110 protein-coding genes and 3 tRNA genes (2 of these 113 cut by a window edge) are annotated in these 115,343 nt (G+C 36.7%); 61 read left to right on the top strand and 52 right to left on the bottom strand.

Features of this window, described 5'->3' with window-relative positions:
• The 8 genes from QOL71_RS04010 to QOL71_RS03975 form a co-directional block, all read left to right on the top strand.
• On the top strand, positions 1-444 hold the 3' portion of the coding sequence (locus QOL71_RS04010) for a patatin-like phospholipase family protein (RefSeq protein ID WP_283415684.1). 594 nt of this gene lie to the left of the window's left edge; the window shows 444 of its 1,038 coding nt (coding positions 595-1,038); its start codon lies off the left edge, out of view; its stop codon occupies positions 442-444.
• Between the two features lie 147 nt (positions 445-591).
• Positions 592-753, top strand: coding sequence for a hypothetical protein (locus QOL71_RS04005; protein ID WP_283415683.1), 162 nt, complete (start codon positions 592-594; stop codon positions 751-753).
• Between the two features lie 19 nt (positions 754-772).
• Entirely contained in the window at positions 773-1,297 is a 525-nt protein-coding gene (locus QOL71_RS04000; protein ID WP_283415682.1) for a hypothetical protein, read from the top strand.
• A 4-nt stretch (positions 1,298-1,301) separates the two neighbouring features.
• Positions 1,302-2,903: an autotransporter outer membrane beta-barrel domain-containing protein gene (locus tag QOL71_RS03995; RefSeq protein ID WP_283415681.1), complete on the top strand. Its 1,602-nt coding sequence runs from the start codon at positions 1,302-1,304 to the stop codon at positions 2,901-2,903.
• A gap of 10 nt (positions 2,904-2,913) precedes the next feature.
• Positions 2,914-3,123 (top strand): hypothetical protein, encoded by a 210-nt coding sequence (locus QOL71_RS03990; protein WP_283415680.1) that lies wholly within the window; start codon positions 2,914-2,916, stop codon positions 3,121-3,123.
• A 117-nt stretch (positions 3,124-3,240) separates the two neighbouring features.
• On the top strand, positions 3,241-6,978 hold the full coding sequence (locus QOL71_RS03985; protein WP_283415679.1) for a hypothetical protein: 3,738 nt from the start codon (positions 3,241-3,243) through the stop codon (positions 6,976-6,978).
• Positions 6,979-7,037: 59 nt separating this feature from the next.
• Positions 7,038-8,387, top strand: a complete 1,350-nt coding sequence (locus QOL71_RS03980; RefSeq protein WP_283415678.1) for a hypothetical protein — start codon at positions 7,038-7,040, stop codon at positions 8,385-8,387.
• Between the two features lie 2 nt (positions 8,388-8,389).
• Positions 8,390-8,884, top strand: coding sequence for a hypothetical protein (locus tag QOL71_RS03975; protein WP_283415677.1), 495 nt, complete (start codon positions 8,390-8,392; stop codon positions 8,882-8,884).
• Between the two features lie 240 nt (positions 8,885-9,124).
• Here the strand turns inward: QOL71_RS03975 and QOL71_RS03970 are convergent, their stop codons facing one another.
• Positions 9,125-10,018, bottom strand: a complete 894-nt coding sequence (locus QOL71_RS03970) for a hypothetical protein (RefSeq protein ID WP_283415676.1) — start codon at positions 10,016-10,018, stop codon at positions 9,125-9,127.
• Positions 10,019-10,564: 546 nt separating this feature from the next.
• On the opposite strand from QOL71_RS03970, the gene QOL71_RS03965 reads away from it, so the two are divergent.
• The 3 genes from QOL71_RS03965 (at position 10,565) to QOL71_RS03955 (ending at position 13,531) form a co-directional block, all read left to right on the top strand.
• A complete protein-coding gene (locus tag QOL71_RS03965; protein WP_283415675.1) occupies positions 10,565-10,912 on the top strand; it encodes a helix-turn-helix domain-containing protein in 348 nt (115 codons plus the stop codon).
• 102 nt (positions 10,913-11,014) lie between these two features.
• Positions 11,015-11,944: a helix-turn-helix transcriptional regulator gene (locus QOL71_RS03960; RefSeq protein ID WP_283415674.1), complete on the top strand. Its 930-nt coding sequence runs from the start codon at positions 11,015-11,017 to the stop codon at positions 11,942-11,944.
• Positions 11,945-12,004: 60 nt separating this feature from the next.
• On the top strand, positions 12,005-13,531 hold the full coding sequence (locus QOL71_RS03955) for a GH3 auxin-responsive promoter family protein (RefSeq protein WP_283415673.1): 1,527 nt from the start codon (positions 12,005-12,007) through the stop codon (positions 13,529-13,531).
• On the opposite strand, the gene QOL71_RS03950 is transcribed toward QOL71_RS03955, so the two are convergent.
• The 5 genes from QOL71_RS03950 to QOL71_RS03930 all read right to left on the bottom strand — a co-directional run bounded on the left by QOL71_RS03950 (position 13,520) and on the right by QOL71_RS03930 (position 18,847).
• Positions 13,520-15,169, bottom strand: coding sequence for a DNA repair protein RecN (locus QOL71_RS03950; RefSeq protein WP_283415672.1), 1,650 nt, complete (start codon positions 15,167-15,169; stop codon positions 13,520-13,522). The genes QOL71_RS03955 and QOL71_RS03950 overlap by 12 nt on opposite strands.
• 30 nt (positions 15,170-15,199) lie before the next feature.
• Complete coding sequence (gene porD, locus QOL71_RS03945; RefSeq protein WP_283415671.1) at positions 15,200-16,105, bottom strand: type IX secretion system protein PorD; 906 nt, start codon at positions 16,103-16,105, stop codon at positions 15,200-15,202.
• Between the two features lie 93 nt (positions 16,106-16,198).
• On the bottom strand, positions 16,199-17,392 hold the full coding sequence (coaBC, locus tag QOL71_RS03940; RefSeq protein WP_283415670.1) for a bifunctional phosphopantothenoylcysteine decarboxylase/phosphopantothenate--cysteine ligase CoaBC: 1,194 nt from the start codon (positions 17,390-17,392) through the stop codon (positions 16,199-16,201).
• Between the two features lie 103 nt (positions 17,393-17,495).
• Positions 17,496-17,819: a DNA-directed RNA polymerase subunit omega gene (locus tag QOL71_RS03935; protein WP_283415669.1), complete on the bottom strand. Its 324-nt coding sequence runs from the start codon at positions 17,817-17,819 to the stop codon at positions 17,496-17,498.
• A gap of 35 nt (positions 17,820-17,854) precedes the next feature.
• Positions 17,855-18,847, bottom strand: a complete 993-nt coding sequence (locus QOL71_RS03930) for an outer membrane protein assembly factor BamD (protein ID WP_283415668.1) — start codon at positions 18,845-18,847, stop codon at positions 17,855-17,857.
• A gap of 195 nt (positions 18,848-19,042) precedes the next feature.
• Between QOL71_RS03930 and QOL71_RS03925 the strand changes: the two genes are divergently transcribed.
• Both QOL71_RS03925 and lepA read left to right on the top strand, forming a co-directional pair.
• On the top strand, positions 19,043-20,035 hold the full coding sequence (locus tag QOL71_RS03925; RefSeq protein ID WP_283415667.1) for a hypothetical protein: 993 nt from the start codon (positions 19,043-19,045) through the stop codon (positions 20,033-20,035).
• Positions 20,036-20,106: 71 nt separating this feature from the next.
• Complete coding sequence (gene lepA, locus QOL71_RS03920) at positions 20,107-21,903, top strand: translation elongation factor 4 (protein WP_283415666.1); 1,797 nt, start codon at positions 20,107-20,109, stop codon at positions 21,901-21,903.
• A 46-nt stretch (positions 21,904-21,949) separates the two neighbouring features.
• On the opposite strand, the gene QOL71_RS03915 is transcribed toward lepA, so the two are convergent.
• The 5 genes from QOL71_RS03915 to QOL71_RS03895 form a co-directional block, all read right to left on the bottom strand.
• Complete coding sequence (locus QOL71_RS03915) at positions 21,950-22,387, bottom strand: HvfX family Cu-binding RiPP maturation protein (RefSeq protein WP_283415665.1); 438 nt, start codon at positions 22,385-22,387, stop codon at positions 21,950-21,952.
• 14 nt (positions 22,388-22,401) lie between these two features.
• Entirely contained in the window at positions 22,402-23,148 is a 747-nt protein-coding gene (locus tag QOL71_RS03910; RefSeq protein WP_283415664.1) for an HvfC/BufC N-terminal domain-containing protein, read from the bottom strand.
• A complete protein-coding gene (locus QOL71_RS03905; RefSeq protein WP_283415663.1) occupies positions 23,129-23,965 on the bottom strand; it encodes an HvfB family MNIO-type RiPP peptide maturase in 837 nt (278 codons plus the stop codon). The genes QOL71_RS03910 and QOL71_RS03905 overlap by 20 nt, the downstream gene beginning before the upstream one ends.
• An 85-nt stretch (positions 23,966-24,050) precedes the next feature.
• Positions 24,051-24,425, bottom strand: a complete 375-nt coding sequence (locus QOL71_RS03900) for an HvfA family oxazolone/thioamide-modified RiPP metallophore (protein WP_116034545.1) — start codon at positions 24,423-24,425, stop codon at positions 24,051-24,053.
• 128 nt (positions 24,426-24,553) lie between these two features.
• Positions 24,554-25,066, bottom strand: a complete 513-nt coding sequence (locus QOL71_RS03895) for an RNA polymerase sigma factor (RefSeq protein WP_116034543.1) — start codon at positions 25,064-25,066, stop codon at positions 24,554-24,556.
• Between the two features lie 168 nt (positions 25,067-25,234).
• Here QOL71_RS03895 and QOL71_RS03890 point away from each other — a divergent pair, with 168 nt between their 5' ends.
• Positions 25,235-26,947 (top strand): M14 family zinc carboxypeptidase, encoded by a 1,713-nt coding sequence (locus QOL71_RS03890; protein ID WP_283415662.1) that lies wholly within the window; start codon positions 25,235-25,237, stop codon positions 26,945-26,947.
• Here QOL71_RS03890 and QOL71_RS03885 read toward each other — a convergent pair whose 3' ends face one another.
• Both QOL71_RS03885 and QOL71_RS03880 read right to left on the bottom strand, forming a co-directional pair.
• On the bottom strand, positions 26,948-27,364 hold the full coding sequence (locus QOL71_RS03885) for a type II toxin-antitoxin system VapC family toxin (RefSeq protein WP_283415661.1): 417 nt from the start codon (positions 27,362-27,364) through the stop codon (positions 26,948-26,950).
• Positions 27,365-27,619 carry a DUF6364 family protein gene (locus tag QOL71_RS03880; RefSeq protein ID WP_283415660.1) on the bottom strand — a complete coding sequence of 85 codons (255 nt, stop codon included), beginning with the start codon at positions 27,617-27,619 and terminating at the stop codon, positions 27,365-27,367.
• A 159-nt stretch (positions 27,620-27,778) separates the two neighbouring features.
• Here QOL71_RS03880 and QOL71_RS03875 point away from each other — a divergent pair, with 159 nt between their 5' ends.
• Genes QOL71_RS03875 through QOL71_RS03865 form a run of 3 tightly spaced genes read left to right on the top strand, consistent with a single transcriptional unit; the run spans position 27,779 to position 30,674 of the window.
• Positions 27,779-29,638 carry a M1 family metallopeptidase gene (locus QOL71_RS03875; protein WP_283416059.1) on the top strand — a complete coding sequence of 620 codons (1,860 nt, stop codon included), beginning with the start codon at positions 27,779-27,781 and terminating at the stop codon, positions 29,636-29,638.
• 52 nt (positions 29,639-29,690) lie between these two features.
• A complete protein-coding gene (locus QOL71_RS03870) occupies positions 29,691-29,912 on the top strand; it encodes a hypothetical protein (RefSeq protein ID WP_283415659.1) in 222 nt (73 codons plus the stop codon).
• A 3-nt stretch (positions 29,913-29,915) separates the two neighbouring features.
• Positions 29,916-30,674, top strand: a complete 759-nt coding sequence (locus tag QOL71_RS03865; protein ID WP_283415658.1) for a type III pantothenate kinase — start codon at positions 29,916-29,918, stop codon at positions 30,672-30,674.
• Between the two features lies 1 nt (position 30,675).
• Here the strand turns inward: QOL71_RS03865 and QOL71_RS03860 are convergent, their stop codons facing one another.
• The 4 genes from QOL71_RS03860 to QOL71_RS03845 all read right to left on the bottom strand — a co-directional run bounded on the left by QOL71_RS03860 (position 30,676) and on the right by QOL71_RS03845 (position 34,462).
• Positions 30,676-31,107 carry a nucleoside deaminase gene (locus QOL71_RS03860; RefSeq protein ID WP_283415657.1) on the bottom strand — a complete coding sequence of 144 codons (432 nt, stop codon included), beginning with the start codon at positions 31,105-31,107 and terminating at the stop codon, positions 30,676-30,678.
• On the bottom strand, positions 31,107-31,532 hold the full coding sequence (locus tag QOL71_RS03855; protein WP_283415656.1) for an RrF2 family transcriptional regulator: 426 nt from the start codon (positions 31,530-31,532) through the stop codon (positions 31,107-31,109). Before QOL71_RS03855 ends, QOL71_RS03860 begins: the two co-directional genes overlap by 1 nt.
• 117 nt (positions 31,533-31,649) lie before the next feature.
• On the bottom strand, positions 31,650-33,221 hold the full coding sequence (locus QOL71_RS03850) for an SGNH/GDSL hydrolase family protein (protein ID WP_283415655.1): 1,572 nt from the start codon (positions 33,219-33,221) through the stop codon (positions 31,650-31,652).
• A gap of 14 nt (positions 33,222-33,235) precedes the next feature.
• Positions 33,236-34,462: an OmpP1/FadL family transporter gene (locus QOL71_RS03845; protein ID WP_283415654.1), complete on the bottom strand. Its 1,227-nt coding sequence runs from the start codon at positions 34,460-34,462 to the stop codon at positions 33,236-33,238.
• 377 nt (positions 34,463-34,839) lie between these two features.
• Here QOL71_RS03845 and QOL71_RS03840 point away from each other — a divergent pair, with 377 nt between their 5' ends.
• The 5 genes from QOL71_RS03840 (at position 34,840) to QOL71_RS03820 (ending at position 42,020) form a co-directional block, all read left to right on the top strand.
• Positions 34,840-36,252, top strand: a complete 1,413-nt coding sequence (locus QOL71_RS03840) for a PSP1 domain-containing protein (RefSeq protein ID WP_283415653.1) — start codon at positions 34,840-34,842, stop codon at positions 36,250-36,252.
• Positions 36,236-36,706 (top strand): gliding motility lipoprotein GldH, encoded by a 471-nt coding sequence (locus tag QOL71_RS03835; RefSeq protein WP_465253957.1) that lies wholly within the window; start codon positions 36,236-36,238, stop codon positions 36,704-36,706. Before QOL71_RS03840 ends, QOL71_RS03835 begins: the two co-directional genes overlap by 17 nt.
• A 9-nt stretch (positions 36,707-36,715) precedes the next feature.
• Complete coding sequence (locus QOL71_RS03830) at positions 36,716-39,073, top strand: penicillin-binding protein 1A (RefSeq protein WP_283415651.1); 2,358 nt, start codon at positions 36,716-36,718, stop codon at positions 39,071-39,073.
• Positions 39,074-39,110: 37 nt separating this feature from the next.
• A complete protein-coding gene (locus QOL71_RS03825; protein WP_283415650.1) occupies positions 39,111-40,646 on the top strand; it encodes a protein adenylyltransferase SelO in 1,536 nt (511 codons plus the stop codon).
• A 99-nt stretch (positions 40,647-40,745) separates the two neighbouring features.
• Positions 40,746-42,020 carry a DUF6080 domain-containing protein gene (locus QOL71_RS03820; RefSeq protein ID WP_283415649.1) on the top strand — a complete coding sequence of 425 codons (1,275 nt, stop codon included), beginning with the start codon at positions 40,746-40,748 and terminating at the stop codon, positions 42,018-42,020.
• Positions 42,021-42,069: 49 nt separating this feature from the next.
• On the opposite strand, the gene QOL71_RS03815 is transcribed toward QOL71_RS03820, so the two are convergent.
• The 3 genes from QOL71_RS03815 to QOL71_RS03805 form a co-directional block, all read right to left on the bottom strand.
• Positions 42,070-44,394, bottom strand: a complete 2,325-nt coding sequence (locus tag QOL71_RS03815) for a T9SS type A sorting domain-containing protein (protein WP_283415648.1) — start codon at positions 44,392-44,394, stop codon at positions 42,070-42,072.
• Between the two features lie 113 nt (positions 44,395-44,507).
• On the bottom strand, positions 44,508-46,121 hold the full coding sequence (locus QOL71_RS03810; RefSeq protein ID WP_283415647.1) for a tetratricopeptide repeat protein: 1,614 nt from the start codon (positions 46,119-46,121) through the stop codon (positions 44,508-44,510).
• A gap of 116 nt (positions 46,122-46,237) precedes the next feature.
• Entirely contained in the window at positions 46,238-46,747 is a 510-nt protein-coding gene (locus QOL71_RS03805; RefSeq protein WP_283415646.1) for an SPOR domain-containing protein, read from the bottom strand.
• A 187-nt stretch (positions 46,748-46,934) separates the two neighbouring features.
• Here QOL71_RS03805 and QOL71_RS03800 point away from each other — a divergent pair, with 187 nt between their 5' ends.
• From QOL71_RS03800 to QOL71_RS03765, 8 genes are all read left to right on the top strand, one after another.
• Positions 46,935-48,305 (top strand): c-type cytochrome, encoded by a 1,371-nt coding sequence (locus QOL71_RS03800; RefSeq protein ID WP_283415645.1) that lies wholly within the window; start codon positions 46,935-46,937, stop codon positions 48,303-48,305.
• A 21-nt stretch (positions 48,306-48,326) separates the two neighbouring features.
• Complete coding sequence (locus QOL71_RS03795) at positions 48,327-51,386, top strand: TAT-variant-translocated molybdopterin oxidoreductase (RefSeq protein ID WP_283415644.1); 3,060 nt, start codon at positions 48,327-48,329, stop codon at positions 51,384-51,386.
• A gap of 7 nt (positions 51,387-51,393) precedes the next feature.
• The gene (gene nrfD / locus QOL71_RS03790) at positions 51,394-52,791 is read left to right on the top strand and encodes an NrfD/PsrC family molybdoenzyme membrane anchor subunit (RefSeq protein ID WP_283415643.1); all 1,398 of its coding nucleotides are present in this window, start codon (positions 51,394-51,396) and stop codon (positions 52,789-52,791) included.
• Complete coding sequence (locus QOL71_RS03785) at positions 52,778-53,299, top strand: DUF3341 domain-containing protein (RefSeq protein WP_283415642.1); 522 nt, start codon at positions 52,778-52,780, stop codon at positions 53,297-53,299. Before nrfD ends, QOL71_RS03785 begins: the two co-directional genes overlap by 14 nt.
• Positions 53,292-54,014 (top strand): c-type cytochrome, encoded by a 723-nt coding sequence (locus QOL71_RS03780; protein WP_283415641.1) that lies wholly within the window; start codon positions 53,292-53,294, stop codon positions 54,012-54,014. The genes QOL71_RS03785 and QOL71_RS03780 overlap by 8 nt, the downstream gene beginning before the upstream one ends.
• Positions 54,015-54,026: 12 nt before the next feature.
• On the top strand, positions 54,027-55,361 hold the full coding sequence (locus QOL71_RS03775) for a quinol:cytochrome C oxidoreductase (protein ID WP_283415640.1): 1,335 nt from the start codon (positions 54,027-54,029) through the stop codon (positions 55,359-55,361).
• Positions 55,362-55,438: 77 nt separating this feature from the next.
• Positions 55,439-56,134 (top strand): 3'-5' exonuclease, encoded by a 696-nt coding sequence (locus QOL71_RS03770; RefSeq protein ID WP_283415639.1) that lies wholly within the window; start codon positions 55,439-55,441, stop codon positions 56,132-56,134.
• A 2-nt stretch (positions 56,135-56,136) separates the two neighbouring features.
• Positions 56,137-56,463 carry an SUF system Fe-S cluster assembly protein gene (locus QOL71_RS03765; protein WP_283415638.1) on the top strand — a complete coding sequence of 109 codons (327 nt, stop codon included), beginning with the start codon at positions 56,137-56,139 and terminating at the stop codon, positions 56,461-56,463.
• 33 nt (positions 56,464-56,496) lie between these two features.
• On the opposite strand, the gene QOL71_RS03760 is transcribed toward QOL71_RS03765, so the two are convergent.
• Positions 56,497-56,901, bottom strand: coding sequence for an OsmC family protein (locus QOL71_RS03760; RefSeq protein ID WP_283415637.1), 405 nt, complete (start codon positions 56,899-56,901; stop codon positions 56,497-56,499).
• Positions 56,902-57,017: 116 nt separating this feature from the next.
• On the bottom strand, positions 57,018-57,866 hold the full coding sequence (locus QOL71_RS03755; protein ID WP_283415636.1) for a beta/alpha barrel domain-containing protein: 849 nt from the start codon (positions 57,864-57,866) through the stop codon (positions 57,018-57,020).
• A 258-nt stretch (positions 57,867-58,124) separates the two neighbouring features.
• Between QOL71_RS03755 and pepT the strand changes: the two genes are divergently transcribed.
• The 4 genes from pepT (at position 58,125) to QOL71_RS03735 (ending at position 61,821) form a co-directional block, all read left to right on the top strand.
• Positions 58,125-59,375 carry a peptidase T gene (pepT, locus tag QOL71_RS03750; RefSeq protein WP_283415635.1) on the top strand — a complete coding sequence of 417 codons (1,251 nt, stop codon included), beginning with the start codon at positions 58,125-58,127 and terminating at the stop codon, positions 59,373-59,375.
• A gap of 161 nt (positions 59,376-59,536) precedes the next feature.
• The gene (locus QOL71_RS03745) at positions 59,537-59,956 is read left to right on the top strand and encodes a SufE family protein (protein WP_283415634.1); all 420 of its coding nucleotides are present in this window, start codon (positions 59,537-59,539) and stop codon (positions 59,954-59,956) included.
• Positions 59,957-60,922: a glycosyltransferase family 9 protein gene (locus QOL71_RS03740; protein ID WP_283415633.1), complete on the top strand. Its 966-nt coding sequence runs from the start codon at positions 59,957-59,959 to the stop codon at positions 60,920-60,922.
• On the top strand, positions 60,919-61,821 hold the full coding sequence (locus QOL71_RS03735) for a glycosyltransferase family 2 protein (protein ID WP_283415632.1): 903 nt from the start codon (positions 60,919-60,921) through the stop codon (positions 61,819-61,821). The genes QOL71_RS03740 and QOL71_RS03735 overlap by 4 nt, the downstream gene beginning before the upstream one ends.
• Here QOL71_RS03735 and QOL71_RS03730 read toward each other — a convergent pair.
• The 10 genes from QOL71_RS03730 to QOL71_RS03685 all read right to left on the bottom strand — a co-directional run bounded on the left by QOL71_RS03730 (position 61,796) and on the right by QOL71_RS03685 (position 67,675).
• Complete coding sequence (locus tag QOL71_RS03730) at positions 61,796-62,266, bottom strand: VanZ family protein (RefSeq protein ID WP_283415631.1); 471 nt, start codon at positions 62,264-62,266, stop codon at positions 61,796-61,798. The two genes, QOL71_RS03735 and QOL71_RS03730, sit on opposite strands and share 26 nt — an antisense overlap.
• Positions 62,267-62,457: 191 nt before the next feature.
• Positions 62,458-62,532 (bottom strand) — tRNA-Val (locus QOL71_RS03725).
• A gap of 48 nt (positions 62,533-62,580) precedes the next feature.
• A tRNA-Val gene (locus tag QOL71_RS03720) sits at positions 62,581-62,655 on the bottom strand.
• 32 nt (positions 62,656-62,687) lie between these two features.
• Positions 62,688-62,762, bottom strand: a tRNA-Val gene (locus QOL71_RS03715).
• Between the two features lie 47 nt (positions 62,763-62,809).
• Positions 62,810-64,042, bottom strand: coding sequence for a bifunctional folylpolyglutamate synthase/dihydrofolate synthase (locus QOL71_RS03710; protein ID WP_283415630.1), 1,233 nt, complete (start codon positions 64,040-64,042; stop codon positions 62,810-62,812).
• 53 nt (positions 64,043-64,095) lie between these two features.
• Positions 64,096-64,500: a hypothetical protein gene (locus QOL71_RS03705; RefSeq protein WP_283415629.1), complete on the bottom strand. Its 405-nt coding sequence runs from the start codon at positions 64,498-64,500 to the stop codon at positions 64,096-64,098.
• A 314-nt stretch (positions 64,501-64,814) separates the two neighbouring features.
• Positions 64,815-65,465: a hypothetical protein gene (locus QOL71_RS03700; RefSeq protein WP_283415628.1), complete on the bottom strand. Its 651-nt coding sequence runs from the start codon at positions 65,463-65,465 to the stop codon at positions 64,815-64,817.
• A 3-nt stretch (positions 65,466-65,468) separates the two neighbouring features.
• Positions 65,469-66,110 (bottom strand): MotA/TolQ/ExbB proton channel family protein, encoded by a 642-nt coding sequence (locus QOL71_RS03695; RefSeq protein ID WP_120211866.1) that lies wholly within the window; start codon positions 66,108-66,110, stop codon positions 65,469-65,471.
• A 104-nt stretch (positions 66,111-66,214) separates the two neighbouring features.
• Positions 66,215-67,141, bottom strand: coding sequence for a ferric siderophore ABC transporter substrate-binding protein (locus QOL71_RS03690; RefSeq protein ID WP_283415627.1), 927 nt, complete (start codon positions 67,139-67,141; stop codon positions 66,215-66,217).
• Between the two features lie 75 nt (positions 67,142-67,216).
• Entirely contained in the window at positions 67,217-67,675 is a 459-nt protein-coding gene (locus tag QOL71_RS03685; protein ID WP_120211865.1) for a hypothetical protein, read from the bottom strand.
• A 211-nt stretch (positions 67,676-67,886) separates the two neighbouring features.
• On the opposite strand from QOL71_RS03685, the gene QOL71_RS03680 reads away from it, so the two are divergent.
• Positions 67,887-69,683, top strand: coding sequence for a DUF885 domain-containing protein (locus tag QOL71_RS03680; protein WP_283415626.1), 1,797 nt, complete (start codon positions 67,887-67,889; stop codon positions 69,681-69,683).
• A complete protein-coding gene (locus QOL71_RS03675; RefSeq protein ID WP_283415625.1) occupies positions 69,684-70,283 on the top strand; it encodes an HPP family protein in 600 nt (199 codons plus the stop codon).
• Here the strand turns inward: QOL71_RS03675 and nth are convergent.
• A complete protein-coding gene (gene nth, locus QOL71_RS03670; protein ID WP_283415624.1) occupies positions 70,280-70,906 on the bottom strand; it encodes an endonuclease III in 627 nt (208 codons plus the stop codon). The two genes, QOL71_RS03675 and nth, sit on opposite strands and share 4 nt — an antisense overlap.
• 35 nt (positions 70,907-70,941) lie before the next feature.
• Here nth and bcp point away from each other — a divergent pair, with 35 nt between their 5' ends.
• A complete protein-coding gene (bcp, locus tag QOL71_RS03665) occupies positions 70,942-71,388 on the top strand; it encodes a thioredoxin-dependent thiol peroxidase (protein WP_283415623.1) in 447 nt (148 codons plus the stop codon).
• A 269-nt stretch (positions 71,389-71,657) separates the two neighbouring features.
• On the opposite strand, the gene QOL71_RS03660 is transcribed toward bcp, so the two are convergent.
• The 4 genes from QOL71_RS03660 to QOL71_RS03645 form a co-directional block, all read right to left on the bottom strand.
• Entirely contained in the window at positions 71,658-72,137 is a 480-nt protein-coding gene (locus QOL71_RS03660; protein WP_283415622.1) for a GyrI-like domain-containing protein, read from the bottom strand.
• Positions 72,127-72,630, bottom strand: coding sequence for a GNAT family N-acetyltransferase (locus tag QOL71_RS03655; RefSeq protein WP_283415621.1), 504 nt, complete (start codon positions 72,628-72,630; stop codon positions 72,127-72,129). The genes QOL71_RS03660 and QOL71_RS03655 overlap by 11 nt, the downstream gene beginning before the upstream one ends.
• A gap of 18 nt (positions 72,631-72,648) precedes the next feature.
• Positions 72,649-73,719, bottom strand: a complete 1,071-nt coding sequence (locus QOL71_RS03650) for a calcium:cation antiporter (protein ID WP_283415620.1) — start codon at positions 73,717-73,719, stop codon at positions 72,649-72,651.
• Between the two features lie 110 nt (positions 73,720-73,829).
• Positions 73,830-75,965, bottom strand: coding sequence for a S46 family peptidase (locus QOL71_RS03645; protein WP_283415619.1), 2,136 nt, complete (start codon positions 75,963-75,965; stop codon positions 73,830-73,832).
• 198 nt (positions 75,966-76,163) lie between these two features.
• Between QOL71_RS03645 and QOL71_RS03640 the strand changes: the two genes are divergently transcribed.
• The 7 genes from QOL71_RS03640 (at position 76,164) to QOL71_RS03610 (ending at position 84,303) form a co-directional block, all read left to right on the top strand.
• The gene (locus tag QOL71_RS03640) at positions 76,164-76,490 is read left to right on the top strand and encodes an META domain-containing protein (protein ID WP_283415618.1); all 327 of its coding nucleotides are present in this window, start codon (positions 76,164-76,166) and stop codon (positions 76,488-76,490) included.
• 63 nt (positions 76,491-76,553) lie between these two features.
• The gene (locus QOL71_RS03635; protein ID WP_283415617.1) at positions 76,554-76,967 is read left to right on the top strand and encodes an OsmC family protein; all 414 of its coding nucleotides are present in this window, start codon (positions 76,554-76,556) and stop codon (positions 76,965-76,967) included.
• A gap of 111 nt (positions 76,968-77,078) precedes the next feature.
• Entirely contained in the window at positions 77,079-78,287 is a 1,209-nt protein-coding gene (gene hflX / locus QOL71_RS03630; protein WP_283415616.1) for a GTPase HflX, read from the top strand.
• A gap of 212 nt (positions 78,288-78,499) precedes the next feature.
• The gene (locus QOL71_RS03625; RefSeq protein ID WP_283415615.1) at positions 78,500-79,771 is read left to right on the top strand and encodes a cation:proton antiporter; all 1,272 of its coding nucleotides are present in this window, start codon (positions 78,500-78,502) and stop codon (positions 79,769-79,771) included.
• Positions 79,772-80,497, top strand: coding sequence for a DNA alkylation repair protein (locus QOL71_RS03620; RefSeq protein ID WP_283415614.1), 726 nt, complete (start codon positions 79,772-79,774; stop codon positions 80,495-80,497).
• Positions 80,497-80,820 (top strand): DUF6122 family protein, encoded by a 324-nt coding sequence (locus QOL71_RS03615; RefSeq protein WP_283415613.1) that lies wholly within the window; start codon positions 80,497-80,499, stop codon positions 80,818-80,820. The genes QOL71_RS03620 and QOL71_RS03615 overlap by 1 nt, the downstream gene beginning before the upstream one ends.
• Positions 80,821-80,904: 84 nt before the next feature.
• Entirely contained in the window at positions 80,905-84,303 is a 3,399-nt protein-coding gene (locus QOL71_RS03610; RefSeq protein WP_283415612.1) for a trifunctional glycoside hydrolase family 18/polysaccharide deacetylase/glycosyltransferase family 2 protein, read from the top strand.
• Positions 84,304-84,321: 18 nt separating this feature from the next.
• Here the strand turns inward: QOL71_RS03610 and QOL71_RS03605 are convergent, their stop codons facing one another.
• Positions 84,322-84,702 carry a group III truncated hemoglobin gene (locus tag QOL71_RS03605; protein ID WP_283415611.1) on the bottom strand — a complete coding sequence of 127 codons (381 nt, stop codon included), beginning with the start codon at positions 84,700-84,702 and terminating at the stop codon, positions 84,322-84,324.
• A gap of 270 nt (positions 84,703-84,972) precedes the next feature.
• Between QOL71_RS03605 and QOL71_RS03600 the strand changes: the two genes are divergently transcribed.
• Together QOL71_RS03600 and QOL71_RS03595 are read left to right on the top strand one after the other, a co-directional pair.
• On the top strand, positions 84,973-85,461 hold the full coding sequence (locus QOL71_RS03600; RefSeq protein WP_283415610.1) for a YkgJ family cysteine cluster protein: 489 nt from the start codon (positions 84,973-84,975) through the stop codon (positions 85,459-85,461).
• 97 nt (positions 85,462-85,558) lie between these two features.
• On the top strand, positions 85,559-85,822 hold the full coding sequence (locus QOL71_RS03595; RefSeq protein ID WP_283415609.1) for a hypothetical protein: 264 nt from the start codon (positions 85,559-85,561) through the stop codon (positions 85,820-85,822).
• A 33-nt stretch (positions 85,823-85,855) separates the two neighbouring features.
• On the opposite strand, the gene hemE is transcribed toward QOL71_RS03595, so the two are convergent.
• The 4 genes from hemE to hemA form a co-directional block, all read right to left on the bottom strand.
• Complete coding sequence (gene hemE, locus QOL71_RS03590) at positions 85,856-86,881, bottom strand: uroporphyrinogen decarboxylase (protein WP_283415608.1); 1,026 nt, start codon at positions 86,879-86,881, stop codon at positions 85,856-85,858.
• A 140-nt stretch (positions 86,882-87,021) separates the two neighbouring features.
• On the bottom strand, positions 87,022-87,711 hold the full coding sequence (locus QOL71_RS03585) for a uroporphyrinogen-III synthase (RefSeq protein WP_283415607.1): 690 nt from the start codon (positions 87,709-87,711) through the stop codon (positions 87,022-87,024).
• A 107-nt stretch (positions 87,712-87,818) separates the two neighbouring features.
• On the bottom strand, positions 87,819-88,727 hold the full coding sequence (gene hemC / locus QOL71_RS03580) for a hydroxymethylbilane synthase (RefSeq protein WP_283415606.1): 909 nt from the start codon (positions 88,725-88,727) through the stop codon (positions 87,819-87,821).
• The gene (gene hemA / locus QOL71_RS03575) at positions 88,696-89,985 is read right to left on the bottom strand and encodes a glutamyl-tRNA reductase (RefSeq protein ID WP_283415605.1); all 1,290 of its coding nucleotides are present in this window, start codon (positions 89,983-89,985) and stop codon (positions 88,696-88,698) included. The genes hemC and hemA overlap by 32 nt, the downstream gene beginning before the upstream one ends.
• 287 nt (positions 89,986-90,272) lie before the next feature.
• Here hemA and QOL71_RS03570 point away from each other — a divergent pair, with 287 nt between their 5' ends.
• The 5 genes from QOL71_RS03570 to rodA all read left to right on the top strand — a co-directional run bounded on the left by QOL71_RS03570 (position 90,273) and on the right by rodA (position 96,073).
• Positions 90,273-91,298 (top strand): rod shape-determining protein, encoded by a 1,026-nt coding sequence (locus QOL71_RS03570; RefSeq protein ID WP_072996932.1) that lies wholly within the window; start codon positions 90,273-90,275, stop codon positions 91,296-91,298.
• Positions 91,299-91,384: 86 nt separating this feature from the next.
• Positions 91,385-92,239 (top strand): rod shape-determining protein MreC, encoded by an 855-nt coding sequence (mreC, locus tag QOL71_RS03565; RefSeq protein WP_283415604.1) that lies wholly within the window; start codon positions 91,385-91,387, stop codon positions 92,237-92,239.
• Positions 92,229-92,735 (top strand): rod shape-determining protein MreD, encoded by a 507-nt coding sequence (locus QOL71_RS03560; protein WP_283415603.1) that lies wholly within the window; start codon positions 92,229-92,231, stop codon positions 92,733-92,735. Before mreC ends, QOL71_RS03560 begins: the two co-directional genes overlap by 11 nt.
• 87 nt (positions 92,736-92,822) lie before the next feature.
• Positions 92,823-94,847: a peptidoglycan D,D-transpeptidase FtsI family protein gene (locus QOL71_RS03555; RefSeq protein ID WP_283415602.1), complete on the top strand. Its 2,025-nt coding sequence runs from the start codon at positions 92,823-92,825 to the stop codon at positions 94,845-94,847.
• Positions 94,844-96,073, top strand: a complete 1,230-nt coding sequence (gene rodA / locus QOL71_RS03550; protein WP_283415601.1) for a rod shape-determining protein RodA — start codon at positions 94,844-94,846, stop codon at positions 96,071-96,073. Before QOL71_RS03555 ends, rodA begins: the two co-directional genes overlap by 4 nt.
• Positions 96,074-96,106: 33 nt before the next feature.
• Here the strand turns inward: rodA and QOL71_RS03545 are convergent, their stop codons facing one another.
• Complete coding sequence (locus QOL71_RS03545; RefSeq protein WP_283415600.1) at positions 96,107-97,480, bottom strand: alpha-amylase family glycosyl hydrolase; 1,374 nt, start codon at positions 97,478-97,480, stop codon at positions 96,107-96,109.
• A gap of 269 nt (positions 97,481-97,749) precedes the next feature.
• Positions 97,750-99,372 (bottom strand): ABC-F family ATP-binding cassette domain-containing protein, encoded by a 1,623-nt coding sequence (locus QOL71_RS03540; RefSeq protein WP_283415599.1) that lies wholly within the window; start codon positions 99,370-99,372, stop codon positions 97,750-97,752.
• Positions 99,373-99,444: 72 nt separating this feature from the next.
• Here QOL71_RS03540 and smpB point away from each other — a divergent pair, with 72 nt between their 5' ends.
• The 3 genes from smpB to QOL71_RS03525 all read left to right on the top strand — a co-directional run bounded on the left by smpB (position 99,445) and on the right by QOL71_RS03525 (position 102,298).
• On the top strand, positions 99,445-99,909 hold the full coding sequence (gene smpB / locus QOL71_RS03535; RefSeq protein WP_283415598.1) for an SsrA-binding protein SmpB: 465 nt from the start codon (positions 99,445-99,447) through the stop codon (positions 99,907-99,909).
• Between the two features lie 67 nt (positions 99,910-99,976).
• Positions 99,977-101,458, top strand: coding sequence for an OmpA family protein (locus tag QOL71_RS03530; protein ID WP_283415597.1), 1,482 nt, complete (start codon positions 99,977-99,979; stop codon positions 101,456-101,458).
• A 99-nt stretch (positions 101,459-101,557) separates the two neighbouring features.
• Positions 101,558-102,298, top strand: a complete 741-nt coding sequence (locus QOL71_RS03525) for a YebC/PmpR family DNA-binding transcriptional regulator (RefSeq protein WP_283415596.1) — start codon at positions 101,558-101,560, stop codon at positions 102,296-102,298.
• Between the two features lie 72 nt (positions 102,299-102,370).
• Here QOL71_RS03525 and rpmA read toward each other — a convergent pair whose 3' ends face one another.
• Entirely contained in the window at positions 102,371-102,628 is a 258-nt protein-coding gene (rpmA, locus tag QOL71_RS03520; protein WP_007842221.1) for a 50S ribosomal protein L27, read from the bottom strand.
• 28 nt (positions 102,629-102,656) lie between these two features.
• Entirely contained in the window at positions 102,657-103,052 is a 396-nt protein-coding gene (gene rplU / locus QOL71_RS03515) for a 50S ribosomal protein L21 (RefSeq protein ID WP_120211803.1), read from the bottom strand.
• A 496-nt stretch (positions 103,053-103,548) separates the two neighbouring features.
• On the opposite strand from rplU, the gene QOL71_RS03510 reads away from it, so the two are divergent.
• The 3 genes from QOL71_RS03510 to QOL71_RS03500 all read left to right on the top strand — a co-directional run bounded on the left by QOL71_RS03510 (position 103,549) and on the right by QOL71_RS03500 (position 106,806).
• Positions 103,549-105,051 carry a GH3 auxin-responsive promoter family protein gene (locus QOL71_RS03510; RefSeq protein WP_283415595.1) on the top strand — a complete coding sequence of 501 codons (1,503 nt, stop codon included), beginning with the start codon at positions 103,549-103,551 and terminating at the stop codon, positions 105,049-105,051.
• Entirely contained in the window at positions 105,048-105,413 is a 366-nt protein-coding gene (locus QOL71_RS03505; RefSeq protein ID WP_283415594.1) for a hypothetical protein, read from the top strand. Before QOL71_RS03510 ends, QOL71_RS03505 begins: the two co-directional genes overlap by 4 nt.
• A gap of 157 nt (positions 105,414-105,570) precedes the next feature.
• On the top strand, positions 105,571-106,806 hold the full coding sequence (locus tag QOL71_RS03500) for an MFS transporter (protein ID WP_283415593.1): 1,236 nt from the start codon (positions 105,571-105,573) through the stop codon (positions 106,804-106,806).
• A gap of 135 nt (positions 106,807-106,941) precedes the next feature.
• Here QOL71_RS03500 and glmM read toward each other — a convergent pair whose 3' ends face one another.
• The 6 genes from glmM to QOL71_RS03475 form a co-directional block, all read right to left on the bottom strand.
• Positions 106,942-108,324, bottom strand: coding sequence for a phosphoglucosamine mutase (gene glmM, locus QOL71_RS03495; RefSeq protein ID WP_283415592.1), 1,383 nt, complete (start codon positions 108,322-108,324; stop codon positions 106,942-106,944).
• Between the two features lie 82 nt (positions 108,325-108,406).
• Positions 108,407-108,517, bottom strand: a complete 111-nt coding sequence (locus tag QOL71_RS17705; RefSeq protein WP_430395125.1) for a FeoB-associated Cys-rich membrane protein — start codon at positions 108,515-108,517, stop codon at positions 108,407-108,409.
• Positions 108,518-108,557: 40 nt separating this feature from the next.
• Positions 108,558-110,588, bottom strand: a complete 2,031-nt coding sequence (gene feoB, locus QOL71_RS03490; RefSeq protein WP_283415591.1) for a ferrous iron transport protein B — start codon at positions 110,586-110,588, stop codon at positions 108,558-108,560.
• The gene (locus tag QOL71_RS03485; protein WP_074235714.1) at positions 110,585-110,839 is read right to left on the bottom strand and encodes a FeoA family protein; all 255 of its coding nucleotides are present in this window, start codon (positions 110,837-110,839) and stop codon (positions 110,585-110,587) included. The genes feoB and QOL71_RS03485 overlap by 4 nt, the downstream gene beginning before the upstream one ends.
• A gap of 97 nt (positions 110,840-110,936) precedes the next feature.
• Positions 110,937-111,836 (bottom strand): GLPGLI family protein, encoded by a 900-nt coding sequence (locus QOL71_RS03480; protein WP_283415590.1) that lies wholly within the window; start codon positions 111,834-111,836, stop codon positions 110,937-110,939.
• Between the two features lie 54 nt (positions 111,837-111,890).
• On the bottom strand, positions 111,891-112,643 hold the full coding sequence (locus QOL71_RS03475; protein WP_283415589.1) for a Rossmann-like and DUF2520 domain-containing protein: 753 nt from the start codon (positions 112,641-112,643) through the stop codon (positions 111,891-111,893).
• A 197-nt stretch (positions 112,644-112,840) separates the two neighbouring features.
• On the opposite strand from QOL71_RS03475, the gene QOL71_RS03470 reads away from it, so the two are divergent.
• The 4 genes from QOL71_RS03470 to QOL71_RS03455 form a co-directional block, all read left to right on the top strand.
• Entirely contained in the window at positions 112,841-113,398 is a 558-nt protein-coding gene (locus QOL71_RS03470) for an RNA polymerase sigma factor (RefSeq protein WP_283415588.1), read from the top strand.
• Between the two features lie 70 nt (positions 113,399-113,468).
• Positions 113,469-114,047 (top strand): hypothetical protein, encoded by a 579-nt coding sequence (locus QOL71_RS03465; RefSeq protein WP_283415587.1) that lies wholly within the window; start codon positions 113,469-113,471, stop codon positions 114,045-114,047.
• A gap of 18 nt (positions 114,048-114,065) precedes the next feature.
• Positions 114,066-114,671, top strand: coding sequence for a hypothetical protein (locus tag QOL71_RS03460; RefSeq protein WP_283415586.1), 606 nt, complete (start codon positions 114,066-114,068; stop codon positions 114,669-114,671).
• Positions 114,672-114,802: 131 nt separating this feature from the next.
• A protein-coding gene (locus QOL71_RS03455) for a peptidylprolyl isomerase (protein WP_283415585.1) crosses the window boundary here: on the top strand, positions 114,803-115,343 show its start. Its footprint extends 1,619 nt past the window's final position; only the first 541 of its 2,160 coding nucleotides appear in the window; the start codon lies at positions 114,803-114,805; its stop codon lies off the right edge, out of view.

The following is a 115,343-nucleotide window of genomic DNA, read 5'->3' as shown; positions in this document are numbered from 1 at the left end:
AATCCTGCTCTTTGCGCATATGCAGAAGCTAGAAAAATTCCTTTTGCAGATATTTTTGAAAATCCTGAAAAACCTAATTACCCGGCTGTAAATGATATGATGATAGTCTCTTTGGGAACGGGAACGGAAATGAAATCTTACCCGATCAACAAATATAAAAATGTTGGCAAATTAGCCTGGATTGGTCCGATCATCGATATCCTGCTTTCTGCCAATGCAGAAACTGTGGATTATCAGTTGAACCAAATGTTTATGACTCTTGGCAAAAGAAACAGACAGAATTATTACAGAATTAATCCTTCACTTAAAACGGCTTCTCCCGAGATGGATAATGTGAAAAAGAAAAATCTGGAAGCATTGATACAGGCAGGTTTATGCTATGTTGATGAGAACAATGAATTGCTCAATCAGATTGCTGAAAAATTAATTAAAAATAAAATTTGATACGTCAAGTTCTGGCGTCACGACCAACTACTTTTGGATTATAATTAAGGCCTCAATTTAATCTAAATTATTTTTTTAACGAAAACCAATTATGATATCAGCAAAACAGCTGGTAAGGACAACTATTACCCAAACACAAAATATAATATGGAAAACCGAACAGAAACAATAAACGAAGAATTTTCCCAAAACCCGATCTATAGTATCGATTGGGAAGATATTGAGAATGAGGAATCAGATTATGATTTCTACCTGGATGAGATTGAAACCTTTTTCAGGGAAGACTTTGACAACAACATTATTTATTAATCTTTAAAATTAAAATTTTATGAAATCAAAAACAGACTTAAAAGGTTTTTTCGAAACTGGAGATAAACCTACACAAGAACATTTCCACGAGTGGTTGGATTCTTATTGGCACAAGGATGAAAAAATCCCTATGGATAGCCTGAACATTGATGTATCTTCCAAAGCAGACAAAACAGCGGAAAATCTTTCTGCAGAAAATATCGCAAGCTGGAAAACAAAACTTATTGAACCGTCACAGATTACAATCGAGACTACATTAAGCATTGATACAAATAAAGATGTAAACGGTGTAAAAATGCATGGAAGAAATGTGGTAGTAAAGAATGGATCCAACAATATCAACATACAATGCTTGACAAGTTCTGCTTCGGACTTTATGTGTACAATTACAAAAGCGGGTACAGGAAGCATAACTTTTACGAATGGGTCTGGAGTGACAATTAATCAAGTAGATTATACAAATATATTAAACGGAGGGATTGGCAGTACTGCAAAAATCCAAAGAATTGATAATGTATATTATATAAGAATCTTTAATACTTAAAAATATGAATGTAATAGAACAATATGATGCGAATAATGTTTATTATCCTATTAGTGTTAATAATTGCACTCAGATACAAAAACTTTATTTCGGTACAATTGATGAAAATATATACAAGAGCAAATCAGATTGGGGAGACGGAACTTCAAATAATGTAATTAGCACTTCAAACTATTCTGCTAAAAATTATTCGAATAATTATACAGGGAAAATTAAAATTTATTCTAATCCTAAAAAAGTTAAAGAAATCATATTTGACCTTGGGATATCCAATTTAGGTACAGAAACAAACCCATTAGGCTACATAAAAAATGTTGATTTAACTCCAGATATTTTAGATTTTTTTCCTAATTGTGAAAAATTATTATTTAATCATTATTGTTATGGTTCTGGAGACTTATCTTTTCAGGGAAAAGTGATTGGCGAATGGGCTACTAAATGTGGAAATAAGTTAAAAAATTTAGAACTAAGGAATAATGATTATCCACAGTCTAATCCAACTTTTGATCTAAATTTAATACCTTCTAATTCTGTATTGGAATCTTTGTATTTGGGTAGTGGATATGCTGTTAATAACTCTTTTGTCAACGTATCGGGCAGTTTAAATAACTTGCCATCAAGTTGTAAAATAATATATTTGGGTAATGATAAAACGGGCACAACTAACTCAGTTTCGGGTAATATTTCGCCATCGGTTGAAGAGCTATCGAGATTAGGAAGAAATACAATATCTGGAAATATTAATACTTTTTCTTCTAATTTTCGCTATTTATATCTTTTAGGAAGCAATACTGTTTCAGGGGTTTTACCTTCCTTTCCTTATTTAACTTATATTAATCTAGGAGGAAACAACACAATTTCTGGAAATTTAATAAATATTTCAACGGCTGGAACCATTTCTATAACAGGAATGAACACGATATCAGGTAATATTCCTAACCTGCCTAATACAACTTTATTAACGATAAACGGATCAAATAATCTAACAGGATCAGTTCCTGTTCTAAATTCAATAACTCAATTCACAGTTAATGGTAATAATACTTTAAATGGTGTTCTAAATCTTCCTAATGCTACATTAATAACCGTAGGAGGACAAAATACAATCACTGCTTTAAATCTACCAAAATCAAATGGAGTTGTTATTTCTGGTCAGAACAAAATAACCGGAGATTTGTTCACTCAAATAAATTCTGCAACGAGCAATATACAAATAGGAGGAGAAAATACTATTTCTTCAATTAGTGGAGTTTTTTCTAATTGTAGTACTTTCAGCATAGGTGGGCAGAATACTATTTCAGGAGATATTTTATCAAAATGCCCTAATGCCAATTCAATCGTCATTGCAGGAAATAATACAATGAATGCTTATAATAGTAAAACATATCCTTCTAATATGGGAACTCTTGATATTACAGGCTTAGCGACTTTATCAAGCACAATGGTAGATCAGATATTGATAGATTTAGCAAGAGATGTTACAAATTGGTCTGGGTCTAAAAGAATAACATTAAAAGGTAATTGCCAGCCACCTTCATCAGCGAGCGCAGCTGCAAGAGCAAATTTAACATCTGCTCCCAAAAATGTGACACTGTTAACAAATTAAAATGAAACAAATGATCAAATCAACAAAAAAAGTAAATGATGTTAATTCAGTAATCTTGACTAAGAAATGTATTTTAGTTTGGGATAAAGAAAAGTACCTTATTGTTAATGAAGTTAGTAATACAGGAAAAGTATATCCTGGCATGGAAACTTTTTACGCAGAATTCGACACAGAACAGGAATTACAAGATTACATCTCAGAAAATAATCTTGTAGAATAATCAACGCTCCTTTTTATAGGAGGAAAAATCAATAACAAAAATAGATTCTTAAGCATTCCAATAATAAAAATTACTGGAACAGCTAGAGAAATGTCTAAAAATTAAATAATTAACAAAATGAGCGACACAAACACAACAAACGAAAAAACACCAAATGAAATTTCACAAACTCTTTTTAGATTTGTGAGCCTTAGAAATCCACAGCTTGCAGACACAAGTGAGAAAAACAAGGGATTTGTTATAAGACCGAACGGTACCGAAGGAGTTTTTGACACTCAGATAGAGTCTTGGTCTACGCAGGACCCAAAGAATACCACAAAGTTCCAGGAATTAGAATTGGCTGCTGCCACTTTTGAAGAGCATGCCTTTAAAAAAGAAAAGAGTATAGAATTGCTTCCCTCTGTTTCAGACTATTACAAATTAGGAAAATCCTTAGCTAATAATGAAGATCCGGATTCTGATATCATAGATAGATTAACGACAACAGAGGCACTGAAGATTGATAATTCTGCAATGATTTCTCTTTGGGACAATCTCATTTATCAGGTCGTTACACAAAAAGATTTCTATGTGAAAGAAGCGGTTATCCAGACTTTAAAAGCAGTGCACTATATTGACACTTATAAAACTTCCGAAGCGGGTAAATTACAAAAGAGCCTTGATCTGGCAAAAACAGCAAAAGTTGTTTTACCGGCTAAGCTTTTCGTAGAAGATGCGCCGGTAGAAACTGGTGATGATATTTTTACGATTGATAAAACAGTTATTGGCAACGGCGATCACATCACTGACGAAAGCTCTGCAGCCAGAATTTTGCCGGTACAAGAGCAAAGATCTTTGTCTGTAATGCAGGAAAGTAGGCTGAAAGTAGAAGCTGAGAAAAATCTGCGCGTTACAAATGCTTTGTTAAAAAAAGATATGACACAATCCTTGAAAAAAGAATTGGAAAATCTGCAAAAAGCATATAACAAATCTTATAATAACGCATATCAATCGGCTTATGATGAGTACCAAATCATTATAAAACCAATTATCGATAGTAATAACATTTTATTGAGTGATCTGGAAGCAACCTTCGATGAGAATACGACAGAAGCAGAAAAGAAAGCAGCTTATGAGCAACTAGAGTTAGCTGAAGTGCCAAAATTTGATTTTAAATTCAAAAACGAAATTAATTTTTCAGATCTGAACGCCAAACTAAGCACAGGGTCATTCAATCTTTTTATCGAATTATTTGCGGAATATGATGCCGAGGCCATTTCCAATAATATTGATGCCGATATTCCACAGGATTTACAAATCATTTCAGATACTGAGATCAGGCTTTATGGTGAGACGGTTACCTTATCGGATGATGATCTTTCTTTTCGGGATATTTTCGAGAAAGTTAATGAAGAGGTTTCTACACAATCCAAAACGGTACTGTCTACTATAGAAATGCCTCAGCAACAATATGTGAATCTGGGAGGTGCATTGGTGCCGGTTGCAAAGACATCCTTAGTGACACCCCTTTCATATTTATTATATCCTTTTTATATGAAAGTAGGGCTATTTGTATTTAACTATTTACAATTTAGCTTCAATGTTGAGAATGATTCTTGGTCTGTGGCAAAAGCTAAAGTTACTGGAGAAAACTCTACGGGAGATTCACTTGAGCAAACGCATTTACAAATTCCTGTAATTGATAATAAAGTAACTTTTCCTCTAACATTTCAAAATAAATTTAAAAAACTGAATAATCTAAAAATTGAAATTTATTTCGATAATGGTAGAGAAGCGGTTTTAGACCTTTCTCAATTAGATAATGCTGAATATACAGGATTGTTGGCTCTAAAATCTCAAAATGGCAATATCTCAGGAAATGGCATGACCCCAAAACATTTTGGAGTGAAAAGATTGGGTATTGCAGATTATCTTAAGGTACAGCAATCTGTTCATGCTTACGTTCCTGGAGAAGTGTCCAATATTGAAAATGTTATGGCGAGTGAGCTGAGACATAAGTCCTCAGTTTCCAGAGACTATTCCGAGATCACGGATACCACTTCAAAATCTCAGGAAACAGAACAAATGTCTGATACAACCAAGGCTACAAGAACTGACATGCAAACAGAAGTAGCAAAAGAAATAGAGAAGCAGCAAAGCTGGGAAGCTCATACTTCTTTTTCTGCCGGGGGAGCTAAATGGAAACTTGAGGTAGGAGGCAGCTATGCCAACAGCACGGCACAGCACGACAGTACAAGACAAGCTGTTGCTAAATCTCAGGAGCTAACGGAAAGGGCTATGGAGCGCGTACTAACCAAAGTTTCAGAAGAAAGAATCCAAAAAATTATCAAAGAACATACGGAAACCAATGTGCATGAGTTTGATAATCGTGGTAAGGTAACTACAACTACAGATTCTCAAGGAGCAAAACCACAACATATTACTGGTGTTTACAGATGGGTGGACAAGAAGATGAAAAATCAGATTTACAACTATGGTAAGCGTACGATGTTTGAGTTTATGATTCCCGAGCCGGCAAGACTGCACGCTCTGGCAACAAATGCAGTGAAAGAGCAGCTTACCGCTCCGATAGATCCTAGAAGTAATGAAGCAAAAGAGTGGCAAATGAAAGACGCTAATGTGGATGTATTATTTTTACAACACTGGGCAGATTATTATAGTGTGAAATTAACTGATTTGCCTCAAAAAGACATTTTGTATTCTACAAGTAAAGAAGAAGATTTAGACAATAGCGATATTACAAGGTTTTTAAATCTTGTAATACCTAATAATTATAAAGCATATGAGGCGGAAATAAATTATGCTTTTTATAATAGGTTTAAAAAAAATGTTGCACATTTTACATTCGATGATTTAACAGGGAAATTAATCGATAAGCCAGGACCAATAACACAAAGTTGGAATAGTGGGACAGTTGTAACAAAAGATTTACATATTGAAGGTAATTATGACCAGAAATATCACGGAGGTAATGGAACGACTAATATATCATTAGCTCTTAAAATTAAATGTACACTTTCCGATGCTTTTATGTTAAAGTGGAGACAAACCAACTTCGAAGCTATCATTGCGGCCTATAACGCAGCCAAAGAAAAATTTGATACCGATGTAAAAGCAGCAGCAGAAGCTGCGGCGGCAGCTACAGCCGACAACAAGGAGAAAGTATCTCTTTTCTATAGAGATACGGAAGCAAATGTTCTGAAGCACAATTGTATCGCTTACCTCTTGCAAAACCAACTGGGATATGATGCGCTTGGTCAGACTACCTCGGAAGACTCAAAAACAATGCAAAGTTTCCATATGCTATTTGGGGATAATCTAGACAACTACACATCCCTAGCCAAATTTATGGAGCAGGCGTTTGAATGGAGCATTATGGATTATACCTTCTATCCTTACTATTGGGCAAACAAAGCACACTGGCAGGATCTTTATCTTACAGAGGAGACTGATCCTTTGTTCCGAAGCTTCCTACAGGCAGGTATGGCACGTGTTATTGTAACCGTTAAACCTGGTTTTGAAGATGCCGTTAACTTCTTTATGACAACCGGAAGGATTTGGAATGGCGGCGAAGTTCCTGTCATTGGTGACCCGATGTACATGTCAATCGTTGAGGAATTGAGACAGCCAATGGGTAAACCTCAAGGTAAGTATTGGATCACACGAGTACCAACAGCTTTAACTATTTTGCAGGCAAAATCTGTAGGTCTGGAAGTGACAGATGCCTTGCCGATTTTCCCGGAGAAAGATAACGGAGAAAATTGTGAAAATCCATTAGAGCTAGAATACGAAAGTGCTTTTGAACCTGTAGATGCTGTGATGCAACATGGAGCAGATACTAGTACTTTAGGATAATTTATTAATGGCGACATATGTTGTCGCCATTTCTTTTTTTAACAATATAAAATAAAGCAATGAGTTTAATAAAACCTTTAGGTGTAAACAAAATAAAGAGACTGACTTTAGAAAATCCTTTTGGGACTTCTGTAAAAAAGCAAAATAAACAAAGTAATATTTCTGACAAAATTAATAATTTGGAGGATTACATATTAGATGCTTATTGGACAAACAGATCTGGGCAAAAAGTAACAAGAGCAAAGTTTGGAGATATTGTAAAGTTTAATTTATTAGTTTCTAACGATGTTCCTGAAAATACAACATTCCTACTACAGCCTTATGAAGAAAATAGAATTAAAGATGTAAGTTTAGGGGAAGTAAAAGATATAACTGTTAAGTCAAATGGGAAAAACAAATTTGGGAGTATTGAACTTTTTCTTAATTATGATTGGGATTATATATTAGATGAAATAGGAGAGGGTGCCGAGTTAGAATTATATTGTCAGATATCAAATTGGGGGGAAACTGTTAAATTGCCATTCAATGGTAGAGGTAGATTGGCTGTAGAACTTAGAGATATTCCACAACTAATTTTAGTAAATGGTCATTGGGATAGAACATTGGAAATTTTTAATGTAGCTCCAGGAGGAGGAAGAGAGTATTATTGGGATTATTTTTTAGGCAAATCAAGAAAAAAAATTGGGAAAAATTTTTTTTCGGTGAAAAATCTTGATATTTTAAAAGACAATGCTTGTAGTTATTACAGAATAGAAACCAATAAAAATTTTTTTTACTTTGACGGAAGTAGTTTAGGCGGAGGCACCTCCAGCGGAGATGCCAGGAAACAGTTAGGAAAGGAAACAGCGAAGAAAAAATTTGGAAAATTGCTTGATACGATGAAAAGGAAAAAATATTATTTCATATCACACAGTGAAGGTGGTGCTTTTGCTTCCGGAGTTGCCGAATATTTGGTCGAAAATGGGATTGAGGTGGGAGAACATATTACTTTATCCTGTGATGAAGCCGATGAATTTGAAGCAAATGCAAAAGTTCCAACATATCAACTCAGTCCTGTTTATTTTACAAAAGATTCAAATGTCTTGAAAGAGATAGCCAATGTTATCAGATTTGCATCACATAGCCAACAAATTAAAAAATATGGTAATTATTATGCCGTTGTAGATTGGATGGTGGGAGATTTTCATTTAAAAAATGTCAAAAAATATGGAATAATCATTATCAAAGAAGGAGGTGATTGGAAGACAATACATACTTGTTTAATAAATCCTAACTTATTTAAATGGGTTGATGATCTAAAAGAAGCTAGGATATTTATAGGTACAAATACTTCACAAGGAGCAGTGAAAAATAAAACAGAGTTTTATAAAATAAATGATACTTTTATAACAGATAATATTCCAAAATAATTATGAAGAGAAAAATTTTCAGAGTCCTAAAAATTGCGACAATAAGCGTAATTAGTATTTTTTTGTTTCTTTTCATATTGGCTAAAATAGGTTGGTTCTCTTTAGGAATGAACAAAGAAGAGCCAATTGAATTGTCTTCCAATCTCTCTTCAAAAATTGAAAAATTAGATGATTTCCTTAAACATAAAATTAAAAATATTACTATAATATATTATTATAATGTAGATGACATTGCGAAGATCGAAAAGGATAAGAGCTTTAAAAGTTTAAGTAATACATTTGATATATATATAAAAATTATAGATACAGTTTCGTACAGAAAGGATTCTATAAATTTTAATAAAAGTATCAGTGATTATATGCTGTTATCATCTAAAGAATTACAATTAAAGAAGCATTTCGATTCAATTAAAGTTAATTGTAATTTTTATACATCAGAAAGTTATTCTTCCGATATTAGTTATTTTTCAAAAAAAATTGTAACTAGTACGAATTAAAAAAACGAAAGCTCAGATCTACAATCTGTACTATCCAGTCAATAAAAAAGCAGTGACGAATCACTGCTTTTTTAATTAATACAGCATTAAAATCCACAGTAAATAAAAATTCAGAAAGAGGGCATAAATTTCTCGATTTAATTAATATCCCCCCGCTGGCACGAGCGAGACGCTCGCGCCAGCGCCGGGATGTAAAAGATTATTGCTATGGATAAAAATTCTATTTGGTACAGTTAAGCTTTATTCAATTCCATACATTATTTTAATTTCATTTTTCGTTTTTTCATCAGCTAACTTGAATCCGAATCCTTCACCCTGGCTTCCAAAGATCTGATAACCATACTTAAGTCCATAAAATCTATCAATCAGCATTTTTAGAGGCCCAACTTCTATTTCTTTGTCAGCCACTGCTTTTTTTATAACAGGTAGATATCTTTCCATCATATCAATATTAGAATGTTGTATAACGGCCCACATGACATTTTCAAATTTCTTACCCACTAAACTTCTTCCTATGTAGGTTTCATATTTTTTGTAGAGTGCATCAATCATTGTTTGGTTTTCTGCATCTAAAGGCTGCTGCTTGCTTTGTAATTTTAAGGATCTGTATTTTTGGTCATTAAGATTGATGCTATATATTTTTTCAGCAAGGAGACAATTCAAGTTATAAGTCCTGCAGTATTGTGATATATCAAATTTTTCAGTAGTATTATTGGATTTGCATTGAAGTAACTGTTCGTCGTAATCGCCTCGTATAATATCGTACTTTGAATTATTTTTAATTGAATTTTCAAAAGATAAAATATATTCGCAACTTCCTGTGGTGTTAACAAATTTTCTAAATGCGAGATCAATATTTTCCTTTGTCTCTTTCAGGCTGAGAAAAGCGTTCAGTACATTAAAATAATCTGCCAAATTAAAGTTTTCAGGCTTGTTTTTTACGGCATTCCTTGTTTCTTCTAAAATCATAGTACCGTACCGATAATCTTTATCTGAAACTTTTTGGTTTTTATTCGGATTGTAGCTTAGTATCTGGTTTTCAAAATTTTCTGTGGTGAATTTGACAGGATGTTCCTGAGAATAACAGACTGTTAAACCAAAGATAACTGTTATAATGATTAGTAATTTTTTCATTTGGATTTGAATATTTTCCTATGTCTGGACTAAACTATAACCTATCGGATTCAACAGCAGATATTATCCATAGTTTGTACAACGGATCTAAATTACGAATTAAAGAACAGAGTTGTCTCTTAAAACTCTTTTTCTATAAATTATTAAAGGGTTTTTAAAGCTCCGATAGATCCAATAGCGCGGATTTGCAATCCGTGTTTATACAATAATTAAAGTAAAGCAGTCGCACAATGTGTTATTGTTTTTTTATTTTTAGGTTTTTGCAGATCCGTTTTATATTCTAACGAGATAATTTTCACCTTTTGCGATATTGTTTTATATTTCCTTATATCTATTTTATATTATTCCAACATATTTATAACTTATATCAGACAAATTTTATATTCTGACAATACAATTTTACATTTTATCAATATAGTTTTACATTACGCCAATTTAGTTTTAACTTTCATCACTTTTGTTCTCATTTACCTCAATTTTGCATCAAAATTTAAAATCAATTAAGCTATTTGACACAATCTTACTATCTTTAAACAAAAACACACAATGCTAAATCTTAATCTCAAGCCTATTTTCAATGCCCGAGGAATAGAAAGACCCTACACATTCCTTGTAAAAGCCGGCATCTCTCGCGCAACCGCCCACAATATCCTCAACAGCAAGACCCGCGTCTTCCGCTTAGACCATATAGAACTGCTCTGCAGGATCCTCATCTGCGAACCCAACGATCTGCTGTCCTACACACCGGACTCTCAAACCACTCTTCCCGAGACGCATCCTCTCAATAATCTGAGAAAAGAAACAATATCCCACACAAGTATAAAAGATTCTTTGGCGAACATTCCTTACAAAGAACTCAAAGAGATTACCTCTCAGTTGTTTGAGAAAAAGTAAACCAAAACTTATCCACAAATCCAAAACACGACACCTTTTGTCGCATTAAGAATTTATATTTGTTTAACAAATTTTAAAAACTAAGTATCCCCAAGATCACCAATGAAAAAAGATTTCTATTTAACCAGATATGCCCTCATCATCAAGAGACTGGAACGTTCCCCTGCGACCTATCCCGAGCTGGAGTCTTACCTCCTTAGCTCTTTTGAGTTCCAGGATGCCAACATCGTGAGCTATTCCATTCGTACCTTGCAGAGAGATATCAAGGACATCGCGAATCTTTTTAACTTTGATATACACAACAAGAAAAAAGGCGACAACCGTTACTATATAGAAAGTCGCCCGGTAATGGAGGTGGACGAGTACAACCAGCGTTTGCTGGAATCTTTCCAGATCATGAATGCCGTCAACTCCCAGCCGGATCTTGCACAGTTTGTTTATCCGGAAACACGCACGCCCAGAGGGATTCAGAATTTTTATGACCTGCTTTTTGCCATCAGGAACAAAAGAGTACTGGAGTTTCGGCACTTCAAATACAAAGACCAGAGCATCACCTCCAGAAAAGTCCATCCACTGGCACTCAAAGAATCCAAAGACCGTTGGTATCTTGTTGCCCTGGACACCAAAGATGAGAAGCTGAAAGCTTTCGGGTTAGACAGGATCAGTGATTTGGTTGTGAGCAAGGCCGGATTCAAACTAAAGCAGAGATTCAACCTCAAAGAACATTTCAAAAACGCTTTCGGCATCATGAATCTGGAAGAGGAACCGGAAAAAGTCGTAATCAGATCCACCAAAGAGCAGGCAGAATATCTCAAGAGCTCGCCGCTTCATCATTCCCAGCAGATCCAGAAGGAAACGGAAAAGTCGGTCTATTTTACCTATGATCTCTATCCCACCTATGATTTTATTCAGGAGATTTTATCCTATGGAAATCAGGTTAAAGTCACTGAGCCTAAAAGCCTGATGGAGAAGATCAAAGAAACCCTGAAACAATCCATCAGCCAGTATGACGATCCCTTATCAGATCAATAATTCTTGTAATCCGGACACCAACCCGTTTTCCATTCTCAAAATTTATTATATTTGTGAAGAATGGCAACGAAAGCACTTTTTAATACAGTCGTCAATTGGTTTATCCTGCAGCGGATGGATCAGATCGAACATTTTATCAAGTATCCTGTAGAGACGCAGGAGGGGCTTTTGTTTTCCCAGCTTTTCCATGCAGAAGAAACCGAATATGCTCAGAAATATGGTTTCAGCTCTATATCAAATTATCGTGACTTCCAAAAGAAAGTTCCGATTGTCTGTTACGAAGACTTTGAGCCCTACATCGAGAAAGCAAGACAGGGGCAGAAAGATGTCATTTGGCCCGGGCTTATTAAGCAATTTGCCAAATCCTCCGGCACCACCAATGCCAAAAGCAAATACATCCCAATTACTGCAGAAAGTCTGGAAGACTGCCATTACAAAGCCGGGAAAGATATGGTGGCGCTTTATGTCAATAATCATCCGGAAAGCGAATTGTTCCAGCACAAGAATCTTAGATTGGGAGGAAGTGCGGAGATGTATCAGGATTTTAACACCAAGTTTGGAGATCTGTCCGCGATTCTGATTGAGAATCTCCCGTTTTGGGTAGAGATCATCAATACACCTAACAAGAAAATCTCCCTGATGTCCGAGTGGGAAAGCAAGATGAAAGCCATTATCAGCGAGGTCAGAAACGAAGATGTCGGAAGCCTTACCGGTGTCCCGAGTTGGATGATGGTGCTTTTGCAGCGAACTTTGCAGGAAACAGGAAAAAATAATATCGGAGAATTGTGGCCTAATCTGGAAGTTTTCTTCCACGGTGGAATCAGTTTCAAGCCCTACAAAAATCAGTATAAAGATATTATTGGCAGAGATATCAGATATTACGAGATATATAATGCCTCCGAGGGATTCTTCGGGATTCAGGACCAATCGGGAAGTGACGAGATGTTGCTGATGCTGGATTACGGGATTTTTTACGAATTCATACCAATGGATCAATATTATGCTGGCAGCCGCGAAGCGATCCCGATTTCGGAAGTGGAAGTGGGTAAGAATTATGCCGTTGTCATCACCACAAATGGCGGACTTTGGCGTTACTTGATCGGCGATACGGTGAAATTTACTTCCATTAATCCTTACAGAATTAAGATATCGGGCAGAACCAAGCATTACATCAATGCTTTCGGAGAGGAGCTGATGATTGATAATGTAGAATCGGCTCTGAAGATTGCCTGTGAACATATGGACGCAAGCATTTCTGATTACACAGGTGCTCCGGTTTTTATGACAAACGAGAGCAAAGGCTGTCACGAGTGGATTTTCGAATTCACCAAAAAACCAAGATGTCTGGATGAATTTACAGACGTCTTTGACAAAACGCTCAAAACGTTAAACTCAGATTACGAGGCGAAACGTTATAATGACATCACATTGAGAAAACCAATCGTGCACTCGGCCAAATCAAATTTGTTTTATGAATGGATGGCTAGCCGTGGAAAGCTGGGTGGACAGAATAAAGTCCCTAGATTGAGCAACGACCGCGAGTATATCGATCCATTACTGATTCTTAATCAAGAATTATCCAATTAATTCCTTGGCTTGAGAAATAGCAGCTTCCGTAATTTTGGAACCGGAGATCAGCTGTGCAATTTCTTTCAGTTTTTCGTCTTCCGAAAGCTTTACAATTGTAGTTTTTGTAATGCCGTCTTCATCAAACTTTACCACTTTGTAATTTTCATTACCTTTTGCGGCAACTTGTGCAAGATGCGTGATCACGATTAACTGAAGATCCTGAGACATCTCCTGCATCAGTTTTCCCATCTCTTCAGCAATTCTTCCGGAAACTCCTGTATCGATTTCATCAAGGATTAAAGTTGGGAGCGCGTTGTTTTCCGCCATTATCTTTTTAATCGCCAGCATCACCCTTGACCTTTCCCCGCCGGAAACAGCACTTTGGATAGGTTTTAAAGGAAAGCCGGAATTAGCCTGGAACAACATCTGAATATTATTTTTTCCAAATAAATTAAATGCCGGAGAATTACTTAATTCTATTTTAAGAATCGCTTTTTCAAGACCTAGTTTTTGAAAAATTTCCTTTGCCTGATTTTCAAGAGTTGATGAAAATTTAGTTCTGTTATCCGTTAGTTTTTTACTGAAAGATTCTAATTGAAGTTCTAAAGTTTTAATCAACTTTTCTTTTTCTTCAATTTGATTTTCAATGCTTTCTAAGGAATTTTGACCAGCAGATAATTCTTCTCTGATAGCTAATAATTCTTCTATATTCTCCACCTGATGTTTCAGGAAAAGCGCATTGATTCTATTAATTGTAGATAAAAGATTTTGTAGCAATGCCGGATTGATTTCCAGGTTTTCAGCTTTATTTTCCAGATCAGAATTGATGTCTTTGATTTCCAGATAAGCCATTTCCAATCGTTGGCTTAACTCTTCATAGTCTGGTGAAAGTTCGGATAGCTTAGCAATTTTGTTCCTGATGTCGGAAAGGCTGGTCAAAACACCGAATTCCTCTGCATTCAGTTTGGAAAGTGACTGAGACAGTTGTTCACTGATCTGATCCGCATTTTCCTGGATATTCAATTGATTCTGAAGATCATTAAAATCAAGATTATCAAGATCCGCTTCTATAAGTTCTGTCAGCAAAAAGTGTTTATAATCTGACTCTTTGTTACTTTCGGAAAGTGAGGTTTTAAGAGCTTCAATTTCCTTCTTTGTTTTCTGATAATCATTATAAATATCCTGATAGTCAGATAACAGCGTTTTATTTTTGGCCAATCCGTCCAGAATCCCAAACTGGAATTCTTCTGTGAACAGGTTAGACGTCTCAAATTGTGAGTGGATATCAACTAATTTGGAAGATAATTCTTTTAGTACATCCAGTGTTACAGGAACATCATTGATGAAAGCACGGGACTTACCGCCCGGAAGAATCTCTCTCCGGATAATGGTATGTTCTTCGAAATCAAGATCATTATCGTCAAAAAACGTTTTGAAACTGTCATTAATACTGAATTCGCTTTCAACGATGCTTTTGGTGTCAGCCTTAGCAAAAGACTTGGTGTCCGCTCTTTCACCCATAATAAGGCGAAGTGCACCTAGAATAATCGATTTTCCCGCACCGGTTTCTCCTGTAATGACTTGCAGTCCGTTTTTGAGATCAATTTCCAATCGATCGATCAATGCGAAATTCTGTATAAAAATCCTTGAAAGCATAACGAAATTAATAACTAACAATTAAAATCATTATTTCCATTTGTCCCATTTGGAATCGATATCTTTTGGAGCAAATGTGCTCATCAGCGTTTTTAATTCGCTGATATTTACAGAGGTATTTGGCCCGGAATTAAAAATATTAAAAATCTCCGTACTCTTGGTTTCTAGGAAAAGATTGAATGGATAATTCATCTGGAAATTATTCTCATAGAATTTAAGCTGCATCAGAGATTCGGCAATTGTTTTTTTGGCTGGATTCTGGTCAGGCTTGGATAAGTTGTCCAATCCGGATCTGTGGTAGCTGTAATAAACGGTTCTCAGTGTAGATGTATTTTCGTTCTGAAGGCCGGAGATCAGTGCGCCTCTGTTTCTCTGACTTTCGATGGCGTTCCAGCCGTCATAATTTTGATTCTGTGAATTTTGAGCAATTTTGAAAGCCTTATCAAACCAGGGCTGTCCGCCTTTTAACTGGAAGCTATCCCCGTCATAACCAAGAATGATATAAACATAAAAGCTAATCACATCGATGAGGTTTTTCCCCGAAAATTGTCTCTCGTTGAACACAAGGTTCTCATTTTCATTATATTCGAAGGTGAGACGGGTATCATTAATGTTCATCAAAGGTGTTTCATATTGCGAATTGAAAACAGGTCGTGTTGCCTGGACTACTAGAGTCCCTTTAAAGGTATTATTAGAAGGACGCTCAGAAATAACCATTGCGAAATTACACTTCACTTTTTCGAAGTTTTGAAGTTTCTTTCCTGTCCAGCTTGTATTGTTGATGAAGTCACGCAGTGATTTTTCAAGTGTTCTGAAAACCTGGGTGTTACTTCCTGCGATCTGTTGATTGTTAATTTGTACGGTTGCCAAAAGCTCCTGAGAATATGCTATTTGAGCAAAAAATAATGCACAAATTATATAAAGTAGTTTTTTCATTCCAAATAAAAATGTTTGTAAAAATAAGGAATCTTTGCTAAAGATCAACATTTAAAATCCCCATAAAATCATAACGGAAAAGAGGTTGTTTTCTTACAATTTCTGCTCAACAAAATTCAAAATATCTTTGGCGACATCTTCCTTAGATTTCAATGAAAAAGATTGCTCTTCAGTCGGTGTGAAAATTTTGATTTTGTTGGTGGCATTTGCAAAGCCAGCCCCTTCGTCTCTCAGAGAATTCAGGATAATCATATCCAGATTTTTCTTGACTAATTTTCCCTTTGCATTCTCCTCTTCGTTCTGGGTTTCAAGAGCAAAGCCAACTAGTAACTGATGCGTTTTCTTCTCGCCCATTGTTCGAAGGATATCTTTGTTTTTGACCAGTTCAATCGTTAATTCGTTTTCGTTTTTCTTGATTTTTTCTGTGGCTTTGACTTTTGGTGTATAATCTGCAACCGCAGCGCTCATTATTGCTACATCAACGTTATCATAATATTTGAAAACTTCATCAAACATTTCCTGAGCCGAAGTTACTCTGTGAAGCGTTATATTTTTATTATTGGCTTTCTGAGAAGATGGACCTGAAATCAGAATCACTTCGGCGCCCCTTTCAGCGGCTTCTTTTGCCAGGTCAAATCCCATTTTACCTGAAGAATGATTTCCAATAAATCTCACGGGATCAATATTCTCATAAGTTGGACCAGCGGTAATCAGGAATTTTTTTCCCGCAAAACTCTGTTTGGAATCAGAAAATTGATTTTCTACAAATTTAAAAATCGTTTCCGGTTCGGCTAATCTGCCTTGCCCAACGAGCCCACTCGCCAGCTCTCCATATTCCGCAGGAATGATCTGATGGCCAAAGCTTTCAGCTGTCTGTAAATTTTTGGTCACTGTTGGATGAATATACATGTCAAGATCCATTGCGGGCGCAATGATGACAGGGCATTTTGCAGACATGTAAACTGCCATCAGAAAGTTGTCGCAAAGTCCGTAAGATATTTTGGCAAGTGTATTGGCTGTGCAAGGCGCAATCAGGATGAGATCTGCCCAGAGTGCAAGTTCCACGTGGTTATTCCACGTTTTGCTATCATCATAAAAATCGGTATAAACTTTATTCCTGGAAAGTGTTGAGAATGTTAACGGTGATGCAAAATCTACAGCAGATTTGGTCAAAATAACTTTGACTTCTGCACCGGATTTTATAAAATCCCGAACGAGATAATTCATTTTGTAAGCAGCAATCCCGCCGGTAATTCCTAGAATCAGTTTTTTGCCTTGCAAGCTCATTTGCTTTGATTTTTATTAACGAATGTATTAATAATTTTATTAACAAAAAAACCGCCTTCTAGATAATAGAGACGGTTCTGTATTTTAATCAACAGGGATACTGTTATTTTCTTTCTTCAGTTTTTCTGAAATAGATGTCATCATCCAACCATTCTTTGATTGCAATGGAAGTTGGTTTTGGAAGTTTTTCATAATGCTTGGAGATTTCGATTTGTTCTCTGTTTTCGAAAACTTCTTCCAAAGTAGAGTTATGAACGGCAAATTCATCCAATTTTCCATGAAGTTCAGAGCGGATTTCAGCATTGATCTGTTCTGCTCTTTTACCCATAATCACGATAGCTTCGTAGATGCTACCTACTTTTTCTTCGATTTTATCTTTGTCGTAAGTGATTGTGCTTACTTCAGCTTTTGTATCTTTAACACTCATTGGGCGAAATTATTTTGAGAATGCAAATATAGTAATTATCTTTTAAACTTGAAAGTAGCTTGAGGTTCAGGCGAATTGATCTTCGCGCTGTCTCTTCTGGTTTGCTCTGCTGCCTTTTGCATATCCAGCTGGTTTTTTTCCTGGGCCAGCTCTTTTTTAGCATTTTCTTTAGCCTGGGCATCTTTCACTTTGGCCTCGTATTCCGCCTTTCTTTTTTCTACTTCGGCCTGGACTTTCGCGAATTTTACTTTTTCATCTTCCAGCTTTGTATAAAGATCATTAGCATTTTTGGCATAATCAGTATTCGGGATTTCTGCTGCAACTCTCTTTGCATATGCCGCTGCAGCATCCAGCCTTTCCTTTTTAAGATCATAGATGGAGTTGACTGCCAATTCGTATTTAGATTTCAAAATGATATCATAGATCTGAGGCCTGAGTTTAGTCGCAGGAAAATCTTCCAAAACATTTTCAAAAGCAACGGATGCTGCTTTGTATTCGGCCATTTTATAATATTGCTTTGCGTTTTCGAAAGCTTTGAATTCTAATTTATAACTCAATTCATCAATCATCTGGCTGATGTTTTTAGAACGTTCAGAATCCGGATAATCATTAATGAAATTCTGTAATTCTGTAATTGCTGACTCTGTATTGCTTTGATCCAGGTTGTAATCCAGAGATCCTTCGTAATAACAAAGCGCAGAAAAATAAGCTGCTTCTTCTTTTCTCGGGTCTTGCGGGAAACTGATCACAAAGTTTTTGAACTGGTTCGCAGCCAGTCTGTAGTTCTTGTCATAATAGTTAGCGTATGCAGAATTGAAAACTACATTCGGTGCATCATCTGTACCGGCTACAAGATTAGGCAATCTATCATATAAAGCAAGCGCATCGCTCCATTTCTTTTTAGCAAATTTTTCGTTGGCAACTTTCAAGATAAACTCTTTATCAGCGCTCTTCATTGCTCTATCCATTTCTGTTTTGCAAGACAGCAAAACCACCGACATCATCAGCAAACTAATATATTTCTTCATAGCAATTGTCAGAATATTCTGAAATATTGAATATTAATAATAATCTGCAAAAATAAAACTTTTTTCATCATTCTCTTTTTTTTATGAAAGATTAACGTTTATAATGCTTAGCTTATTTTATTGATAGTATGATTTACCGTAAAAATTGATTGTAATAAATGCTAAAACTTTACTTTTGCAGAAAAATTAGTTGAAATGAAAATCAAATATTTCTTTTTGTTGTTTCCTGTATTATTTTTCTCGCAGAAAACTGTAACAATAAAATTGAGTGAGTCGATAAGGGACAATACAAAAACATTTAAATCTTTGACAGTTATAGATAATCGTGGAGATAAAGAAGTAGGAACAATTACACATAAAAAAGAAACATACCGTTTCGAATTTCCCGATAATGATGCTAAGAAAAGTATTGATAACTGGTTTGTTTCATCCAATAAAAATGCTGTTGGGAATAATGATATTGTTATTCTTTTAGAAAATTTCAAAATATTCAGTGAGGAAGAACTGGGAACTTCATTACCAAAAGCAGATGTTGTTATAAGTTCATTTATATCAAAAAATGGAGGTTATTATTATTTGGATAGAATTAATAGAGTTGTTAATATCGGTCCAAATCTTCCAAAATCTCCTTTTGGCTTATCCATAACACTTTCAAATCTATTACATGAGTTTATCAAAAATTCTTATCAAACTAAACCTGCGGATATTAAGATTACTGAAAATGAGCTCCCACAATATGCTGAAATAATTACTAAAGAATTACCTGCATATAAAAATAATCAAATTAAAGATGGTGTTTATCCGGATTACAAATCTTTTTTTGACGCAAAGCCGTTAGAGGGCTACGAGCTGGTTAAAAATTCTAAAGGTGAAGTGCTAAGAGCTAAGAAAGGTGATGAAAGAATACCTGCACACAAAATGTTTGCTTATGTAGAAAATGGGAAGATGTATCATCATACATTCAGTGGATTTTTAGAAATGATAAAAGATGATAAAGGATTTTATATTTTTACTAATTATGGCACACTTTTCCCGGTTCAAATGGATTCAACATATGGAATGTTTGGGCTAGTAGGAGGTATTGCCGGAGCTATAGATGCCAATGCAAAGAATAAAAAATTACAAAAAGCCGAAAAGTATAATATCTACATTGATCCACTTACAGGCGATTACATTTTTGAAAAGTAAATTTCATAAATGATATTTTTAAGAGACTTTTCAGTCTCTTTTTTTATCTTTGCAAATTACAAGAGTTATAAATGAAGAATATCAGGAATTTCTGCATTATTGCACATATCGACCACGGTAAGAGCACATTGGCAGATCGTCTTTTAGAATATACAAACACCGTCACGCAGAGAGAACTGCAGTCTCAGACACTGGACGATATGGATCTTGAGAAAGAACGTGGAATTACGATCAAATCTCACGCGATCCAGATGGATTATGAATATAAAGGAGAAAAATTTATTCTTAATCTGATTGATACACCGGGACACGTTGACTTTTCTTACGAAGTTTCCCGTTCCATCGCTGCTTGCGAAGGAGCACTTTTGATTGTTGATGCTGCGCAAAGTATTCAGGCACAGACGATCAGTAACTTATACTTGGCATTGGAGAATGATTTGACAATCATTCCTATTTTGAATAAAATCGACCTTCCTTCTGCCAATCCGGAAGAAGTGACCGACGAAATTATGAATCTCATCGGTTGCGAATATGAAGATGTTTTAAGAGTTTCCGGGAAAACAGGAGAAGGTGTTCACCATTTGTTGGAACAAATCGTAGAAAGAATTCCGGCCCCGGTTGGAGATCCGGATGCGCCGCTCCAGGCATTGATCTTTGACTCGGTTTATAATCCTTTCAGAGGAATCGAGGCTTATTTTAAAGTCGTGAACGGGAGTATTTCTAAAAATGAAAAAATCAAGTTTTTCGCAACGGGGAAAGAATATGGTGCTGATGAAGTTGGTACTTTAAAATTGAAGCAGGTTCCAAAGAAAACGGTTGAATGTGGTGATGTAGGTTACCTGGTTTCCGGGATTAAGGATGCAAGAGAAGTGAAAGTAGGTGATACAATCACTTCGTTTGAAAAACCTGCGGCAGGACCAATAGAAGGATTTGAGGAAGTGAAACCAATGGTTTTTGCAGGGATTTACCCGATTGATTCTGAAGATTTTGAAGAACTAAGATTCTCTCTTGAAAAATTGAGGTTAAATGATGCTTCGCTGGTTTTCGAGCCGGAAAGTTCAGCAGCGCTTGGTTTTGGTTTCCGATGCGGATTCCTGGGAATGCTTCATATGGAAATCGTTCAGGAACGCCTGGACAGAGAATTCAATATGAATGTTATCACGACAGTTCCGAACGTATCTTACCACGGATTTACAAAAAAGGATCCGGATGAGGTGATTTTGATTAACAATCCATCCGAAATGATGGATCCAACAACAATGGATCGCGTTGAAGAACCATTTATTAAGGCTTCAATTATTACAAAATCGGACTTTGTAGGATCTGTAATGACACTTTGTATAGAAAAAAGAGGAGAAATTGTCAATCAAAGTTATTTGACATCGGACAGAGTTGAGCTGATTTTCAATATGCCTTTGGCTGAGGTTGTTTTCGATTTCTATGACCGATTAAAATCTATTTCCAAAGGTTATGCGTCTTTCGATTATCATCCAATCGGCTTCAGAGCATCTAAGTTGGTGAAAATGGATATTTTGATTAATGGCGATATGGTGGATGCTTTATCTTCATTGATTCACGATTCCAACGCTTATCACATTGGTAAAAAGATGTGTGAAAAATTGCGTGAACTGATTCCGAGACAGCAGTTTGATATTGCAGTTCAAGCCGCTTTGGGAACAAAAGTTATCGCCAGAGAAACGATTAAAGCTCTAAGAAAAGACGTTACCGCAAAATGTTACGGAGGTGATATCTCCAGAAAACGTAAACTTCTTGAGAAACAGAAAGAAGGAAAGAAAAAAATGAAGCAAATCGGTAGAGTTGAGGTTCCGCAATCAGCGTTTATGGCTGTTTTGAAGCTCAACGACTAACAATAAAAATGATAAAAGCTGCGTCTTAATTGATGCAGCTTTTTTATTAATCGGAAGCTTTTGCGTTTTTTCTGAATAATAAATGATCTAAGCTTATCCTACCAGAACCAAAACATATTAAAGTAATCAGCATAATAATATAATATAATGGTATTTCGAAGCCATTGTCACCTGAAGAAAATCCGTTTTCCCAATGCACAGTTACTATAGCAACAATCATTGTTATAATAAGTGGAAAGGAAATGATTCTTGTAAAAAGTCCTAAAGTTAATAAAATAACACCCAGAATTTCTGTTCCCGTCGCAAGATAAGCCTGGAAATATGGTGCGGGAATGTTAAGACTTGCAAACCAATCCCCAATGGCATGGATATCCTGAAGTTTTTTCATGGCGGGTTCATAAAATCCGTAAGCCAACGCCAATCTTATAGCTAATAAAGGCAGATCCTGTAATTTGTTTAGTAATAGTTCTAATTTTTTCAGCATTTTTATCAATTTAATTATTTATAACCTAAAATAAGGTTGTTTTCTATGGCAAAGGCAACAAACTCTGCAGTTATTTTCTTGGCGATAGTTTTGTCATTTTCATATTTGGAATAAACTTTTTCTAGTTCTTTCAAAGTAATGTTTTCTTCATTGAGCTGTATGAGCATCTCTATAAATGGATACGACAAATCATTAAAATATACTTGCTTATCAATATTGTTTCTATGGATGGTTACAAAATATTCACCTATATCTGCTTCTGTAATATCCTTGGTTTTTTTTGTATGAATAGGATATTGCAAACCTAAAATTTTTATTTCAGGATTCCCAACAAGTATTTTTTGTTTAGATGTTGGCTCAGCCACAAACCCAGGAATATCAGCATCTTCCATCATAAAAACTTCTATCTCAAGCCATTCGAATTGTAAAAGCTCTAATAAGAAAGGAAATTGTTTTTTAAATGGAAACGGATTTTCTCTGTAAAAGTCACATAGTTCTGATGGTAGTTTCCAGACTTGTGGCGTTTTACATTTGTGATTGGCAAAAAAATGATGAACCAATTTTTTCCATTTCTTTTTCCCCACAAATTTTCGGGCAATTGGGAAAGCGGTTTTCAAGGTGTCTTTTACAATGCTAAAAACTATTCTTCTGTATTCTGGTGTGTTTTCTTGGTTGCTGGTTTTAGGCGCTTCTAAACCAGTTCTGCAATAAAGACCCAAATCTTGCTGAAGAGCAAATGTATCAGTTTGGGAGAGCAACATTTTTAGATTTTTTTAAAGCATTTTTCTTGATTTTCCTCAAAGCATCTATTTCAGCTTGCAAAATAGAAAGTTCGGGGATATTAAAATCTCTTTCCAATAGAACCGGAATGTCTCGTTTCAGCTTTCTCATTGTAAATTCAAACAATTCGTAAACCGGGTCTATGATTTTGTTTCCGTGCGTATCAATAATCAGATTTTCGTTTACCTTAAGATGTCCCGCCATATGAATATATCTTACTCTATCCAAAGGCATTTTTGTGATGAAATTTTTTGCATTGTATCGATGATTGAATGCGTTTACATATACATTATTAACATCCAAAAGCAATTCACAATCGCTACGCTTCACAATTTCATTAATGAAATCTTCTTCCGACATTTCGGCTTTTAAAACTGTATAATAACTTCCGTTTTCTAAGATTAATCTTCTGCCTAATAGATCCTGAACCTGCTTGATATTCTCAACAACCCGGTTTATAGCATCCTGCGTGAAGGGTATAGGTAAAAGATCATATAAATGAGCATTATCTACTTTAGAAAATGTGAGATGCTCAGAATATACAGAAACCTGAAAATCTTCTAAAAATTGTTTTACTTTTTTTACGAAGCCTATATCTATTCCTTCAGGACTTCCTACAGAAAGGGACAATCCGTGACAAAATAATGGGTATCTTTCAACAGCTTTTTTTAATTGCTGTTTCCAAAAACCGCCAATTTCCATCCAATTTTCGGGTGCTACCTCTATAAAATCGGGTTTAAGAATAGAGTTTTCTAAAAACGCATCCGAAAAATCTTTCCGATAACCAATTCCTATCATAGCTGTTTGATTAAGTGAATTTAAGATACAATCGGAACTCTTAGTAAGAATCCCGATTGTTACTTGCGGTTAATAGATAATCGAATTATTTGGCAGCAGTTGCTTTTTTAGCCTTTTTGCTACTTTTGTCTCCGCACTTACCATCACCACATTTTCCATCTTTTGTTTTGCCTTTCGCTTTTTTGTCTCCACATTTACCATCGCCGCATTTTCCGTCTTTTGCTTTACCTGTAGCTTTTTTGTCCCCACATTTGGCATCTTTCGTTTTAGCATCCGCAGCATTTCCTCCACCGTGAGTTCCTGTTCCGCAAGTAGAGTCGGATGTTAATTTTTCCGATGAAGAATTAGTTAGGTTTGTTCTTAAATCATTTCCCGTTCCTAAGCTTGAAAAAGTTTTTGCCGATGTCATTGTAAAAGCTCCTAATGCAATTGCGCCTACTAAAATTGATTTTGTTTTCATTTTGATGAATTTTAAAATTATTAAATGATATTTTTATATTAATACCAGTTCAGATTTTAAAATCACCCATTAAATTGCAATAAAATAAAATTTGTTTACAAATGATTGATAATCAGCTTTAAAAAAAATTATTTTTCGATGTTCTTTTCTCTATATCTTTTAATTTGTTGCATGCATTTGTACTTCTGGTTGCTTAAGTTATGTTTCGTTGCATAGTTGTATTTTTTCTGAATTTCATCCAGAGTGGCAGACTTTAGAAATAATTCTTCTATAAGTTCTTTGCAATGATCCGTGATCTCTAGAAAAAAGGCATCTATTTTTTCCTTTTCAGATTTTTCCTTTTCGATATCATCGGATATTTCTTCAAAAAAATCACTTTGGTTTATATGCTCCCAATTCACAATAGTCTTTACACGTCTTAATTTTTTTAGCCAAAGGTTTTTGCATATAGCAAAAATGTAAGTTTTAAGCGAAGCGGATAAATGAAAATTGTCCTGACTAAGCTTTTCCAACAATACAATCAGTGCATCTTGATAGAGATCTTCTGCATCAGATGATGTTCCGTTGTTTTGCTTTACATACCAGATTATATCATCTAGATAAGCATAATATTCTGCACCAAATATTTCAGTTTTTTTCATATGGGGTCATTTATGTTTTAGCTTTTGAAGTTTTAAAACAATTTACTAATTTATTAAAAAATATACTATATTAATGCTTTAAAAATGTAATTTTTTAATAAGTCGTGAGAATTAGTCAATGTTTATATAAGTTATGATTCATAAAAACCGATTCTTTACATTTGTACTATGAAAAATCTCTCCATTCTCTTCATCCTAATTTCGGTTTTCGGTTATTCTCAAATCCAGACACCTTTCGAAAAAAGCAACGGTAACCAAACCACAACTTTTGAGGAGATGCGAAAATTCTATCAGGATTTATCAAAACAATATCCATCAATCATTTTTGAAACCAAAGGCGAAGATGATAACGGTGCCCCAATCGATGTTGTGATGTTTAATCCTTCAGGAAAAAAATTTGAGGAAGCCAGAAAAGGAAAGTCAGTTTTGTTTATCAATAACGGCATTCATCCAGGCGAGCCAGACGGAATCGATGCAACGATGATGTTGATGCGAGATTTGGCAACCGGAAAAATCGAAGCGCCTAAAAACGTCATCTTCGCAGCAATTGCAAGTTACAACGTCAGCGGAATGATGAACCGGGGAAGTTTTTCCAGAGCCAATCAAAATGGTCCGGAAGAATATGGTTTCCGTGGCAATGCTCGAAATTATGATTTGAACCGGGATTTCATCAAGACAGATTCAAAAAATTCCAGAAGTTTCCAGCAGATTTTTCAATGGCTAAAGCCTGATGTTTTTATTGATAATCACGTCAGCAACGGCGCAGATTATCAATACACTTTCACATATATTTCTACGAACAAAGAACGTTTGGGAACTATTTTAGGAAATTATTTCAATGACGAAATGCAGAAAACGCTTCTGAAAAATATGGAGAAAAAAGGTGTGATTTCCGTGCCTTATGTCAACATTCACGGTGATGTTCCGGATGGCGGTTTTCCCGCTTTTGTGGATTCGCCAAGATATGCGACGGGTTACACGACTTTGTTCAATGCCATCGGGACGGTTGTGGAAACGCATATGCTGAAACCATACAAAGACCGTGTGAAAGTCACTTACGATTATATGGTTGACAATCTGGATTATATCGATGAAAATTATAAAACCATTCAACAGAAAAGAACTGAAAATCTGAAACAATACAAAGTCGGAAGCAAATATGCTTTGGCTTGGAAACTTGATTCTACAAAATATGAAACTATCGATTTCAACGGTTTTGAAGCCAAATATAAACCAAGTGATGTTTCCGGAAAGAACAGACTTTGGTATGACAGAAATTCCAGATTTTCAAAGCCTGTCAAGTTTTATAACACTTACGTTCCGGCAAAAGAAATCACGATTCCAAAATATTACGTCATTCCACAATCCGAATGGAAAATTATCGATTTGCTGAAACTCAACCAAATCAAAATGACGCCAATCAAGCAGGATTCTACAATTATGGTGGAGCAATACAGAATCAAAGATTTCAAAACTGTTCCTAATCCTTACGAAGGTCATTATCTGCATTACGACACATTTGTGACCAAAGAATCCGGGAAAACCAAATTCAGAGCTGGTGATTTTCTCGTTCCAGTCAGTCAAGACGGTGTGAAATTTCTGTTAGAAACGCTGGAGCCGGAAGCGGTTGATTCTTATTTTAACTGGAATTTCTTCGATGCGATTCTCGGTCAGAAAGAATATTATTCGGCGTATGTTTTCGAAGATACAGCGAGCAAACTTCTGAAAGACAACAAAGCCTTGAAGACCGCTTTTGAAATGGAAAAAGCCAATAATCCAAAATTTGTAGAAGACGGTGAAGCGCAGTTGGATTGGGTTTATAAACATTCGGAGTATTACGAAAAAACGCATCGGCTTTATCCGGTTTTTAGGGTTAATTAATTACTTCCTCAAACTCAACAAATAGCTCTTTGCATTCATCACAGGAATCAAAGCATTTTTAAAATCCTTTTCGTTTCGGGTAATAATAATATCGCAGCTAGATGCCAGCGCGCTGAAATATTGCATCGCATCCTCAAAATCTTTGAAGTCAGAATGAATCGCTTTTTCTACCACTTCATCATCCATTACAGAAATCGAACATAAAAGTTTGAACTTTCTGATTTTTTCTAATGCAATTTTGGGGCTTTCATATTTTGCTAAGACATAGAAGACATTAGCGATAGAACTTGGAGAAGTATAAACTTGGATTTTCTTTTTATCTGCTAAAGTCATAATTTTTGCAGATGCTTCATAAAGACCTTCTCGTTCTCCAAGGAAATCTATGATGATATTAGTGTCTAAAAATATCTTTTTCATCTACTGATGTTTTTTATCCAAATCATCTATATAATCATCTCTCAAAGTTTTCCAATCCAAATCTGAAGGCACGCTTTTTCCACTGGAAATACTTTTCACAAAAGGTGAAATTTCGAAATCATCATTTTGTTCACGTGTGATAGAATCAAGATAATTTTCAATCAGTCTGGACAAGCTTACCTTCTTGCTGGAAGCATAATTTTTGGCCCTTTCGATAACGTTTTCGTTTAATTTTAAAGTGAGTTTGGAGTCCATAAAAACAATTTACGTACAAATATAAAAAATTAATACGTAAAAATTAAATTTGATTTTGAAGTAAACTTGCCATTAACCAAAAACTTCCTATTTTTGGTAAAATTATTAAAAAACCCTTTCAGAGTTCAAAACTCTGAAGGGGTTGATAAAAATGAATCTATGAAAAAACTGAAATTCTCTCTATTCTCAATTCTTTTTTCTCTCATCCTGTCGGCTCAGCAAAATTCTTATTATCAGCAATATGCTAAATATAAAATGGATATTGATGTAGATGCTGCCAATTTCACCTATCAGGGAAAACAGACTTTGGATTACAGAAACAATTCACCGGATGAGCTGAAAGTCGCTTATTTCCATTTGTATTGGAACGCTTTCAAACCAGGTTCTATGATGGACCAGCGTGTGCAGTCTCAGGGTGTGAATGCTGATGGAAGATTGGCAAAAAGAGTCGGTAATACTATAGTTTCCAGATTGTCCGAGATTCCAAAGAATGAAGAAGGCGCACAAAATATCCGTTGGGTAAAGCAGAACGGAAAAGATTTGAAATTCGAGATTCAGGGAACTGTGATGAAAGTTTTCCTAGCAGAAGCTATTAAACCAAATTCTTCCACCACTTTCACAATGGAATGGGATGCCAATATCCCGATGCAAATCCGAAGAGCCGGAAGAAACAACCGAGAAGGTGTCGATATGACAATGACGCAATGGTACCCAAAAATTGCTGAATATGATTATGATGGTTGGGCAGCGTTTGATTATGTGGGAAGAGAATTTCACGCGCCGTTTTCTGATTATGAAGTGAATATCAAAATCGATAAAGATTATGTCATCGGAGCTGGAGGAAATCTTGAAAACCCAACAGAAGTAAAAGGTTATGACAGCAATGCCACTATAAAAGAAGATATTTCTAACAAAGTAACTTGGAAATGGACAGCGAAAAATATCCTTGATTTTGCTTGGGCGGCTGACAGAGATTATTCGGTAGAGAGTTTTCCAATTTTGGATGGACCAAAAGTATATTTGGTTTATCAGAAATCTGAGAAGACAAAATATTGGTCAGAAATGAAACCATATATCACAAAATATTACCAATTGATGAATGCGACTTTTGGACGTTACAAATGGCCAAGTTACTCATTCATTCAAGGTGGTGATGGCGGAATGGAATACGGAATGTGTACTATGATTTTGGGAGAAGCAAATTCGGTAGAAGGTCTTTCTGGATTGATGTTTCACGAAGGTGCGCATTCTTGGTTTCAGCAGATGTTAGCAACTAACGAAAGTGTAAGACCTTGGATGGATGAAGGTTTCACGCAATATGCAGAAGATTTTGTATCTTATAGATTATTCCCGCCAAAGGAATCTCAGCCAAATCCATTTGTTGGAGCAATCAAGGCTTATGTTAATTTTACAAAATCGGGGAAAGAAGAACCTGCAGTTTGGTTGGGTGACCATCACGATAACGGAACAGCTTATACTTATGCTAGTTATATCAAAGGTGAAACGTTTTTGGTTGAATTAGGATACATAGTTGGAGAAGAAAATCTGAACAAGATTATGCTCAAATATTATGACGAATGGGCAATGAAACATCCGACAGAAAGAGATTTCATTCATATTGCGCAATTGGTTTCAGGAATGGATTTGAAGTGGTTCCAGCATTATTGGATTAACACGACAAAAACTATCGATTATGGCATCAAGAATGTGAAATATGACCCACAATCAACAACAATCACTTTAGTGAATAAAGGTGGTGTTCCAATGCCGATTGATTTCAGTATTTTGACAAAAGATAAAAAAGTCATCAACTATAATATTCCACTAAACCTGACAAGAGTTTGGAAAACCAAGGACATTTACGGTAATATCCAGACCCTGCCTTTTTGGGCTTGGACTCAGCAGGAATATAGTTTTACGATTCCTTACACCAAAGCACAATTGTCTGCAATGGGAATCGATTTCAGTCAAAGATTGGCGGATGTGAATCCTGAAGATAATTATCTGGAAGTAAAATAAGAGATAGGGTTGAAGGCAAAAGAATCGGTGAATCTTAAACGAGGCAAAAAGCGTGGATGTCGAGGGAAAAAGACTCGCCGATGAAGCAAAAAGGCTCGTCATCCAGTCAAAAAGGGTAGTTTTTGATCCAAAAAGGCTTGTCGTTGATGCAATAAGGGTGGTTTTCCAGTGTAAAAGGCTCAACGAAGAAGCAAAAATACTGGTTGTTGAGTATAAAAGACTCGTTTTCCTTATGGATAGGCCAATTCTTGAAATTAGTATATTAAAAAAGTAAGTAATGAACTCCATTGTAATCAATATAGGAAATACAAATATCCGTTTCGGACTGTTTGATGATGATAATTGTGACATCTCCTGGGTCATCAATACCAAACCATACAAAACCACCGACGAATTATTTGTTCAGGTTCTGATGCTTTATCAGACCTATAAAATCGAGGTTGATAAAATTGATAAGGTCATTATCGGTTCCGTAGTTCCACAATTGACGAAGGTAGTAGCGAGTGCCATTAAGAAAATTCATAATAAAATCCCTGTGATTGTGGATAGGAACACAGCGTCCGGTGTCATCCCGAAATCCAAACAAATGGGAACGGACATTTATGCCAATTTGGTTGCGGCGCACAATCTGTATCCGAGTCAGAAAAAAATTATTCTGGATTTTGGAACAGCGCTCACAGCAAGTTGTCTGGCTGAGAATGGAGAAACACTAGGCGTCATCATTGCTCCGGGAATTGTGACCTCATTGAACAGTTTAATACAAGGAACTGCACAATTGCCAGAAATCGAATTGGTAAAACCAAAATCGGTTTTAGGACTAGACACCATCAGCTGTATGCAAAGTGGAATGGTTTACGGTTTCCTTGGAATGGTGGAAGGCTTTATAGATAGAATTAATGATGAGGTCAATGATAATTGTTTCGTCATCGCAACCGGTGGCGTGAGCCACGTTTATAAACCATTGACAGACAAAATCAATATTGCTGACCGACTACATACTTTGAAAGGATTATATTTTCTTGGGAAGGATTTATAAGCTATCTTCTATTCTTGAAAAAATCTTTTATGATTGCAGAGCATTCGTTTTCCAGAATACCTGTCACGATTTCCGTTTTTGGATGAAGGGATAAACCTTTGTTGATAAAACCTCTATGCTCATCTCTTGCGCCAATCACCACTTTTGTGATCTGTGACCAGGCTAATGCTCCGGAACACATGACACAAGGTTCTAAAGTTACATACAAGGTACAGTTCTGAAGATATTTCCCTCCAAGAAAATTAGCAGCAGAGGTTATGGCCTGCATTTCTGCGTGGGCCGTAACGTCGTTCAGGGTTTCGGTGAGATTGTGGGATTTTGCAATGATTCTGTCATTGGATACTATGATGCAGCCAATCGGTACTTCATCTTTTTCCATTGCTTTTTCGGCTTCCTGCAAAGCCATTTTCATAAAATAGTCGTGGGTGAACATTAGAAAGGTGTTTGCTCAGACTTGGTCATATCAGCAATGCTTGTGTCCAAAATAGGCAGCATATTATCACGGACATTGATCAAAAGCTTTCTGATACTACAAGTGGCTTCATCTGTGCAATCATCACACTTTTCGTAAAAATTAAGAGAAGCGCACGGTAGCATTGCTACGGGTCCGTCTACAATGCGGATAACATCAAGAATTTTGATTTCTGACGGGCTTTTCATAAAAGTGTAACCGCCTTCGGCACCACGTTCGCTTTTGAGGATTTTGTTTTGCTTCAGTTCCCTCAGTATCTGTTCCAGGAATTTCAAAGGAATACGTTCGCTCTCTGAAATTTTTTTCGCGGAAAATAAGGAAGCATTGTCCTTGCGGTTAAGGAACAGCAAGGTTTTGATGGCGTATTTGACTCTTTTTGAAAGCATTGGTTGATCTTACGGATGTAAAAATAATCAAAAAATTATATTTCGGAAATAATATCCATACTCAATAAAAAAACCGTTCTTACAAAGAACGGCTTTTATGGTAATATTTTATTCTAATTATGGAAAAGTAACTCCAGAATAAGAATTCGGGCTAATCATAGGAAGATTAGATTTGTATTTAGAATTAATTGCTTTCAGAAACTCATTAGCAACAATAGCATATCCACGTCCTGTAAGGTGTACACCATCCAGAGAGAAAGCACCGCCGGTCACGAATTTTGCGGAATAGCGCACGCCATCCCATTGGATTCCTGATGCAGAGTTGAGTTCTGTCATTTTTGCATTCGCATCTACGAAAGCAAGTCCGTATGCGGAAGCCAAAGTAGCGATCTGTGAATTATAAGCATCTATTGCAGTCTTCACGTTAGCTGCTTCATCTTTGGTCAATGATAGTTGATCTCCGATAGGATAAGAAGCACCATAAACAAACTCAGAGGTGTCTGTAGCTGGTTGCCCTGTTACTACATCGATACCAAGAAGGCTTGAGGCAGGAAGTAATATCAAATCATCTATAGTTGACTGTCTTACCTGTCCAAATGCATTTCCTATCATAGCGGCTTTAGTTGGAGGGACCCCAGAAGCAGTTAACACAGCAGTAAGTTGTGCAGACAAATTAGTAAGTTTGTTATCAACTATTAGTACTGGATTTTGGCCTGCTGTAACTAGATTCAGTCTTGATCCTGCTCCTAAGTAAGTAAGTGCATTTTTCATAGGTTGATAAAGACCTGTATTTAGCGCTTGTGCCTTAGCTGCAGTCAGAGGAATCGCATTGTAAGGTACGGTTGTAAAATAAGGAATAGAAGTAACATAAGGTATATTGGCTATGATTCCTTTTGTGGCTCCAGATGCTTTAAGCGTTTCCAAAACGGTTTTGATAGAACCGGCTACAACCTGCGGACTTGATATATCATTGGATTTATAAGTGGTTGGATCTACACTTGTCTGTACTGTTGCAGCAACATATGTATTTACATCGTTTACTTTTACAGTATTAGTTCCACCGTTAGTGGCATAGCTCAGAACATCATTATTACCAATCCAAATTGAAAAAAATGTCGGCTTCTGAGCGGCAGCATCAGCAGCAACTGTGGATGTATTGCTTGTTGAAAATCTCACATAATAAGGATTTGCTGTTCCTGTAAGAATTCCATTTGCATTTCCGTATCCTGGAGCAATTAAATGAAATGATTTTGCTCCGGGAACACCCATGTTATTGATAGTGCCGGTTATTTTTTTTGTAACATCAGTTGTAGGAGTAGCTGCAACATTTTTAAGAACAGGCAGGCCGTTTGAGAAACCAGATATGTATAATTTTGTCCCCAAAATTACTGTGGTTCCAAAAACCATTCCTCCGTTGTTATCTGCCATTAGAGGTTGAACAAATTCGCCTCCACCTGCAAGTTTCATTTGTCCTGCAATTAGATTTGGGTATGATTCTTTTTGCCCATCTATGTAAAGTGCATTATCCCTGTATCCTGATGTCAAAGAGTTTCCTAATGCAATATACTTAGAAAAGTTAGCCTCTCCGGAAGTCACCACTACATCTTCTGTGCTGTTTTCAAAATCATTCTGACAGCTAACCGTGAAAAGCAAAGCTGCTGCTATTGTTGATATATATAATTTTTTCATAATAGATTCAATTTTTAAAATGCATTGTAAGATAATCCAAGTCCGAAATAGAACACATTAGCTTTTGCTTGTCCGGCAAAGCTTATGTTAGGATTGTTGAACGTTCTGCTTTTCGGCATTGCATATGCACCTGAAAGATCAACACCTAATCTGTTGAACTTTAAACCAATACCTCCTGTAATTACGTAGTTATCAAAAGAAGGTGTTTCAGGGATGAAGTTTTTGTCATCATAAGGAGATTGGTCAAAATACCAACCCAATCTACCAAAAATCATATCGTTAAATGCATATTGTGTTCCTACACGCACGGTGGATGTGTTTCTAAAGTTTTTTGGCGAAACCAGAACTGTTGGATCATTCGGCTGGTTTCCTGCTGCTACTTTATCAAAATCAAGCGTCAGCTTGCTGTATCTTTCCCATCCATGGTAGTTATAATCTGCAGAGACTAGCCATTTTGGTGTTATTTTATAAGTTACCCCTAGCGTATATTCATCAACCAAAGGAAGTGTGGCTTTAAAGTTATCCGTACCACCATTGAAATTTGGTAATAATGAAGTTGGAACCATAAACGTGGCTTTTCCTTCTTTAGCTTTCATATCTACAGGAGAACGGTAAGCGATACTTACATCCCATTTATTATCAGGCTGGAAATAGAAACCAAATCCAAAACCATGGCCTGTAGCAGTATCATCCAAAAGATTAAGCTGTCCGTTGTATTGTGTCAAAGCCTTTGTCCAGTCTACTTTTCCTTTTGCGTAGATATAGCTGGCTCCAAATGATACCCAAGGTGCTAACTTTACAGAAACCATTGGTTGGAAAAAGAAACTTTTAAGCTCCAGTTTCTGAACAATTTCTTTGCCTTCCCAGTCGCTTGGCCATTCTATAGTGCTTCCGAAAGGTGTGGAAAAACTAAAACCAAGGGAAAGATTATCCAAAACTTTGTAAGCTACTGCAGCATAGATCGGTGTCCCTAGCGGATTATCCGTCTCGGTCTGTTGAAGAGTGCTTGTATTTTGATAAGTAATCTTATTGGATACTCCAAATCCACCTGCTGCAACACTTAATTTCGAAGGAATAAAGGATATACCTGCCGGATTGAAGAACGCAACACTTGCATCTTCAGCGTGGGCGCTTGTATGAGCCATTGCAAGCTGCTTAACGCCCTGAAGAGATACCCGGAATCCTCCTGCGTATGCCATTACACCGGCAGCTAATGCCGTGGTTATTAAAATTTTTCTCATATAATTATTATTAATGTTCCAAATTTATAATTATTTTAATAACAATTATAAAATTTATTAAAAAAAGTTAAACATTGCTATTCGTAGAATAATTGTTTGATTTGATGATTTGTTTAAGTTATTGATAATCTTTTGTTTATTGTTTGATTTTGAAAAAAAACTAATTTAGTTTAGCTTTAAACGATCTATTGTAAACCCTGTTAAAATGATGCTTTTGATTTTGGTTTATATTTAACGAATTTTTAATTTTAATAATTAATTGTCAATATTAACCAAGTATTAATTTAAAATTAATAAAAAAATATTTTTAAAAAATATAATCATCAGGCTTAAATAAAAATTATATTAACTTTGCAATCAGACATAAAAAATAACATATGAGTTGTGGATGCAAAACATCCGGCGATTCTTCCCATTCTTGCGGCACAAAAAGCGCAAATGGTTGTAGTAGTGTAGATACCTGTGGTAATAGTTATAAATTAAGTGTTTTTGACTGGCTTTCCGATGTTAATCCATCCGGATCAAAAAGCTCTGAATATGTAGAAGTTCGTTTTAAAAACGATCGTAAATTATATTATAAAAATGTCAACAACCTGCCTTTACATATTGGTAGCATCATTGCTGTAGAATCGAGTCCGGGTCATGATATAGGGGTAATAAGTCTTGCAGGCGAACTGGTAAAAATCCAGATGAAAAAGAAAAACGTCTCCGAAGATAATATACTCAAGGTTTATAGACTTGCCAATCAGAAAGATATAGAAACCTGGCAGGAACTTAGAAAAAAAGAAAATAATATCAAGATTGATGCGCGTAAGATCGCTTATGGCCTCAATCTGGAAATGAAGATCACCGATGTTGAATATCAGGGTGATGGTTCCAAAATAACATTTTATTATACAGCCGATAATCGTGTAGATTTTCGTCAGCTGATAAAAGAATATGCCGGAACTTTCCGTACAAAGATTGATATGAAACAGATCGGATTCCGCCAGGAATCTGCAAAAGTCGGTGGAATTGGATCCTGTGGAAGAGAATTGTGCTGCTCAACCTGGTTGACAGATTTCCGTTCTGTGAATACCAATGCTGCGAGGTATCAGCAACTAAGTATCAATCCTCAGAAACTGGCTGGACAATGTGGTAAACTGAAATGTTGTCTTAATTATGAACTGGACAGTTACCTGGATGTTTTGAAAGATTTCCCTTCGTCAAATACTGTTCTGAATACCGAAAAAGGAAAAGCCTTCTGTATCAAAATCGATGTTTTCAAAAAGAAAATGTGGTTTGCATATGTTGAAAACTCAATGGCTTGGTACGATCTGGATATTTTTGAAGTAAAGAAGCTGGTTTCATTAAACAAGAAAGGTGAAAAAACACCAGGTTTAGAGGAACTTAGGGTAGTTGAAAATCCATTGGTAACGTCTGACCTTATTCAGGAAAACAGTGTAGACCGTTTCGAGAAAAAGAACAGAAAACCGAGACCGAATAACAGAGATAGAAATTCCAAAAATCAAGACAACAGAAATCCAAGACAAAACGAGGAACGAAGTCAAAACGAGAACAGGAATTCCAAACCTCAGGATAATAGAAATCCGAATCAAAAAGAAAACAGAAACCGCTCTTCTGAACAAAGATCTGCAGAAAACAGAAATACTTCTAAACAAAAACCTGCAGAAAACCAGAATTCGAATCAAAATCAAAATTCGAATCAACAACAGGAAAATAAAAACCATAAAAAACCGTTCAAGAAAGCGAAAAAGAAAACGCCACCTAAAAATGAAGGTAATGCTTAGAATATTTGCTAACCTTGTTTTATTGCTGTCACTTTTTTCTTGTCAAAATAGTGATGATAAAATCCTGACAAAGGATATTGATAGCAAATGGAATAAAAAGGATGTTCAGAAATTTGATTTTGATGTAACCGATGCACAGAATCAAAAAAATATTATTTTTATAGTGAGAAATAATAATGATTATCCTTACAGTAATCTCAGGCTGATTGCAAGTATAGAACATAATAAAAACACGATCTCGACCGATACACTCAATTATGTCCTGGCAAAACCGAATGGCGAATGGATTGGATCTGGTTTTGGTGACACAAAGGAGATTTTATTTCAATACAAATTGAATTACAAATTTCCTCAGAATGGAAATTATTCTGTAAAAGTCGTGCAGGCAATGAGACAAAATATACTGCCGGGAATCGAAGATCTTGGCGTAAAAATTCAAAATATAAAGCCTTAATAGATATTAATGGAAAATAAAAAATCTGAAAATAAAACTTTCCCTTTACCAGAGAAGAAAAAGTCCAAACCTTCCATAAAAAAATGGATCAAATTTGTTTGGATAGGATTTTTTGCAGTTGTGTTGGGGATTTCCGCATTGTTTTTTGCCGTTTCTCAAGGTTTTGTAGGCGATATGCCTGATGTAAAAGAGCTTGAAAATCCTGATATTTACGTAGCATCGGAGATCTATTCTTCGGATAACGTTTTGTTAGGAAAATTCGAAAAAGAAAAGACAAAACCTGTTACATACAAACAACTTCCGCCGTTTTTGGTTTATGCGCTTCAGGCTAAAGAAGATGAACGTTTTAAGGAACATTCCGGAATTGATCTCAAATCAATTCTTAGAGCCATTAGATTTGGTGGTGAAAGAGGAGGTGGTTCTACTATCACACAACAGTTAGCAAAATTATTGTTTACAGGAAATGCTTCACAGAATAAAATCGAAAGGGCATTCCAGAAACTGAAAGAGTGGTGTGTTGCGGTGAGTTTGGAAAAACGATATACGAAAGAAGAGATTGTCGCTTTGTACTTCAACAAAATGGATTTCCTTTTCAATGCAAAAGGAATTGAAATGGCTTCGAGAGTTTACTTCAATAAGTCTACAAGCCAGCTGACATTACCGGAAGCTGCAACTTTTGTAGCGATGTTGGAAGCACCGAGAAGAAATAATCCTTACAGAAACCCGGAAAGAGCAAAAACAAGGAGAGACGTTGTTTTAAAACAAATGCTGGATACCGGTTACATTGATAATGCAACTTACGAAAAAGCGGTCGCAACCCCTATCGTTGTTGACTTCCATGAGATCAAAACGGTAGAAGAAGGTTATTCAGCTTATTATAAATATTACCTCAGAAAAGAAATCCAGCAGTACCTGGATGCTTATGAAAAAGAAACAGGAAAGGAACTGAATCTTTATAAGAATGGACTCAAGATTTACGTAACACTTGATTCCAGAATGCAAAGATATGCAGAAGAAGCCATCAAGGAACATTTGATCGATCTTCAAAGAAGTTTTGATGGAGAGATGAAACGAAATCCCAACCGACCATATTATAATCTTACAAAAACACAGATCAATGATCTGATGATGGCGGCAGTTAAGCGAACGGGGCGCTATAAGCAACTCAAAGCCGAAGGAATGCCGGAAGATTCTATCATGATGGAGTTTCATGAACCTGTAAAAATGACAAGATTTACATGGCAGGGAGAAGAAGAAGTGGAAATGTCACCGTGGGATTCTATCCGTTATCATAAGCAGATCGCACAGGCAGGATTGATGTCTATGGAGCCGGCAACAGGAGATATCAAAGCTTGGGTTGGAGGTATCAACTGGCAACATTTCCAATACGATCATGTCAAACAAGGAAAAAGACAGGTTGGGTCCACATTTAAGCCATTTGTGTATGCAACGGCAATTATGCATCTTGGTATGACACCTTGTTCTACCGTTTCGAATGCAAGTTTTAATAAAGGGAATTATCACGTTCCCGGAAGAGGTGGGATGTTAACTTTGAAAGATGCTTTGGCGCATTCCCAAAACCCGGTGGCTTTACGACTTGCAGAAATGGCAGGAACTCAAAATGTAATTCAGTTAGCAAGAGATCTTGGTGTTACTGATCATATAGATACATATCTGCCAATGGCTTTAGGAACTTCTGATATCACCATATATGAGATGTTGGGAGCTTACAGCACATTTGCGAATTTTGGAAATTACACAAAACCCGAAATGATCTGGAGGATAGAAGATGCTAACGGACGGGTTATTAAGGAAGTGAAACCTGTGGTGAAGGAAGTGATGAATGAGATGTATGCTTACACGATGATTGACTTGATGAAAGGTGTTGCAGAGTTTGGTACAGCCTCTGGAGAATTGAGAAGAAGAGGCATTTCGGCCAATGTAGAAATTGCAGGTAAAACGGGAACCACACAGAAAAACTCAGATGGTTGGTTTATGGGAATTGTTCCGAAACTGGCAACCGGCGTTTGGGTAGGCTGGGAAGACCGGGCGACACATTTCTGGAGTACAGGAGAAGGGCAAGGTGCTAAAATGGGGCTTCCGATTTGGGCCATCTATATGAAGAAAGTTTTTGCTGATAAGGCATTGAATATATCACCCGATGAAAAATTCATCAAACCTGCCAATTGGACAGGAAGTTGTTCGGATCTTAATAATCTGAGAAACGGATACGGAGACGATGGCGGATTACAAACCATTGACGAGCTCAAAAATCCGGTAAAGGAAGTTCCTGACAAACCGGTGAAAAAAGAAGATCATTCTAATGAAGCTATTAATTCTTCGGATGATATAGATTTTAATAAATAAAATGTTCCCGTCCGAATGCGAGACGGGATTTTTAATTATGAACACAAAAAACATTACCCATAATTTCACAGAACAATTTCCCGGCGATTTTTCAGGGAATCTGATGCAGAGACAAACACCGGACTTTTTGTTTTGTACTGTAAAACCTGCAGATTTTCACCAAACTGAATTAATTGATTTTAACGAAGAATTATCAATCGAGATTGGTTTAGGAAATTTAGAAAATGATAAAGATTTCCTGGTCGCGCAAAATCTTCCTAACAATATCGAAACTTATGCAACGGCTTATGCAGGACATCAGTTCGGAAACTGGGCAGGACAATTAGGTGACGGAAGAGCGATTTATGCCGGCGAAATTTTCAATCAGGGAAAGCAAACCGAAATCCAATGGAAAGGCGCAGGCGCAACACCTTATTCCAGACATGCAGATGGAAGAGCAGTTCTGCGTTCTTCGATTCGGGAATATCTGATGAGCGAAGCAATGTTCCATCTTGGTATTCCTACAACAAGAGCTTTGAGTCTTTCAAAAACAGGAGAAGATGTCATCCGTGACATTCAATATTCCGGGAATCCGCAGAAAGAACAAGGCGCAATTGTTGTAAGAACGGCTGAGTCTTTTCTGAGATTTGGGCATTTCGAATTGTTATCAGCCAGAAATCAAGCGGATTTATTAAAACAATTAGCTAATTATACGATTGAGAATTTTTACAAAGAAATTAATTCAGAAAATAATCCCAATAAGTACATTGATTGGTTTCAGGCTATTTGCGACAGAACGTTGAAAATGATAATCGATTGGTATCGTGTGGGTTTTGTTCATGGTGTGATGAATACTGATAATATGTCGATTCTAGGATTAACAATCGATTACGGCCCTTATTCTATGATGGACGGTTACGATTTGGAGTTCACGCCAAACACAACAGATTTACCCGGAAAACGATATGCTTTTGGAAAACAAGGGCAGATTTCGCATTGGAACTTGGCTGCTCTAGCCAACGCTGTTTTTCCTTTGATTAATGATTCAGAAGTTTTGGAAAAAATCCTGGACAATTACGGAAAACAATTCTGGACAGGACATGATAAAATGTTAGCCAAAAAATTTGGATTTGATGAGGTTTTGCCAGAAGATGAAAGATTCTTCACAGAATGGCAACAGCTGATGCAGGATTTGAATCTCGATTATACATTATTTTTTCAAAGCCTTGAAAAGCCTTTTTCAGAAATTAAAACCGATGATTTTTCTGATTCTTTTTACCGTCACCTGAGTGAAAACGAAATGACCAGGCTTTCTAATTTCATCAGAAAATATCAAGAACGAAAACGTAAAAATAAAATCTCAGAAACAGAATCTTTAGCAATGATGTCAAAGGAAAATCCAAAATTCATTCTAAGAAATTATCTGTTATTCGAAGCTATTCAGGATGCTGAAAATGGAGATTATAAAATGTTTTTCAAACTGAAAGAAGCTTTGCAAAACCCTTATGAAAACCGCTTTCCCGAGTTCAATCAAAAACGTCCTTCGAAATATGATAATCAAACTGGCTGTAGTCAATTGTCTTGTAGCTCTTGATCTATATTTTGTATAAATATTTTGATAATTCTCAAAAAACCCTTTCAGAGTTTCAAACTCTGAAAGGGTTTTCTCTATTTTTGCAAAAATATTCCAAACTTGAAAATCCTGAATAAAATTCTATCCATCCTGAAAATCATTTTTCCGTCAACCAAAACAGAATTACTGATTTTCTTATTTTTTGTGATTCTTTATGGCGCAAACGCATGGTTCATTGCAGAAAATTTCAGAATTGTTTATGATGACAGAATCCCCTGGGATGGTTATTTCAGTTTTGATAACAGGGCGATTATCCAGACTGGCGGCGGTTTTGAGAGACATCCCTTGTCCAATTATTTTTTTGATTGTATCCGGGATTTTGCGTTATGGATTTCCGGAAACAGGTATGACTCAGTTTTCAGGCTTGTTTTGTCATTGTTTTCAACTGTTGTGATTTCTTTGGCTAATGTCCAGATATTTAAATACCTGAGTAATATTATCCGGCTTCCACTGAAAATCACATTGTTAATTATAGCTTTCTACGGCTTGTTTGTTACGAATATTCTTTTGTCTTTTACACCGGAAACTTACACTTACACCTTATTATTTCTTTCGATTTTCAATTATTATTCGGCAAAGAAAATTAATGAAGAAAAGCCGATGTCTTTCGGAGCAACTATTTTCGGTTCTGTTTTCATCGGTGGGCTGACGATTACGAATATTGTTAAAGTTTATATCCCATTTTTGTTTGAGAAAAAAATCTTCTGGAACTGGAAAAAAATCGGAATAGCTTTGGCGAAAATTGTGGCTTCGGCTGTTGTTTTCGCATTTCTTTTTATGTTGAGACTGAATTTTAATTTCCAAAATTTCCTCAATAAAACCGAAGAACAGTACGACAAATTCTCTCAGCCAAAAGTAACGCCGCTTTGGGATATGATTTATTCCTGGTTTTTTGGCGGGAATATATTGTTTCCGAGTTTGGTTATCAGAGATTATCACAACAAAAATGGTTTTGAATACAAAGCATTGTTTATGGATGTTTATAGTTCTGTTGTTCCTTATGTCTTCGTCGGATTGATTGTGTTGATGATGATTTGGAGTGTTTTCAAGAATTATAAAAACAAACTGGTTTGGATTCTTGTGATTACATTTTTATTTGATGTGTTGGTTCACTGTATTTTGAAATTCGGGCTTCATACATCTTATATTTATGGTGGGCATTTTGTTTTTGTTTACCCACTTTTGATAGGTTGGTTATTTTATAGCTACCGGGATAAAAGTTTTGCTGTAAGCTTATTTTATGGCTTACTTCTGATAATTACGGTTTATCTTGGAATTAATAATTTTTACAGAATGTCAGAATTCTATCAGTTTATTGAAACTTATTATAAATAAAAAAACGCCTTCGGAGTACGAAGGCGTTTTTGTTGTTAGAAAAAACATCTTAGTTCTTGATAATCTTCTTTGTTATTGATTTGCCGTTTTCAGGTACAATTGTTAAGAAATAAACACCACTATTCAAATTAGAAATATTGAGGCTTGATCTGTTTTCTGTTGTAAGCAATATTTGTCCGGCAGCGTTGCAAAGACTCGCTTTGAACTTTGAAACGGTTTTATCCAGTTTGATGTTAATGAAACTCTGTGTAGGATTCGGATAAATACTAACGTTATCTTTAAGATTATTCAAATCAGAATTGCCTAAAAAGTCTAAAGTAATATTGTCTTTCAGGATTCCCAAAGACTGAGAAGTTAAGTAAACTTCTACATTGGTGCTGTCCACGAAACGAGTTGCTCCGGAAATAATCGGTGTGTCAAAATAGGTTTGAGACGTTTTCTCCGTCCAGGTAATTCCGTTGTTACTTGTATAAACGACTTTCGGTAGATAATCCCAGTAAGAGTTGGCTATCCCAACAATTTGGCCGTTCACTTTTGTAGAGTGTTCTACTTTATGAATCATTCCATTATAGATTTTTGTCCAGGTATTTCCGCTGTCAGTTGAGGTATAAATTCCATTTGAGGCTGCAATAGTGTATTGATTAGGATTCAATGGATTTTGAGTTAAATCCAAAGCAATATTTGGTAGTGTAAGTTCTTCCAAACCGCCAGTAATTTGTGTCCAGGTATTTCCTCCGTCTGTTGTTTTTAAAATCCTGTTGCCAACTGTTACAAGGATTTCATTTGGATTAGTTTTACTAACTTTGATTCCATAGATATAATCTCCGTCATAAGGAAGCGTAATAAACTCTGTCTGGGCTTCGTCCGGATTAGAGAAATTAACTTTTATCAAAGAAGAAGTTTCCCCGTTGAAGGTTGCCAACCATGCAATGTTCGGGTTGGAAGAATCGGTTTCGGCGGCTGTGAAACTGATATCGTAAGTAGTATAAATGGTTGTGGAATTCACACCATAATCATTGCTCACTTTTATATTATTTCCCATAAAAGAGCTTTCATAAGAATAGGTTCTCCCCGGATAATCTTTATCTATATAGACTAATCCTATTTCTCCCGCCGAAGGGCTCTCATTTAATGGCATAACATTGACAGGTGTTTCCTCATTGGTTTCCAGATTTCTCATTGTATAACCATATTGTACACCATACATCAACTTATCTGTTCCGTTGTCATTGATGATGTTCGCATTTCCCATTCCGATAAAGAATGGATTTTTGATAGATGTTAAGCTTACCCCTTTGTCGGATGAAAATTTTGGATAACGGTTGTTAGCAATTAGAACCTCATTTTGATTGGACGGATTGAATGCTGCATTAATACCATAAAAATAAGATTGCCCATCACTAAGGCCATTGTGGACGGTTGTTGTCCAGGTTGTTCCGCCGTTAGTTGTGACAGCAACCCGGTCGTCTGCCATTACTATAACATGGTTAGAATCATTTGGGTTGATTTCAATTTTTGGAACATTTTTCAATCCCATCCCACTTGTGGACCAAGTGATCTGTTGTTCTGTCCAGGTTGCACCGCCATCTGTGGATTTGTAAACAGCCTGATGCTGGTCCTGGTATGTCCAGATAACACCACTTCCTGTATAGATGACATTACTGTTATTAGGATCAATCGCAATGGATTGTAAAATCAATCCGTTCAGTGTTTCTGTCCAGGTTGTACCGGCATCGGTCGATTTGAAAAATCCACCATCTTCATTTCCCGGGCCGCCATTACGTGCGATGTACAAAGTTTGTGGATTTTTTGGATCCATAATCGCATCATTGATGATAACGCCTTCGTGATCCGTTGCGTCATAAACTTTTGTCCAGGTTTGTCCAGAATTAGAACTATAGAAAAATTTACTTTGAGATCCGTCCGTCAACATTGTAATAATACTCATTGTACCGTTATCGAAAATTGAATAATTCTCGATTGTTTCAACGCCTTCATTTTGAGGAATTTGATATTCTTTGATAATAGAAAGTGACTGAAGATCAAGAATTGCTACTTTGTTCATAGAACTTCCAAGTCCAAAATATTCTATAAAGCTTAGCGCAGTGCCATTATTGGTTAATCTCAATTCTTTGATATCCGGCGAATATTCCGGATACGGTAACGTGAATAGTACTTTCCAGGTAAGACCGTTGTCAACTGAAACTAAAATATGCTTCCCAATGTAAGATGTGGAATAGATCTTATCGGGCGTTGTTTTGTCGTAAGCAAAGTTCTTCATACGACCATAATCCTGATTTCCTATAAAGCTAACCTGCGAGTGGAAAAGCTGTAAAGAACAAATACAGAATAGTGTAAGTAATGTTTTCTTCATATTAATCTACTTTTTTAAATGATGAAAACAAATTTATCCGGACAGAAGAAAACCACAATGAAACGGAAGTGGAATAAACAGGACTTTATAAGAAAAAACGTGACGATAATTATTCAAATGCTTGATATGTAATTATATAGATCATTTGAGTTGGAGAGGTTCATTTTTTTAGAAATTCTTTCTTTTCGTTTTCTGCAGGCTTCGATTGTAATGTTGAAGATGGACGCAATTTCCTTAGTGGAAAGATTCATATAGATATAAGAGATGTATCTGATGTCATTTAGTGTCAGGTCGTTATGTTTTTCTTTAAGAGAATTGATGAATCTGCTGTTGATTTCCTGGAAATGGGTTAAAAAATCATCGCTGCTGTCTTCTTTGGTTAAGATCACTTTCAGCTGATCCAATTGTTTTGTCAATAAGGAACTTTTGAGAATTTCCGGACGTTCTTTCATACGAAGAATATATTCCTCGATTTTGTCATTTCTCTGTGCAAGATGGATCGCATTCGCAGCCAATTGTCTGTTTTTGTTTTCCAATTCGTTCTTGAGCTTTTCCTTTTCAAGAAGCGTGTTGATTTCCTTTTCTTTGATTTGATTTTCTAGCAAAAGCGTATAATTTTCTTTATTTTTTAATTCCAGAGCAATAATTTGTTCGTTACGCTCTGCCAACAATCTTTTTTGTTTATTTTTGATAACATAACCCCGGAAGACCCAGATTACAAGAGCTAAAACAGCAATCCAAAATCCGATAATATAAAACTTCAGTTTCTTTTCATTGTTGAGTTCTTTCTGAGAATCCTGAAGTTTGAGTTTAATTTCACTATTCTGATACATAGCCTGGTTCTGTATTGCATTCAGGGAATCTTTCACTGTCAGGATAGAATCTTTATACGACAACGCTTTCTGATAATCTCCCGAAGTGAAATAATTATCAGAAAATCGATTATAAATATCTGTTAAGTTCAGGTAGTTAAGGTTTTCTTTCTGGGCTTGCTTGATATACTCAATTGCTGTTTCCGGCTTATTTTGATGTTCGTATATTTTTGATAATATTAGTAGTGAAGAAACTTTTTCATCATTTTCTTCGATAGAATTAAACTTGTTGAGGATAGGATATATAAGTGAGAGTGCCTTGTTGTAATCTTTTCTTTCCAGATAATTCTTTGCTTCAGCAATATCTAATGCCCTGTTTCTTTTAATATCGCCTTTTGCAACAGGTCTTGCAATAGAAATGTAATATAAAGCTTTGTCAAGTTGTTTTGTAAGGTTATATAAGTCTGCCAGATTTCCTGCATACAAAGCAATTCCAATGCTGTCCTTATTGGCGATTGCCAGATCATATGCTCTTTTCTGGTGTTTTTCGGATTCTTTGTATTTTCCCTGCTTTAGATAAACAACAGCGATATTATTGAGAACAGTCATCTCTCTATCACTGTTCAGGTGTTTTAACGCAATGGTATAAGCCTCAAGGTAATAATCAAGAGCTTCGCTGTAATCCAGCATCTGATAATAATTGAGACCGATGCAATTGGTGGAAATAAATTGCTGCTCATACCAATTATTCTGCTCAGAAAGAGTTTTTGCTTTAGATAAAAGTTCTAATGAAACCGAATGTTTTTTCTGAAATAACGCATCAATTCCTTTTGAGATTAATTGATCACAGTGCTCTTTGCTTGCATCGCTTTGCAATACCGTAATAATAGTGACAAAAAGGAAAAAAAACTTCATAAAAATATGCGAGAGAGCGAATTGTAAAGTAAAAATAGCCAATTATTTTTTTGAAGAGAAATGTTTTGAAGTTTCTGCAAAAAAAACGTCTCGTTAATTTTAACGAGACGTCTGTATTATTTAGCTTCTACACAAAAAACGGCATAAGGAATGACTGTTGCCGAGGGATAGACTTTTTTGACATTTTTAAGATCATCGGCTGCACTTTGTTTCGAAAAGTAGCTTCCGGCTAATATTTTATAATTTGGCCTCAATGAAGCATCTGTTTCTACTTTCAAGCTTCTAAAATTATTCCTGAACTCAGCTCCTATTTTTCTTGCCTCTTCGTTGCTTTTAACAACTACAACCTGGATTTTGTAACCCATGATTTTCGGGTTTTTTCTACAGATTTCTGCAGTTGTGAGTTCCCTGCTCGGAACCAGAATTTTTGTTGGCGTTTTTACAGGAGCGTCCGTAGAACGGTTGCAATTGCCCTCTATTTTTTCCAGAGCATCATTGATACGTTCATCCAAAGCAAAAGAAAGTTCGGTTCCCGATAAAGTATCTTTTTTTACAACGTATTGAGCGTCAATTTTGTAAAAACAAAATAACGTTGAGATTATGAAAAGCTTGAGCAGATTGTTCATTTAAAAATTATTTTCAGCAAATTTAAAATAAATTAGACGAAACACAAATGCTGTTATTTAGAACTATTACAAATTAAAAAGAAATGAGAAAATCCATACAAATTGCTCTTCTTAATTTTTGTTAAAGTGCTATTTTTGCGGAATTGAATGTAAACTCAATAAATTTTACTAACCCAAGATTATATAAATGATTAGTTGGAGAAAGCATTACAAAAAGGGTCTGATAGCAATTAGTTTATTGTTGTCAACCGGCGCTTCAGTTTATGCACAAGGCGATCCAAAAAAAGGACAAGACTTGTTTAAGGCAAATTGTACCGCTTGTCACGCATTGGACAAAAAGGTTGTTGGGCCTGCTTTGGGCGGCATTGTTGATAAACTTAAAAAAGAGCAGAATCTTGATACAGATTGGCTTCACAAGTGGATCACCAATAATGAAAAACTCAGAGCATCAGGCGACAAGTATGCCAACCAAGTGTATGAAGAAAATGGAAAGGTTGCAATGCAGGTCTTCGAAGGTAAGCTTTCGGATGCTGATATTGATGATATCCTGGCATACACAAGTAATCCTCCGGCTGAAGAACTGGCTGCTGATAAGGCTGGTGAGACTGCCGTTGATAGTACTGCATCCATTGAAGCTGCAAAAGCGCAACAGCTAAATTCTAAAATCATGATTGCTGCTTTGATTGCGATCGCAGGTTTATTGTTCTGGCTGTTACTGAAGATTCGTCAACTAGTAAAAATTCAGCAATCGCCAGAGTTGTCAGAGCTTGATTCCACAAGAATTACCTCTTTCTCCGCATTGTACGAAAAATACAGTTTTGTAGGAAAAGGTATTGTCGGATTACTGGCATTATTTGCTGCATATGGCGTTTGGAACTGGTTGATGTGGATTGGGGTTTATAAAGGATACGCTCCGGAACAACCGATGTACTTCTCTCATAAGATCCATGCAGGGGAAAATAAAATCGACTGTCAGCTTTGCCACTCAGGGGCTAAGTATGGAAAAGTTTCAGAGATCCCTTCTCTTAACGTTTGTATGAACTGCCACAGGTCTATATCTGAATATAAAGGTAAATATATCGAACCAGGGAAAGACAGAGAGTTCTATACTTCACAAATCAAAACTTTGTACGCTCACGTAGGTTGGGATGAGTCTAAGCAGGCTTACACTGGCAAAACAGAACCTGTTGAATGGACAAGAATCCATAACATGCCGGATTTTGTATATTTCAATCACTCTCAACACGTTATAGCTGGTGAGCAAGCAATTATCAACTCTTTCAATGCTAAGCAGAAAGATGCTGCTAACAAAATAGATGTTGTTTGTAAAGCTTGTCACGGAAAAATTGATACAATGAATGTTGTTCAAATGGCTAACAACTTCACCATGGGATGGTGTATAGAATGTCACAGAACTACAGAAGTAGATATGAACAATGGTTACAATAAAGAATACTTCAAAAATCTGCATGATAAGTTGAAAAAACAATATGGTGAAGGTGCTAAAATTACCGTAGATGCGATTGGAGGTCTTGAGTGTGGTAAATGTCATTATTAATAACAAAAATTAGAAGTATAAATGGCTTCAAATAAAATACAATTCAGAAGTATTCACGAACTAAAAGATCCGACTTTGAATGCAAAGTTGGCTGCTAAAGAGTTTCAGAATGAAATTCCGGTTGAAGATTTCTTAGATAATTCTGAGAATAATTCAGGAACTTCTCGTAGGGATTTTCTTAAATTATTGGGATTTTCTACAGCTGCAGTAACTTTGGCAGCATGTGAGGCTCCGGTTATCAAAACAATTCCTTATGTGGTTAAACCGCATGATATCATTCCGGGGATTCCTAATTTCTATGCATCTTCTTATTTTGATGGTTTCGACTTTGCAAGTGTTTTAGTAAAAACAAGAGAAGGTCGTCCAATCAGAATCGATGCTAATCCTGCGGCTGGTTCTCTTGGTACAACCAATGCAAGAGCTCAGGCAAGTGTTCTTTCTCTTTACGATAATGATAAAGTGAAGAAGCCTGCTTTGAACGGAGAAGAGCAGGAAGATTTTAACAAAGTCGATGATTTCATCCTGAAAGGTTTGACAGAATCTCAGGCTGCCGGTAAAAAGATTGTTGTATTATCTCATTCTTTTCCTAGCCCGACTTTCAAAAAATTATTCGGAGATTTCAAAACAAAATATCCTTCAGCTGAACTAGTAACTTATGATGCTTTTCCTTATGCAGCGGCATTAGATGCTGCTCAGGAAGTTTTCGGACAAAGAGCATTGCCGGTTTACGACCTTAGCACTTCTCAGTTAGTTGTTTCTTTCAATGCAGATTTTTTAGGAGATTTTAATGCTTCTAGCTTAGAAGTTTCTTATGCTGCTGCGAGAAAACCGGGAGAAAATATGTTGAGACATATTCAGGTTGAATCCAATATGAGTCTGACTGGAGCTAATGCCGATTCTAGATATAGATTGAAGCCAAGTTCAGTTTTCAAAACTTTAGTAGAAGTTTATAATGGACTGAATGGCGGAACTTCTGATAAACTTGCATCAGAAATCGTAAAGGAGCTACAGGCAAAAGGAAGCAATGCAGTTGTTTTTGCAGACGGATCCAAAGCAGCTTATGTTTTAGCCCATTTGATTAATCAAAAATTAGGATCTAAAGCTTTTACTGGTAAAGCTAATTTCCTTAAAGAATATGACAACGCAAGATTCAATGAATTTGTTTCTTGGCTGAATGGCGGACAGGTTGGTGTTCTTATTACGAACAATATCAACCCGATTTATTCCCATGCAAAAGGTCAGGCTTTAAAATCTGCGATCGAAAAAGTACCTTATTCTGTTGCAATCACAGATAAGAAAAACGAATTATATAAAGCTTCTAAGGCAGTTATTCCTTTCGCACATTGGCTAGAATCCTGGGGAGATATTACTCCGGAAACTGGAGCTTACTCATTGATGCAGCCTACTATCCAGAAAATCTATACTTCGAGACAAGTTGAGGAATCTTTATTGATTTGGATCAATGGTAAAAACAACCCGGCTAATAATTATTACAATTATCTTAAAGCTAATGCTTTAACGCTAAACGGAGGACTTTCTTTCAACAAAAACCTTTATAACGGCTTCACTGCTGGCGGTCTTTCTACAGGATTAGCTTACTCTGGTGGAAATGCTGCTCAGGCTATTGCTGAATTATCAGCTTTCAAACCCGCTCAATTAGAATTACAACTCTATACAAAACCATCTATTGGTGACGGAACACAATCTAACAACCCTTGGTTGATGGAGCTTCCGGATCCAATCTCAAGATTATCCTGGGATAATTACCTGACAATCTCTCCAAAAGATGCAAAATCTTTAGGCCTTGAGAATAAGCTTAATGCAAGAATGCAGTTGGATGGTGATACAGTGAACTTAACTGTAAATGGTGTTACACTGAAGAATGTTCCGGTATTTATACAGCCAGGACAAGCTGAAGGCTCGTTGGGATTAGCGCTTGGTTATGGTAAAAAGGATTCCGGAAAAGTGGCAGAAACCGGTGTTAATGCTTATCCATTATTCGATGGTTACAATACAGTTCTTACTAACGTAAAAATTGAAAAGTCAGGAGAAGATTATGAGTTTGCAGGAATGCAGCTTCAGAATACCTTGATGGGACGTTATGAGATCGCCAAAGAAGTAAGTTTGGATGATTTCATTAATAAACCAGTTGACGAATGGAACAAACCATTGGCTATGCACACGATTGGAGGCGAACTTCCAATTGGAAAAGTGGATCTTTGGGATGCTTATGATGATACAGATGGTCCTCACTTCAATTTATCAGTGGATCTTAACTCTTGTACAGGATGTGGCGCGTGCGTTATTGCTTGCCAGGCTGAAAACAACGTTCCAGTTGTAGGAAAAGAAGAGGTCAGAATGTCGAGAGATATGTATTGGTTAAGAATTGACCGTTACTATTCTACGGAACAAAAAGTTGAAGTTTACGAAGGTCTTAAAGAGGGAATGGCAGTTCCTGAACTTTACGGAAGTAACCTTTTGGGTATTGAGGGTGCATTGGAAAATGCGGCTGAGAATCCGGATGTTATTTTCCAGCCAGTAATGTGTCAACACTGTAATCACGCTCCTTGTGAAACAGTTTGCCCGGTTGCTGCAACATCTCATGGTAAGCAAGGCCAGAACCAAATGGCTTATAACAGATGTATTGGTACAAGATATTGTGCGAACAACTGTCCATATAAAGTAAGAAGATTCAACTGGTTCAATTATGCATTGAATGACAGATTCGATTTCAATATGAATAATGACCTTGGTAGAATGGTTCTTAACCCGGATGTTGTAACAAGAACAAGAGGGGTAATGGAAAAATGTTCTATGTGTATCCAATTGACTCAGAACGTTATTCTGGAAGCTAAGAAAGAAGGCAGAAGAGTTCAGGATGGAGAATTCCAGGTGGCTTGTGCTAATGCTTGTTCTACAGGCTCACTGAAATTCGGAGATATGAATGATGTTAATTCGGAAGTTCGTAGCTTGTTCAGCAGTAATAGAAAATATACGTTGTTAGAAGAAATTGGTACAAAACCAAATGTATTCTACCATACTAAAATCAGAAACAGAAAAGAAAGTTTAAATAATAAATAGGTAAAAAATGTCAGGACATTACGAAGCTCCGATAAGGGAACCTTTAATTATTGGTCACAAGACTTATCACGATATTACAGAAGATATCGCAAGACCTATCGAAGAACGTGCAGGTAAACTATGGTGGGCATCTTTGTATGCAGCCTTGATTCTGTTCGTTTACGGATTTGGTTGTATCGCTTACACTATTGGGACCGGAATCGGTGCGTGGGGACTTAACAGAACGATCAACTGGGGTTGGGATATCACCAACTTTGTATGGTGGGTAGGTATCGGTCACGCAGGAACACTAATCTCGGCGGTACTATTATTATTTAGACAAAGATGGAGAATGTCTGTTAACCGTTCTGCAGAGGCGATGACGATCTTCGCTGTTTGTCAGGCGGCTATATTCCCGGTAATTCACATGGGTAGAGTCTGGGTTGGATACTGGGTTTTCCCTTTACCAAACCAATTTGGTACACTTTGGACCAACTTCAACTCGCCGTTACTTTGGGATGTATTTGCAATCTCAACTTATTTCTCGGTATCAGTTGTATTCTGGTTTATGGGATTGATTCCTGACTTTGCAATGATCAGAGACAGAGCAAAAACGCCTTTCAATAAAAAGATTTATACGCTCCTTGCTTTTGGATGGGGTGGAAAAGCAAAACACTGGCAAAGATTCGAAGAATTGTCTTTGGTGTTAGCAGGTTTAGCAACGCCACTTGTATTCTCGGTACACACTACGGTATCCTTTGACTTCGCGACATCGGTTATCAAAGGTTGGCACTCGACAATCTATCCACCATATTTTGTTGCCGGAGCGATTTTCTCAGGATTTGCAATGGTACAGACATTATTGTTAGTAGCAAGAAAAGTTTGTCACTTAGAAGATTATATCACAATGTACCATATCGAGATTATGAATATCGTAATCGTTGTAACAGGTGGTATGGTAACTGTAGCTTATGCAACCGAATATTTTATCGGCTGGTATTCAGGTTCTAGATTTGAAGATTTTACATATCTATCTCCTGGTGCGGCTGTTGGACCTTACTGGTGGGCATTCTGGGCATTGATTATCTGTAACCTGGTTGTACCGGCAGCGTTCTGGTTCAAAAAAGTTAGAACTAATATCTTCTGGACATTCATTATCGCATTGATCATTAACATCGGTATGTGGTTTGAACGTTTTGATATTATCGTTATCAACTTGTCAAGAGATTACTTACCGTCATCTTGGACAATGTTTAAGCCAACAGTAATTGACGTTGGTGTATATCTTGGAACAATTGGATTCTTCTCTGTATTATTCCTTTTATATGCAAGAACATTCCCTGTAATTGCGCAGGCTGAATTGAAGAGTATTTTGAAAATTTCCGGTGAAACTTATAAAGCAAAAGAAGGAGATGAGCACCACTAAGATTATATATGGACTTTACGGCGACGACGATGATCTAATGCACGGCGTTAAAGCCTTCAATGATAAAGGGATTAAGATAAACGAAGTTTATACGCCATTCCCGGTTCACGGACTAGATAAAGCTTTGGGCTTAAAAAAGACCAGGATTTCTGACGCAGCATTTATCTATGCTTGTTACGGAGTTACAATTGGGATCACATTGACATGGTATATAATGGATCATGACTGGCCACAGAATATTGGTGGTAAGCCTGCATTTGACTGGGCTCATAATATGCCAGCATTCGTAGACCCAATGTTTGAATTAATGGTATTCTGTTCTGCTCACCTTATGTCTTTGACTTTCTTGATAAGAAATAAAATGTATCCTGGTGCAAAACCTCAGAATCCAGATCCAAGAACTACGGATGACAAATTTATGATGGAGTTTGTGTCTGATGATGTTGAAACGATTAAACAACTGTTGATTGATACAGGTGTTGAAGAAATAACTGTTAAAGATGCCTAAGATGAAGAATAGTATATTAAAATTGACAGCAATCTTTGGTTTAACAACTGTTTTACTGAATTCTTGTGGCCCAAAAGATAATCCACCTTTGGTATATTTTCCGGATATGTATTTCCCCGTAGCTTATGATCCATTGATGAAAGCTAAGGATGCTTATTCTGATCATGAAAACGAAATTCCGGCTTTTGTTGCTCGTAATGGCGAAACTGGTTTGTCCCCTGTTGAAGGAACAGTTTCTCAAAATAAAGATGGAATCGTAAGTGAGGAAACATTACCTAAAAATGTTGATGAATACAACGCTGGATATGATGCTTCAAAATCAATTACAACTTCTCCACTGAAGCCTGAAAATCTTGAAAAAGATTTGGCCAGAGGGAAAGTATTGTTTGATCATACCTGTTCTGCTTGTCATGGTACAGGAGGAGATGGACAAGGCCCAATTGTACAAAGTGGTGCTTATTCCGGAGTTCCTAATTATGCTGATAGGGATATCACGATAGGATCTATCCATTATGTTCTAACAAATGGTAGAAATGCAATGGGATCTTATGCAGGACAATTGAATGTTGGAGATAGATGGAGAGTAGCTCTTTATGTTTATAATACATTCAAAGCACCGTCTCTTAAAACAGCTCCGGCAACAGCTGCTCCAGCTGCGACAGAAAAAACTTCTACTGCTCCAGCAGCAGCTGAAGCTAAAACCAATGCTAAATAAAAAAAGAAAAAAATGTATAGTTTTTCACCTAAATTAAGATTATATTCAATTATACTCATTGTTGTAGGAGTTGTTTTATTCGGTATTGGTTATGCACTTAACCACGGATTGGATGATACTGCAATCTCTCATTGGATGGAGTCGGTTCATTCCAAAGGACATGAAGCACCTTCACATTCTAGTGAGTTAGTTGGTCCTCAGGATCATAATGCACACCTAGAACACGCTAAGCATCAGATTCACAATCAGCCTTTAGCAGCTATCCACACCTTTGCAGTATTTGCTTTTGGAATCAGCTGTTGTGCATTATTCTTTTACAGTATCCAACACGCGGCACACGCTGGCTGGTCTATTATTGTAACAAGAGTAATGGAGGCTATTGCATCATATATTCCTTACGGAGGTGCAATTTTGGTTATTATAATGTTACTTAATATTACCCATCAAGGACATCTTTTTCATTGGATGGATCCCAATTTGACGGATCCAAATTCACCAGAATTTGACGTGATATTATTCGAAAAGAAAAGGTTCCTTAATATTCCTTTCTATGCTATCAGAACGTTTATCTACGTTGTGGGTGCATCATTCTTTGTTTGGAAATTAAAAAGTCTTTCTAAGAAGGTTGATGAGAACAAAGGAAACAGAAAGATCTACGCAAGCTTATATAGCTGGAGTGTTGGTTACATTGCATTCTTCGGGTTTGCATCTGCAGCCTGGGCTTGGGATTGGTTGATGTCAATTGACCCACACTGGTATTCTACGCTTTATATCTGGTACTCAATGGTTAGTTGTTTATCAACTTCTATTGCAGTAATGATCCTGATTAGTGTTTATCTTAAGAAAAAGGGTGTATATCCTCAATTCAACAATAATCACCTTCATGATCTGGGTAAGTTCTTATTCGCAACAAGTATGTTGTGGTCTTACCTTTGGTTCTGTCAGTTCATGTTATATTGGTATGCAAACGTTCCGGAAGAGGTTAACTACTTCTTCGGTAGATTCGAATACTACAGACCGACATTCTTACCGATGCTGATCATCAACTTCTTGGCACCGCTATTGGTTTTAGTAAGCAGCAGCATCAAGAGAAATTACAAAGTGGTGACCTTTATGGCTTGCCTGGTAATTTTTGGTCACGCTGTAGATTATTTCAATATGGTAATGCCTGGAACGGTTGGTCCATATTGGAACAATGCTTCTAACGCATTATTGGTATTAGGTTCATTTGTTTTCGTAGTAGGTTTATTTACATTCACTGTAATGACAGCTTTAGCGAAATTGAAATTGATGCCAACAGGAAATCCATATTATCACGAATCGGAGATTTATGAATATCCTTTCTAATTAATTTAGAAATCAAAATATAACCCAGCAGCAATGTTGGGTTTTTTTATTAAATTTAAAATGAAATTAAAATACAGATGATTCATAAAATACCCATCGAAAATATTCTTTTCCTAGATATCGAAACCGTTCCTCAAATTGATTCCTGGAATAATCTTGATTCTACAACCCAATATCTTTGGGATAAGAAAACCAAACATCAAAGGAAAGAAGAAGTTGAGGCTTCTGATTTTTATGAGCAGCGTGCTGGCATAATGGCTGAATTCGGAATGATCATTTGCATTTCGATAGGGATGATCGATAACAACACCGGAAAACTAAAAATCAAAACATTTTCTGGCGAGGAAAGAAACTTATTAATTTCATTCTGCGAGTTATTCAATAGTCCTCGTTTGAATAATATTATTCTTTGTGCTCACAACGGAAAAGAATTCGATTTTCCTTATATCGCAAGACGACTTTTAATTCATGGGATTCAGCCTCCTGTCCCATTCCAAATGTTCGGAAAAAAGCCTTGGGAAATTCCGCATATCGATACAATGGAACTTTGGAAATTCGGAGACTGGAAAAATTATATTTCCCTGGAATTGTTAGCTCACGTCTTCGGAATTCCCACTCCAAAGGACGACATTGACGGAAGTATGGTTGCCGATATATACTACAAAGACGGTGATATAGACAGAATCATTCATTATTGTGAAAAAGATGTCTTAACTTTGGCAAATGTTTTCAGACGGATGCGTCAGGAAGATTTATTAAAAAGATTAGATTAACAATGAAATATACAGATGACCAAATAGCTGATATTGGTGAAGAAATAATCAAGGAACTTAAAACGGTTTTTGACCCTGAAATTCCAGTTGACATCTATGAACTGGGATTGGTTTATGATGTTCAGATTTCGGATGAAGGTGAAGTTTTGGTAATAATGACTCTGACATCACCAAACTGCCCCGTTGCAGAAACACTGCCTGTAGAAGTGGAAGAGAAAGTGAGAGGTGTGGAAGGCGTGAAATCTGCGAAAATCGAACTCACTTTTGAACCAACCTGGACCAAAGAAATGATGAGTGAAGAAGCCAAGTTTGAACTTGGTATGTTATAAAAATAAATCCTGCTAATTGCAGGATTTTTTATGTTAATCTTGATATTCGAAAAGGAAAATTTTCTTGATGTCTGGATGAAGGCTCAGATAGACCGGAGAGTTTTTTGCAGTATGCTCTATAAATTCTTTTTCCTCCAAAGAATAAGAATGAGGGAATTTAAAAACACAGAAAATCTCTCCAATTCTTCTTGGTTCAAAATACATTGTTTTTTTCAATTCGCAAGTTGCACCGGTAATGTCGATGTTTCTATCCTTACCCAAAACAACCAGGGAAGCAAATACACTCTCTGCCAATGCGGTTGCAAAAATGTCTGTCGGAGAAAAATGCTCTCTCACAGTAAAATCATTGGAAGGAATGTAAGTTGAGAAAACTTCACCAGAGGCTTCGTGTACAGATTCGATTTTGGATTCGCCTAAGTAAGTTGTTTTTGAAGTCATAACGTGGATATTAAATTGTTTTTTCTGTAATAAATTTACATCATTTTTTTGAATTTCCGAATTTCATTTATGAATAATTGTTAAAATATGATAAAATTTATATTTTGGACTTCAAATTAAAAATGAAAAATATCTTTCGCCATGTTATAAGCACTTTCAAAATGGAGCAGATTCTGATGAACATCCAGTTTCTCTGATTGCATAAAAGTGAAAACCTTTTCGGTCGGCATATTTCCGACCAAATCATCTTTCGCCATTGGGCAACCGCCAATTCCTTTTATAGCGCTGTCAAATCGCCTGCAGCCTTCATCATAAGCCGCTTTCAATTTGATATAAGAATCTTCGTATCGATTATGAAAATGCGCCCCGAAATTAATGCCGGGATATTTCGCAGGAATTTTATTAAACAAAAGCGAAATCCTTTCCACATCACCAACGCCGGTTGTGTCCGATAAAAGAACATCTTTGATGCCGATTTCCTCGAAGCGTTTTGCCCAAAAGTCCACATCTTCCCATTTCCAGCTTTCACCGTAAGGATTGCCGAACGCCATTGAGAAATAGAGATTCAGTTGTCTGCCTTCAGATTTTGTCAGCTCCAGGATTTTCACCACTTCGGTAAAAGCTTCCTCTCTGCTTTTGTTAGTATTCCTGTGTTGAAAAGTTTCGGAAATTGAAAACGGAAAACCCAAAATATCAATCTGCTCGTGACTCAAGGCCTTTTCAGCACCACGTAGATTTGCTACTACAACTGAGAGTTTTGTATTGGAAAGCGATTTGTCAATCTCGTCCACCACAATTCCGGAATCAGCCATTTGAGGCATCGTTTTCGGATTCACGAAGCTTCCGCAATCCAGAACATCAAAACGCACTTCCATCAGTCGGTTGATGTAATCTATTTTTTTCTGCGTGGGAATCATTTCTCCCCAACCCTGCATAGCGTCCCGTGGACATTCTGTTAAGAACATTGTCTTTCAATTTTAAATATTTGGGCAGCTTAATCCGCCTTCCGCTCCCAATCTTTTCACTTCACTACGTTGCGTAAAAAGGATTTCCGCTCAAGTCGGGCTGCTGTGATTCGGCGTTCCAATAATACTAATCGGCGCTCGCTTCGCTCGCGCACAACAACATCTCAGATTTTTGATAATTCACAACTTATCAATCATCATATATTATTTGTCGTTCACTGCATAAATATATAACTTTGCGGAGATATAGCAAATTATATGGAAAACATCCAATTAGACGGGATTTGGAGAGAAAAACTTCTTAACAGATTCATCACTTACATCAAAATCTATTCAACCAGCGACGCAGAAAGTGAGACCACACCTTCTACAGAAAGGCAGTGGGATATCGCCAATTATCTATACAAAGAATTGCAGGATCTGGGATTGGAAGATGTGAGTATTGATGAGAAAGGATACGTTTTTGGATTCATTCCTTCTAATAAAGAGGAGAAAGTTCCGCAGGTTGGATTCATAGCCCATTACGATTCTTCACCGGATTTTAATGGCGAGAATGTGAATCCGCAAATTTGGGAAAATTATGATGGTGAAGATTTGTTATTGAACAAAGAAACCGGATTTACTTTGTCATCAACAAAATTTGAATCCTTAAAAAAGTATATCGGTCAAACCATCATCACAACGGACGGGACAACATTACTAAGTGCGGATGATAAAGCCGGCGTTGCAGAGATTGTAACAGCAGCAGAATTCCTTTTGGCGAATCCGCAAATCAAACATGGTAGAATCTCGATCGGATTCAATCCGGATGAAGAGATTGGAAGAGGTGCGCATCATTTTGATGTTGAGAAATTCGGAGCTGAATGGGCCTATACAATGGACGGCGGAGAAATCGGTGAGCTGGAATTTGAAAACTTCAATGCAGCCGGGGCTGTGGTAAAAATCCACGGATTGTCTGTACATCCAGGCTATTCTTTTGGAAAAATGCTGAATGCGGGATTAGTTGCATCAGAATTCATCAATTCACTTCCAGCTAATGAAACACCTGCAACAACAAAAGGTTTCGAAGGTTTTTTCCATCTGACAGATTTCGAAGGCGATGTTTCCGAGGCTAAGCTTCAATATATCATCCGTGATCACGATGACCAAAAATTTGAAGAAAGAAAAAAACTGATTGCTGATAAGGTTGATGAAATCAACAAAAAGTATGGCGATAAAACGGCCGAGATAGAAATCAAGCAGCAATATCTCAATATGAAAAAGCAGTTCGAAGGTAAAATGCACATTGTTGATATTGCAGAACAGGCTATGAAAGATTCCGGGATCGAGCCGAAAATCAAAGCCATCAGAGGCGGGACAGACGGTGCGCAATTATCATATATGGGATTGCCTTGCCCTAATATCTTTGCTGGCGGACACAATTTCCACGGGCCTTACGAATTTGTACCTTTGGAAAGTATGCTGGCTGCAATTAAAGTAATTGTGAATATTGCGCAGTCCGTAAAATAATATGAACCACAAAAGAAACAAAAGTTTAGCGTATTTTTTTTAAGCTTAGCTTCAGAAAAGTAAAATAGATTTTTTGTTCTTTAATTATATCAAGCAGTAATAGCTTTTGAGCCTTTTGCGGTTTAATAATATAATTTAATTTTAATTGAAATCAATTCTGAATGACAATCAAAGAAAAACAACAGGAACTCATCGATGAATTCGCCTTTCTGGACGATTGGGAGCAGAAGTATGAATATATCATAGACCTGGGGAAGGAATTAAAAGGCCTTTCTGAAGAGAAAAAAACGGATGAAAATCTAATTAGAGGTTGCCAGTCCAAAGTTTGGATTGATGCAGAATTCAAGGATGGCAAATTGTTTTTCAATGCAGATTCTGACGGGATTTTGCCCAAAGGAATTGTTTCACTTTTGGTAAGAATATATAGTGGGCATTCTACACAGGAGATTCTGGATTCTGATTTTGATTTTATTTCAGAAATCGGATTGCAGGAATTTTTGTCTCCGTCCAGGGCGAACGGCTTGATGGCAATGACCAAGCAAATCAAATTTTATGCAGTTGCATTTCAACTAAAGAAGTAGGTGAAAAGAATTCTGGCATATCGTTTTTCTGCATTCGGGGATGTAGCAATGACTGTTCCTGTCTGTGTTGAGTTTCTGGAACAGAATCCTGATGTAGAAATCGTATTCGTCAGCAGAGACAACTTCAAAGATCTTTTTGATAAACATCCAAGACTGAAATTCCACGGAATAAGTTTCGATGAATACAAAGGGATTTTCGGAATCAGAAAGTTAACAAAACAATTGATTAAGCAGTTCAATCCAGATTATGTTGCCGACCTTCACGATGTGATCAGGACAAAAATGATTAATTCGATTTTCTTCAGACATGGCTACAAGATATTTCAAATTGATAAAGGTAAAGACGAGAAAGAGAAACTGACTGATGTCTGGAATCTGGATAAATTTCAATTAAAAAGAACGGTTGAAAGATATGCCGATGTTTTCAGGAGTATGGGATTTGATGTTATATTATCACATCAATTAAGAAATCAATCAGATAACAAAAAAGATATTGGATTTGCACCTTTTGCACAACACAAAGGTAAAATGATGCCTGAAGAGAAATCTTTCGAATTAGCAAGAATTTTGGCTAAAAATCACAAGATTTATTTTTTTGGTGGTGGAAAAGAAGAAAGCGAAATCCTTACCAGATGGGAAAAGCAAATTCCCAACACCCATAGTCTATCAGGAAAACTTTCATTGAAAGAAGAGCTGAAAAAGATTTCTGAGTTGAAACTGATGATTTCCATGGATTCGGCTAATATGCATTTGGCAAGTCTTATGGGAACCAGATGTATTTCTGTTTGGGGTTCTACACACCATTACGCAGGATTTCTGGGTTATGGACAAAGTGAAGATGACATTGTACAGGTAAAAGATTTGTCATGCAGGCCTTGTTCTGTATTTGGTGATAAAGAATGTTTCCGGGGAGATTATGCTTGTCTCGAAGAATTGGACATACAAAAAATTATCGATAGGGTATGAAGCTAAGTATTTGTATTCCTATTTATAATTTTGATGTCAATGATTTGGTTAATGATCTGAATGATCAAATTGTATCCCATAATCTTGATGCTAAAATTATCCTGATTGATGATGCTTCTGACGCTGAATTTGTTCAGAAAAATAAGCCTTTGGAGGATATTGTTAATCATTTTATTTTTTTGGATAACAATATTGGACGTTCCAAAATCAGGAATTTATTTTCAAAATATGCTATATCAGAATATTTGCTTTTTCTGGATTGTGACGGGAAAATAATCAGCAAAAATTTTGTTAAGAATTATTTAGATTTTATTAATGAAAAAAGCCCAGATGTCGTTTATGGAGGAAGAAAGGTTGATGAATCAAAACCAAAACCGGAATTCGGATTAAGGTGGAGATTTGCTGTGGAAAGAGAAAATCTACCGGTAAAAGTCCGCATCAAATCACCTTATCTGGATTTCCAAACCAATAATTTTATTGTAAAAAAATCAATTCTTAAACAAAATCCGTTTGATGAATCCATAGGTCAGTATGGCTACGAAGATTTGATTTTTGCTAAAGATCTTTATAAAGCAAAGGTCAAAATTGACCATATTGAAAACCCGATTTTTAATAATGATGTAGAAACCAATGCTATTTTTCTCGAGAAAGCTGATCAATCGGCGAAAAGTCTTGCACATCTTATAAAAACAGATAAGGATGTCGAGAAAAGTTCTAAGATCAAATTAGCTAAAGCGTATTTCAGACTCAAAAAGACAGGCGGTATTTTTCTTTACAGGCTTCTTTACAGACTATTGAAGCCATTCATACAAAAAAAACTTTTAGAAGGCACTGCCTCATTAAGAATTCTTGATTTTTATAAATTGGGTCAACTTATCTATTATATGAATAAGAATTGACATTTTCATACCCTAATTCCAATTCCAGTTTTATATTAGCAACGTTAAGCCAAGTTGCTAATTTCAATGTTGTATATCCAATAAGCATCCCAAATGTATTAAGAAAAACGTCATCTATATCAGCGGTACCCCTTGCGGTGTAAAGCTGCGCAAGTTCTATCATTGATATCCAGGAAATAAACAGGAAGAACAAAAGCGGAAGATTATTAAGGCGCTTATCCAGAATACCCAACCACCCATATGGAATAAATACCAAAATGTTTCCAACGATATTTACCAAGAATTTTTGAGAAAAAACCTGGTGATAGCTAAGAAAGTATTTGATGCTCTGAAAAGGGTTGAGTTGAAGAAATCCGAATTCGGGATGTCTGCCACAACCATAAAACATCATGTATAACAAAAAAACTGTGTAGAAAAAAATCAGTACAGCATAATATCTTTTCATAGGTTCCTTTTGGAGGATTAGTAATAAAAAGGAATTTTCTAGTTCATAAATAATTATTGGAAAATAACAAGTCAATATTGCAGCAAAAATCTTTCCGCAATCAGAAAATTAAACAGACGATTAATTTTTTTATAAAAAATTTAACGATTGTGTTAAGTAAGAATTAATAAATTAAGAAAAGTTTAAGAAAGTGGGCGATACAGGATTCGAACCAGTGACCTCTGCGATGTCAACGCAACGCTCTAAACCAACTGAGCTAATCGCCCTTTTCAAAAATGATATAAAAAAATCTCCCAATAATTTGGAAGATTTTGTGGGTCCTGAGGGATTCGAACCCCCGACCCTCTGGGTGTAAACCAGATGCTCTGAACCAACTGAGCTAAGAACCCGAATTTTTTTAAAAGGTTTCGTTCCTTTTTTGTGGGTCCTGAGGGATTCGAACCCCCGACCCTCTGGGTGTAAACCAGATGCTCTGAACCAACTGAGCTAAGAACCCTCTAATTCTCGTTTAGAGTGGTGCAAATATACAACTTCTCGTGATATTCACAAATTTTTTTCTAAAAAATCTCCCACTACAAAGTTGCTTCCACCGATAAAAATCATTTCACTATCTTTACAATTCTGTTTTGCAGCAAGATAGCCTTCCTGAACCGAATCGAAAATATTGTAATTCAGATCAAAGTTTTTTAAAAGATATTCATAATCTTCCGGATGTCTTCCTCTGCTAACGCTTGGCTTTACAAAGTAGAATCGAGCTTCCGAAGGTAACACCGGAATTACATCATCAATTTTTTTATCATTCACAAAACCAAGAATAATATGCTTTTGTTGAGAATAACCTTTTAATTGATTGAAAACTTCTTCCAATCCGGCTTGATTGTGTCCTGTATCACAAATGGTTAAAGGTTCTTTTGAAAATTCGAACCACCGTCCAATGAAGTTTGTATTTTGATGAACATTCAAAAGCCCCAGTTTTAAATGTTTATCACTGATTTCCAAACCTTGCTTCCTCAATTCATTGACCAGAGCTAAAACCACCCGGATGTTTTTCTTTTGATAATTACCCTTTAAATCTGAGATTAAATCAGTTTTAATTTCTGTAGCATCAATGAAATCCGCTGTGACTTCAGTTGCTTTTTGATGGATAATTTCCTTTACAACAGGATTTTCATCTCCCGAAATTATCGCAGTCTTTTCCTTGACAATTCCCGCTTTTTCTATTGCAATTTCTTCAATCGTATCACCTAGAATATTTTGGTGGTCAAGCTGAACATTGGTAATAGCTGAAACTAAAGGCTTAATAATATTGGTTGAATCCAATCTTCCGCCCAAACCGACTTCAATAATGGCAAAATCAACTTGTTGCTGATAAAAATATTCGAAAGCCATAATTGTCGTGAACTCAAAAAAAGAAGGACGAATATCTTCTGGTAAATGCTTCAATTTTTGTATAAAATCATAAACAAAACGCTTATCACAATTTTTGCCACTGATTTTGATTCTTTCCGTAAAATCAATCAAATGGGGCGAATTATAAAGTCCGGTTTTGTAGCCTGATTCTTGTAAAACCGAAGCCAGCATATTGCTTGTAGAACCTTTTCCATTAGTTCCGCCGATGTGAATCGTTTTGATTTTGTCCTGCGGATTTCCGAAAAAGTCGCAAAGCTTTCTGATGTTATCGAGTCCCGGCTTGTAAGCTTTTTCCCCGTCAATCTGGTAATTCGGCATCTGTACAAAGAGCCAATCTATAGCTTCCTGATATTCTTGTGAAGTCATATTTCAAAATGAAATACAAATTTAAAAATAAGATGAAATCAAAGGAAATAAATTTAGAAGATTGGATTAATTGAGACAAAAACACCTTGATGGTCGCTTAAAATTTCTTTTTCAACAAATGTTTTCGCATCTGTAATATTTTCTACTAAAAATTTCGGAATAATGATGTGGTCGATATTTTTCTTAATTTTTTCAGTCGAATTAATAAGATTAAGTTTCTCAAATAGTGATTTTAAAACTTCGGTAGTTTCGGAATTAATACAGTAATGTTTTTCATTTTCAAGAAAAGAAGTGTTCAAATCGCCGATGATTAAAATTTTGGGATTGATTTTCGAAATTCTATTGCAATCATTAATGCAATTTTCCAATTCGTTTTTCGCAAAAGGTTTTCTTTTAAATTGAGTTCCGATAATGGTTGCGTAAATAACCAGATCTCCGAATTCTGTTTTGAATTCCAAGGCCAACTTGTCTTATTGTCAATCACAGAGAATATCCTTGTTGAAGGAACTTTAGAATAAATAATTGTTCGATAAGCTTTTTCTCCGCTCAGATATTTGGAATAATTTAAACCTTCATATTCTGTGTTTTCGGGAATTTGTTCAGAAAAATATTTGAATGGAAATTGAGATAAGTTCAGATTAACGGCTTCTGTTAAAATCAAAAAATCAAAATCTTGTTGACTTAAAAACATTTCAACTTTCTCAGACTTAAACTTTTTACACCAGTCGATATTGAGCGTTGCAATTTTCATTGATTATATATTCAACAAAAATTAGAAATTAATCGTATAAGTTCCCTGAGAAATATTCTGAGATTTTTTAGCTTTCACATATTGTTTCATCCAGATAACAGCAGCTGTAATATTACAGGCGTCTTTGATTCCGCTGCTTCGTCCTGCGTTAGTCACATTTCCGGCTTTGTCCACCGTGAAAAACATAACAAGCTGACCTTTAGTTTTACAATTATGAGACGGTAATTTCCCTGCTTTTCCCATAGTTCCGGGAATAAAAGCTGTAAGGGCACGGTCTTTTCCTATTTTGGTGATTTTGTCATCTTTTGAATCCGGAGTTGCCGTTTCTTTTTTCTCGTCTTTTTTGGAAAGTTTCGTATCTGCTTTTTCAGCTTTTGAAGGTTCTTTTTTTTCTTCTTCTTCTTCTTTAACAACAGGAGTTTCCTTAGCAATAGAAACGGTATCAGGCGGTAAAACTTCCACATCTGGAACATAGATTTGTGGCTTTATAATAGAATCCGCTTTTGGTTCTTCTATCGGTTTTGGAGTTTCTACAACAACAGGTTTTGGTTGCTCAGATGCTTTGTAATAAAGAGAATTGAACGAAAATAAAAGCACAAAAAATAACAGCGCAACCACGTAAAACGCAATTGGCAATCCGGATAATTTTTTGGTTCTTCTTCGGAATTCCATTTCTTAGGAAGGTTTGTTGATAATGTCTAAAAACTCATTGGTATGATACTGAATTTTCATCAACAGATAATCCACTTTGCCAACTAAAATATTATGAAATATATAAGCTAAAAATCCGACAATCAGGCCTACAACCGAAGGCGCCAAAGCTTTATAAAAATCGGCTGCTAAAAGATTCTGAGCAACAACAGTTTCTGTTTTTGATAATGTTCCGAAAGTCGAGGCCAGAATCAGAACACCGCCAAGAAGTCCCAACATAGGCGCAGCACCGGATAGCGTTGCCAGGAAACCGATATTTTTTTCAGCTTTGTTCAGTTCTATTTGTGCGTGGGTTTCCATTGCGTTGGCAATTTCACTTACAGGTCTTCCCAATCTGGAAAGTCCCTTTTCCACGCTTCTGGATTCGGGAGAATTGTCTCTTCTGCAAAAATCAATTGCCGACTGGATTCTTCCGTCATTGAGAAGGTCGTTGACGTTTTTAAGTAAATAAGGATCAACCTGGTTTTCCCGGTTAAGCGAGTATAATTTCTGTCCAAAAAAAACGATGGCTGCAATTCCCGAAAATATAAGAATAATGATAAGAGAAACGCTTAACAAGCCTCCTCCAAATAAGAATTCCCAGATAGAAATATTTTGATTTACCATAGTTTTTTATTTGCTTTTTAACAGTTTCAAATTTATGAATTAGTTGATGATTAACCCGAACAGATTATGGAAAAATTTACGAAAAATGATTATTAATAGGAATTTTAGAAAACAATTTTATAAGTTCCTTTCGAAGAGACGCTGGCAGCCTCAGCTTTTACATATTGCTTTACCCAGCTTACAGCGGTATTCATTACACAAGGATCGGAAACACCGCTTAATCGTCTTGCAGAAGTCACTTTTCCGGATTTGTCAACGGTATAAGAAATTGTAATGCTTCCGCTTGCAGAACAATCGTGACTAGGCTGTGCTCCGCCTCTTCCCATAGTTCCGGGAATGAAACCGACTAATTTTCTATCCACACCAATCAGACTTGTTCCGTCACCATCACCGCCTAATGGATCGCCATAATTGCCAGGTCCGGTTCCGTTACCTTGTGAGCCGGATTTTGTTCCTCTGCCTTTTAAAAGATTACCGATTGCCGCATTTCCACGGCCGTCACCAGTTGCATTTTCTTTTTTGATATCGCCTTTTGCGTTGGTTTTTCCGGTCGTATTTTTAGTGGAATTAGCAACAGCCGGAGTGTTGGCTTTATCATTAGCCTTAGTAGCTACAGGTGGATTTTTAGTTCTGGTTGGGATGGGAACTGTATTTTCAGGAATATCTTTTTCGACTTTTTCCTTGGCAGCTTTTGCAACTTCGGTAACGATTTCTTTCTCCTGTTTTTTTTCTACGACTGGAGCCGGACTTCCTTCTTCCTCTTTTGGTTCTTCAAGTCCTTTTCCGTTTCTGTTGTCGCCATAATTGATACGCATTTCTGTCAAATCAATAGGAATGATCTTCTCGCTATTTGCTGCGGTTTTCTTTTGCGTTTTTATAAAGGAAATAGGGATAAAAAATAAAACCGAAAACAAAAAAATCCCTACAACCAAAGCTTTGGTAAGCGTGAAACCATAATGTTTACGGAACGCATAAGCGCCATAAGCTTTATGTCTGTCTTCGAAAATAATATCATCCAGATCCTGATACATTGGAAATAGCTTGTTTACGTTATAACTTAACTTTTATAACGACTAGTAAATATAAATATTATTTTCCGGAAAAAATTAGTCGTCTACCTCGATGTCGTCCTGGCGGAAATTACATTTGAGTTTGAATGCGATTGGATCATCAGAGCCCGTATAAAAATCGGTAATGTTTCCTGTCCAGCAAAGTTGCAGGTCATCGTTTTCGTTTTTATCAAAGACTAATTTGTTATCATATAAGAAAGCTTCTTCATCATCAAAGAGATCTGCTTCTGTATAAGTGTCATCATCCGTGTCTTCTACAACAAAGGTTTGCCCTTCCAGTTCAGAAGTTGTGATCGGGAAATCGAAAACGTTAAGTGAAATCTGTGGGAAATTATACTGTAGAGAATCATCATCCACGTGATCGAGAGAATCATCTGTTATAACTTCTACCTCCAAAAAATTCTGCTTGTTGCTATAAACGGATTTGCAATAAGTACTCTTGATAAAATATTTCAGAGTTTCCTCTGGATGATAAATCTTTAATATTCCTTTCATTGTAAGGATAATAAATTATGAAATGATAAATTTTTAAATTGTGTTGAACAAAGATAAAAAATTGAATGAATTTGGAAAATTTTTGCTAATTAATTTTAATATTAATATCAAAAATCATCAAATCTTTTGATATTGTATTAATACTGATAGAATTAGTCAGGAAAATTTATACCATTAAAATCTTATCTTTACAGTATCAAATCTTTATAGGATGAATTCTTTTTATAAAATTACTTTTCTTTTCGCATTGGTTTTCTCTGTTATTTCCTGTAAAAAAGGAGATTCTCCAATTCTTAAAAATACTTATCCTTCATCATCTGATCTGGACTCTATTGCCGCCAATTATTACGAAGAATATTTGAAATTATATCCTTTGGAAGCAACATCGCAAGGTGATGAGAGATATAATGATCTTTTACCAGATAATCTGAGCCAGGATTTTATCAAAAAAGAAATTGCATTTTATAACTCGGTTCAGAATCAATTAAAATCAATCGATTATAATAGTTTGGATAACGACCAGAAAGTGGTTTTTGATGTTCTGGAATATACATTGATCGACAAACAGGAACGTTACGCCTATCACCCGGAATATATTCCTTTTACGCAGTTTGATGGTTTGCCTTTGACTTTTCCGATGTTGGGAAGCGGAACGGGCGTTCAGCCATTCAAAACAGAAAAAGATTATGACAATTGGCTGAAAAGGATAGAACAGTTTCCGGTCTGGATGGATTCTGCCATCGAAAATTTCCGCGCCGGAATCAAAAATAATGTTGTACTTCCAAAATCGTTGGTTGTGAAAATGATTCCACAAATGAAAGCCGAAGAAATCACAACTTTCGAAATCGAAAAAAATATTTTTTACGGGCCGATCAGGAATCTGCCAAAAGATTTCAAGCCGGTTATTGCTAACAAATATGCGAAGCTTTATCAGGATGCGATCAAAAATAAGATCATTCCTGCTTACGTGAAAATGGCTGATTTTCTTGAGAAAGAATATCTGCCAAAGGCCAGAACTACAGATGGTTATAATGCCTTGCCAAACGGAAATAATGTTTACGCATATTACGTGAAAAGCTGGACAACGACAGATAAAGCCCCGGACGACATTCACCAGACAGGACTAAAGGAAGTGGAAAGACTTCGTAAGGAAATGGAAAAAGTGAAGAACCAGGTAGGCTTCAAAGGTTCTCTAGAAGAGTTTCTGAATCACGTAAAAACTGACCCGAAAGCAATGCCTTATCAGACCTCAAAAGAAGTTTTAGCGGGCTTTCAATCAATCTTGGATAAAATTACTCCGAAGCTGAAAACAATGTTTAATGTGACTCCGAAAAGTCCTTTCGAAATTCGTCAAACCGAAAAATACCGTGAAGCAAGTGCAAGTGCAGAATACATACAGGGAAGTGCGGATGGAAAACGTCCCGGGATTTTTTACATACCGATTCCCGACCCAAAAAAGTTTAATGTGACTTCCGGGATGGAATCTCTTTTCCTTCACGAAGCCATTCCCGGTCACCATTATCAGGTTTCTTTGCAGCAGGAAAACACCAAGTTGCCAAAGTTTATGAGATTCGGCTGGATTGGTGCTTACGGCGAAGGCTGGGCTTTATATTGCGAATCACTTGGTCCGGAATTCGGGCTTTATACTGATCCGTATCAAAAATTAGGTTCTTTGAGTGATGAAATGTTGAGAGCTGTTCGTCTGGTAATTGATACAGGAATCCACACAGGACAAATGTCACGAGAAGAAGCCATCAAATATTTCCTGAGTAATGTAGCTTATGACGAAGCTGGAGCAACTGCAGAAGTGGAGCGTTATATGGCGTTGCCGGGACAAGCGCTGAGCTACAAAACTGGTTCGATGAAAATAAGAGAGTTGAGAGATAAATATCAAAAACAGCAGGGAAAGAAGTTTAATCTGGCGTCTTTCCACGATGAGGTTTTGAGCCAAGGTTGTCTTCCATTGGAAGTTTTGGAACGTAAAATGGAACTTTGGGCAAAGAGATAAATGATGAAGAAACAAATCAAAAGAAGACTAAGACATACGAAATATATCTTTTATCAGGAAACCCTTGTTGACTTCAAAGATCATTTTTGGTCGTTTCTCGGTGCTTTTTTCGGGATCGGATTGATTGCTTTTTTGCAGTCTCAACATTTGACCGGAGTTGAAAACATTTTTCTGATTGGCTCATTCGGAGCATCCAGCGTTTTGATTTACGGTGCCGTAAATAGTCCTTTAGCCCAACCAAGAAACTTGATTGGCGGACACGTTTTATCAGCATTGGTTGGTGTTACAGCCTATAAATTCTTGCCGGATATCCTTTGGTTGAGTGCATCTATTGCAGTCGCTTCTTCTATTGTCGTGATGCAGATTACCAAGACGATGCATCCGCCGGGTGGTGCAACAGCTTTGATTGCTGTTCTTCCGGCCGGGAAAATTCAGGAATTGGGATATTGGTATGCTGTATCTCCGGTTTTGAGTGGCGTTTTGATTTTATTAACGATGGCTTTGATTTTCAATAATATTCCAAAAGGAAGGAAGTATCCGCATCATATCAGACAAACCAAATATTTCCATATGAGAAGAATGCTAAAGAGAAATCATTAGGCTTTATCCGGAAACAAAAGTTTCGGAATAAAATCCTTGTCCTTATTACCTCTTGCTGGCGAATATTCTCTTCCGTAAAAAATAATCTGAAGGTGTAATTTGTTCCAGACACTTTCATCCCAAAGATTCTTAGCATCTCTTTCGGTTTCAACGACATTTTTCCCTGAGGTCAGTTTCCATTGTGTCATCAGTCTATGAATATGCGTATCAACAGGAAACGCCGGAAAACCAAATCCCTGACTCATCACGACTGAAGCGGTTTTGTGACCAACACCGGCCAGACTTTCCAACTCTTCATAAGTTTGTGGCACTACGGAATTGAATTTTTCCACCAAAACTTCCGCCATTTTTTTAAGGTTTTTCGCTTTGGAATTCGAAAGTCCGATTTCTTTGATTAATTCCTTGATTTCTTCAACGCTCAACTTGGCCATTTTCTCAGGCGTATCAGCAACGGCAAAAAGAGAAGGCGTTACCTGATTTACTTTTTTGTCCGTCGTCTGTGCAGAAAGGGCAACCGCAACCATCAGAGTATAAGCGTCTTTGTGATCCAGTGGAATAGGAACTTCAGGATATAATTTTTCTAATTCTTCCTGAACAATCTTGGCTCTTTGCTTTTTCGTCATTTTGATGGTAAATTTGTAGCACAAAAATAGAAATTATGTTGAACGTTGGCGACTCTTTACCGGAATTTATAGGAACTAATCAAAACGGAGAACCAATCGATTCTCAAAAGCTGAAAGGCAAAAAGCTGGTTGTTTTCTTTTATCCGAAGGCAAGCACGCCGGGTTGTACAGCGGAAGCCTGCAATTTGAGAGATAATTACTCGGTTTTGAAGCAGAAAGGTTATCAGCTATTAGGTGTCAGCGCAGATTCTGTGAAGCGTCAGAAAAATTTCGCTGTAAAAAATGAATTACCATTTGATGTCATTGCAGATGAAAATCGCGATATCATTGACAAATTTGGTGTTTGGCAGTTGAAGAAATTTATGGGGAGAGAATTTATGGGAATCGTGAGAACGACTTTTGTTTTCGATGAAAACGGAATTTGTACTCAGGTTATCGACAAAGTAAAAACCAAAGACCACGCTGAGCAGATTTTGGCTTAAACGATATAAAGGATAGGTTCTTTAGCCATCGGTTGACGTTCGGCAATGGTCGCGTGGGGTTAGGAACAGGTCGGTTACGGTTATACACATGTCGCGTGGCGTGGCGTTTGTGTTTCGAGAGGTTCGAAACCTCAAATTATACGTTACTTAACCTATCCGGAAAGCTTCATTACCTCTATAGACCTATTAGGAACCACAACAGATGACTGTGGAACGCCAACCGAATAGTATTTATGAGGTCTGGATATATTCTATGAAGCTATGGAGCTCTATTTTACGGGAATCCATATCTCTTCCTCAGCAGAATTATCATTCGGGTTGTAATCGTCACCGAAAATTTCAAAATGTGGTCTGTGATCAACCTCAAATTGATTTTCCGGAATGAAATTTTGAAATAGATATCTGAACAGTTCCGGCCCGTTGTCCGCTTTACCCTTATAGCTGAAAACCAAGTATTTTCCACTTTCTAATTCGAAAATGTCAAACCCTTCGGGAATATTATCAAAATCAGGAACTTCGGCCAAAGCATATTTGATGAAAGACTGATCGGGCGTGAAATTCTCGGGATAGATTTGAAGCGAGAATAATTGGTTGGAAATTCGGTTTGGGATCTCTCTTCTTCTCATCATAAACTTCTTCCAAACCATCGGTGTTTTGTTATCCTGAAAAGAAGTCGTAATGCTGAATCCAATTAACTTTTTTGACTTAACAACCTCAATACGATGAGGTAGATCGAATTCAGTTTTCATAATACATCAACTCTTCATTATCATTAGGAATGGTTACCATCTTCTGGAACTTCAAGCCTAATTTTTCAATTAATTTTTGGGATGAAAAATTGTCTTTGGTTGTAATTGCAGAGATTTTATTAACTCCAAATTCTTTAGCGGCAACTTCTTTCAGTTTGTGGGCAGATTCATAAGCGAACCCTTTACCTTCGTATTTTTCAAAAAAGGAAAAGCCAATATCCAGAACATCCAGACCTTCTCTTTCAAAGATCCCAACTGCACCAATTTTCGTGTTGTCCTCTTTCAGGATCACAACATAATTTCCGAACCCCAATTTTTCAATCTGAGGAAGAAAGCGATTGGTGATGTAATTTTCCGCATCTTCTTTGGTGCGAAGATTTCGGTCACCAATATATTTGATGAACGATGGCATATTATATAATTCAAGAAAAAAATCTGCATCTTGTACTGCTGCAGGTTTTAGAATCAATCTTTCAGTTTCAAAGGTTTTCATTCATTAAAAATAAAAATTTTACGGAACAATAACTGTAAAAATGTACGCAAAAAGATTGACCAATAGAACAACACCATAGAGAATATTGGTTTTTCCTCGGTTTAAGGACAACATCACGGTGTAAAGTGATAATGCTAACAGAACCATAGACTTGATGTCAAGTCCTAAAACAAATGGGAAATCGTAAATAATCGCTACTACAGAAACGCACGGGATTGTCAATCCGATACTAGCAATAGCAGAACCTAGTGCAAGGTTAAGGCTCGTCTGAAATTGGTTTCTTCTTGCGGCCTTGATCGCCGCCATTCCTTCTGGTAATAGGACGACTGCTGCAATGATAACTCCGACTAATGCTTGTGGCGCTCCAAAATTATGGACCATTTTTTCTATCTGAGGCGAAAGCGCTTTTGCCAAGAATACTACAACTCCTAGACAGATAATCAGGAAAATCAGGCTCATTATACTTTCGAAATTGCTTGGTGGTTCTGCGTGCGGCTGGTCGTCATTTTCAGGAAGAAAATAATTCCGGTGCCTTACGGTTTGAACCATCAAAAATGTGCTGTAAATAATAAGAGAAGCGATTGAGAAAAATATTAATTGTGTCTTGCTGAATGTTGCTGAGAGTTCGCTGGTGGTATAATTAGGTAGAATCAAAGTCATCACCACAATTGCAACAAGACTTATCAAAGCCATATTTCCGGAAGTTCTGGCGAAAAATTGCTCTTTGAATTTGATCCCGCCAACTAGCAGACATGCACCGAGAATTCCGTTCAGGATCAGCATTACTGCTGCAAATACGGTGTCTCTTGCAAGCGTATGGGTTTCTTTTCCGCCAGCTACCATTAATGAAACAATTAGCCCAACCTCTAAAACAGTAATGGCTATCGCAAGAATAATGGTTCCGAAAGGTTCTCCAACTTTGTGTGCTACAACTTCGGCATGATGAACAGCGCCTAAAACAGACGAAATCAAAAGTGCACCTCCCAAAACAGCGAGCAGAGGACTGTCATCAGCAACACCAAGAGTGTAATAAATCAATGACAGAATAGGGAAAATATAAGACCAATGAAATAAAGATTTTAAACTCATAGAAAATGATTTCTCTAATTTACAAAAAATTACTGAAAATGATTTTAAGAGAATACGGCAACAAAAAAGCCACCAAAATCATGGTGGCTTAGAATATTTTTGATGATAAATTATTTTACCAAAGTTAACTCGCTGATAAGTCTTGTTGCACCAGCATATTTGTCGATAATCCAAAGGACGTAACGAACGTCTACGTTAATGGTTCTCTGTAATTTTGGTTCGAAAACGATGTCGCCACTCAAAGCTTCGCTGTTTCCATCAAAAGCAAGACCGATCAAATGTCCGTTTCCGTCAATGATTGGAGAACCGGAGTTACCGCCTGTGATATCATTATTTGATAAGAAGTTGATTGGCATAAATCCGCCTTTTTTATCCGCATATTGTCCGTAATCTTTTTTCTTGGCAAGATCAAGAACTTTTTGAGGAAGGTCAAATTCTTCGTCACCTTTTTTGTATTTGGCAACCATACCGTTGATGTCAGTATAATAATTTTCCTTGATACCTTTGTAGTTTCTGTCAGCTCTTTCAGGTAACGTTTCAATCGTTCCGTAAGTTAATCTCATGGTAGAGTTAGCGTCCGGATAGAATTTTTTCTCTGGTTGCGCTTTTCTAAGTCCGTCCAAGAATAATCTGCTGTTTTTGGCAAAATTCTCATCTACTTTAGAATATTTTTCGATTCCTAATTTTTGATCTTCAACAATGCCGTTGGCGAATTGTCTCAATTTATCACCATCGATTTTCAATCTGTCAGGATTTTCTATGAAAGCTAAAGCAGACTTTTTGTTAGCGAAAATAGATTCGTAAGCTATTGTTGAAAGGTTATTCACATCAGCAGCCATAATAGTTGGTGATGCAAATTCTTTAGCAACTCTTGCTTTGTAAAGGGAAGTCAAAGCCACAAGCATATCACCTTCAACATTGTCGTGGAAACCATCGTAAGCTTTCTCAACAGCATCAAGAACTTTTTGTTTCATAGCAGCTTTCCCGGCATCGTCCTGGTCAGCATAAGTTTTGAACAGGCTGCCTAACTGGTAAGCAGTTCCAATATAGTGTGCATTTCTTTGTAAAATAGAAGCGTAATTTCTCTCTACATTTCTGCCCGAAACCTGAGTGTAGTAAGCTTTGATTTCTGGTAAAACACCGTAATAAGTTTGCTCATTTGGAGATTGAGCTGCCCATTGATTATAAGTTTCCTCCAGTTTTTGTTTTTCAGCAACCGTTCCATTTTTCTTTACCGCATCAATAGTTCCCTGTCTGTTTTTCCAGTAGTTGGCAACACTGGCGTACTGAGAAGCATAGTCTAACTGAGTCGCTTTGTCTTTGTCCATATATTTCTTCATGACATCCATTGCCACTTTAGAAGCTTCTACCCAGGCAGGATAATCTTTATCAACCATTTGTTCGATTCCGTAAGAAGTCAGATAACGGTTGGTTCTTCCTGGGTAACCCAAAATCATTGTGAAATCTCCTGGTTTGTAACCTTTAAGAGAAACGGGTAAGAAATGTTTTGGTTTCAATGGTGTGTTGGCTTCAGAATATTCTGCCGGATTTCCGTTAGCATCTGCATAAACACGGAAGACTGTGAAATCTGCAGTGTGTCTTGGCCATTCCCAGTTATCTGTATCACCACCAAATTTTCCTAATGATGAAGGCGGCGCACCGACCAATCTGATGTCTTTATAATCTTGGTAAACAAAATAATAGAATTCATTACCGTTGAAAAAATCTCTTACTACAACAGTATATTTCCCGTTCTCAGAATTTTCTGCCTGGATGGCTTTATATTCAGCATCGATAACCGCTTTTCTATCGGCTGCAGACATATTGTTATTCAGCTTGGAATTGATTCTCTCAGAAACATCATCCATTCTCACCAAAAATCTGACGTATAAACCTTTAGCATTGAATTCCTCATTCGGTTTCATTGCCCAGAAGCCGTTCTTCAGATAGTCTTTTTCAGGCGTGGAAGCTGCCGCAACAGCGTCGTAACCACAGTGGTGATTGGTGAAAATCAAACCCTGGTTAGAAACAATTTCACCGGTACAGAAACCACCAAAGCTTACGATGGCATCTTTCAGACTGGAATTGTTAACAGAATAAATTTCTTCCGGCGTCAAGTGCAGGCCTTCTTTCTGCATATCAACTCCGTTCAGACGTTTAATAAGCATCAGAAGCCACATCCCTTCGTCAGCTCTCATTTGTGCATAGCCCAGAATCAGGGTTAATGCTAAAAATATTTTTTTCATTGAGAATATTATTTTGCTGGCTAATTTAATGATTATTTTAAATCTAATGGTATGAATTTGGCTGAGAGATTCAGTAAATTTGAAAAGATGAGATTTCTAAAGACAATCGGTGTTTTATCATTGTTAATGCTTTTAATGTATTCTTGTAAAACCTCGAATCAATCCGGTTCAATAATGGAAAATATTCACAGAAAATAGATGTTGGTTGAATACAAAGATTTTACAAAAGATGAACTTGTGAAATTAGAAGCCAATATGGATTTGACGAAAAATTCTGATACGCCCAACCGTTACACTGCAAAAATGGGCTGTAACGGAATGTTTTTCACAGCGGAACTCAACAAAGGAAAAGCTAAATTTTCAGGAGTTGGTTCTACAATGATGTATTGCGAAGGAAGAATGAAACTGGAGGAATTATTCGGAAAAGATTTACCTAAAATGAATCATTACAAAATTGAAGGACATTTCTTAACTTTAACGGATGGAACAACCTCAATGAAATTTGTCGCAGTAGATTGGGATTAAGAGAAATTCAAGATTAAAGTTAAAAAGATTCAAGAATTTAAAATATCACTAAAATATTACCTTATGAAAAGAAGTGCAAAAGCAGTTTGGAAAGGCACCGTAAAAGACGGAAGCGGAGTTTTAACAACCCAGAGTACGACACTCAATGACACACAATATTCTTTCAAAAGCCGTTTCGAAGAAGGTGTCGGAACCAATCCGGAAGAATTGTTGGCAGCTGCTCATGCAGGATGCTTTACAATGAAAACTTCTGCTCTGCTGACGGAAGCTGGTTATAATCCTGAAACTTTGGAAACCGATTGCAAAATAAGTTTGGTTGACGGTAAAATCACTTTATCAGAATTAACTCTTAATGCAAGAATTCCAGGAATTTCAGAAGATGATTTCCAGAAAATAGCGAAAGACGCCAAGGAAAATTGCCCGGTAAGTCAGGCGTTCAGTTTTGAGAAAACATTGACAGCCACTCTTGTTAATTAAAATTGTAGAGCACAGATTTAATACAATCAAAAAATTCAAAACCAAAGATATTCTTTGGTTTTTTTGTTCAAAAATAGTATCTTGTCAGAATCAGAAAATTATCAATTTTAAATGTTAGAAAAAAAAGAACATCAGTATGAAAGAGCGGTTTTAGTTGGCTTGGTCACTCAAAACCAGGACGAAGATAAGCTGACAGAATATATGGACGAGCTGGAGTTTCTGGCCTACACAGCCGGTGCTACAGTGGACCGAAGATTTACTCAAAAATTATCTCAGCCAGATTCCAGAACATTTGTTGGGAGTGGAAAGGCATTGGAAATCAAAGAATATGTTAAGGAACATGAAATCGGAACTGTGATTTTTGATGACGAATTATCGCCCTCTCAATTAAAAAATCTGGAACGTGAAATGGAAGTCAAAATCCTGGACCGTACCAATCTCATTCTTGATATTTTTGCGCAAAGAGCACAAACTTCTTATGCTAGAACTCAGGTTGAGTTGGCTCAATATCAATATCTCTTACCACGCTTAACCAGAATGTGGACCCACCTCGAAAGACAAAAAGGGGGAATCGGGATGCGTGGTCCTGGGGAAACGGAAATCGAAACCGACAGAAGGATTATCCGCGACCGAATCACTCTATTGAAAGACAAGCTGAAAACCATCGACAAACAAATGTCAACCCAAAGACAAAACCGTGGCAAAATGGTTAGAGTTTCTTTGGTTGGTTATACCAATGTTGGAAAATCAACCTTGATGAATGCGTTGTCCAAATCGGAAGTTTTTGCAGAAAATAAGCTGTTTGCAACCTTAGACACAACGGTTAGAAAAGTCGTGATTGGAAATCTTCCATTTCTTTTGACGGATACGGTTGGTTTCATCAGAAAGTTGCCGACGCAGTTGGTTGAATCCTTTAAGTCGACTTTGGACGAGGTTCGTGAAGCGGATTTGCTGATTCATGTTGTGGATATTTCGCATGAGAGCTTTGAAGACCATATTGCATCTGTGAATCAGATTCTTCAGGAGATTGATGCACATCAGAAACCGATGATTATGGTGTTTAACAAGATTGACGATTTTAGTTATGAGAAAAAAGATGAAGATGATTTGACACCTTCATCCAAAAAAAATATTTCTCTGGAAGAGTGGAAAAAAACCTGGATGGCAAAATCCAAACATCCGACGGTTTTTATCTCGGCTTTGACCAAAGAAAATTTCCCGGAAATGAAGAAAATGATTTATGATGAGGTTCACAGAATTCATATTTCCCGTTTTCCTTATAATGATTTCTTGTTCGAATATTTTGACGATGAAGAATAGTAAACCACAAAGAAACTAAGCTGGCACAAAGCGCGCGACGTAATTTGTGAACTTTGTGCGAAACCTGTGAGTTACTCATTAATTTCAATATTAATTTATTCAAAAATGGTGTCCGTAGAGTTATCAATCGCAATTTATCATAATTAATAATTAGAAATAACCTTGAGACCTTTGTGAAAACCTTGAGTCTTTGTGTTTAAAAATAAAAATAAATGGAGTTATATTACTCATTTTCAGTTCTTATCGTTTTAGCGTCTTTGTTTGCCTATATCAATTACCGTGTGCTGAAATTACCCAGCACAATCGGGATTATGGTAATCGCCATTATTGTTTCCGTAACTTTGGTTGCATCAGGTGATAATTTTTTACCGAAAACCACAACACATCTAACAAAACTAGTAAACAACTTCGATTTTACTGAAGTACTGATGGGTGCGATGCTTAACTTTCTGCTTTTTGCGGGTGGAATTCATGTTAACATCAAAGATCTGAAGGAACAGTTCGGACCAGTTGTTATTTTTTCGACGGTGGGAGTTATTATTTCAACATTTGCGGTTGGTTTTGGGACATATTATCTTTTGCCTTTGGTTGGCGTTCAGATGCCTTTTATTTATTGTTTGGTTTTTGGCGCTTTAATTTCCCCGACTGATCCGGTTGCGGTTCTTAGTATCCTGAAACAGGCGAATGTATCTAAGTCATTGGAAACCAAAGTAGCTGGCGAATCTTTATTCAATGACGGAATGGCGGTGGTGGTTTTCACTGTCGTTTTACAATTGGCTATAGGTAAAGAAGTTGACCTGAATGTCGAAAACATCGGATTATTGTTGCTTCGGGAAGCTGGAGGAGGATTACTTTTGGGGGTTCTTCTCGGTTATTCGGCGTCCAGAGCGATGCGTGTTGTGGATGATTATATTATTTCCGTATTGATCACATTGTCAGTGGTTATGGGCGGTTATCTGATTGCCCGCGAGATGCATATCTCTGCGCCTTTGGCAATGGTTGCCGCCGGATTATTCATGGGAAATTTCAGCGAAAGTTTCAAAATGAAATCCGAAACGCAGGATTATCTCATCAAATTCTGGGAACTGATTGATGAAATTATGAATGCTGTCTTATTCCTGTTTATCGGTTTTGAATTGCTGTTAATCAAAGATTTAAATGAATATCTGGTTGCTGGTGGAATTTGTATTTTGATCGTTTTATTGGCGCGTTGGGTAGCGATTTTTCTTCCAACAAAATTTATGGCTTTTAAATACCGATTCAGTCCGCAGACAGTGAAGGTTTTGGTTTGGGGCGGAATCCGTGGTGGCGTATCCATTGCGTTGGCTTTATCGATCCCGATGAATGATTACAGCCAGGTTATCATCAGCATTACTTATTGCGTAGTGGTGTTTTCAATTATCGTTCAAGGACTTACAATCGCCAAAGTGGCAAATCCGAAAAAGATTGCGACGGAAGAAAAAATTATGGAAACCGCTGAATAAATGAAAAACTCAATCATAATTTCAGATATTAAACAAGCACTTCAGGATCTTTCCATTCCGGACAAAGCCGAATTCTTTCCTAAATTTTTCAAAACCGGGAAAGGCGAATATGGTGAAGGTGATATATTTATCGGCGTAACAGTTCCAGATCAAAGAAGTGTTGCGAAAGAATTTTACAATAAAATTTCTCTTGAAGAATTAAGCGAATTGTTATCTTCCACAATCCATGAACATCGTTTGACGGCTTTGCTGATGTTGGTTTATAAATTTGAGAAAACTAAAGATAAAATTCAACAAAAAGAAATTGTGGATTTTTATTTGAAACACACAAAATATATCAACAACTGGGATTTGGTTGATACATCGTGCTATAAAATTATCGGAAGATATTGTTTTGAAAATCAGGATTCTAAAATTTTAAATAAACTTTCTCATTCCGAAAATATGTGGGAAAAACGGATGGCAATTGTCGGAACGATGCATCATATCAAGAAAGGAGATTTTGAATTAACCAAAACCTTTGCGCTCAAAAATCTTATGCATCCACACGATTTGATGCACAAAGCCAACGGCTGGCTGCTTCGCGAAATGGGAAACAAGAATGAAAAGGAATTGCTTGATTTTCTTAATCTTCATTACAAAGAAATGCCAAGAACTTGCCTCCGTTATGCGATTGAAAAGTTGGATGAAGAGTTACGACAAGATTATTTAAAAGGAAGAATATAATGGATTACTTTTGGCTAAGGACAGTTCTGCATTATTTCCTACACTTCGTTTTTCCCATTGTAATTGCATATCTGTTTTTTAGGGATAATTGGAAAAAAGCTTATTTCATAATGTTGGCGACAATGTTGATAGATACAGACCATTTACTCAGTACGCCAATTTTTGCTCCTGACCGGAGTAGCATCAATTTTCATCCGTTTCATACCTATTGGGCAATGGGCGTGTATGTTTTATTGTTGTGTTTCAAGGGAGTTCCCCGGATCATAGGCGTGGGATTACTGTTCCATATACTGACGGATTGGATTGATTCACTATGGCTCTAAAGAATTAAGTTTTTTTTAAGTAGAAATTAAGCAATTTTTCACATTATTTCAAAAACTTTGCATAAGTTTTCTAATCAGCTATAAGTGGAAAAGACAAAACAAATATTCCAGACAGACAATAAAAAACGCTGGAAAAGCGTGAAATGGAGCAGCAGGGTTATTATCTTCGTAATTATTCTGCTTTTTTCGGCTTTGATCTTGATGATGAAGATGGACAAAAATCCGAAACTTCCTTTCCGCGAAGACTATAAAGCTGTAATGACAGCCAGTAAGCCGTATCTTCAGGAAAATAAAATTTCTAAAGAATATAAAGGATTCCGAAACTTCATTCATGCAAAAAAAATGCATACAAATGAAGAAAAAATAGCAGAATCCCGGGCAGAAAAAATAAAGAATCAAAGCAGGGACTGGAATTTGTTTCCGGCAGGAATCCGTTCTGCATTTTATGTAGCCTGGGATCCGCAGTCCCTGATGTCTTTGCGGAGAAATATCAGGCATCTTAATCTGGTATTTCCTGAGTGGTTTTTTATAGATTCCAAAACAGGAGACCTGAAAACCAATGTGGATCCGGAAGGTTTTAAAGTCATCAAAAGAACCGGTGTTGCCGTAATGCCGATTCTAAGTAATAATTCCAATCAGGAGTTTCATTCGGAAGGGATTGGAAAAGTTCTGAATGATCCCCAAAAAAGAATGGTATTGATTAATAAAGTTGCAAATCAATGTCTCAAATACCATTTCAAAGGAATTAATATCGATTTTGAGGACTTGAATCTGGATAATGATCAGGTTCTTGTAGATTTTATGTCAGATCTTTCCAGGATTTTCAAAAAAAATAATCTTCTGGTATCAATGGATGTGATGACAGATAATGATGATTACAATATCAGAAAGCTGGATCCGTTTGTAGATTATTTTGTACTGATGGCTTATGACGAATATTCTGCCGATAGTGACTCAGGTCCTATCTCCTCTCAAAAATGGGTTGAGCAGCAAACAGATAAAATGGCAGATAAAACCAATCCGCAAAAGATAATATTGGGACTTGGAGCCTATGGATATGACTGGAGCAGTAATCCGGATCAGAATACATCGGTAACTTACATGCAGGCTATTACCAAAGCCAATGCCAGCAAAGCAACCATCAATTTTGACGACAATACATTCAATCTCAATTATTCATATAACGATAATAATAACAATACACATACAGTTTTTTTCAATGATGCCGCATCTATTTTCAATACAATGCGGTTTACTTCGGAATACCCGCTTGCCGGGACAGCACTCTGGCGTTTAGGAAGTGAGGACAGCCGTATCTGGAATTTTTATAATAAAGACCTGACATCCAATAGTTTGAGTAAGTTTAATATGAAAAACCTCGAAAACGTAAAAGGTCAGACGATGGTTGATTATATCGGTGATGGAGAAGTTTTGGATGTTCTTAATACGCCACATAATGGAAAAATTGCTCTTGAGGTTGATAAGAATGAGAAAATTATTACCGATGAGAATTATCTTTCTTATCCAAGTTCTTATGAAGTCAAAAAATACGGAGCGGCATCTCAAAAAGAATTGGTGTTAACGTTTGACGATGGTCCTGACGATGTTTATACGCCTCAAATTTTGGATATACTGTCCAGATATCACGTTCCTGCTGCTTTTTTTCTGGTAGGAATCAACGCAGAGAAAAATCTGCCTTTGGTAAAACGGATTTATCGTGAAGGCCACGAAATCGGGAATCATACCTTTACCCATGAGAATATTGCGAAGGTTGATCCACAACGCGCACTGCTTGAACTGAAGCTTACAAGATTATTAATAGAATGTATTACGGGACACAGTACTATTCTGTTCCGTGCACCTTATAATGCTGATTCCGAACCGACTACTCCGGAAGAGATTATACCGGTGGCATTAGCGAGACAACAAAACTATCTTGATATTGGGGAAAATATTGATCCGGAAGATTGGCAGCCCGGTGTAAAAGCCGATCAGATTATTGCAAGGGTTTTGGATGGAATTAGAAAAGAAAGAGGTAATATTATTTTACTTCATGATGCAGGCGGAGAAACGAGAGCAGAAACCGTAAAAGCTTTGAATGTTCTGATACCAATGCTGCAAAAACAAGGTTATCATTTTACAAGTCTTACAAATATCCTTCACAAAAGTAAAAATGAATTGATGCCGGCTGTTCCAAAAACCAAGGCTTATTATATCATGCAGCTTAATCTATTGCTTGCAACAGTCATCTATGGGGTTAGTCATTTTCTGGTCGCATTGTTTATGATCTTTATCGGATTAGGAATTGTCCGATTAATCCTGATGATCTACTGGGCAATACGAGAACATCAAAAAGAAAAAAAACTTAATAATCTGCCAGAACAAAAAAACTATCCCAAAGTTTCGATCATTGTTCCGGCATATAACGAGGAAGTGAATATTGTTTCATCATTACAAAACCTGTTACACCAGACTTATCCGGATTACAATATCGTCTTTGTGGATGATGGAAGCCGTGATAATACTTTGCAAAAAGTAAAAGAATCATTTGCTGATACCGAAAAAATAAAAATACTGACCAAGGTGAATGGCGGAAAGGCAACCGCGCTTAATTTTGGTATTTCTCACACAGATGCAGAATATGTTGTTTGCATAGATGCGGATACAAAACTTGAAAAGAATGCGGTAAAATATCTCATCGCAAGATTTTTAGATACGGAAAAAGAAAATATTGCTGCTGTCGCAGGAAATGTGAAAGTGGGAAACCGCGTGAACTGGCTCACAAAATGGCAGTCAATAGAATATACAACCAGTCAGAATTTTGATCGTCTGGCCTACGCAAATATCAATGCAATCACAGTAATTCCGGGAGCGATTGGTGCGTTTAGAAGATCGGTGATTAATGAGGTTGGAGGTTATTCTTCTGATACATTGGCGGAAGACTGCGATTTGACAGTCAGGATTTTGAAAAAAGGTTATCACATCGCGAATGAAAACCGTGCAGTGGCTGTAACCGAAGCGCCGGAATCTGTTAAGCAATTCCTGAAGCAGCGTTTCCGCTGGACTTATGGAATCATGCAAATGTTTTGGAAACAAAAGGAAACGTTTTTGAACCCAAAATATAAAGGGCTTGGACTTTGGGCAATGCCTAATATTTTACTGTTTCAATATATTATTCCATTATTTTCACCTTTGGCTGATTTGATAATGTTCTTTGGGATTTTATCGGGAAATGGGTACAAGATTTTTATTTATTACCTGATATTTCTTTTGGTAGATGCTTCGTTGGCATTTGTAGCTTTCGTAATGCAAAGGCAAAAATGGACGGATCTATTCTACATCATTCCGCAGAGATTTGGCTACCGTTGGCTGATGTATATTGTGCTATTCCGAAGTTTGAAACACGCATTGCAAGGTGAGATGCAGACCTGGGGTTTCCTGAAAAGAACAGGTAATGTAAAAGAGCTAATAGCTGAAAACTGAATCAAATAAAAATAAATACTAATGATTTCTTGCATTGGTCATTTTGAGATGCATAATTCTGGCAATATTGAGTGCTCTTGTAATGGCGTTTTCAGCATTTTCACCTTCAAAATTGTCATGAATCGTTTTTTCCCAAACCTGTAGCCAACGGTTAAAATGTTTTTCTTCCATAGCAACAATATCATTAATTGGAAAATGTTTTGCCATCGGCTGACCTTCATAAACGGGGTTTCCTAAAAGAATACTTTCCCAAAAATTATACATCTTTGGAAGATGATGGTTGAGCTCAATCTTTGCAATATCTGTGAAAAAAAATCCGATGAGGTCGTCTTTTATAACCCGATCATAGAATTCTTTAACCAGATATTCCACATCTTCTCGCGTTGTAATATCATTCATAATTACAAATTTACGGAATTCGCAACGGCTTGAAAATAAGATTAATGTCAGTTTTTTGTATATTTGATAAAAGCATCAAAGATGTACACATTCACTATTTTACCGACTTTAGTTGTTTTGGGATTTATTTCAATTACGCTGTATAAACATTTTGTAAAGAAAAACAAGCAAGATTTAAAATCTTCATTTCTATTTGTATTAGGATTCTCAGTTCTTTGGGGCGGAATATATTATTTAGTGTTTTCCTGAGAAAACTACTAATTTTGCAAAATGGATCTTGATTTCTATAAAAAACTAGCACAGCAAAAACGGAAGGAACACCAAAAGTTTCTAGATGGGCTCAAAAAGAAGCCACCTAAAAACCTTGATTATGTTGTTTTAGAAAAACACGAAGAAACTTTCGGAGAGATCGATTGCCTTAGTTGTGCTAACTGCTGTAAAACCACAGGTCCGCTTTATACAGAAAAAGACATCGAAAGAATCTCAAAACATCTGCGGATGAAGCAAGCCGATTTCGAGTCAAAATTCCTTAGGATTGATGAAGATAATGACAAAGTGCTCCAGAATCTGCCTTGCTTTTTCCTGAATGGAGACAACACTTGTTCCATCTATGATGTCCGTCCAAAAGCCTGCCGGGAGTATCCTCATACAGATCGAAAGAAAATCTATCAAATCAATAATCTTACAATCAAAAATACTTTGATCTGTCCTGCGACTTATGTTTTTGTTGAAAAAATGAGAAAGGCACTGGAAAAATAAAATATACTAAAGTTTTCCCAAAAATCTTATAATTTCTAAATTCAATATCATCTTGGTTTGATGTTTGGTCTTGATAATCAACACTAAAATAATTATTATGAAAAATTTAATGGCAGGCGCTATGTTGATTTTCGGAACTGTACTTCTGACGGCGCAAGTAACACCAAAACAAGACACAACAAGAACGAAATCGGAGAAGAAGATGAATAAAAAATCTCCGCAAACTGCTCAGCCAAACAATGGTATGAACAGAACGATTGATACAACAGGGCAGAATAGCAATAATAATTGGAATCAGCCTAAAACCACAACCAAAAAAGACACAGTCTGGAACAAGTCGCAACAGCCGACAACCAGATAAAAAAAGGAGCAAATCAATTGCTCCTTTTTTTGTTTATGCTTTCCATTCAACCACCGCTTTTATAAAAGCTTCGGCATTTTCTACAGGGATATTCGGTAAAATCCCGTGTCCGAGGTTGACGATGTATTTGTCTTTCCCAAAACGGTTAATCATTTCGTGAACCATTTTTCTTATTGTTTCAGGCTTAGAATGTAATCTTGATGGATCAAAATTCCCTTGCAAAGTCACTGCGTTATTCGTGAATTGTCTCGCTAATTCCGGAGTGATTGTCCAATCAACACCAACAGCAGAAGCTTTAGATTTTGCCATATCTTCCAATGCAAACCAACAACCTTTTCCGAAAACTACAACGTGAGTTAACGGAGCAAGCGCTTCAACAATCTGATTGATATATTGCCAGGAAAACTCCTGATAATCTGCAGGCGAAAGCATTCCGCCCCAAGAATCGAAAACCTGAACCGCAGAAACACCTTTTTCAACTTTTCTTTTCAAATAAGCAATTGTAGTATCTGTGATTTTTTGCAAGAGTTTGTGCGCCGCTTCTGGTTGTAAAAAACAAAAAGACTTCGCAATATTGAAATCCTTAGAACCTCTGCCTTCTATGCAATAACAGAAAATCGTCCAAGGCGAACCGGCAAAACCAATCAGAGGAATCTCATTGTTCAGTTTTTCCAAAGTCATTTCTATTGCATCAAAAACATAACCCAAAGTATAATTTACATCCGGAACGATGACGTTATCAACTTGTTCGGCGGTTCTGATAGGTTCATCCAACCAGGGTCCAACGGATTCTTTCATTTTGAAATCGATGCCCATTGCCTGCGGAACCACCAAAATGTCGGAGAACAAAATCGCGGCATCCAAAGGAAATCTTCTGATCGGCTGTACCGTGATCTCCGAAGCCAGTTCCGGCGTCTGACATCTTGTGAAAAAGTCGTATTTGTCACGCAAAGCGATGAATTCCGGCAAGTATCTTCCTGCTTGTCTCATCATCCAGACTGGCGGTCTTTCCACGGTTTCCCCGCGAAGCGCTTTTAAATATAGATCGTTTTTAATCATTTTATATATTATTTTGAGCGCCTTTATCCGCCTTCCACTCCCGCTTTTTTCTTTTTTAAACAAAAAGAAAAAGAGCTCCGTTCAAGTCGGGACGCGCTTCGCAAAATACAACTTTAGCCTTTCAAATCAAATCAGCATTGTCATACTGAGCCTGTCGAAGTAGCTTTTAAAATCAAATTCAATAAGTCAGCTAAAGTGTTTTTCGAGCTTGTAATTATTTTATTATCAGTCAGCTTTTCCAATTCGGAAGTCGTTGTTTTTCCAATCGAAAAAATCTTCACGCCATCCAAACTATTAAACTTTGCAAAACTACGAACTCCACTCGGACTGAAAAAAACAATCGCCTGATATTTCTCATCGATTTTCGGATACAATAGTTCCGTTTTATAAACAGGGAGTTTTTTGTAAGAAATATTCTGCAGAGGAAGCCTTTTGTCCAAAATATCAATCGCAATATTACCGCAAAAATGCAGAAATTTTTCATTCACAGAATTTTCGACAATGAATTGCGAAAGTTCACTCGCATTCTTGCAAAGTTTAAAAGCCCCGAAATTATGTTTCCTCAATTCTTTTTTCGTCTGCGAACCGACAACGTAGATTTTGTTATAATTTTTTGGCTCTGTAAAATTCTCATTAGGTTCAAAACCATTCTTAAAAAAGGCTTTAACACCATTCACGCTTGTAAAAATCAGCGAATTGTTTTTTAAACCGAAAGTTTTAGTTTTTAAAATTTCAGTATGAATGACTTCAACAAAATCAACCGAAAAATCTGTTCCCAATTTCTCGGAAACTTTTTCTTTGTCCAATGATTTTGTAAAAAGGATTTTCATATTGGGAATTTTAACACAAAGTGCACGAAGTTTCTTCACTAAGAATACAAAGTTTTATGCTCAATCGTGCACTTTGTGAAAGCCTTTTGCGTCTTTGTGGTTTAAAATTATAAAGATCTTTTAATTTCTTCCATCAATTCCTTGCCACCGTTTTCTAAAACTTTTTTGGCTAATATTTCGCCAAAGTTTTCGGAATCGTTCCAATCAAAAATTTCATCGGTTTCGATGCAGTTTTTCCCATCAAGGGAACAGAGTCTTCCCAGGAATCGGATTTGTCCGTCAACCATTTCAGCTTTTGCGCCAATCGGAGCAGTACAACCACCTTCAAGGGTTTTCAGGAACTCCCGTTCTATCGTCACGCAGATTTCGGTTTCTTTATGAGAAATCGATTTTAAAGATTCGTTTAATTCTTTATTATCAGACAAACTTGCGATCGCAACAACCCCTTGCGAAGGTGCTTGCAATAAGAACGGAATCTGTTCGTAGTGGATATCCAGATTCATTCTTTTGATTCCTGCCAAAGAAAAAATAGTTGCATCGGCGATGCCGTCGTCCAGTTTTTTCAAACGTGTCTGAACATTTCCTCTGATATCCGTGAATTCGGTTTCAGGAAATTCCTTCAGCCAGAACGCCCGTCTTCTCAAGCTGCTGGTCGCGATTTTCAGAACTTCCAAATCCAAAGGTTCCGCATCATTATTTCTTACCAAAACATCTTCAGGGAAATCTCTTTCCAAAACTGCAGAAATCCGAATGTTTTGTGGCAATTGGGTAGGAACATCTTTGAGAGAATGAACGGCAATGTCTATTTCTTTATTTAATAAGGCAATATCCAAATCTTTCGTGAAAACACCGGTAATCCCCAGTGCATAGAGCGGTTGGTCAAGATTTTTGTCTCCGGAACTCAGGATAGGAACAATCTCGGTTTCAAAACCTAATGCTTTAAGTTTTGATTCAACTTCGTGAGCCTGCCAAAGTGCAAGCGGACTATTTCTCGTTCCTATTCTTATTGTTTTCATAAGATTCTTGTTTATGAATATCCAGAATTTCCTCCATTAATTTCGTGACTTCGTTCGCCCGCAAAGGATTTTCCAGAATGTATTTTGCAAATCGATTGGTTAGTTTTTGCACCAGTTTGTTAGACAATTCCATATCTTCAATTTTAGCATAATTGAATTTTTTATGGATGTTGTGCATTTCATGTTCCTCAATCTGTTTCAAAGAGTTTTTGAACTGATTGATATTCGGAGCCAGTTTTCTCTTTTTTTCCCAATCTACAAATTCCTTTGCCATTTCTTTGATAATGCTTTCGGCTTTCGGAATTTCTTTTTTTCGCTGTTCCATCGTTTGTTTGATGGTTTGCGAAAGTTGGTCAACATCAATCAGGGTTACATTTTCCAGCTCACCTATTTCCTTCTGAACATTATTCGGAATCGATAAATCGATGACCAGCATTTCTTTATCTTTTGGAAAATTGGTTTCGTCAATAATATATTTCTGCGCGCCTGTTGCTACAATCAGAACGTCAGTTTGCTTCAGCTCTTCCGGAAACAGATTGAAATCAATTTGTGGGATTTTATATTTATCAGCAATTTTCTCAGCTTTTTCAAAAGAACGGTTGGCTATTTTGATTTTCGGCTGATAGATATGTTTTACGAGATTTTCAATTGTATTTTGTCCGATTTCTCCAACACCCAAAAGAAGAATATTCTTCTCGTGAATATGCCTTGTATTATTCAATATATAATGAACGGCGGCGTAGGAAACAGAAGCCGAACCTGTACTGATTCCGGTTTCATTCTTGATTCTTTTGGATATTTGAATCGATGAGTTAATTGCTCTCTCAAGATATGGATTAGAAAAGTCCTTATATTTTTTGAACCGCTGATAAGCATTTTTGATTTGGGAAACGATCTCAAAATCACCGATAATCTGACTTTCCAGACCTGCTGCAACGCGGAAAAGGTGGAAAAGTGCATCTTCGCGCTGGATCACATTCACATATTGTAAAAAATCTGAGAGGCTGACACCAACCGTATCGCAGTATAGCTCTGCAATGTGAAGGTAATTTTTGGTCGTTGAATAAATCTCCGTTCTGTTACAGGTAGAAACCACAAAAGCGTCACCATAGTCCTGCTCGTGGATTTGGTTGACAAACGACTTGATGTGTTCATCAAAAAATGCAAATTTTCCACGAGTTTGTGCATCAGCTTTTTCATAACTGATGCTGAGAACGGCAAAATCAGAAGTTTGATGGAATTTATTTTTTTGGCTCATTTTCAGTTGGCAAATTTACAATTTTTAAAACTAAGAGCGTTTATGAATATCATTTTGAAAAATTGACAAAATCTATAAACTTTATCAAAATTAACAACAGATTTTCAAGGATGTAATTAAGTTGTTGAAGTTTTGATATGATGGAAATATTCTGGACTGTTTTTTATAAATTTTTATAAACCTGCGGCTTCAAATTTTAATAAAATTTTAACCAAATTATTTTGAATTGAATATATAGAATGAGTCTAAATTTATATCTTTGTAAACTTAACAATTATTGAACGGAAATGGGTTTATTGGATATGTTCACGCAGGAGATTGCGATTGACTTAGGTACGGCGAATACGCTAATTATACACAACAACAAAATTGTTGTAGATCAGCCTTCTATCGTTGCGATAGAGCGCTCTTCCGGGAAACCGATTGCTGTTGGAGAACAGGCAAAACATATGCAGGGGAAAACTCACGAGGATATAAAAACAATCCGCCCGTTGAAGGATGGCGTTATCGCCGATTTCCACGCTTCCGAACATATGATTAAGGAATTTATCAAACAGATTCCTGGTATCAAAGGGAAGCTTTTTCAACCCGCGTTAAGAATTGTTATTTGTATTCCGTCCGGCATTACTGAGGTTGAGAAAAGAGCGGTAAGAGACTCTGCCCAGAAAGTTAATGCGAAAGAAGTTCGTTTGATTTATGAGCCGATGGCGGCCGCAATAGGAGTTGGGATTGATGTTCAGAAACCAGAAGGTAATATGATTATCGATATAGGTGGCGGTACAACAGAAATTGCCGTGGTTGCACTTGGCGGGATTGTTTGTGACAAATCTGTGAAAATCGCAGGGGATGTTTTCACAAACGATATTGCTTATTACTTAAGAACGCATCACAATTTATATATCGGGGAAAGAACAGCGGAAAGAATCAAATTGGAAGTTGGTTCAGCAGTTGAAGAATTGGATGTTCCGATTGATGATATTCCTGTACAAGGTCGTGATTTGATTACCGGAAAACCGAAGGAAATTATGGTCAACTATAAAGAAATTGCCAAAGCGCTTGATAAATCGATTATAAGAATCGAGGATGCGGTAATGGAAACTTTATCTTTGACGCCTCCGGAACTGGCTGCCGATATTTACAAAACGGGTATTTATCTTGCTGGGGGTGGTGCTCTTCTGAGAGGTTTGGCAGACAGACTTCACAGAAAAACCGGACTTCCTGTTTTCGTTGCAGAAGACCCGTTGAGAGCTGTTGTAAGAGGAACAGGGATTGCTCTTAAGAATATGGATAAATTCAATTTCTTAATTAAATAATACAATTATCTGTAAAATTTAAATGAAGTTTGACAGTGTCAAATAACATGTCATTTATAATTTTTCAATTATCATTTATAACTTAGATGGGTGCTTTGCTGAGATTTTTTTCAAAGAATGCATTGTTTGTGTTCTTTATATTCTTACAATTGGTGGCAATTGTACTGATATTCAGCAAGAACTCTATGCAACAAAGTTTCCTGGCGGCAAAAACTGCGGCCTTTAATTCCTGGGTTTCAGGTTACATTGATGAAGGCACATCGTACCTGAAATTAAAACAAATCAATGAAGACCTTGTTACTCAGAACAAAGCTTTGATGAAAGAACTTTACGGAAAGGAAAAGTTGGACAAACCTGTTTTCCGAAGAGTTTATGATACCATCGGAGGTGGGCAGATTTATACCTTTGTTGATGGTGAAGTTGTTTTCAATAGCATCAATAGAAAAGATAATTACTTTACAATCAATAGGGGACGCTTGCAAGGCGTTAGTTCCAAAATGGGTGTTATTGCGCCTCGCGGAATTGCCGGAATCGTCATTAATACAACGGATAACTATTCTTTGGTACAATCGGTTTTGAGTACCAATAAAATCAAAATCAGTGCTTCGCTTAAGAAGTCCGGCTATTTCGGGACGTTATCCTGGAAAGGTGATGATTCCAGAACGATGACCTTATCAGATATTCCTAAATATGTTCCGCTAAAAGTTGGCGATACTGTTGTGACCGATGGAAAATCATCCATTTTTCCAGCAGGAATTATGGTTGGTACGGTTGCCGGTTACCAGGTTGATAGCAAAACAGGATTCTGGGATGTGTCTGTAGAGTTAAGCGAAAAAATCGGAAAATTGAGTACGGTTTACGTTGTAAGAAATCTCAAAAAATCAGAAGTTCAGAAAATAGATGATACTTTAAAAGCTCAAATTAAAAAAGATGGTCAGTAGAAACATTGCATCCGACTTGCTTTTGATAGCATTGCTTACAGCTTTTCAGGTTTTCATTCTGAACAGAATTGCTTTGTTTGGTCAATACATTCCTGTGCTTTATCCTGTTTTTGTGATGTTTTATCCGTTTTTCCGAAATCAGTTCCAGTTTTTAGGATTGAGCTTTTTATTAGGATTGTGTGTGGATGCGTTTTTAGGAACCTGGGGGATTAATGCTTTTGCAACAACAGTTATCGCGTATTTTAGAACAATTATATTCCGGACATCTACGGATACAACGACGGATTTTTTCTCTTTCCAAAGTATCCAATGGACACAGTTCATATTTTTTATTATCACGAGTATTTTTATTCACCAATTTTTGGTACAGTTCATCGAATTTTTTAAATTTAATAGGTTCTTTGAAATTTTATTTAATGTAATAGTAACCAGTATAATTTCGTTCGTATTTATATTAGCCTATACATTAGCATTTAAAATCAAGCAAAAAGTCTGAAACCGAAAAATGTGTATAAAAAAACAATCCAAATTTTCTTTGACATGGAGGTTGCATATGTCCTCTTAAAAAAATAGAAAGGTACATATGAAATCACAATATCTCAGAATTATTCTCGCCCTTTCTGTCATTGCACTAATATTTATTGCAAGGTTGTCGTATTTGCAATTATTTACAGACAGATATGCGCTTAATGCAGCCAATACCTCCATTAAAATCGAATATGTCATTCCGCCAAGAGGTGTTATTTTTGACAGGAACGGAAAAATTCTTGTAGGTAATCAACCGGCATTCGAGATTTCTTACACAGCGGCACTTTTAAAACCGGATTTTGATACGCTTGGATTCTGTAAGCTCGTTAACATCTCAAAACCGGAATTCATCAAAACGATGAAAAATATTGAGAAAGAGAAATATTATTCCCGATTGACACCGATGACTTTTATGAAGAATCTGAGTCGTGAGGATATGGCGAGAATTCAGGAATTGATATTCAAGTATCCTGCTTTTAGTATTGTTCCCCGTCCGCAAAGACAATATGAAATCAATACTTCTGGAAATCTTTTAGGCTATACCAATCAGGTTAATGATAGTGATATCATGAAGGACTCACTGTATTATCTACCCGGAGATATTGCTGGAAAAAGTGGAATAGAAAAAGCTTACGAAAAAGAACTCCGTGGTGAAAAGGGGATGAAATATATCCAGAAAGATATTCGCCAAAGAAGCATCGGCTCATATAAAAACGGAGAACTTGATAAAGAAGTGGTTACAGGAAAAGATTTGACTTTAACCATCGATTACGATCTACAAAGAATGGCCGAAGAAATGCTCGTAAACAAACATGGAGCAATCGTGGCAATTGATCCTAATAATGGCGAGATTCTAACAATGGCAACCGGCCCCGACATCGATCCGAATCTTTTTACAGGACCAAACAAATCCAGGAATCTCTATCGATTGGCTAACGATACCATATACGAAAACAAACCAACGTTTGACCGTTCTGTTCAGGCGGCTTATCCTCCTGGATCCACATTCAAATTGCTGACTGCGCTTGCCGCTATGCAAATGGGTGTAATGACAGACAAAACGGTTTTTCCTTGTGGAGGTGGTTTTAATTACAGAGGTCTGAGAATCAAAGGTCATGGTGGCGCAGACCCATTGATTCCGTCAATTCAGGTTTCTAGCAACTGTTATTTCAGTTATGCTTACCTTAATATAATTAATAAATACCCGGGAAATCCGTCGAAAGGCGTTGATGAATGGAAAAAGATCCTTAACAGCTTCGGCGTTGGAGAATTTTTAAATAATGACTTAGCGGTCGGTGCAAAAGGTAGAATCCCATCCGGAGAATTCTATGAGAAAAGAATGGCACACATCTATAAAGCCAGCGGTTCTAAAAAAGATCCTAAAAACTGGGATCCATTAGCAACGGGAGCAATATTCAACGGAATGGGGCAGGGCGATGTATTGCTTACTCCAATTCAGATGGCCAACTTTGTGGCTGCTATTGCTAACAAAGGCTGGTATTATACGCCTCATATTGTTAAATCGATTGACGGAAAACCAAATCCCGACCCAAGATTCAAGAAAAAGCATTATACATTGGTTCAGAACCCTCAGTTTTATAATGTGGTCATTCAGGGTATGGAAGCCGTAATGCTGAGAGGAACAGGGCGAGGGCTGATGTCCAAAGATTTCACTCAATTGGCCAAAACAGGAACAGCGCAGGTTCCGCAAGGAAAGGATAACTCTATTTTTGTTTTAATTGCGCCGGCTGATAAACCAAAGATTGTTGTAGCTGCCGTTATGGAACACGCAGGATTTGGTGCAACCTGGGCTGGTCCGGCTTGTACAACGATTGCTGAAAAATATATCACAGGAGAACTGAAGAGAGAACACCTTTACAAGAAAATGATTACCTCCAGTTTTATGCCGGAGTATAAACGTCAGTATATTGCCGATATGAAAAGAAAAGGCTGGTACAAAGAACCTCCCGTAGATTCTGTGAAACTCAAGAGAATCAAAGACAGCCTGCAGGCAATTAATGAAAAAAAACTGAAAAAAGACAGCTCAAAAGTTAAACCTTTAAAATCCGGTACAAGATGAAGTGGGCAGAAGGTATAGATAAATTAGGGATTGGACTTTACATCCTTTTATGTGTTTTCGCAATAGTTAACATCAATAGTGTTGATGCAGGTCTAGGAAAGAAACAAATGATTTTCTTCGGGATCTCATGCTTTGTCGGATTGATTATATTCTTCATGCGAACAAAGTTTTTCGAGAATATGTCAGCGATTATCTATGTTGGAGGCGTTTTATTACTGGTCGGGCTTTTTCCTTTTGGAACGGAAATCCTGGGACAGAAAAACTGGTACAAGTTCGGAGGATTTACAATGCAACCGGTAGAATTTGCAAAAATCGGAACCGCTCTTATGCTGGCAAATTATGTCTCGAACCCTGATTTTAATCTCAAGAACAGAAAAGTTCTTTATACCTCCCTGGCAATTGTTGCCATTCCCGGAGTTGTTGTTTTGATGATTCCCGATGTTGGTTCTCTTCTTGTATTTTTTGCATTTTTAATGGCGCTTTACAGAGAAGGACTTTCCGGTTGGTTATTCGGTGTGATATTTATTTTTGCAGCCGTTTTTTTGGTTTCAATTGCTGTTAATCCGTTATATGTCGTAATTGCAATTCTCATTATAGCCGCCATTTTTGTTTTCCTTAATTTCTATTCTATACAGGGAAATGTGATGTACATCATCGCAATTGTTCTTACAGTTGGTGTTCTGAGCGCGCTATCTTACGGCTCACCTTATATATTAACAAAGTTGCCAAAGCATCAACGTGAGAGAGTTGAGGTTTTATACAAAGGTGAAAAAGCATTTCGTGATACATCGGGATATAATTTGCTCTACTCAAAAACAGCAATAGGTTCAGGTGGACTTACGGGAAAAGGCTATAAGCAAGGCTCTGTGACACAAGGCAAATTTGTTCCCGAACAGGAAACCGATTATATCTTTTGTACTGTTGGTGAAGAATGGGGTTTTCTAGGCAGTACAATTCTTATACTTTGTTATGCCATTTTTATCGGAAGGATCTATTATCTGGCGGAACAGCAAAAATCCACCTTCAACCGTGTTTTTGGCTATTGTTTCGCATCCATATTATTGATTCACTTTGCCATAAATCTTGGAATGGTTATGGGACTTTTTCCAACTGTTGGGATTCCGTTGCCATTTTTCAGTTACGGTGGAAGTTCGCTTCTGGCATTTTCCATTATGACTTTTATTTTCTTTAAACTCAATTACGCAGACAAAAACAGCCTCGTATAAACGAAGCTGAATTTTTTGTATAATTAAATTGAATTAATTCTTAACCAAAACCAGATATTCCAAAGGCTTCAGATTAATAACTGTCTTTTCAGAATTAATATTAAAGATTTTTCCTGTAAACAATTCTCTGTACTGCCCATAATAATATTTGGTATCAACAGAGGTGGGGAGACTTTTATCGGAAAAATTGAAAATAGATAAAACTGCATCGTCGTTCTTCTCTCTGTAAAAGGATAAAACATCATTCATCTGGTTGTTGGTTACTCGGATCATTTCTCCACCCCATTTTCCGTTCCAGAGCGCTTGATTCTTATGTTTCAAATCAAATAATTTCTGATACATACCATAGAATTTGTGGTCTTTCCAAACGATTTCATCTTTCTCAAAAAACGCAAGACTTCTGTCCAATCCTGCTTCTTGTCCGCTATAGACCAGAGGCATTCCGTTGGCAGTTCCGCAAAGAGCCATTGCCGTTTCCAGGCCTTTTTCGAAATTAGAAAACTGATTGCCTTCCCAGGAATTTTTATCGTGATTATCTGTGAATAACATTCGGTAAGAATCGTAAGGGAAGCTCCCAACATCGTGCGCCATATATTCGTATAAAGCATTGGCGCCCTTTCCGCCAGTTGTCGCCAGTTTTAGTTTGTCCCAAAGCGACCAAGAATAGGTCATGTCAAATGATTTTCTGTAAAGATCGCGGGATTCCCATTCGGCCAGCATAAAAACAGGTTTGATCTGGTCAAGCTCTTCTCTTGCATTTTCCCAAAAATCAACCGGAATAAAACCCGCAACATCACATCTGTAACCATCGATATTAGCTTCTTTCACCCAATATTTAAGAGCGCCGGTCATATATTCCCGGAAGTCCGGATTGTTATAATCGAAATCGATGACATCATCCCAATCGTACCAAGGTGTCGGTTGGAAGTTTCCTTCTCTCGATTTTGTGTACCAGTCCGGATGTTCTTTTGCTAAAGGATTGTCCCAGGCAGAATGATTTCCTACCCAATCGATAATGATATACATTCCCATCGAATGGATTTTGTCAACCAAACTTTTCAGATCGTTCAAAGTTCCGAAATCAGGATTAACCCCTTTGAAATCTTTTACTGAATAATAACTTCCTAATTTTCCTTTTCTATGTACTTCTCCAATGGGATGAATCGGCATCAACCAAAGAATATCAACGCCCATTTTTTTGAGTCGTGGCAGATGTTTTTCAAATGCTTTGAAAGTACCTTCTTTGGTATATTGTCGGATATTAACTTCGTAAATTGTTGCATTTTTGCTCCATTCCGGATGTTTGAGCTGCACGTAGGGCTTTGGCTGATAACGGGAGTCTTTGTTCTGTGACATTCCCAGAAACGGAATTAGCAGAATCAAGAGAAGATATTTTAATGAATTCATAAGGTTGATATATTTTATTAAAATTAAAAAAATGCTTCACTATGTTTTTAATTTATTTTAATATTTTTTCTCTCATTAATTTCAATGCAGCCAAAGTCTCAACCCAACTAGAGGTCGTGTCAACCAAACAAGGCATCGTTCAAAAAAAACAAAGGTTCGTTTCAATCCAACAAAGCATCGTTTCAGTCCAACAAATCATCGGCCGTATAAAAATAAAAAGCATCCCGAAATTTGAGATGCCTATATTAAATTTATTTTTCCAATCAGGATTAAGAATACATCTGCTCCTGTAATTCTTTGATTTTTTTGTCTCCAAGATATTCGTCGTAAGTCATATCTCTGTCTATGATTCCTTTCGGCGTCAACTCGATGATTCTGTTACAGACAGTTTCCAACAATTCGTGGTCATGAGAAGATAACAGGATGTTACCTTTGAAGTTATTCAAAGAGTTGTTCAAGGTTGTAATACTTTCCAAATCCAGGTGATTGGTTGGCTCATCCAAAAGAAGAACATTAGCTTTCTGAAGCATCATTCTACTGAACATACAACGCATTTTCTCACCACCGGAAAGCACTTTACAAGATTTTAGAGCCTCGTCTCCGGAGAACAACATTCTTCCCAAGAAACCGCGCATAAACTCTTCGTGTCTTTCCTCATCATTCTTTGTGAATTGTCTCAGCCAGTCTACCAGGTTGACATCATCCTGGAAGTAATCTGTGTTGTCCAAAGGCATATAAGATTGGTTGGTGGTTACACCCCAATTATAAGTTCCTTTGTCCGCTTCAGTTGTTCCGGAAATGATTTGGAAAAACTCTGTAATAGCCAATGAATTTCTGGAGATAACAGCTACTTTATCGCCCTTTTTAAGGTTTAGGTCGATGTTTGAGAACAACAATTCACCGTCTTTTGTTTTTTCAAGACCTTTCACATCCAGAATCTGGTCGCCAACTTCTCTTTCGATATCGAAAATAATGGCTGGATAACGTCTTGAAGAAGGTTTGATATCATCGATGTTCAGTTTGTCAATCATCTTTTTACGTGCAGTTGCCTGTTTAGCCTTCGCTACGTTGGAACTGAACCGTGCGATGAAGTCCTGTAATTCTTTTTTCTTTTCTTCTGCTTTTTTGTTAGCCTGAGCTCTTTGTCTTGTTGCTAACTGAGACGCCTGATACCAGAAGGAGTAGTTACCTGTGTATAGGTTTAATTTTGAATAATCTAAGTCTCCAATGTGTGTACAAACGGCATCTAAGAAGTGACGGTCGTGAGATACTACAATTACGGTATTTTCATAATCTGCTAGGAAATCTTCCAACCAGGCAATTGTTGAGATATCCAGGTCATTGGTAGGCTCATCCAGAATTAGAACGTCAGGGTTACCGAACAATGCCTGAGCTAGCAAAACTCTTACTTTGTCCTTATTTTCCAGTTCCGACATCATTTGGTAATGCATGTCATCTTTGATTCCTACGTTAGAAAGCATTGTTTGAGCATCAGCTTCGGAGTTCCAGCCGCCCATTTCGTCATAGATAACGCCTAATTCTCCTGCTTTGATTCCATCTTCATCAGAAAAGTCTTCTTTTGCATAAAGCGCATCCATTTCTTCTTTGATTTCGAAAAGTCTTTTGTTTCCTCTAAGAACCGTTTCTAATACGGTAAAGTTATCGTAAGCAAAGTGATCTTGCTCAAGCACAGACATTCTTTTTCCAGGTTCCAGAGAAACATTACCGGAAGTGGATTCCTGCTTTCCACTTAATATTTTAAGAAATGTAGATTTCCCGGCACCATTAGCACCGATAATCCCATAACAATTTCCTTTCGTGAATTTTATATTAACTTCGTCAAAGAGAACTCTCTTTCCGAACTGTAATGATAAATTAGATACTGTTAACATATAGTTTTGTAAATTTGCCAGCAAAAATACGAAAATAAGTTGGGATAGTGAAGTGTCACCAAGCATTAACATATGAAAGTTAAAATCGAAAAATCTGTTAATATTTTTAACAAGCGCGCCCGTTTCGAATATGAGATTCTGGAAGAATATGAAGCCGGAATTGTATTGACGGGAACAGAAATAAAATCGCTCCGTTCTTCCAAAGCATCCATTACAGAAAGCTTTTGCCAGTTTATTGAAGATGAATTGTATATCATTAATATGATGATTGATGAATATAAATTAGGAACTTTTTACAACCATAAAACAAAAAGGGAACGGAAGTTGCTACTGCATAATTACGAATTGCAAAAACTTAAAAAAAAGTTAAAGGATGTTGGGAATACTATAATCCCTTTGAAGTTATATATCAATAATAATGGGAAAGCAAAATTGCTAATTTCCCTTGCTAGAGGAAAAAAACTGTATGATAAAAGAGAGGCAATAAAAGACAGAGAAAATAAAGTCAACATTCAGCGATTGTTAAAGAAAAACTAAAAAAACTTTGTTTATAAAGAAAAATTATATTTATTTTGCATTATCAATTATTTAATCATTTAATTCTATGAAAAATCTAAAATTAGGAATTTCAGCATTGGCGCTTACTGTTGCCTCTACTGTTTTCGCACAAACTACTACCAATAAGTGGGTAATAGGAGTAGGTGCTCATGGAGTGAATCACGTTGCTCAAAGAGGTAATTTCAGCAATACGTTCTCATTCAAAAATTTCGGAGATAATCTTTTTGGTGTTTCTAAGTATTCAATTACCCCACCATTGTCTAAATTAACTGTTGCAAGAAGCCTTGGTAAAGGTTTAGTTCTTGACTGGCAAACTACTGTTGGAAATGTTGACAACAAAAGATTCCAAATGGACAAAGAATTCTTCTTAATGACAGGTCTTGGTGTTCAATTTAAAGCAGCTGGTCTTCTTTGGGATGAAGAGTCTTGGTTTGATCCATATTTGAGAGTTGGTGCTAACTACCTGAGACATGACTACACAGGTCTTACTTTCCCTAAAACAGACACTAAAGGTGAATACTATGGGGCGTACAACGAAGATGGTGATTTAACTGGAAAAGCAAACCACTTTACTGTTAGTACAGGTGCGGGGATTAACTTCTGGGTGACTAAAAACTTCGGTTTAGGTGTTCAAGGAGATTACGTTACTACACCAGTTGATAAATCAAACGTTGCTAACTTCTGGCAAGCTTCTGCTTCATTGTTATTCAGATTTGGTAATACAGACAGAGATAAAGACGGAATTCCTGATAAGGATGACAGATGTCCTGACACACCAGGTTTACCTGAGTTCCAAGGATGTCCTGATACAGATGGAGACGGTATCCCAGATATCGATGATCAATGTCCAGACGTAGCTGGTCCAAAAGAAAATAATGGTTGCCCTTGGCCGGATACAGATGGTGACGGAGTATTAGACAAAGATGATGCTTGTGTTGACGTTCCTGGTCCAGCAGAAAACAAAGGTTGCCCTTGGCCAGATACAGATGGTGATGGTGTACTAGATAAAGATGATGCTTGTCCTACAGTTCCTGGACTTCCAGAATATCAAGGATGTCCTAAGCCAGCAGCAGCTTATGCTACTGAAGCGACTGGAGCTCTTCAAAATATCTTATTTGATTTCAACAAAGCTACATTAAGACCAGAATCTGCTGGTAAAATTAATCAAGCCGCAGAAATCCTTAAAGGTGCTAAAGATGCTACATTCTTAGTAACTGGTCACACGGATGCTAAAGGTTCTGAAGCTTACAACTTGAAATTATCTAGAGAAAGAGCAGCTTCTGTTGTTAAAGCTCTTGAAGCACAAGGAGTAAATGCTAACCAATTGAAATCAGTTGGAGTTGGTAAGAGAGATGCTAAAGTTCCTGCTACAGCTTCTGATGCTGAAAGACAAGCTGATAGAAAAGTTGTTGTTGAAGCTGTGAATGGTGCAGCTTGGGACGCTCTTCAAAAATCAGATCTTCCAGTAGTTGAGAAAAAAGTTGTGAAAAAAGCTCCAGCTAAAAAATCAACTAAAAAAAGAAAATAATTAAACATTATTTCTAAATAAAAATGCCTCCAAGTAATTGGAGGTATTTTTTTTATTTCTATAATTCAGTATTTTTGCACAAATAAATAATCACAAAAAATGGGAAGAGCATTCGAATATAGAAAAGCTTCAAAAATGGCCAGATGGGATAAAATGGCCAAAACATTTTCAAAAATAGGAAAGGATATTGCCTTGGCAGTAAAAGCCGGCGGAACTGATCCGGAATCCAATCCAGCATTGCGAAGATGCATTCAGAATGCTAAAGGTGCCAATATGCCAAAAGACAATGTCGAAAGAGCAATAAAAAAGGCAAGCGGTGCAGATGCGGAAAACTATGAGGAAATCACTTATGAAGGCTACGGACAAGGCGGAGTTGCTTTCTTTGTAGAATGTACGACTAATAATCCAACAAGAACTGTAGCTAATGTCAGAGCGATTTTTAATAAGTTCGATGGAAATCTTGGTAAGAATGGTGAATTAGCTTTTATCTTTGATAGAAAAGGTATTTTCACAATCGATAAAGCTCAGATCAAATCCGATTGGGATGATTTCGAAATGGAAATGATTGATGGTGGCGCAGAAGAAATCGACCAGGACGAAAATGAAGTTATGATTACAACAGCATTCGAAGATTTCGGTTCGATGTCTCATAAATTAGACGAACTTGGAATCGAAGCAAAAAGTGCCGAATTACAAAGAATTCCGAACAATACCAAAGGAATGAGCGACGACCAGTTCAAGGCCAATATGAAGATGCTGGAGCGCTTTGAAGAAGATGATGATGTTCAGAACGTATTCCACAATATGGAGTTCACAGAAGAACAATTAGAGTTAATGTAAAAGAGGAACATAATCGTAAAAAAAATCCCGACTGAAAAGCCGGGATCTTTTATTTTTATAAAACGCTGTTGATTATGCGTTTGGTTCAACAGAAACGAAAGATCTGTTGTTTGCTTTCTTTCTGAAAACTACTTTACCGTCTACCAATGCAAACAAAGTGTGGTCTTTACCCATACCAACGTTTTCACCTGGGTGGTGTTGCGTACCTCTTTGTCTGATGATGATGTTACCGGCAATAGCTTCTTGACCTCCGAAAATCTTAACACCTAGTCTTTTAGAGTGAGATTCTCTACCGTTTTTGGAACTACCGACTCCTTTCTTGTGTGCCATTTTATTTTAAGCTTTTTTGGATTAAAAATTATTCAGCAGATTCGCTGGTTTCTGTTACTTCAGCTTTAGCAGCTTTCTTAGGAGCAGCTTTTTTAGCCTCTTTTTTCGCACCGTCAAATCCAGTAATACCAGTTACAAGAATTTGAGTTAATTGCTGTCTGTGACCATTTTTCTTAGCATAACCTTTTCTTCTTTTCTTTTTGAAAACGATTACTTTGTCAGCCTGAACATGGTCAAGAATTTCTACATCTACGGTGATACCGCTTACAGCCGGGGCACCTACAGTTACTGCACCGTTCACAGTAAGAAGAACTTTATCAAAAGAAACTTTTGCTCCTTTATCTCCTTTCAAACGGTTCACAAACAACTTTTGGTTTTGCTCAACTTTGTATTGAAGCCCTGCTATTTCTACAATTGCAAACATTGTTTATAAATTTTTATAATTATTCGAGGTGCAAAAGTAAACAATTTCTTTGAAAATCACAATACTTCTTTGAAAATTTTAAATCTTTGAATCTCAGAATCTTTAATTTTATTTTGGGCAGCTTAATCCGCCTTCCGCTCCCAATCTTTTTGTCATTGCGAACGAAATGAAGCAATCTGTTGAACCTTTGTACACTCGCAATAACAAAAAGGATTTCCGCTCAAGTCGGGCTGCAGATACAAAACAAAAACAATTTTTCAACATAAAAACAGCATTTGTCATTCCGTAAGAAACCTAACGAACTGGTTCGATGAATCAATTTCAACAGTTTAGATTTAGAGCGGATAAAAATTCTTTACTAAGTTTACGGCTTTGCAACCTTAAAACTATTTTCAATAATAACAAAAAGTCTTTGCGGACCTTGCGTTTAAAATATATAGACATACACAACTTTTACACAAGAAAGCTATAAATTTGACAATTGAAAATTTTATCAATGCTAAATTTCATTAAGAAAAAGATTGCGCTCATCTGGGCAAAAAAACATATCGAAAAATCCAACAGTTTTAAAACCAAAGCGATCAAAGATCAGCAGGAATTGCTTTTAGATTTGGTAAAGACAGCGAAAAAAACATTATTCGGAAGAGAACATCAATTTGAAGCTATAAAATCGATTGAGGATTTCCAAAAAAATGTCCCTGTTGCAGATTACGAAGATCTGAAACCATACATAGAGAAAGTCAAAAAAGGACAATCCAAAATCCTTTGGCCGGATTTGCCGGAATATTTCGCCAAAACTTCCGGAACAACATCAGGTTCCAAGTATATCCCGATTTCCAAAGAAGCAATGCCTTTTCAGGTTGCTGCTGCTCAAAGTGCGATTTTCCATTACATCGGGAAAAAAAATAACGCCGATTTTGTTGGTGGAAAAATGATTTTCCTTCAAGGTTCTCCGGAGCTGGAAGAAATCAGCGGTGTAAAAACCGGAAGACTGTCAGGAATTGTCGCTCATCACATCCCGAATTATCTTCAAAAAAACAGATTGCCGAGCTGGGAAACCAACTGTATCGAAGACTGGGAAACCAAGGTAGATAAAATCGTGGAAGAAACCGAGAGGGAAAATATGACCCTGATTTCCGGGATTCCGCCCTGGCTGATTATGTATTTTGAAAAACTCATTGACAGACACAACAAAAAAATCACACAAATTTTCCCGAATCTTCAGTTAATCATCACAGGTGGCGTGAACTACGAACCTTACCGTGACAAGATGAACGAATTGCTTGGAAAACCTGTCGACATTGTTCAGACTTTTCCAGCTTCGGAAGGTTTCTTTGCATTCCAGGATGATTATACAAAAGAAGGATTATTGCTGTTGACCAATCACGGGATTTTTTACGAGTTTATTCCACTCGAACAATATGGAAAACCCAATGCAGAAAGATTGACATTAAAAGATGTTGAGCTTAACAAAGATTATGCATTGATCCTGACGACTAACTCAGGACTTTGGGCGTATTCTATTGGAGATGTTGTGCGGTTTATCGATAAAAATCCTTACCGGATTTTGGTTTCGGGAAGAACGAAACATTTTACTTCGGCTTTCGGAGAACACGTGATCGCATTCGAAGTTGAAGAAGCTTTGAAAGCAACGGTTGAAAAGTTTCCTGCTCAGATTACCGAATTTCACCTCGCGCCAGAAGTTAATCCCGAAGAAGGCTTACCTTACCATGAATGGTTTATCGAGTTTGAAAAAGAACCTGAGAATTTTGGTGCTTTCAAATCTGAACTTGATTTACAACTCAGACAACGGAATACTTATTATGATGATTTGATTTCTGGAAATATCCTACAACCGTTGATTATTACGAAGCTGAAGAAAAATGCGTTTCAGGATTATGCCAAATCTGAAGGGAAATTGGGGGGACAAAATAAAATTCCGCGTTTGGCGAATGATAGAAAAATTGCAGTATATTTGGCAAAACTAAATTTACAATGAGAACTTTTTCTTTTATTATTTGTCTGCTTCTTTTGTTACAATCCTGTACTACGACTATCTATAGGAATAATGTGAATAAAAATGATTTTTCTTCACTTCAGGTAGGAAAGAATTATACAGTTTATGAGTACAATAAACCTAAATATAAGATTAGACTTTCCAGTGTGGAGGAAGATAAAATAATTGGAATTGCTAATAGTCAGGAATTAAGCATTGCAAAGAATGACATAAGGGTTATTAAAAAAAATAATCCGGGCGGGACAACAGCTATTGTAGTAGGTTCTGTTGTTGGTGTGACGGCATTTGTCGCATTAATTGTGTCATTAGTTAACAGTTCTACTACTAATTATTATTACTACTAAGATTTAAAAGCATAGGTAATACAATCTGATTTTTTTTGAATATTCAGGATTGACTATGATTCTGAACCCGCCGCGATTGCAATGTAAATCGGTTGAAGCTCCTAAAAAATTATAGTTTATGTGAAAGTAATTGGCGTACAACGACTACTTTTGTATAATGATTTCTTTTACACCACTTCGCGTTTTAAAAAATATAGAATTCCGCCATCTCCTGACAGGAAGATTCTTCCTTATCATCGCTTTCAGGATGCTCGCAACCTTGCTAGGTTGGTGGGTTTATCAGTTGACAAAGGACCCGTTTTCTATTGGATTAATTGGACTTTCGGAAGTGATTCCTGCGGTTTCCTGCGCACTGTATGCCGGTCATATCATTGACATGAACGAGAAGAAAAAACTGCTATTGATTTGTAATTATGCCTATGTGGTTCTGATAAGTTTGCTATTGATTCCGGCTTTTTTTGGACACAGGATGCATTTTACGGGACACGAGATTACTTATTTTATTTATGCGGTCATTTTTTTTACGGGAATTTCGCGTTCGTTTCTCGGTCCATTAGTTCCAAGTATGATTCCGAGAATTGTGAAGCAGGAAAATCTGCCTTATGCTGTAACGCTGAACCAGGCAACTTTCTTAATTGCTTCGGTTTCCGGTCACGCTTTAGGTGGTTTTCTGATTGCGCTGATTACAATAAAATGGACACTAGTGGTAATTATTGGCAGTATGTTTTTAGCTTCTTTGTTTTTTTGGACTTTACACCAACAGCAATCTGAAAATAAAAATAAGGATGTGAAAGTTTTCGAAAGTATGAAGGAAGGATTAGCTTATATTTATAAAACAAAAGAGATCTTTGGCGCTCAGATGCTGGATATGTTCGCGGTCCTTTTTGGTGGTGCAGTTGCGATGATTCCGGTTTTTGCAAGCGATATTCTGAAGGTGGGCTCAGAAGGTTTCGGACTTTTGAATGCGGCTTCTGATATTGGTTCGATGTTGATTATTATTACTTTGTCATTAGTTCCTTTGAAGAAAAACCAAGGAAAGATTTTGCTTTGCGTGGCAACTGGATTTGGACTGTGTATTATAGGATTTGGATTGTCGAAAATGTATTGGCTATCATTTGGATTCTTAGTTTTAAGTGGAATGTTGGACGGCATCAGTGTTGTGATTCGTGGAACGATTGTTCAGTTGAAAACACCAGAAGAAATCCGTGGCAGAGTTTTGAGCGTTAACTCGATTTTCATTATGTCAAGTAATGAACTGGGGCAGTTTGAAAGTGGATTGACTGCCAAATTAATGGGTGTTGTACGTTCTGTTGTTTTCGGTGGGACGATGACGGTTTTAACAGCTTTGTTCATTGGCACAACTTCTAAGAAGCTGAGGAATATGGAGTATTAAGCAGATTTTGCCAAAATTGAAGTCTGCAAACTACAAAAACAAGTCTGTTTGAAACCAAATACAAAGTGCGGAATCCTAAAAACAAGCGTGATTGTAACTAAATAAAAAAGGAAGCAAATTTTGCTTCCTTCAATTTTATATCAAACTTTTGATTTTCGCAATCATATCATCGCCCAATTTATCCGCTTCTTCCTGCGAAAAAGCTTCGGTATAAATCCTGATAATCGGTTCTGTATTAGATTTTCTCAAGTGAACCCAATTTTCTGCAAAATCAATTTTCACACCGTCAACAGTAGAGATTTCTTCATTTTTAAATTCATTCTGAACTTTCACCAGCAAAGCATCAACATCAATTTCAGGCGTTAATTCGATTTTCTTTTTGCCCATAAAATAAGCCGGATAACCTGCTCTCAGTTCAGAAACCGTTTTATTTTCTTTTGCTAAATGAGTCAAGAATAATGCAACACCAACCAAAGAATCTCTTCCATAATGCAAATCAGGATAGATAATACCACCATTTCCTTCGCCCCCGATTACAGCATTTTTCTCTTTCATCAGGTTAACTACATTAACTTCACCGACAGCGCTTGCAAAATATTCTGAATCCAGATTTTTAGCAACATCTCTCAAGGCACGGCTTGAAGAAAGATTGGAAATAGCAGCCCCTTTTTTATTTTTCAAAAGATAATCTGCAACAGCAACCAGAGTGTATTCTTCGCCAAACATTTCGCCTTTTTCATCGATCAAAGCCAGTCTGTCAACATCCGGATCCACAACGATTCCCATATCTGCACCTTCTTTTTTTACCAGTTCGCAGATGTCACCTAGATGTTCTTTTAAAGGTTCGGGATTATGAGGAAAATGGCCGGTCGGTTCACAATATAATTTTACAACTTCGACGCCTAATTTTTCCAAAAGTGATGGAATAGAAATTCCTCCAGTAGAATTAACCGCATCCAAAACCACTTTGAATTTCTTAGCTTTTATTGCTTCAACATCTACCGTTGGTAATTCCAAAATCTTCTGAATATGAATATCAAAACCATCTTCTCTGGTTTCATATTTTCCCAAATCATCCACCTCCGCATAATTGAAGTCTTCATTTTCTGCCAAAGCCAAAACTTCTGCGCCGTTTTCTCCACTGATGAATTCTCCTTTGTCATTCAACAATTTCAGAGCGTTCCATTGTTTTGGATTATGAGAAGCCGTCAGGATGATTCCGCCGTCAGCTTTCAGTTCAGGAACCATAACTTCAACAGTTGGCGTTGTAGAAAGTCCCAAATCAACCACATTGATCCCAAGACCTTGCAAAGTGGCAGTAACCAAAGAAGAAACCATCTGGCCAGAGATTCTCGCGTCTCTTCCGATAACTAAGGTTAAATCTTTTTTATTTTTATTGTTCTGAAGCCAGGTTCCGAATGCCGAAGCAAATTTCACCACATCAAGCGGCGTCAGGTTATCGTTGACTTTTCCGCCAATAGTTCCGCGGATCCCGGAGATTGATTTTATTAATGACATTTTCTAATTTTAAGGTTTGGCAAAAATACAATAATCTGACATTTGCTAAAAAATAAAGTGTCCGATATGAACACTTTTTATTTTAAGAACAGCCACAATCCGGACCGCAGTTTTTTCCTTTGTTTTTTTTAGAAAATGTTTTTGAGAATTTTCGGACAATAGCATAGATGGCGGCTAAAACAATGACGCCCACGATAACATATTGTATGATTAACGAATTGTCCACGTATAATTTACTTTAAAATCTGATAAACAATCAAAGCCGAAAAGTATGCCAAAAATGTCATTGAGACAGTTTGTAACATTGTCCATTTCAAGCTTCTCGTTTCCCTATAAACAACTGCAATAGTTGAGATACACTGCATTGCAAAAGCATAGAAAATCAAAATCGAAACACCAGTCGCAAAGCTGAAGACTTTCTCGCCGTTTGGATGAACGTCTAGTCTCATTTTCTCGATCAATTTTCCTTCAGGCGCTTCATCGTCCAAACTGTAAAGTGTGGATAATGTTCCAACAAAAACCTCTCTAGCCGCAAAACTGGTCAGGATTCCGATTCCCATTTTCCAGTCGTAACCGAGTGGTGCAATGGCAGGTTCCATCGTTCTTCCGATTCTTCCCAGATAAGAATGGTCCAATGAAGAATTGGTTGCTAGGATTTCATTTTTATGTTGTGGCGGACCAAAATAACTCAAAGCCCAAAGAATAATACTGACGGTGAAAATCACTTTTCCAGCTCCGGAAATAAACTCCCAGACTTTTCCTAATACCAGTTTGAAATCATAACCAAACAACGGCATTTTGTAAGTCGGTAAATCCATTACCAGGAAACTCTTGATTTTGGTTTTGATGAAACTTTTCAATATAAATGACGATAACAAAGCCATTAGAAAACCCAACAGATACATTATCATTAAGGCAATTGCTCTGTATTTGATACCATAAAAATTCTCGTCAGGAATAATCAATCCGATGATAATACTGTAAATAGGAAGTCTTGCAGAACACGTCATAAAAGGCGTTACAAGAATTGTAATCAATCTTTCTTTGACATTTTCGATGTTTCTTGTGGACATTATCGCAGGAATCGCACAAGCTGTCCCAGACACTAATGGAACAATACTTTTTCCATTCAGTCCAAAAGGTCTTAGCATCCTGTCCATCAGGAAAACAACTCTCGCCATATATCCCGAATCTTCTAACAAATAAAGGAAATACAAAAGGATTCCAATCTGCGGTGCAAAAACCAAAATCCCGCCAATTCCCGGAATAATTCCACTGGAAACCAAAGAATTGACCGGCCCTTCCGGAAGATGATCCGCTGAAAAAGCTGATAGCCAGGTGAAAAAATCTTCAATCCAGGTCATTGGATATTCTGCAAGGAAGAAAACGCTTTGGAAAATCAATAATAAAATCAATAAAAAAATCAGATATCCCCAAACTTTATGAACTAGAATCTTGTCTAATTTTTCTGTCAGTAATTCCTTTAACTGTGGTTTTTTCTCAGTGATTTCAGAGGTGATTTTATCAATATTCTGATAGCGTCTTACTGTTTCGGTAATCTGCAAACGTTTTGGAACACTGCATTTGGTGTCTTCCTGAGTGATAATCTCGTGGATGTTTTCAATCTTTCCGAGATAAGTATCTGCGGCTAAAAGTGTCCAGATCTTGTAAAGATTCTTTTCTGACGTATTTGATGAAACCTTGTAAACCAAAGCTTTTTGCTCCAAAGGAATTTCGAAGGAATTAGTCTCCGCAATTTTGAATTCATTATTAAAAACCGCTTCCCGAACTGTTTCTATTCCGACATTATTTTTAGCGTTGGTTTCAAAAACCGGAATGTTCAGAATCTCTGAAAGCCTGGAAATATCAATTTTAATTCCTCGTTTTTCGGCCTCATCCACTTGATTGACTACCAAAACCGCAGGAATTCCCAAATCCTGAATCTGCTGAAAAAGAAGCAGACTTCTTCTCATATTAATCGCATCAGCAATGTAAACAACACCGGAATAATCTTCCTGAATCAGATAACGTGAAAATATAGCTTCATCTTCGGAAGTTGGGTAGATGCTGTAAGAACCAGGCAAATCTATAACCTCGATTTCCTCGTTTTTGTAAATGTAATTTCCGGAATGGCTGGCTACTGTAACCCCGGCATAATTACCTGTTTTTTGCTTTCTGTTGCAAAGAACATTGAAAAGTGTGGATTTCCCGACATTAGGATTTCCTACCAATAGAATCTGTTTTTGTTTTTTCTCCTGCATCATTCCGAAACTTCTACCTGAATAAATCTTGCTTCTGCTTCTCTCAGGGCAATTCTGGTTTTGTCCGAGCCATATTCTATATAAAGCGGACCGTTAAAAGGAGCCTGATAAAGAACTCTGAAAGTGGTTTCCGGAAGCAGTCCCATTTCGATGATTTTTGTTGGCATCTGAAGGTTTTCATTATCATAACCAAGAATTTTCCCGATTTTGTTTTTCGGAAAACAACAGAGTTTATCGATGTGTTTTGTTTGCAAGACTAAAATTTTTGGACTACAAAGATAGCTTATTTTAAATAAATCTAAATAAGATGTTTGTCATAAAAAAACCGGAAACTAATTTCCGGTTTGTTATTTATTTTTTCTTTTTCTCTGTGGCCTGAACCACTTCTATTGGATTGTCATTCGCATTGAAAAAATCTTTTGCGATTTTTTCTTGATTTTTCATCATTTCACCTATTGTGATATCGCTGCCCGGCATTTTCATTGTCAGCATGTTTTGGGGAACCTGTGCACGCCATTCTGCCATCGGATCTTGCTTGAAAGCAGCATAGGCTTTTTCGAATTTATCCTTAGGGATAATTTTTTTCTCATTGCTTGTCATGCCGGATTTGGCCTGGATATCTTCTACGTAGGAAAACTCTTTCCAATCCTTCACTGTTTTGTTTCCGGACAACAGCCATGAATAGTTTTTACCTTCATCCTCAATTTTCACGATTAATCCAGGTAATCCGTAGAATTTGTAAGGTCCATCCTGAAAAGGTATATCTGTAGAAAACCAGGCTGTCCATTTTCTGCCACCGAATTCTGTTGTTGCTTTTTGAGTGTTGTATTCTCCGATCTTTTCTTTGTCAGAAAGGATTTTCCAGTCGAATTTTATATTCTCTTCGTAAGCGAAGAGGTTTTTGCTTATTCTGTCCACATATTGCTCCTTCATATCAGGATATAGTTTATATATCTTGAAAGCGAATTTTGGCATTTTTATCGTTTTCGATAAGTCTTTCCAAGTTTTGCTTTTCTGCATTTCTTCCACAGCTATTTTTATGATAGAATCCTGAGCTGTGATTGTAAAATCCTGATAGATGGATTTATCTTTTACAATATCAAGCGTTGCCATTACTTTATCAATTCTCGCCGAATCTTTTTTTGGCTTGAAGCTTAATTCATAAAAGAAACGATTGGCAGTTTCTTGTGCAGAAATCATTAATCCTAATAATAGTAAAGGAAGAATGACTAATTTTTTTAGAGATTGCATGTTTTTTATTTTCTGTTTTCAATTAATTAGTGCAGGATTCTCAGAAATGTTACATTATTTGCCGTACATTTTTTTTATAGACTCATTCATCAGCTGATATATTTTCAAATGTTCTTTATCAGTAATCAGATCTTCATGAAGTTTCAGAATCCTCTCGTCTCCTCTTACGGCCGGTCCTGTCTGGGCAGATTTTGGTTCCAGATGATGGATTTTTTCTACAGTCTCATCAATCAAAGGGATGAAATATTCGAAAGGTAAATCCTGGGAATCCGAAATTTCCTTCGCCCTCGCAAACAGATGGTTCACGAAATTGCAGGCAAAAACGGCGGTCAGATGAATGTATTTTCTCTTTTCGTAATCCGAAGTTTCCACATTTTCAGAAATAATTGAAGCGAGTTCAAATAGTGATTTTTCATCAATTTGATTTTCGGCCTCAATAAAAAACGGGATTTTGGAGTAAGCCAGATTCTTGGTTTTAGAAAAAGTCTGCAAAGGATAAAAACTTGCTTTTCTGTAATTGCCTTTCAGGATTTCCATAGGAAGTGAACCGGAAGTATGAGCTACCAATGCATTTTCATTTTTAATCAATTCAGAAACGTTTTCAACTGCAGAATCGGAAACTGCAATAATATATAGTTCCGCATCTTCCAATTGATTCGTTGAAAAAGGAATGTTGAATTCAGTCGAAATTTTTGATAATTCAGCTTCATTCCTTCCAAATATTTGATGAATGTCAATATGATTTTGTTTAAAAGCTTTCACAAGATGGTAAGCGACATTTCCAGAGCCGATGATAACTGTTTTCATACGACAAAGATAATTTTTATATAACCACAAAGTTCACAAAGCTTGGCACAAAGAATATTTATTTTAAGCGGAATAATTATTGATTAATTGTGAACTTGGTGCAAAAACCTTGAGTCTTTGTGTTAAACTAAAAATAAAATTCAAAAAAAAATTTAACTTTGGTCTTATTTTTTAATCAAAAACTACGAAACATCTGAATGAAGCTCAAGGATGAGGAGATTTTAAAACTTTTATTGGCCTCACAAACGCTGGAAAAAGGTCTGCGTGCCATGATGGATGCCTATCAGAGCCGGCTTTATTGGCATATCAGGCGACTGATTGTGGACCATGACCTCGCTCAGGATGTTTTGCAGGATACATTTATCAAGGCGTATCAGAACATTCACCAGTTCAAGAGTGATAGCAAATTATACACTTGGCTCTACAGAATTGCAACCAACGAATCTTTGCAGCAGCTCAATAAAATGAACCGGATGAAAAAGACCGATGAAGATGCAGAATACCATATGCAGAATCTGGTTGCTGATAATGCCGGGAAAGATGCGGAGGAAATTCAGATTCTGTTGCAAAAAGCAATTCAGACATTGCCGGAGAAACAGAAGCTTGTGTTCAATATGCGGTATTATGATGATTTGCCTTATGAGGAGATTTCCAAGATATTAGATATGTCGGTCGGGACACTGAAAACGAATTATCATTATGCCAAAGATAAAGTAGAACAATACATTAAGGATAATTACTCTGAAGAGTTTTAGAAAAATAAGAGAATAGTTATGAAATGTCATCGACATTCCATTCCACAAATGAAAAATTAAATAAGAAGAAATGAAAATTGATATAGAAAAACTGAACAGAAAAACACCTTACCCGGAACCTTCGGATGAGTTTTTTAAGATGATTCAGTCTCAAGTAATTTCGAAAATAACGGAGGAAAAAAAGCCTGTTGTTCAGAAAGAAACAAAAGTCTTTTCTCTTAATTTCAAATGGGTGGCTGCAGCTGCAGTTGTTCTGATTGGAGGAATTACAGCTTTTCTAGGACTTAATGATAATCCGGAGATGCAGATGGCTCAGCAAAAGCCAATTGTTGACAGCATTTACGAAATCCATTCTACAGAACAACAATCAGTTAGTTCAATGGCTGATAATAATGCTGTTCCAAACCAGATTCAAACGGTAGAACATAAAGAGCATTTTAAACAGAATCCGTCTATTGCAAATCTATCCAGACCTCAAAAGCATAGAAACAGCAGTTTTGACAATACCGACAGACAGGATTATGCCGCTGAAACAAAAATAAAGCCTGAAGCGGAAGTGGAAAAAGTTCTTGCAGCTTTCACGCCAGACCAGATAAAAGATATTGACAGAAACAGCGAACAGGATGTTTACCTGGACCTTTATAATTAATAACAAAAACAGAGAGAAATGAAAAAATTGTTATTGACTATTTTCATCGCCGGATTATTCTCTGCCCATACTGTAAGAGGACAGGAAAGAAGATCAGCAAATACAGTTCAGAGATCAACGGGAAATTCTTCTTTCAGGAGTGCACCTACATCATCTTTTTCACCAGCAGGAACAGCTATGAGACAACAACAGAGCCAGAATATTCCCAGGGCGTCTGAGTGGAGAGCTATGAATATGGATGAGAAAAGAGCGGCTGTAAGTAATATGTCCGTAAAAGAACGTTCTGTTTTCTTACAAAAGATGAAAGAGAATATCACTATTGATGATCTTGATATTCCTGCTGATAAGCAAGAAGAATTCAAAAATCTTTTTACCGAATATCAGAGTAATCAGAGATTGATAAAGGAAAAGTTTCATTCGGATAAGAATTTTGATAAATTGAGTGATGAAGAAGCAACAAGCCGGCTGAATCAAAGTTTTGATGTAGGACAGCAATTGCTTAATAACAGAAGAGCGTATGCAGATAAGTTTTTGAAAATCCTTACACCGCAACAGGTTCTTAAGCTTTTCCAGAATGAAGGGAAAATGCGTGAAAAAATGCTCGATAAAAAAAATGACAAGTAAACCGAAAACCTCTATATTTTAGAGGTTTTTCTTGTTTTATATCTCACATTCACAAATGTTTCGAAATAATTTTTCCTATTCTGTTAAAAATATGTATTTTCGCAGACTGATTATAAACACTTAATATAAAGATGGCAATTTTAGGCGAAATTAGAAAAAGGTCGTGGCTGTTAGTAGGCGTTATTGCATTAGCACTTTTGGCTTTCTTGGTTAATCCTGATACAATAGATAAGGTTTTTGGTAAAAACCCGAATATTCTTGGTAAGGTTAACGGTGAAGAAATTACAAGAGATGAATTCAATGACCAGCTTTTCATTATGCAGCAGCAAGCCCAGCAACAAGGACAACAGACAAAAGGTCTTGAAGAGCAGGCTTGGCAGATTCTTGTTCAATCAAAATTAATCAAGCAACAATTTGAAAAAATGGGGCTTAAGCTGACTGATGAGGTATTCTGGAGTCAGTTGCAATATGATCCAATGTTCGCTCAAAATCAAGGCGCTTTTGATGAAAAAGGGAATTTCAAAACTCAGGAATTCAAGAAAATGATTTCGGATTGGCAAGCTACAAATCCTGAACAATACAATTTCTGGCTAAAAAGTAAGAAAGCTATAGAGTACAGAATGATGGCAAGAATGCTGTTTGGTAACATCACATCAGGAATCACTGCAAGCA

The organism is Epilithonimonas pallida (assembly GCF_900182975.1).
Taxonomy (GTDB): domain Bacteria; phylum Bacteroidota; class Bacteroidia; order Flavobacteriales; family Weeksellaceae; genus Epilithonimonas; species Epilithonimonas pallida.
Note: the sequence above shows the minus strand (reverse complement) of the source record. Positions and strands in the feature narration are given on the sequence as shown.

Coding starts and splice junctions, on each gene's coding strand:
- QOL71_RS04005 (WP_283415683.1), top strand. CDS start 592: ATGGAAAACCGAACAGAAACAATAAACGAAGAATTTTCCCAAAACCCG.
- QOL71_RS04000 (WP_283415682.1), top strand. CDS start 773: ATGAAATCAAAAACAGACTTAAAAGGTTTTTTCGAAACTGGAGATAAA.
- QOL71_RS03995 (WP_283415681.1), top strand. CDS start 1,302: ATGAATGTAATAGAACAATATGATGCGAATAATGTTTATTATCCTATT.
- QOL71_RS03990 (WP_283415680.1), top strand. CDS start 2,914: ATGATCAAATCAACAAAAAAAGTAAATGATGTTAATTCAGTAATCTTG.
- QOL71_RS03985 (WP_283415679.1), top strand. CDS start 3,241: ATGAGCGACACAAACACAACAAACGAAAAAACACCAAATGAAATTTCA.
- QOL71_RS03980 (WP_283415678.1), top strand. CDS start 7,038: ATGAGTTTAATAAAACCTTTAGGTGTAAACAAAATAAAGAGACTGACT.
- QOL71_RS03975 (WP_283415677.1), top strand. CDS start 8,390: ATGAAGAGAAAAATTTTCAGAGTCCTAAAAATTGCGACAATAAGCGTA.
- QOL71_RS03970 (WP_283415676.1), bottom strand. CDS start 10,018: ATGAAAAAATTACTAATCATTATAACAGTTATCTTTGGTTTAACAGTC.
- QOL71_RS03965 (WP_283415675.1), top strand. CDS start 10,565: ATGCTAAATCTTAATCTCAAGCCTATTTTCAATGCCCGAGGAATAGAA.
- QOL71_RS03960 (WP_283415674.1), top strand. CDS start 11,015: ATGAAAAAAGATTTCTATTTAACCAGATATGCCCTCATCATCAAGAGA.
- QOL71_RS03955 (WP_283415673.1), top strand. CDS start 12,005: ATGGCAACGAAAGCACTTTTTAATACAGTCGTCAATTGGTTTATCCTG.
- QOL71_RS03950 (WP_283415672.1), bottom strand. CDS start 15,169: ATGCTTTCAAGGATTTTTATACAGAATTTCGCATTGATCGATCGATTG.
- porD (WP_283415671.1), bottom strand. CDS start 16,105: ATGAAAAAACTACTTTATATAATTTGTGCATTATTTTTTGCTCAAATA.
- coaBC (WP_283415670.1), bottom strand. CDS start 17,392: ATGAGCTTGCAAGGCAAAAAACTGATTCTAGGAATTACCGGCGGGATT.
- QOL71_RS03935 (WP_283415669.1), bottom strand. CDS start 17,819: ATGAGTGTTAAAGATACAAAAGCTGAAGTAAGCACAATCACTTACGAC.
- QOL71_RS03930 (WP_283415668.1), bottom strand. CDS start 18,847: ATGAAGAAATATATTAGTTTGCTGATGATGTCGGTGGTTTTGCTGTCT.
- QOL71_RS03925 (WP_283415667.1), top strand. CDS start 19,043: ATGAAAATCAAATATTTCTTTTTGTTGTTTCCTGTATTATTTTTCTCG.
- lepA (WP_283415666.1), top strand. CDS start 20,107: ATGAAGAATATCAGGAATTTCTGCATTATTGCACATATCGACCACGGT.
- QOL71_RS03915 (WP_283415665.1), bottom strand. CDS start 22,387: ATGCTGAAAAAATTAGAACTATTACTAAACAAATTACAGGATCTGCCT.
- QOL71_RS03910 (WP_283415664.1), bottom strand. CDS start 23,148: ATGTTGCTCTCCCAAACTGATACATTTGCTCTTCAGCAAGATTTGGGT.
- QOL71_RS03905 (WP_283415663.1), bottom strand. CDS start 23,965: ATGATAGGAATTGGTTATCGGAAAGATTTTTCGGATGCGTTTTTAGAA.
- QOL71_RS03900 (WP_116034545.1), bottom strand. CDS start 24,425: ATGAAAACAAAATCAATTTTAGTAGGCGCAATTGCATTAGGAGCTTTT.
- QOL71_RS03895 (WP_116034543.1), bottom strand. CDS start 25,066: ATGAAAAAAACTGAAATATTTGGTGCAGAATATTATGCTTATCTAGAT.
- QOL71_RS03890 (WP_283415662.1), top strand. CDS start 25,235: ATGAAAAATCTCTCCATTCTCTTCATCCTAATTTCGGTTTTCGGTTAT.
- QOL71_RS03885 (WP_283415661.1), bottom strand. CDS start 27,364: ATGAAAAAGATATTTTTAGACACTAATATCATCATAGATTTCCTTGGA.
- QOL71_RS03880 (WP_283415660.1), bottom strand. CDS start 27,619: ATGGACTCCAAACTCACTTTAAAATTAAACGAAAACGTTATCGAAAGG.
- QOL71_RS03875 (WP_283416059.1), top strand. CDS start 27,779: ATGAAAAAACTGAAATTCTCTCTATTCTCAATTCTTTTTTCTCTCATC.
- QOL71_RS03865 (WP_283415658.1), top strand. CDS start 29,916: ATGAACTCCATTGTAATCAATATAGGAAATACAAATATCCGTTTCGGA.
- QOL71_RS03860 (WP_283415657.1), bottom strand. CDS start 31,107: ATGTTCACCCACGACTATTTTATGAAAATGGCTTTGCAGGAAGCCGAA.
- QOL71_RS03855 (WP_283415656.1), bottom strand. CDS start 31,532: ATGCTTTCAAAAAGAGTCAAATACGCCATCAAAACCTTGCTGTTCCTT.
- QOL71_RS03850 (WP_283415655.1), bottom strand. CDS start 33,221: ATGAAAAAATTATATATATCAACAATAGCAGCAGCTTTGCTTTTCACG.
- QOL71_RS03845 (WP_283415654.1), bottom strand. CDS start 34,462: ATGAGAAAAATTTTAATAACCACGGCATTAGCTGCCGGTGTAATGGCA.
- QOL71_RS03840 (WP_283415653.1), top strand. CDS start 34,840: ATGAGTTGTGGATGCAAAACATCCGGCGATTCTTCCCATTCTTGCGGC.
- QOL71_RS03835 (WP_465253957.1), top strand. CDS start 36,236: ATGAAGGTAATGCTTAGAATATTTGCTAACCTTGTTTTATTGCTGTCA.
- QOL71_RS03830 (WP_283415651.1), top strand. CDS start 36,716: ATGGAAAATAAAAAATCTGAAAATAAAACTTTCCCTTTACCAGAGAAG.
- QOL71_RS03825 (WP_283415650.1), top strand. CDS start 39,111: ATGAACACAAAAAACATTACCCATAATTTCACAGAACAATTTCCCGGC.
- QOL71_RS03815 (WP_283415648.1), bottom strand. CDS start 44,394: ATGAAGAAAACATTACTTACACTATTCTGTATTTGTTCTTTACAGCTT.
- QOL71_RS03810 (WP_283415647.1), bottom strand. CDS start 46,121: ATGAAGTTTTTTTTCCTTTTTGTCACTATTATTACGGTATTGCAAAGC.
- QOL71_RS03805 (WP_283415646.1), bottom strand. CDS start 46,747: ATGAACAATCTGCTCAAGCTTTTCATAATCTCAACGTTATTTTGTTTT.
- QOL71_RS03800 (WP_283415645.1), top strand. CDS start 46,935: ATGATTAGTTGGAGAAAGCATTACAAAAAGGGTCTGATAGCAATTAGT.
- QOL71_RS03795 (WP_283415644.1), top strand. CDS start 48,327: ATGGCTTCAAATAAAATACAATTCAGAAGTATTCACGAACTAAAAGAT.
- nrfD (WP_283415643.1), top strand. CDS start 51,394: ATGTCAGGACATTACGAAGCTCCGATAAGGGAACCTTTAATTATTGGT.
- QOL71_RS03785 (WP_283415642.1), top strand. CDS start 52,778: ATGAGCACCACTAAGATTATATATGGACTTTACGGCGACGACGATGAT.
- QOL71_RS03780 (WP_283415641.1), top strand. CDS start 53,292: ATGCCTAAGATGAAGAATAGTATATTAAAATTGACAGCAATCTTTGGT.
- QOL71_RS03775 (WP_283415640.1), top strand. CDS start 54,027: ATGTATAGTTTTTCACCTAAATTAAGATTATATTCAATTATACTCATT.
- QOL71_RS03770 (WP_283415639.1), top strand. CDS start 55,439: ATGATTCATAAAATACCCATCGAAAATATTCTTTTCCTAGATATCGAA.
- QOL71_RS03765 (WP_283415638.1), top strand. CDS start 56,137: ATGAAATATACAGATGACCAAATAGCTGATATTGGTGAAGAAATAATC.
- QOL71_RS03760 (WP_283415637.1), bottom strand. CDS start 56,901: ATGACTTCAAAAACAACTTACTTAGGCGAATCCAAAATCGAATCTGTA.
- QOL71_RS03755 (WP_283415636.1), bottom strand. CDS start 57,866: ATGTTCTTAACAGAATGTCCACGGGACGCTATGCAGGGTTGGGGAGAA.
- pepT (WP_283415635.1), top strand. CDS start 58,125: ATGGAAAACATCCAATTAGACGGGATTTGGAGAGAAAAACTTCTTAAC.
- QOL71_RS03745 (WP_283415634.1), top strand. CDS start 59,537: ATGACAATCAAAGAAAAACAACAGGAACTCATCGATGAATTCGCCTTT.
- QOL71_RS03735 (WP_283415632.1), top strand. CDS start 60,919: ATGAAGCTAAGTATTTGTATTCCTATTTATAATTTTGATGTCAATGAT.
- QOL71_RS03730 (WP_283415631.1), bottom strand. CDS start 62,266: ATGAAAAGATATTATGCTGTACTGATTTTTTTCTACACAGTTTTTTTG.
- QOL71_RS03710 (WP_283415630.1), bottom strand. CDS start 64,042: ATGACTTCACAAGAATATCAGGAAGCTATAGATTGGCTCTTTGTACAG.
- QOL71_RS03700 (WP_283415628.1), bottom strand. CDS start 65,465: ATGGAATTCCGAAGAAGAACCAAAAAATTATCCGGATTGCCAATTGCG.
- QOL71_RS03695 (WP_120211866.1), bottom strand. CDS start 66,110: ATGGTAAATCAAAATATTTCTATCTGGGAATTCTTATTTGGAGGAGGC.
- QOL71_RS03690 (WP_283415627.1), bottom strand. CDS start 67,141: ATGTATCAGGATCTGGATGATATTATTTTCGAAGACAGACATAAAGCT.
- QOL71_RS03685 (WP_120211865.1), bottom strand. CDS start 67,675: ATGAAAGGAATATTAAAGATTTATCATCCAGAGGAAACTCTGAAATAT.
- QOL71_RS03680 (WP_283415626.1), top strand. CDS start 67,887: ATGAATTCTTTTTATAAAATTACTTTTCTTTTCGCATTGGTTTTCTCT.
- QOL71_RS03675 (WP_283415625.1), top strand. CDS start 69,684: ATGATGAAGAAACAAATCAAAAGAAGACTAAGACATACGAAATATATC.
- nth (WP_283415624.1), bottom strand. CDS start 70,906: ATGACGAAAAAGCAAAGAGCCAAGATTGTTCAGGAAGAATTAGAAAAA.
- bcp (WP_283415623.1), top strand. CDS start 70,942: ATGTTGAACGTTGGCGACTCTTTACCGGAATTTATAGGAACTAATCAA.
- QOL71_RS03660 (WP_283415622.1), bottom strand. CDS start 72,137: ATGAAAACTGAATTCGATCTACCTCATCGTATTGAGGTTGTTAAGTCA.
- QOL71_RS03655 (WP_283415621.1), bottom strand. CDS start 72,630: ATGAAAACCTTTGAAACTGAAAGATTGATTCTAAAACCTGCAGCAGTA.
- QOL71_RS03650 (WP_283415620.1), bottom strand. CDS start 73,719: ATGAGTTTAAAATCTTTATTTCATTGGTCTTATATTTTCCCTATTCTG.
- QOL71_RS03645 (WP_283415619.1), bottom strand. CDS start 75,965: ATGAAAAAAATATTTTTAGCATTAACCCTGATTCTGGGCTATGCACAA.
- QOL71_RS03640 (WP_283415618.1), top strand. CDS start 76,164: ATGTTGGTTGAATACAAAGATTTTACAAAAGATGAACTTGTGAAATTA.
- QOL71_RS03635 (WP_283415617.1), top strand. CDS start 76,554: ATGAAAAGAAGTGCAAAAGCAGTTTGGAAAGGCACCGTAAAAGACGGA.
- hflX (WP_283415616.1), top strand. CDS start 77,079: ATGTTAGAAAAAAAAGAACATCAGTATGAAAGAGCGGTTTTAGTTGGC.
- QOL71_RS03625 (WP_283415615.1), top strand. CDS start 78,500: ATGGAGTTATATTACTCATTTTCAGTTCTTATCGTTTTAGCGTCTTTG.
- QOL71_RS03620 (WP_283415614.1), top strand. CDS start 79,772: ATGAAAAACTCAATCATAATTTCAGATATTAAACAAGCACTTCAGGAT.
- QOL71_RS03615 (WP_283415613.1), top strand. CDS start 80,497: ATGGATTACTTTTGGCTAAGGACAGTTCTGCATTATTTCCTACACTTC.
- QOL71_RS03605 (WP_283415611.1), bottom strand. CDS start 84,702: ATGAATGATATTACAACGCGAGAAGATGTGGAATATCTGGTTAAAGAA.
- QOL71_RS03600 (WP_283415610.1), top strand. CDS start 84,973: ATGGATCTTGATTTCTATAAAAAACTAGCACAGCAAAAACGGAAGGAA.
- QOL71_RS03595 (WP_283415609.1), top strand. CDS start 85,559: ATGAAAAATTTAATGGCAGGCGCTATGTTGATTTTCGGAACTGTACTT.
- hemE (WP_283415608.1), bottom strand. CDS start 86,881: ATGATTAAAAACGATCTATATTTAAAAGCGCTTCGCGGGGAAACCGTG.
- QOL71_RS03585 (WP_283415607.1), bottom strand. CDS start 87,711: ATGAAAATCCTTTTTACAAAATCATTGGACAAAGAAAAAGTTTCCGAG.
- hemC (WP_283415606.1), bottom strand. CDS start 88,727: ATGAAAACAATAAGAATAGGAACGAGAAATAGTCCGCTTGCACTTTGG.
- hemA (WP_283415605.1), bottom strand. CDS start 89,985: ATGAGCCAAAAAAATAAATTCCATCAAACTTCTGATTTTGCCGTTCTC.
- QOL71_RS03570 (WP_072996932.1), top strand. CDS start 90,273: ATGGGTTTATTGGATATGTTCACGCAGGAGATTGCGATTGACTTAGGT.
- mreC (WP_283415604.1), top strand. CDS start 91,385: ATGGGTGCTTTGCTGAGATTTTTTTCAAAGAATGCATTGTTTGTGTTC.
- QOL71_RS03560 (WP_283415603.1), top strand. CDS start 92,229: ATGGTCAGTAGAAACATTGCATCCGACTTGCTTTTGATAGCATTGCTT.
- QOL71_RS03555 (WP_283415602.1), top strand. CDS start 92,823: ATGAAATCACAATATCTCAGAATTATTCTCGCCCTTTCTGTCATTGCA.
- rodA (WP_283415601.1), top strand. CDS start 94,844: ATGAAGTGGGCAGAAGGTATAGATAAATTAGGGATTGGACTTTACATC.
- QOL71_RS03545 (WP_283415600.1), bottom strand. CDS start 97,480: ATGAATTCATTAAAATATCTTCTCTTGATTCTGCTAATTCCGTTTCTG.
- QOL71_RS03540 (WP_283415599.1), bottom strand. CDS start 99,372: ATGTTAACAGTATCTAATTTATCATTACAGTTCGGAAAGAGAGTTCTC.
- smpB (WP_283415598.1), top strand. CDS start 99,445: ATGAAAGTTAAAATCGAAAAATCTGTTAATATTTTTAACAAGCGCGCC.
- QOL71_RS03530 (WP_283415597.1), top strand. CDS start 99,977: ATGAAAAATCTAAAATTAGGAATTTCAGCATTGGCGCTTACTGTTGCC.
- QOL71_RS03525 (WP_283415596.1), top strand. CDS start 101,558: ATGGGAAGAGCATTCGAATATAGAAAAGCTTCAAAAATGGCCAGATGG.
- rpmA (WP_007842221.1), bottom strand. CDS start 102,628: ATGGCACACAAGAAAGGAGTCGGTAGTTCCAAAAACGGTAGAGAATCT.
- rplU (WP_120211803.1), bottom strand. CDS start 103,052: ATGTTTGCAATTGTAGAAATAGCAGGGCTTCAATACAAAGTTGAGCAA.
- QOL71_RS03510 (WP_283415595.1), top strand. CDS start 103,549: ATGCTAAATTTCATTAAGAAAAAGATTGCGCTCATCTGGGCAAAAAAA.
- QOL71_RS03505 (WP_283415594.1), top strand. CDS start 105,048: ATGAGAACTTTTTCTTTTATTATTTGTCTGCTTCTTTTGTTACAATCC.
- QOL71_RS03500 (WP_283415593.1), top strand. CDS start 105,571: ATGATTTCTTTTACACCACTTCGCGTTTTAAAAAATATAGAATTCCGC.
- glmM (WP_283415592.1), bottom strand. CDS start 108,324: ATGTCATTAATAAAATCAATCTCCGGGATCCGCGGAACTATTGGCGGA.
- feoB (WP_283415591.1), bottom strand. CDS start 110,588: ATGATGCAGGAGAAAAAACAAAAACAGATTCTATTGGTAGGAAATCCT.
- QOL71_RS03480 (WP_283415590.1), bottom strand. CDS start 111,836: ATGCAATCTCTAAAAAAATTAGTCATTCTTCCTTTACTATTATTAGGA.
- QOL71_RS03475 (WP_283415589.1), bottom strand. CDS start 112,643: ATGAAAACAGTTATCATCGGCTCTGGAAATGTCGCTTACCATCTTGTG.
- QOL71_RS03470 (WP_283415588.1), top strand. CDS start 112,841: ATGAAGCTCAAGGATGAGGAGATTTTAAAACTTTTATTGGCCTCACAA.
- QOL71_RS03465 (WP_283415587.1), top strand. CDS start 113,469: ATGAAAATTGATATAGAAAAACTGAACAGAAAAACACCTTACCCGGAA.
- QOL71_RS03460 (WP_283415586.1), top strand. CDS start 114,066: ATGAAAAAATTGTTATTGACTATTTTCATCGCCGGATTATTCTCTGCC.